Annotated in this window: 113 protein-coding genes, 1 tRNA gene and 2 pseudogenes (1 of these 116 cut by a window edge); 44 read left to right on the top strand and 72 right to left on the bottom strand. The window is 68.2% G+C overall.

What is annotated here, in order from left to right; genetic code table 11:
- A pseudogene (locus B9C99_RS10100) lies at positions 1-473 on the top strand (glucose-6-phosphate isomerase); the annotation flags it as partial.
- A 19-nt stretch (positions 474-492) separates the two neighbouring features.
- On the opposite strand, the gene B9C99_RS10105 reads toward B9C99_RS10100, so the two are convergent.
- The 3 genes from B9C99_RS10105 to B9C99_RS10115 all read right to left on the bottom strand — a co-directional run bounded on the left by B9C99_RS10105 (position 493) and on the right by B9C99_RS10115 (position 3,643).
- Entirely contained in the window at positions 493-1,284 is a 792-nt protein-coding gene (locus tag B9C99_RS10105; RefSeq protein ID WP_026061135.1) for an FAD:protein FMN transferase, read from the bottom strand.
- Positions 1,285-1,380: 96 nt separating this feature from the next.
- Positions 1,381-3,003, bottom strand: coding sequence for an acyl-CoA dehydrogenase family protein (locus tag B9C99_RS10110; protein ID WP_088897737.1), 1,623 nt, complete (start codon positions 3,001-3,003; stop codon positions 1,381-1,383).
- Positions 3,004-3,007: 4 nt separating this feature from the next.
- Positions 3,008-3,643 (bottom strand): TetR/AcrR family transcriptional regulator, encoded by a 636-nt coding sequence (locus tag B9C99_RS10115; protein WP_088897738.1) that lies wholly within the window; start codon positions 3,641-3,643, stop codon positions 3,008-3,010.
- Positions 3,644-3,702: 59 nt separating this feature from the next.
- On the opposite strand from B9C99_RS10115, the gene B9C99_RS10120 reads away from it, so the two are divergent.
- Together B9C99_RS10120 and B9C99_RS10125 are read left to right on the top strand one after the other, a co-directional pair.
- Positions 3,703-4,926 carry a hypothetical protein gene (locus tag B9C99_RS10120; protein WP_088897739.1) on the top strand — a complete coding sequence of 408 codons (1,224 nt, stop codon included), beginning with the start codon at positions 3,703-3,705 and terminating at the stop codon, positions 4,924-4,926.
- A 55-nt stretch (positions 4,927-4,981) separates the two neighbouring features.
- Positions 4,982-6,508, top strand: coding sequence for a carboxylesterase/lipase family protein (locus B9C99_RS10125; RefSeq protein ID WP_088897740.1), 1,527 nt, complete (start codon positions 4,982-4,984; stop codon positions 6,506-6,508).
- Positions 6,509-6,540: 32 nt separating this feature from the next.
- Here the strand turns inward: B9C99_RS10125 and B9C99_RS10130 are convergent, their stop codons facing one another.
- The 3 genes from B9C99_RS10130 to B9C99_RS10140 are packed head-to-tail and all read right to left on the bottom strand — an operon-like array spanning position 6,541 to position 8,188.
- Positions 6,541-6,867: a cupin domain-containing protein gene (locus B9C99_RS10130; RefSeq protein WP_016692188.1), complete on the bottom strand. Its 327-nt coding sequence runs from the start codon at positions 6,865-6,867 to the stop codon at positions 6,541-6,543.
- Between the two features lie 35 nt (positions 6,868-6,902).
- Complete coding sequence (locus B9C99_RS10135) at positions 6,903-7,388, bottom strand: dihydrofolate reductase (RefSeq protein ID WP_016692189.1); 486 nt, start codon at positions 7,386-7,388, stop codon at positions 6,903-6,905.
- Complete coding sequence (locus B9C99_RS10140; protein ID WP_026061136.1) at positions 7,388-8,188, bottom strand: thymidylate synthase; 801 nt, start codon at positions 8,186-8,188, stop codon at positions 7,388-7,390. Before B9C99_RS10140 ends, B9C99_RS10135 begins: the two co-directional genes overlap by 1 nt.
- A 73-nt stretch (positions 8,189-8,261) precedes the next feature.
- Here B9C99_RS10140 and B9C99_RS10145 point away from each other — a divergent pair, with 73 nt between their 5' ends.
- A complete protein-coding gene (locus B9C99_RS10145; RefSeq protein WP_088897741.1) occupies positions 8,262-9,128 on the top strand; it encodes a DNA-formamidopyrimidine glycosylase family protein in 867 nt (288 codons plus the stop codon).
- Position 9,129: 1 nt separating this feature from the next.
- Positions 9,130-10,191, top strand: coding sequence for a tellurite resistance/C4-dicarboxylate transporter family protein (locus B9C99_RS10150; RefSeq protein ID WP_172414910.1), 1,062 nt, complete (start codon positions 9,130-9,132; stop codon positions 10,189-10,191).
- Here B9C99_RS10150 and B9C99_RS10155 read toward each other — a convergent pair.
- Positions 10,160-10,990, bottom strand: coding sequence for a cytochrome c oxidase assembly protein (locus tag B9C99_RS10155; protein WP_088897742.1), 831 nt, complete (start codon positions 10,988-10,990; stop codon positions 10,160-10,162). The genes B9C99_RS10150 and B9C99_RS10155 overlap by 32 nt on opposite strands.
- A gap of 9 nt (positions 10,991-10,999) precedes the next feature.
- Positions 11,000-11,449, bottom strand: coding sequence for a DUF2243 domain-containing protein (locus B9C99_RS10160; protein ID WP_253250027.1), 450 nt, complete (start codon positions 11,447-11,449; stop codon positions 11,000-11,002).
- A 126-nt stretch (positions 11,450-11,575) separates the two neighbouring features.
- On the opposite strand from B9C99_RS10160, the gene B9C99_RS10165 reads away from it, so the two are divergent.
- From B9C99_RS10165 to B9C99_RS10175, 3 genes are all read left to right on the top strand, one after another.
- Positions 11,576-12,109 (top strand): hypothetical protein, encoded by a 534-nt coding sequence (locus tag B9C99_RS10165; RefSeq protein ID WP_088897744.1) that lies wholly within the window; start codon positions 11,576-11,578, stop codon positions 12,107-12,109.
- Positions 12,110-12,214: 105 nt separating this feature from the next.
- The gene (locus tag B9C99_RS10170; protein ID WP_088897745.1) at positions 12,215-12,862 is read left to right on the top strand and encodes an alpha/beta family hydrolase; all 648 of its coding nucleotides are present in this window, start codon (positions 12,215-12,217) and stop codon (positions 12,860-12,862) included.
- Positions 12,859-14,517 (top strand): GAF domain-containing sensor histidine kinase, encoded by a 1,659-nt coding sequence (locus B9C99_RS10175; protein ID WP_088897746.1) that lies wholly within the window; start codon positions 12,859-12,861, stop codon positions 14,515-14,517. The genes B9C99_RS10170 and B9C99_RS10175 overlap by 4 nt, the downstream gene beginning before the upstream one ends.
- A 25-nt stretch (positions 14,518-14,542) precedes the next feature.
- On the opposite strand, the gene B9C99_RS10180 is transcribed toward B9C99_RS10175, so the two are convergent.
- Entirely contained in the window at positions 14,543-15,190 is a 648-nt protein-coding gene (locus B9C99_RS10180; protein ID WP_033096942.1) for a response regulator transcription factor, read from the bottom strand.
- 151 nt (positions 15,191-15,341) lie between these two features.
- On the opposite strand from B9C99_RS10180, the gene B9C99_RS10185 reads away from it, so the two are divergent.
- Both B9C99_RS10185 and B9C99_RS10190 read left to right on the top strand, forming a co-directional pair.
- Positions 15,342-16,298 carry a nitroreductase family protein gene (locus B9C99_RS10185; RefSeq protein ID WP_051032983.1) on the top strand — a complete coding sequence of 319 codons (957 nt, stop codon included), beginning with the start codon at positions 15,342-15,344 and terminating at the stop codon, positions 16,296-16,298.
- Positions 16,299-16,315: 17 nt separating this feature from the next.
- Positions 16,316-16,585, top strand: coding sequence for a hypothetical protein (locus B9C99_RS10190; protein WP_016692199.1), 270 nt, complete (start codon positions 16,316-16,318; stop codon positions 16,583-16,585).
- 42 nt (positions 16,586-16,627) lie between these two features.
- On the opposite strand, the gene B9C99_RS10195 is transcribed toward B9C99_RS10190, so the two are convergent.
- The 3 genes from B9C99_RS10195 to B9C99_RS10205 form a co-directional block, all read right to left on the bottom strand.
- Positions 16,628-17,539, bottom strand: a complete 912-nt coding sequence (locus tag B9C99_RS10195) for a universal stress protein (protein WP_016692200.1) — start codon at positions 17,537-17,539, stop codon at positions 16,628-16,630.
- A 25-nt stretch (positions 17,540-17,564) separates the two neighbouring features.
- The gene (locus B9C99_RS10200; protein ID WP_088897747.1) at positions 17,565-18,605 is read right to left on the bottom strand and encodes an LLM class F420-dependent oxidoreductase; all 1,041 of its coding nucleotides are present in this window, start codon (positions 18,603-18,605) and stop codon (positions 17,565-17,567) included.
- A 72-nt stretch (positions 18,606-18,677) separates the two neighbouring features.
- Positions 18,678-19,586, bottom strand: coding sequence for a universal stress protein (locus B9C99_RS10205; RefSeq protein ID WP_016692202.1), 909 nt, complete (start codon positions 19,584-19,586; stop codon positions 18,678-18,680).
- A 146-nt stretch (positions 19,587-19,732) separates the two neighbouring features.
- Here B9C99_RS10205 and B9C99_RS10210 point away from each other — a divergent pair, with 146 nt between their 5' ends.
- The 3 genes from B9C99_RS10210 (at position 19,733) to B9C99_RS10220 (ending at position 23,820) form a co-directional block, all read left to right on the top strand.
- A complete protein-coding gene (locus tag B9C99_RS10210) occupies positions 19,733-20,176 on the top strand; it encodes an Rrf2 family transcriptional regulator (protein ID WP_026061139.1) in 444 nt (147 codons plus the stop codon).
- Between the two features lie 54 nt (positions 20,177-20,230).
- Positions 20,231-21,454 carry a globin domain-containing protein gene (locus tag B9C99_RS10215; RefSeq protein WP_088897748.1) on the top strand — a complete coding sequence of 408 codons (1,224 nt, stop codon included), beginning with the start codon at positions 20,231-20,233 and terminating at the stop codon, positions 21,452-21,454.
- A 74-nt stretch (positions 21,455-21,528) separates the two neighbouring features.
- The gene (locus B9C99_RS10220) at positions 21,529-23,820 is read left to right on the top strand and encodes a M28 family peptidase (protein WP_088897749.1); all 2,292 of its coding nucleotides are present in this window, start codon (positions 21,529-21,531) and stop codon (positions 23,818-23,820) included.
- A gap of 5 nt (positions 23,821-23,825) precedes the next feature.
- Here B9C99_RS10220 and B9C99_RS10225 read toward each other — a convergent pair whose 3' ends face one another.
- Positions 23,826-25,334, bottom strand: a complete 1,509-nt coding sequence (locus tag B9C99_RS10225) for a glutamate-cysteine ligase family protein (protein WP_172414911.1) — start codon at positions 25,332-25,334, stop codon at positions 23,826-23,828.
- 67 nt (positions 25,335-25,401) lie between these two features.
- Entirely contained in the window at positions 25,402-26,223 is an 822-nt protein-coding gene (locus B9C99_RS10230) for a M23 family metallopeptidase (RefSeq protein ID WP_016692207.1), read from the bottom strand.
- A gap of 235 nt (positions 26,224-26,458) precedes the next feature.
- Here B9C99_RS10230 and B9C99_RS10235 point away from each other — a divergent pair.
- Together B9C99_RS10235 and B9C99_RS10240 are read left to right on the top strand one after the other, a co-directional pair.
- Positions 26,459-26,531: transfer RNA gene (locus B9C99_RS10235), tRNA-Arg, on the top strand.
- 155 nt (positions 26,532-26,686) lie between these two features.
- The gene (locus B9C99_RS10240) at positions 26,687-27,238 is read left to right on the top strand and encodes a hypothetical protein (RefSeq protein ID WP_088897751.1); all 552 of its coding nucleotides are present in this window, start codon (positions 26,687-26,689) and stop codon (positions 27,236-27,238) included.
- A gap of 732 nt (positions 27,239-27,970) precedes the next feature.
- Here B9C99_RS10240 and B9C99_RS10245 read toward each other — a convergent pair.
- From B9C99_RS10245 to B9C99_RS10305, 12 genes are all read right to left on the bottom strand, one after another.
- The gene (locus tag B9C99_RS10245) at positions 27,971-28,693 is read right to left on the bottom strand and encodes a hypothetical protein (protein ID WP_143543550.1); all 723 of its coding nucleotides are present in this window, start codon (positions 28,691-28,693) and stop codon (positions 27,971-27,973) included.
- 112 nt (positions 28,694-28,805) lie between these two features.
- Positions 28,806-29,300 carry a hypothetical protein gene (locus B9C99_RS10250; RefSeq protein WP_088897753.1) on the bottom strand — a complete coding sequence of 165 codons (495 nt, stop codon included), beginning with the start codon at positions 29,298-29,300 and terminating at the stop codon, positions 28,806-28,808.
- A 375-nt stretch (positions 29,301-29,675) separates the two neighbouring features.
- On the bottom strand, positions 29,676-30,005 hold the full coding sequence (locus B9C99_RS10255) for a hypothetical protein (protein WP_088897754.1): 330 nt from the start codon (positions 30,003-30,005) through the stop codon (positions 29,676-29,678).
- Between the two features lie 128 nt (positions 30,006-30,133).
- Positions 30,134-30,451: an HNH endonuclease gene (locus tag B9C99_RS26345; protein ID WP_088897755.1), complete on the bottom strand. Its 318-nt coding sequence runs from the start codon at positions 30,449-30,451 to the stop codon at positions 30,134-30,136.
- Positions 30,452-30,879: 428 nt separating this feature from the next.
- Positions 30,880-31,503, bottom strand: coding sequence for a hypothetical protein (locus B9C99_RS10270; RefSeq protein WP_088897757.1), 624 nt, complete (start codon positions 31,501-31,503; stop codon positions 30,880-30,882).
- On the bottom strand, positions 31,500-31,628 hold the full coding sequence (locus B9C99_RS26255) for a hypothetical protein (RefSeq protein ID WP_283479601.1): 129 nt from the start codon (positions 31,626-31,628) through the stop codon (positions 31,500-31,502). Before B9C99_RS26255 ends, B9C99_RS10270 begins: the two co-directional genes overlap by 4 nt.
- A complete protein-coding gene (locus B9C99_RS10275; protein ID WP_088897758.1) occupies positions 31,625-32,014 on the bottom strand; it encodes a hypothetical protein in 390 nt (129 codons plus the stop codon). Before B9C99_RS10275 ends, B9C99_RS26255 begins: the two co-directional genes overlap by 4 nt.
- Positions 32,004-32,627, bottom strand: coding sequence for a WhiB family transcriptional regulator (locus B9C99_RS26350; protein WP_088897759.1), 624 nt, complete (start codon positions 32,625-32,627; stop codon positions 32,004-32,006). The genes B9C99_RS10275 and B9C99_RS26350 overlap by 11 nt, the downstream gene beginning before the upstream one ends.
- Positions 32,578-33,708 carry an AAA family ATPase gene (locus tag B9C99_RS10285; RefSeq protein WP_088897760.1) on the bottom strand — a complete coding sequence of 377 codons (1,131 nt, stop codon included), beginning with the start codon at positions 33,706-33,708 and terminating at the stop codon, positions 32,578-32,580. The genes B9C99_RS26350 and B9C99_RS10285 overlap by 50 nt, the downstream gene beginning before the upstream one ends.
- Complete coding sequence (locus B9C99_RS10290; RefSeq protein WP_253250028.1) at positions 33,705-33,905, bottom strand: hypothetical protein; 201 nt, start codon at positions 33,903-33,905, stop codon at positions 33,705-33,707. The genes B9C99_RS10285 and B9C99_RS10290 overlap by 4 nt, the downstream gene beginning before the upstream one ends.
- 337 nt (positions 33,906-34,242) lie before the next feature.
- Positions 34,243-34,455, bottom strand: coding sequence for a helix-turn-helix domain-containing protein (locus B9C99_RS10300; protein WP_088897762.1), 213 nt, complete (start codon positions 34,453-34,455; stop codon positions 34,243-34,245).
- A 270-nt stretch (positions 34,456-34,725) separates the two neighbouring features.
- Positions 34,726-35,913, bottom strand: coding sequence for a site-specific integrase (locus B9C99_RS10305; protein WP_253250029.1), 1,188 nt, complete (start codon positions 35,911-35,913; stop codon positions 34,726-34,728).
- Between the two features lie 300 nt (positions 35,914-36,213).
- Between B9C99_RS10305 and B9C99_RS10310 the strand changes: the two genes are divergently transcribed.
- On the top strand, positions 36,214-37,029 hold the full coding sequence (locus tag B9C99_RS10310) for a DUF5602 domain-containing protein (protein ID WP_016692208.1): 816 nt from the start codon (positions 36,214-36,216) through the stop codon (positions 37,027-37,029).
- Positions 37,030-37,050: 21 nt separating this feature from the next.
- Here B9C99_RS10310 and B9C99_RS10315 read toward each other — a convergent pair whose 3' ends face one another.
- On the bottom strand, positions 37,051-37,422 hold the full coding sequence (locus B9C99_RS10315; protein ID WP_232622120.1) for a VOC family protein: 372 nt from the start codon (positions 37,420-37,422) through the stop codon (positions 37,051-37,053).
- Between the two features lie 99 nt (positions 37,423-37,521).
- Here B9C99_RS10315 and B9C99_RS10320 point away from each other — a divergent pair, with 99 nt between their 5' ends.
- The 3 genes from B9C99_RS10320 (at position 37,522) to B9C99_RS10330 (ending at position 39,881) form a co-directional block, all read left to right on the top strand.
- Positions 37,522-38,505: a YafY family protein gene (locus B9C99_RS10320; protein WP_016692210.1), complete on the top strand. Its 984-nt coding sequence runs from the start codon at positions 37,522-37,524 to the stop codon at positions 38,503-38,505.
- A gap of 55 nt (positions 38,506-38,560) precedes the next feature.
- The gene (locus B9C99_RS10325; RefSeq protein ID WP_016692211.1) at positions 38,561-39,334 is read left to right on the top strand and encodes an amidohydrolase family protein; all 774 of its coding nucleotides are present in this window, start codon (positions 38,561-38,563) and stop codon (positions 39,332-39,334) included.
- A 94-nt stretch (positions 39,335-39,428) separates the two neighbouring features.
- A complete protein-coding gene (locus B9C99_RS10330; protein WP_059381724.1) occupies positions 39,429-39,881 on the top strand; it encodes a hypothetical protein in 453 nt (150 codons plus the stop codon).
- A gap of 69 nt (positions 39,882-39,950) precedes the next feature.
- Here the strand turns inward: B9C99_RS10330 and B9C99_RS10335 are convergent, their stop codons facing one another.
- From B9C99_RS10335 to B9C99_RS10370, 8 genes are all read right to left on the bottom strand, one after another.
- Positions 39,951-40,280 (bottom strand): YnfA family protein, encoded by a 330-nt coding sequence (locus tag B9C99_RS10335; RefSeq protein ID WP_006551592.1) that lies wholly within the window; start codon positions 40,278-40,280, stop codon positions 39,951-39,953.
- A gap of 11 nt (positions 40,281-40,291) precedes the next feature.
- Positions 40,292-41,305 carry a hypothetical protein gene (locus B9C99_RS10340; RefSeq protein WP_088897763.1) on the bottom strand — a complete coding sequence of 338 codons (1,014 nt, stop codon included), beginning with the start codon at positions 41,303-41,305 and terminating at the stop codon, positions 40,292-40,294.
- On the bottom strand, positions 41,302-42,468 hold the full coding sequence (locus tag B9C99_RS10345) for an ATP-binding protein (RefSeq protein WP_253250030.1): 1,167 nt from the start codon (positions 42,466-42,468) through the stop codon (positions 41,302-41,304). Before B9C99_RS10345 ends, B9C99_RS10340 begins: the two co-directional genes overlap by 4 nt.
- A gap of 44 nt (positions 42,469-42,512) precedes the next feature.
- Positions 42,513-42,785: a LuxR C-terminal-related transcriptional regulator gene (locus B9C99_RS10350; RefSeq protein WP_016692216.1), complete on the bottom strand. Its 273-nt coding sequence runs from the start codon at positions 42,783-42,785 to the stop codon at positions 42,513-42,515.
- Positions 42,786-42,933: 148 nt separating this feature from the next.
- Complete coding sequence (locus tag B9C99_RS10355) at positions 42,934-43,956, bottom strand: hypothetical protein (RefSeq protein ID WP_016692217.1); 1,023 nt, start codon at positions 43,954-43,956, stop codon at positions 42,934-42,936.
- On the bottom strand, positions 43,953-45,176 hold the full coding sequence (locus tag B9C99_RS10360) for an ATP-binding protein (RefSeq protein ID WP_253250031.1): 1,224 nt from the start codon (positions 45,174-45,176) through the stop codon (positions 43,953-43,955). Before B9C99_RS10360 ends, B9C99_RS10355 begins: the two co-directional genes overlap by 4 nt.
- Positions 45,160-45,837: a response regulator transcription factor gene (locus B9C99_RS10365; RefSeq protein WP_088897765.1), complete on the bottom strand. Its 678-nt coding sequence runs from the start codon at positions 45,835-45,837 to the stop codon at positions 45,160-45,162. Before B9C99_RS10365 ends, B9C99_RS10360 begins: the two co-directional genes overlap by 17 nt.
- Positions 45,838-45,880: 43 nt before the next feature.
- A complete protein-coding gene (locus tag B9C99_RS10370) occupies positions 45,881-48,271 on the bottom strand; it encodes an ATP-dependent DNA ligase (protein WP_088897766.1) in 2,391 nt (796 codons plus the stop codon).
- A gap of 177 nt (positions 48,272-48,448) precedes the next feature.
- Here B9C99_RS10370 and B9C99_RS26265 point away from each other — a divergent pair.
- From B9C99_RS26265 to B9C99_RS10380, 3 genes and pseudogenes are all read left to right on the top strand, one after another.
- A pseudogene (locus B9C99_RS26265) lies at positions 48,449-48,604 on the top strand (GAF domain-containing protein); the annotation flags it as partial.
- An 18-nt stretch (positions 48,605-48,622) separates the two neighbouring features.
- Positions 48,623-48,844, top strand: a complete 222-nt coding sequence (locus B9C99_RS26270; RefSeq protein WP_261380119.1) for an ANTAR domain-containing protein — start codon at positions 48,623-48,625, stop codon at positions 48,842-48,844.
- Between the two features lie 7 nt (positions 48,845-48,851).
- Positions 48,852-49,181 carry a hypothetical protein gene (locus B9C99_RS10380; protein ID WP_088897767.1) on the top strand — a complete coding sequence of 110 codons (330 nt, stop codon included), beginning with the start codon at positions 48,852-48,854 and terminating at the stop codon, positions 49,179-49,181.
- Between the two features lie 319 nt (positions 49,182-49,500).
- On the opposite strand, the gene B9C99_RS10385 is transcribed toward B9C99_RS10380, so the two are convergent.
- From B9C99_RS10385 to B9C99_RS10395, 3 genes are all read right to left on the bottom strand, one after another.
- Positions 49,501-50,142, bottom strand: coding sequence for a helix-turn-helix domain-containing protein (locus tag B9C99_RS10385; RefSeq protein WP_088897768.1), 642 nt, complete (start codon positions 50,140-50,142; stop codon positions 49,501-49,503).
- A 32-nt stretch (positions 50,143-50,174) separates the two neighbouring features.
- Positions 50,175-50,375 carry a cold-shock protein gene (locus B9C99_RS10390; protein WP_033096757.1) on the bottom strand — a complete coding sequence of 67 codons (201 nt, stop codon included), beginning with the start codon at positions 50,373-50,375 and terminating at the stop codon, positions 50,175-50,177.
- Between the two features lie 313 nt (positions 50,376-50,688).
- Positions 50,689-52,491 (bottom strand): glycoside hydrolase family 15 protein, encoded by a 1,803-nt coding sequence (locus B9C99_RS10395; RefSeq protein ID WP_088897769.1) that lies wholly within the window; start codon positions 52,489-52,491, stop codon positions 50,689-50,691.
- A 208-nt stretch (positions 52,492-52,699) separates the two neighbouring features.
- Between B9C99_RS10395 and B9C99_RS10400 the strand changes: the two genes are divergently transcribed.
- Positions 52,700-54,064, top strand: a complete 1,365-nt coding sequence (locus B9C99_RS10400; protein WP_301179091.1) for an MFS transporter — start codon at positions 52,700-52,702, stop codon at positions 54,062-54,064.
- 395 nt (positions 54,065-54,459) lie between these two features.
- On the opposite strand, the gene B9C99_RS10410 is transcribed toward B9C99_RS10400, so the two are convergent.
- Entirely contained in the window at positions 54,460-54,762 is a 303-nt protein-coding gene (locus tag B9C99_RS10410; protein WP_088897863.1) for an SHOCT domain-containing protein, read from the bottom strand.
- A 32-nt stretch (positions 54,763-54,794) separates the two neighbouring features.
- Positions 54,795-55,244, bottom strand: coding sequence for a DUF6325 family protein (locus B9C99_RS10415; protein WP_033096760.1), 450 nt, complete (start codon positions 55,242-55,244; stop codon positions 54,795-54,797).
- Positions 55,245-55,441: 197 nt separating this feature from the next.
- Between B9C99_RS10415 and B9C99_RS10420 the strand changes: the two genes are divergently transcribed.
- Positions 55,442-56,851, top strand: a complete 1,410-nt coding sequence (locus tag B9C99_RS10420; protein WP_088897771.1) for a hypothetical protein — start codon at positions 55,442-55,444, stop codon at positions 56,849-56,851.
- Here B9C99_RS10420 and B9C99_RS10425 read toward each other — a convergent pair.
- From B9C99_RS10425 to ppk2, 3 genes are read right to left on the bottom strand one after another with little or no spacing between them, the layout of a single operon-like run.
- Positions 56,836-58,551, bottom strand: a complete 1,716-nt coding sequence (locus B9C99_RS10425) for a SulP family inorganic anion transporter (RefSeq protein ID WP_088897772.1) — start codon at positions 58,549-58,551, stop codon at positions 56,836-56,838. The genes B9C99_RS10420 and B9C99_RS10425 overlap by 16 nt on opposite strands.
- 9 nt (positions 58,552-58,560) lie before the next feature.
- Positions 58,561-61,341 carry a cation-transporting P-type ATPase gene (locus B9C99_RS10430; RefSeq protein WP_088897773.1) on the bottom strand — a complete coding sequence of 927 codons (2,781 nt, stop codon included), beginning with the start codon at positions 61,339-61,341 and terminating at the stop codon, positions 58,561-58,563.
- A 30-nt stretch (positions 61,342-61,371) separates the two neighbouring features.
- Complete coding sequence (ppk2, locus tag B9C99_RS10435; RefSeq protein WP_088897774.1) at positions 61,372-62,271, bottom strand: polyphosphate kinase 2; 900 nt, start codon at positions 62,269-62,271, stop codon at positions 61,372-61,374.
- A gap of 117 nt (positions 62,272-62,388) precedes the next feature.
- On the opposite strand from ppk2, the gene B9C99_RS10440 reads away from it, so the two are divergent.
- Both B9C99_RS10440 and B9C99_RS10445 read left to right on the top strand, forming a co-directional pair.
- Positions 62,389-62,703, top strand: a complete 315-nt coding sequence (locus B9C99_RS10440) for a three-helix bundle dimerization domain-containing protein (RefSeq protein ID WP_309137501.1) — start codon at positions 62,389-62,391, stop codon at positions 62,701-62,703.
- A gap of 3 nt (positions 62,704-62,706) precedes the next feature.
- Complete coding sequence (locus B9C99_RS10445; protein ID WP_088897776.1) at positions 62,707-63,231, top strand: DUF1269 domain-containing protein; 525 nt, start codon at positions 62,707-62,709, stop codon at positions 63,229-63,231.
- A gap of 35 nt (positions 63,232-63,266) precedes the next feature.
- On the opposite strand, the gene B9C99_RS10450 is transcribed toward B9C99_RS10445, so the two are convergent.
- Positions 63,267-65,324, bottom strand: a complete 2,058-nt coding sequence (locus B9C99_RS10450) for a phage holin family protein (protein WP_088897777.1) — start codon at positions 65,322-65,324, stop codon at positions 63,267-63,269.
- A gap of 35 nt (positions 65,325-65,359) precedes the next feature.
- Between B9C99_RS10450 and B9C99_RS10455 the strand changes: the two genes are divergently transcribed.
- Positions 65,360-66,166 (top strand): MBL fold metallo-hydrolase, encoded by an 807-nt coding sequence (locus tag B9C99_RS10455; protein ID WP_088897778.1) that lies wholly within the window; start codon positions 65,360-65,362, stop codon positions 66,164-66,166.
- A gap of 32 nt (positions 66,167-66,198) precedes the next feature.
- Here B9C99_RS10455 and B9C99_RS10460 read toward each other — a convergent pair whose 3' ends face one another.
- The 8 genes from B9C99_RS10460 to B9C99_RS10495 all read right to left on the bottom strand — a co-directional run bounded on the left by B9C99_RS10460 (position 66,199) and on the right by B9C99_RS10495 (position 74,955).
- Positions 66,199-67,029 (bottom strand): class II glutamine amidotransferase, encoded by an 831-nt coding sequence (locus B9C99_RS10460; RefSeq protein ID WP_088897779.1) that lies wholly within the window; start codon positions 67,027-67,029, stop codon positions 66,199-66,201.
- Between the two features lie 60 nt (positions 67,030-67,089).
- Positions 67,090-68,412, bottom strand: coding sequence for a diacylglycerol kinase family protein (locus B9C99_RS10465; protein ID WP_088897780.1), 1,323 nt, complete (start codon positions 68,410-68,412; stop codon positions 67,090-67,092).
- Positions 68,413-68,606: 194 nt separating this feature from the next.
- Entirely contained in the window at positions 68,607-69,677 is a 1,071-nt protein-coding gene (locus B9C99_RS10470) for a putative sulfate exporter family transporter (protein ID WP_088897781.1), read from the bottom strand.
- Positions 69,667-71,250, bottom strand: a complete 1,584-nt coding sequence (locus tag B9C99_RS10475) for a long-chain fatty acid--CoA ligase (protein ID WP_016695756.1) — start codon at positions 71,248-71,250, stop codon at positions 69,667-69,669. The genes B9C99_RS10470 and B9C99_RS10475 overlap by 11 nt, the downstream gene beginning before the upstream one ends.
- 13 nt (positions 71,251-71,263) lie before the next feature.
- Positions 71,264-71,872 (bottom strand): alpha/beta hydrolase, encoded by a 609-nt coding sequence (locus tag B9C99_RS10480; RefSeq protein WP_016695757.1) that lies wholly within the window; start codon positions 71,870-71,872, stop codon positions 71,264-71,266.
- Between the two features lie 58 nt (positions 71,873-71,930).
- A complete protein-coding gene (locus tag B9C99_RS10485) occupies positions 71,931-72,983 on the bottom strand; it encodes a 3-keto-5-aminohexanoate cleavage protein (protein WP_016695758.1) in 1,053 nt (350 codons plus the stop codon).
- 54 nt (positions 72,984-73,037) lie between these two features.
- On the bottom strand, positions 73,038-73,886 hold the full coding sequence (locus B9C99_RS10490) for a TauD/TfdA family dioxygenase (RefSeq protein WP_051033101.1): 849 nt from the start codon (positions 73,884-73,886) through the stop codon (positions 73,038-73,040).
- A gap of 94 nt (positions 73,887-73,980) precedes the next feature.
- Positions 73,981-74,955, bottom strand: a complete 975-nt coding sequence (locus B9C99_RS10495) for a quinone oxidoreductase (RefSeq protein ID WP_016695760.1) — start codon at positions 74,953-74,955, stop codon at positions 73,981-73,983.
- A gap of 167 nt (positions 74,956-75,122) precedes the next feature.
- Between B9C99_RS10495 and B9C99_RS10500 the strand changes: the two genes are divergently transcribed.
- The gene (locus tag B9C99_RS10500; protein WP_253250033.1) at positions 75,123-76,133 is read left to right on the top strand and encodes an AraC family transcriptional regulator; all 1,011 of its coding nucleotides are present in this window, start codon (positions 75,123-75,125) and stop codon (positions 76,131-76,133) included.
- A 183-nt stretch (positions 76,134-76,316) separates the two neighbouring features.
- Positions 76,317-77,714: an MFS transporter gene (locus tag B9C99_RS10505; RefSeq protein ID WP_088897782.1), complete on the top strand. Its 1,398-nt coding sequence runs from the start codon at positions 76,317-76,319 to the stop codon at positions 77,712-77,714.
- A gap of 31 nt (positions 77,715-77,745) precedes the next feature.
- Here B9C99_RS10505 and B9C99_RS10510 read toward each other — a convergent pair whose 3' ends face one another.
- From B9C99_RS10510 to B9C99_RS10550, 9 genes are all read right to left on the bottom strand, one after another.
- Entirely contained in the window at positions 77,746-78,183 is a 438-nt protein-coding gene (locus B9C99_RS10510) for an SRPBCC family protein (protein WP_016695006.1), read from the bottom strand.
- Between the two features lie 99 nt (positions 78,184-78,282).
- Positions 78,283-79,917, bottom strand: coding sequence for a cation acetate symporter (locus B9C99_RS10515; RefSeq protein WP_088897783.1), 1,635 nt, complete (start codon positions 79,915-79,917; stop codon positions 78,283-78,285).
- Positions 79,914-80,279 carry a DUF485 domain-containing protein gene (locus B9C99_RS10520; protein ID WP_019289889.1) on the bottom strand — a complete coding sequence of 122 codons (366 nt, stop codon included), beginning with the start codon at positions 80,277-80,279 and terminating at the stop codon, positions 79,914-79,916. The genes B9C99_RS10515 and B9C99_RS10520 overlap by 4 nt, the downstream gene beginning before the upstream one ends.
- Before the next feature lie 124 nt (positions 80,280-80,403).
- On the bottom strand, positions 80,404-82,200 hold the full coding sequence (locus tag B9C99_RS10525) for a cation acetate symporter (protein WP_088897784.1): 1,797 nt from the start codon (positions 82,198-82,200) through the stop codon (positions 80,404-80,406).
- A gap of 7 nt (positions 82,201-82,207) precedes the next feature.
- A complete protein-coding gene (locus tag B9C99_RS10530; protein WP_172414914.1) occupies positions 82,208-82,582 on the bottom strand; it encodes a hypothetical protein in 375 nt (124 codons plus the stop codon).
- Positions 82,579-83,361 (bottom strand): LytTR family DNA-binding domain-containing protein, encoded by a 783-nt coding sequence (locus B9C99_RS10535; protein ID WP_016695001.1) that lies wholly within the window; start codon positions 83,359-83,361, stop codon positions 82,579-82,581. The genes B9C99_RS10530 and B9C99_RS10535 overlap by 4 nt, the downstream gene beginning before the upstream one ends.
- 31 nt (positions 83,362-83,392) lie before the next feature.
- The gene (locus B9C99_RS10540; protein WP_016695000.1) at positions 83,393-84,607 is read right to left on the bottom strand and encodes a sensor histidine kinase; all 1,215 of its coding nucleotides are present in this window, start codon (positions 84,605-84,607) and stop codon (positions 83,393-83,395) included.
- 46 nt (positions 84,608-84,653) lie between these two features.
- Positions 84,654-86,189 carry a SulP family inorganic anion transporter gene (locus B9C99_RS10545; protein ID WP_016694999.1) on the bottom strand — a complete coding sequence of 512 codons (1,536 nt, stop codon included), beginning with the start codon at positions 86,187-86,189 and terminating at the stop codon, positions 84,654-84,656.
- Positions 86,190-86,222: 33 nt separating this feature from the next.
- Positions 86,223-87,890, bottom strand: a complete 1,668-nt coding sequence (locus B9C99_RS10550) for a Na+/H+ antiporter (protein ID WP_016694998.1) — start codon at positions 87,888-87,890, stop codon at positions 86,223-86,225.
- Between the two features lie 150 nt (positions 87,891-88,040).
- Here B9C99_RS10550 and B9C99_RS10555 point away from each other — a divergent pair, with 150 nt between their 5' ends.
- Together B9C99_RS10555 and B9C99_RS10560 are read left to right on the top strand one after the other, a co-directional pair.
- On the top strand, positions 88,041-89,810 hold the full coding sequence (locus tag B9C99_RS10555; RefSeq protein WP_253250034.1) for a glycoside hydrolase family 15 protein: 1,770 nt from the start codon (positions 88,041-88,043) through the stop codon (positions 89,808-89,810).
- 29 nt (positions 89,811-89,839) lie between these two features.
- On the top strand, positions 89,840-90,796 hold the full coding sequence (locus tag B9C99_RS10560; protein WP_088897787.1) for a TIGR03885 family FMN-dependent LLM class oxidoreductase: 957 nt from the start codon (positions 89,840-89,842) through the stop codon (positions 90,794-90,796).
- A gap of 48 nt (positions 90,797-90,844) precedes the next feature.
- Here B9C99_RS10560 and B9C99_RS10565 read toward each other — a convergent pair whose 3' ends face one another.
- From B9C99_RS10565 to B9C99_RS10580, 4 genes are all read right to left on the bottom strand, one after another.
- Complete coding sequence (locus B9C99_RS10565) at positions 90,845-91,129, bottom strand: antitoxin (protein WP_016694995.1); 285 nt, start codon at positions 91,127-91,129, stop codon at positions 90,845-90,847.
- Between the two features lie 63 nt (positions 91,130-91,192).
- A complete protein-coding gene (locus tag B9C99_RS10570; protein ID WP_026061745.1) occupies positions 91,193-93,670 on the bottom strand; it encodes an HAD-IC family P-type ATPase in 2,478 nt (825 codons plus the stop codon).
- A 52-nt stretch (positions 93,671-93,722) separates the two neighbouring features.
- Positions 93,723-94,856 carry an MBL fold metallo-hydrolase gene (locus B9C99_RS10575; RefSeq protein ID WP_088897788.1) on the bottom strand — a complete coding sequence of 378 codons (1,134 nt, stop codon included), beginning with the start codon at positions 94,854-94,856 and terminating at the stop codon, positions 93,723-93,725.
- A complete protein-coding gene (locus B9C99_RS10580; RefSeq protein WP_088897789.1) occupies positions 94,853-95,584 on the bottom strand; it encodes an enoyl-CoA hydratase in 732 nt (243 codons plus the stop codon). Before B9C99_RS10580 ends, B9C99_RS10575 begins: the two co-directional genes overlap by 4 nt.
- A 101-nt stretch (positions 95,585-95,685) precedes the next feature.
- On the opposite strand from B9C99_RS10580, the gene B9C99_RS10585 reads away from it, so the two are divergent.
- A complete protein-coding gene (locus B9C99_RS10585; protein ID WP_253250035.1) occupies positions 95,686-96,297 on the top strand; it encodes a hypothetical protein in 612 nt (203 codons plus the stop codon).
- A 50-nt stretch (positions 96,298-96,347) separates the two neighbouring features.
- Here the strand turns inward: B9C99_RS10585 and B9C99_RS10590 are convergent, their stop codons facing one another.
- Genes B9C99_RS10590 through B9C99_RS10600 form a run of 3 tightly spaced genes read right to left on the bottom strand, consistent with a single transcriptional unit; the run spans position 96,348 to position 98,147 of the window.
- The gene (locus B9C99_RS10590) at positions 96,348-97,028 is read right to left on the bottom strand and encodes a DUF2332 family protein (RefSeq protein WP_088897791.1); all 681 of its coding nucleotides are present in this window, start codon (positions 97,026-97,028) and stop codon (positions 96,348-96,350) included.
- 6 nt (positions 97,029-97,034) lie between these two features.
- Positions 97,035-97,244, bottom strand: coding sequence for a hypothetical protein (locus B9C99_RS10595; RefSeq protein WP_060652022.1), 210 nt, complete (start codon positions 97,242-97,244; stop codon positions 97,035-97,037).
- Between the two features lie 12 nt (positions 97,245-97,256).
- The gene (locus tag B9C99_RS10600; protein ID WP_016694988.1) at positions 97,257-98,147 is read right to left on the bottom strand and encodes an SPFH domain-containing protein; all 891 of its coding nucleotides are present in this window, start codon (positions 98,145-98,147) and stop codon (positions 97,257-97,259) included.
- Between the two features lie 131 nt (positions 98,148-98,278).
- Here B9C99_RS10600 and B9C99_RS10605 point away from each other — a divergent pair, with 131 nt between their 5' ends.
- The 10 genes from B9C99_RS10605 to B9C99_RS10650 all read left to right on the top strand — a co-directional run bounded on the left by B9C99_RS10605 (position 98,279) and on the right by B9C99_RS10650 (position 108,608).
- The gene (locus tag B9C99_RS10605; RefSeq protein ID WP_172414918.1) at positions 98,279-99,409 is read left to right on the top strand and encodes an NAD(P)-binding domain-containing protein; all 1,131 of its coding nucleotides are present in this window, start codon (positions 98,279-98,281) and stop codon (positions 99,407-99,409) included.
- Complete coding sequence (locus B9C99_RS10610) at positions 99,406-100,479, top strand: trypsin-like peptidase domain-containing protein (protein WP_088897792.1); 1,074 nt, start codon at positions 99,406-99,408, stop codon at positions 100,477-100,479. Before B9C99_RS10605 ends, B9C99_RS10610 begins: the two co-directional genes overlap by 4 nt.
- Before the next feature lie 117 nt (positions 100,480-100,596).
- Positions 100,597-101,946 carry an MFS transporter gene (locus B9C99_RS10615; RefSeq protein ID WP_088897793.1) on the top strand — a complete coding sequence of 450 codons (1,350 nt, stop codon included), beginning with the start codon at positions 100,597-100,599 and terminating at the stop codon, positions 101,944-101,946.
- A 68-nt stretch (positions 101,947-102,014) separates the two neighbouring features.
- Positions 102,015-103,652: an ABC-F family ATP-binding cassette domain-containing protein gene (locus tag B9C99_RS10620; RefSeq protein ID WP_088897794.1), complete on the top strand. Its 1,638-nt coding sequence runs from the start codon at positions 102,015-102,017 to the stop codon at positions 103,650-103,652.
- Complete coding sequence (locus B9C99_RS10625) at positions 103,653-104,027, top strand: S4 domain-containing protein (RefSeq protein WP_016694983.1); 375 nt, start codon at positions 103,653-103,655, stop codon at positions 104,025-104,027. It begins immediately after the preceding gene.
- Between the two features lie 69 nt (positions 104,028-104,096).
- Positions 104,097-104,369, top strand: coding sequence for a helix-turn-helix transcriptional regulator (locus B9C99_RS10630; RefSeq protein ID WP_016934131.1), 273 nt, complete (start codon positions 104,097-104,099; stop codon positions 104,367-104,369).
- 1 nt (position 104,370) lies between these two features.
- Entirely contained in the window at positions 104,371-104,907 is a 537-nt protein-coding gene (locus tag B9C99_RS10635; RefSeq protein WP_088897795.1) for a hypothetical protein, read from the top strand.
- Positions 104,904-105,794 (top strand): ABC transporter ATP-binding protein, encoded by an 891-nt coding sequence (locus B9C99_RS10640; RefSeq protein ID WP_088897796.1) that lies wholly within the window; start codon positions 104,904-104,906, stop codon positions 105,792-105,794. Before B9C99_RS10635 ends, B9C99_RS10640 begins: the two co-directional genes overlap by 4 nt.
- Positions 105,791-106,984 (top strand): ABC transporter permease, encoded by a 1,194-nt coding sequence (locus tag B9C99_RS10645; RefSeq protein ID WP_088897797.1) that lies wholly within the window; start codon positions 105,791-105,793, stop codon positions 106,982-106,984. Before B9C99_RS10640 ends, B9C99_RS10645 begins: the two co-directional genes overlap by 4 nt.
- Positions 106,985-107,102: 118 nt before the next feature.
- A complete protein-coding gene (locus B9C99_RS10650) occupies positions 107,103-108,608 on the top strand; it encodes a carboxyl transferase domain-containing protein (protein WP_088897798.1) in 1,506 nt (501 codons plus the stop codon).
- A 16-nt stretch (positions 108,609-108,624) separates the two neighbouring features.
- Here the strand turns inward: B9C99_RS10650 and B9C99_RS10655 are convergent, their stop codons facing one another.
- Entirely contained in the window at positions 108,625-109,299 is a 675-nt protein-coding gene (locus B9C99_RS10655; RefSeq protein ID WP_088897799.1) for a GPP34 family phosphoprotein, read from the bottom strand.
- Positions 109,300-109,429: 130 nt separating this feature from the next.
- On the opposite strand from B9C99_RS10655, the gene B9C99_RS10660 reads away from it, so the two are divergent.
- Positions 109,430-111,322, top strand: coding sequence for a propionyl-CoA synthetase (locus tag B9C99_RS10660; RefSeq protein WP_088897800.1), 1,893 nt, complete (start codon positions 109,430-109,432; stop codon positions 111,320-111,322).
- Positions 111,323-111,385: 63 nt separating this feature from the next.
- On the opposite strand, the gene B9C99_RS10665 is transcribed toward B9C99_RS10660, so the two are convergent.
- Genes B9C99_RS10665 through B9C99_RS10675 form a run of 3 tightly spaced genes read right to left on the bottom strand, consistent with a single transcriptional unit; the run spans position 111,386 to position 113,171 of the window.
- Positions 111,386-111,628 carry a DUF3618 domain-containing protein gene (locus B9C99_RS10665; RefSeq protein WP_059381782.1) on the bottom strand — a complete coding sequence of 81 codons (243 nt, stop codon included), beginning with the start codon at positions 111,626-111,628 and terminating at the stop codon, positions 111,386-111,388.
- Positions 111,625-112,053: a phage holin family protein gene (locus B9C99_RS10670; RefSeq protein ID WP_016694492.1), complete on the bottom strand. Its 429-nt coding sequence runs from the start codon at positions 112,051-112,053 to the stop codon at positions 111,625-111,627. Before B9C99_RS10670 ends, B9C99_RS10665 begins: the two co-directional genes overlap by 4 nt.
- Entirely contained in the window at positions 112,050-113,171 is a 1,122-nt protein-coding gene (locus tag B9C99_RS10675; protein ID WP_088897801.1) for a YihY/virulence factor BrkB family protein, read from the bottom strand. The genes B9C99_RS10670 and B9C99_RS10675 overlap by 4 nt, the downstream gene beginning before the upstream one ends.
- Before the next feature lie 98 nt (positions 113,172-113,269).
- On the opposite strand from B9C99_RS10675, the gene B9C99_RS10680 reads away from it, so the two are divergent.
- Positions 113,270-113,305, top strand: partial view of a flavin reductase family protein gene (locus tag B9C99_RS10680; protein WP_016694490.1) — the beginning only. It continues 474 nt past the right edge of the window; 36 of the gene's 510 nt are visible here — the first part of the coding sequence; its start codon is at positions 113,270-113,272; the stop codon falls past the right edge of the window.

Here is a 113,305-nt window from a genome sequence, read left to right on the forward strand (position 1 = left end):
ACCAGGGCACCGAGATCGTGCCGGTCGATTTCCTCGGCCTGGCCCGTTCCGGCGACGACCTGCCCGCCCGCGACGGGCAGACGAGCATGCAGGTGCTGGTGCTGGCGAACATGTTCGCCCAGGCCAAAGTGTTGGCGTTCGGCCGTGATGCGGACGAGGTGCGTGCCGAGGGCGTCGACGAGGCGTTGGTGGCGCACAAGGTGATGCCCGGCAATCGGCCGTCGACGACGATCCTCGCCCCGGAACTGACCCCCTCGGTGGTGGGGCAGATCATCGCCTTCTACGAGCACCAGACCTTCGTCCAAGGCGTCGTGTGGGGGATCGACTCGTTCGACCAGTGGGGCGTCGAACTCGGCAAGACCCAGGCCACCGCCCTGCAGGCCGTGCTCGCCGGCGACGACACCCCCGATACCGGGGACGCGTCGACCGATCACCTGATCGAGGTCTACCGCAACCTGCGCGACGGAGCCTGACCGCGCCCTGCCCGAGACGTCAGGCAGCCTTCGGATCGGACCAGGCCGTGGTGGTCCGGACCCGGCCGTGCGTGTCGACGAGACGCGCCGGCAGGTCGTACTGTTCGAGCCAGGACAGGGCTCCGATGCCCCGCTGCAAGGCCGTCGCCGCGGCCGCATCGGCCCACACCGCGTCGGGAGCGATGACGCTGACGAGACGCCACCGCTCTGGATCGGCGACGTCGCTGGCGTGCGACGCCATCGCCGATCCGGCCGGCAGTTCGACCGAGCCCCGATCCGGGAGCGGCACCTGCCATCCCCCGGCCGGCGCGTGCCCCGCGGTGGCCATGACGTCGCCGATGCGCACGAGCGCCCCGCATTCGAGCAGGTTCGCGACGAGCGCCGCGGAGTAGTCGACAGTGTCGGCCACGGCCGTCGCGCCGAGTTCGAGGCTCACCCCGAACGGGGCGAGCACGATGTCTCCGTCGATCTGCACGTCGCGGTAGGTGGGGATGGGATGGATCGGTGGGATGGCTCCGGCGTCGACCGCAGCGTCGTCGGAGTCGACCGGGGTGACGGCCCCGCCCGTCATGCGGGCCGCCCACAGCGCCGACCGCACCATCGACGCCAGTCGAGGGCTCATCGTGACCGGAGTGCCCTGCGCGAGGTTCACGGAGTGGATCTCGGCGTCGCCCCGACGGCTGTCGCTCACCGCCTCGGACTCGGCGACGACGCCGCGCACGATCATGCGGGCACGGTGCAGTGCATGCGGCTCGGTCACCGCGAGTGCGATCTGCCGACCCCACTCCCACCATTCGTTGCTGCCGATCATGACGGGCTCCACCCGTGGTCGATTCCTCGCAGGACGTATTCCAGTATGCCCGCGACCTGCGACAGGTGACAGCGCCGCAGAATCGGACCCGCGCCGTCAGATCCGGTCGAGGATCGCGGCGGTGTCCACGCCGGTCGGCAGTGTGCCCATCGCGATGCCCCAGTCGTCATCGAGCCGGCTGCGGCAGAAGGCCTCCGCGACGGCGGGATGCCCGTGCCGGACGAGCTGCGCGCCCTGCAGGACCAGGGCCATGAGCTCCACGACCCGCCGTGCCCGGTACTCGGCGTCCTCGAGGTCGGCGAGCTCCTTGCCCACCCGGGCGATGGCCGAATCGAGGCGCGGATCGGCGCCTTCCGCAAGTCGGACCTCGGTGAAGAACGCCTCGACCGTGTCGGGTTGGCGGGCCATGGCGCGCAGCGCGTCGAGTGCCGCGACGTTGCCGGATCCTTCCCAGATCGACATGAGCGGCGACTCGCGATACAGCCGCGGCATGCCCGATTCCTCGGCGTAGCCGTTGCCGCCGAGACATTCGAGCGCTTCGGCGGCGACCGCGGGCGCCCGCTTGCACACCCAGTACTTGGTGACGGCCAGCGCGATGCGGCGTAGGGCGGCTTCCTGCTCGTCCCCGGCTGCGCGGTCGGTGGCCCCGGCCAGGCGCATCATCATCGTCGTCGCGGCATCGGATTCGACGACGAGATCGGAGAGGACGTTGCGCATGAGCGGCTGGTCGACGAGCAACGCGCCGAACGCCTTCCGGTGACGGGCGTGATGGACCGCGCGCAGCGTCGCGACCCGCATGTTCACGGCCGAGCCGATGACGCAGTCGAGTCGCGTCATGTTCACCATCTCGATGATGGTGTTGATGCCGCGGCCTTCCGGGCCGACGAGCCAGCCGATCGCGTTCTCGTACTCGATCTCGGACGAGGCGTTCGACTTGTTGCCGAGCTTGTCCTTCAGTCGCTGGATGCGGATGGCGTTGCGGGTGCCGTCCGGCAGGACGCGCGGGAGCAGGAAGCACGACGGTCCGTGCTCGGTCTGCGCGAGCGTGAGGAACAGGTCGGACATCGGCGCGGACGTGAACCACTTGTGCCCGACGATCGTGTACGAGCCGTCGGCGTTGGGGGTCGCGGTGGTGGTGTTGGCGCGGACGTCGGAACCGCCCTGCTTCTCGGTCATCGACATCCCGGCGATGAGGCCGCGTTTCGTGGAGGGTTCGCGCAGTCCGAAGTCGTAGTGCGGCGCGGCCAGCAGCGACTCGTAGCGCTCGGCGAGTTCGGCGTTGTGGCGCAGCGCCGGGACCGCGGCGTAGGTCATCGAGATGGGGCACATGTGCCCGGCGTCGGTGTGCCCCCACACGTAGAACTTCGCGGCGCGGGCGACGTGCGCGCCGGGACGCGGGTCGCGCCAGGGGGCCGCGTGCAGGCCGTTCTCGACGGCGACGGTCATCAGGTCGTGCCAGTGCGGATGGAACTCGACCTCGTCGACGCGGTGACCGTAGCGGTCGTGGGTGTGCAGCACGGGCGGGTACTCGTTGGCGAGCCGCCCCCAGTCCTGGGCACGGGTGGTGCCGGCGAGGGCGCCGAGTTCGCGGACCTCGTCCTCGGCCCAGCTCGCGCCCTCGCGGCGCAGTCCTTCGAGCAGGGCCGCATCGTCGGCGGCCGGGTACGGCTCGAGATCCGGTACCTGGTTGAACACCTCGTGGGTGGCGGGGAAATTCACGGCTTCACTCCTGAGTCGTTCCGGAAGGCAGGTGCCCCGCCGCTCGCAGTGCGAGGGCGACGAGGTCGGGGACGGTGGATCCGGCCGCGCTGTCTCGAAGGCGACCGTCGGCCGCGCCCGGCAGACGGCCGGTGAGCACCTCACCGACGGCCCCGACGAGCGCGGCGGCGGTGAGTTCGACATCCTGTTCGGGGAATTCACCGGTCGCGATGCCGTGGCGCACGGCGTTCGCGAAGGCCGCCGCGAAGGCGCGGCGCAGCACGAGCCGTTCGGCGTCGACCGCGACGTCGACCGGTTCGGCGAGCAGCGCGTAGGCGAGGGTGGGATTGCGCAGGGCACGGCGGGAGAAGGTGTCGACCACCGCGCTCACCCGGTCGGTGCCGGATCCGGTTGCGGCCGCGGACGTCACGGCCTCGACCTCCCGCTCGCACAGTTCCCGGAAGATCCGCACCACGAGATCGGACTTGTCGACGTAGTGCCGGTAGACGCTGCCGGTGGCGACACCGGCCCGTTCGGCGACCGCCGAGACGGACAGTCCGCTGTACCCGCGTTCGCTGAGCAGAGACACGGCGGCAGCGGCGATCGCCTCGCGCTGCGCGTCGAGTCGCTCCTGCACTGCGGGTGTCCGCCGGTACGCCACACCAAGGATTGAACCTCGGTTCAGTGCTTCGGTCAACGGTCGGCGCTACGGTCGGGATTGTGAATCGCCTGAGCGTCGTGGACGAGATGTTCCTCCACCGCCACAAAGGAACCGGCCTGCCGTCGGTGATGCAGGGTCTGTGGCGCACCGACGAGACCGTGGACGCGACCCTGTTGCTGTCCCTTCACGACGTGCTGTCCGAAGGCCCGCTCGGTCGCCGCGTGGTCCGTCCCCGTGTTCCCGGCGCACGCCCCCGCTTCGAACCCAACACGCACGTCCATCCGCTGCGCTATCCCGCGACTCCCATCCCCGACGACGAGCTCCTCGATTGGGCCGACGAGCACGCGAACGTGAACGTCGATCCCGAGCTCGGTCCCGGCTGGGCTCTCGCCGCGACCCGCCTCACAAGTGGCGGCACCGCACTGTCGATCGTGTGCTCACATGTCCTGACCGACGCGCGGGGATTCGTCCGCGCGGTCGCCGACGCGCTCGCCGACCGGCCGCGACGACCCGACCCCGGTCGCCATTCCGATCTGCGCGATGCGATGCAGCTGTTCCGGAAGGTCGGCAGCGGACTGCGCCGCGTGAAGTACACGCCCCGCACGGAGAAGCCCCCCGCGCCGCAGACGGTGCGCTCGCGACCGCGCACCGCGCTCGTCGACGTCGACGCGGCGCAGTGGAAGGCCGTCGCCGCCGCGAAGGACGGCAGCCCGAACGCCCTGCTGCTCGCCGTGTCCGCCGGTGTCGCGCGACGCGCCCGGATCCCGTTCCCCGTGCGCATCTCCGTTCCGGTCGACGACCGGAAGGACGGAACCGTCTCCAACGGCGTGTCGATGGTGGGGATCTCCGTCGACGACGGCGACACGCTCGCCTCCATCCGCGCCCGCGCCGCGCACGCCTACTCGCAGCCGCGGGAAGGAGCGCCGCACAACATGCCGGCCGAGATCCTGCAGCTCCTGCCCGACCGCCTCGCCGCCCGTGTCGCGCGAGGTGCGGGCGAGCGGGACCTGTTGTGTTCCAACATCGGTGCGGTGCCCCGCGAACTCACGACACTGGGCCCGTACCGCACCACCGGGATCGCGATGCGCGCGATGCACCCGGGTCTCGACACCCGGCCGGCCCGCACCGCGACCCGCCTGTCGGTCTACGCCTGCCACACCGACGAGCGGTACACCCTCGCGTTCGTCGCCCTCGACGAGGAGCGCTTCCCCGACACCGCGACGCTGCGCACCTACGTGCTGGCCGAGCTCGCGGACCGGGGACTCGAGGCCCACTCCTGGTGACGCCGACGGTGGAGGTGGCGGCTACCGTGACGCGCCGTCACGTACAGTGCGGAGCATGACGCCCGAGACCCACGTCACATTCGCCGACGGGACCGTCCGCGGCACCCGGCTCGGCGACCTCCTCGCCTGGCGCGGCATCCCCTACGCCGCTCCCCCGGTCGGTCCGCTGCGGTTGCGCGCGCCGCAACCCGTCGAGCCCTGGACGGGGGTGCGCGATGCGACACGGTTCGGCAATGCCGCCCCGCAGCGTCCGCGCTACGCCGAGACCGGGCGTCGCGGAGTGCGCGTGCGTCCCGACGAGGACTGCCTGACCCTCAACGTGCTCGCCCCCGCAGGTCGTGTCCACGCGCCGCGACCGGTCATGGTGTTCATCCACGGCGGCGCGTTCACCCTCGGCACGAGTGCCCTGTCGGTCTACGGCGGCGAGTCGCTGGTCCGGCGCGGCGACGTCGTCTACGTGTCGATCAACTACCGCCTCGGATCGCTCGGCTATCTCGACTTCGGGTCCTTCTCCACCGACGACGTGCGTTTCGATTCCAATCTCGGTCTGCGCGACCAGGTGGCGGCGCTCGAATGGGTGCAGCGCAACATCGCGGCCTTCGGCGGCGACCCCGACAACGTGACGATCTTCGGCGAGTCCGCCGGCGGCACCTCGGTGACGACCCTGCTCGCGACCCCCTCCGCGCGCGGACTGTTCTCCGCCGCGATCGCGCAGAGCCCGGCACCGAATCTCGTCGTCACCGCCGAACGCTCGGCCGAATGGGGCCGCAAGTTCGTCGAACTGCTCGGCGCCGATCCGGATACCGCCGCTCGGGCGCTGCTCGACGCCTCCCCCGTCGAACTCGGACGGGTGGGATCGCGACTCGGGGCCCAGGTACTGCGCGCGACCCCCGGTCTGCATCCCTTCGGCCCGGTCGTCGACGGCGATTTCGTTCCGCTCCAGCCACTCGAGGCGTACGAGACAGGCGCGGCACATCCCGTTCCGCTCGTGCTCGGGACGAACGACCGCGAAGGTGCGCTGTTCCCGAAGTTCCTCGACGCGCTTCCGACGAACCCGCGGCGGATCGACGCGCTGTTCGCCGCGACCGATCCGGAGGCGAAGGATCGCATCACGGCGGTCTATCCGGGATATCCGGACGAGCGTGCCGCGATCGATCTCGGCGGCGACCTCACCTTCTGGTATCCGTCCGTGCAGATCGCGCAGGCACATTCGCGTTTCGCGCCGACCTTCATGTACCGCTTCGATCTCGCGCCGCGACTGCTGCGGTGGACGGGCTTCGACGCGACGCACGCGGTGGAGTTGCTCGCCGTCTTCGACCAGACCGACGAACCGCTCGGCCGGGCGCTCACGGCGCTCGGTGGGCGACGTGGTCTGCGGAGGGTCGCCGGGTCGATGCAGCGCCAGTGGCTGAACGTGGCCCGGCACGGTGAACCACTGCCGTCGTGGCCGCGCTACGACGAGAAGGACCGCGCAACAGTGATTTTCGACGAGGTCACGCGCATCGAGCACGATCCGCGCCGCCAGCGCCGACTCGCGTGGGAGGGCTACCGCGGGTACACCGCTCCGGCACCTGTGCAGTAAGCGTCGCTACTCGACGCGTGCAGTGAGCGCCGCTACTTGGCGACGGTGAGCAGGAAGGCGACGTCCTCGATGGCGCTGACGCTGTGCCGGACCAGCGGGATGATGATCATGTCGCCGGCCGAGCCCTTCCACACGTCGTTGCCGGCGACGAGCTGGAGCTGGCCCGACAGCACCTGCAGGGTCGCCTCGCCGGGGCTGTCGTGCTCGCCGAGTTCGTGGCCGGCGAGCAACGCGACGACGGTCTGCCGCAGGTGCTTGGTATGCCCACCGAAAACCGTCTGGGAGCTGCGTCCGCTGCTGGACGCCGCTGCGAGTTTGAGCTGCTGCCGTGCCAGGGCGGTCAACGAGAGCTTGTCCATGTACCGCAGTATCGCTCAGATGCCGCCGCGAGAACTCAGCTTCGCGCGTACCGGATCCAGCGGAACCTGATTCCCTTGGTGGAGGTCATCCATTCCCCGGCCTCGGCCACCCACTCGGCGCCGATCGGGGGTGCGGTCGCATCTCCTGCGACGTCGAGGTCCACCTCGGTCACGAGCAACTGCGTCGCGAACGGCATCGCCTGCGCGTAGATCTGGCCCCCGCCCATCACGACGACCTCGTCCTCACCGGCGAGCGTCAGCGCGTCCTCGAGGCTCATCGCGGTCTCGGCGCCCTCGGCCGACCACTCGACGTTGCGGGTGACGACGATGTTCCGGCGTCCCGGCAGCGGCCGGAACCGCACCGGGAGCGAATCCCAGGTGAGCCGGCCCATGATCACCGGCTTGCCCATCGTGGCGTCCTTGAAGAACGCCATGTCCTCGGGGATGTGCCACGGGATGGTGTTGTCGCGGCCGATCACACCGCCGCGTGCCTGGGCCCAGACGAGGGTGACATCCCCCATCAGACGGCCACCGGCGCCTTGATCGCCGGATGATGCCGGTAGCCGACGACCTCGACGTCCTCGTAGCGGTAGTCGAAGATCGAGTCGCGCGGGTGCAGCTTCAGCGTCGGGTAGGGATACGGATCGCGGGTGAGCTGCTCGGTGACCTGCTCGATGTGGTTCGAGTAGATGTGGCAGTCGCCGCCGGTCCAGATGAACTCTCCCGGCTCGAGTCCGGTCTGCTGCGCGACCATGTGGGTGAGCAGCGCGTAGCTGGCGATGTTGAACGGCACGCCGAGGAACATGTCGGCGCTGCGCTGGTAGAGCTGGCAGCTGAGCTTGCCGTCGGCCACGTAGAACTGGAAGAAGGCGTGGCACGGCATCAGTGCCATCCGGTCGAGCTCGGCCACGTTCCACGCCGAGACGAGGATGCGCCGCGAGTCGGGGTTGCTGCGCAGGGTCTCGATCACCTGGCTGATCTGGTCGATGTGCTGCCCGTCGGGGGTGGGCCACGAGCGCCACTGCACGCCGTAGACCGGGCCGAGGTCACCGTCGGGTGCGGCCCACTCGTCCCAGATCGTCACGCCGTGCTCCTGCAGCCACTTGACGTTGGAGTCGCCGCGCAGGAACCACAGCAGTTCGTAGACGATGGACTTCAGGTGCACCTTCTTCGTGGTGATCAGCGGGAAGCCCTCGGACAGATCGAAGCGCATCTGGTGGCCGAACAGGCTCCGCGTGCCGGTTCCGGTACGGTCGGCCTTCTCCGCGCCGGTCTCGAGGATCAGGCGCAGCAGGTCTTCGTAGGGCGTCGACACAGTCACGAGCGCAGTCTATCGGGGGCTCGAAGGTGTCCGTCGCCACCCGCGAACGGCCCGGCGACCGTAGCCTGTTCCCATGCCCGAGCTCCCCGAGGTGGAAGCACTTGCGGTGTTCCTGCGCGAGCACGCGGTCGGCAGCGTCGTCGGACGCATCGACGTCGCGGCGCTGAGCGTGCTGCAGACGGCCGACCCGCCGATCACGGCGCTGCAGGGACGCGACATCACCGGAGCGGCGCGCTTCGGCAAGTTCCTCGCGATCGACTGCTCCGGGCTGCATCTGATCACGCACCTGTCGCGCGGCGGCTGGTTGCGCTGGCTCGACGAACCGTCGCAGACTCCCCCGAAACTCGGTCGCGGTCCGCTCGCCCTCCGCGTGCACCTGTTCGCCCCCGACGCGACGACACCGGCCTTCGATCTCACCGAGGCCGGCACGAAGAAACGCCTCGCGGTCTGGGTCGTCGACGATCCGCAGCAGGTGCCGGGCATCGCCCGCCTCGGCCCAGATGCACTCGCCCTCACCCGCGACGAGTTCGCCGAGCTCCTGACCGACAGCACCTCGCGTCTCAAGACGCTGCTCACCGATCAGAAGGTTCTCGCGGGGATCGGCAACGCCTACTCCGACGAGATCCTGCACGTCGCGCAGCAGTCGCCGTTCGCGGCGGCCGGCAAGCTCACCGACGACGAGGTGACCACGCTGTACGGGACGATGCGGTCGGTGCTCACCGACGCCGTCACCCGCTCGGTCGGGCAGGACGCGGCGCGCCTCAAGGGAGAGAAACGGTCGGGGCTGCGCGTGCACGGGCGTACCGGCGAGCCGTGCCCGGTGTGCGGCGACACCGTCCGCGAGGTCTCCTACACAGACCGCTCGTTCCAGTACTGCCCCACCTGCCAGACCGGAGGGAAGGTCCTCGCCGACCGGCGGATGTCCCGCCTGCTGAAGTAGCGTGCGCGCCGTGCAGGCCCGTCCCCGTCTCCGCGAAGAAGTGCGCACCCTGGCGCCGGGTTACTTCGCCTTCGTCATGGCCGGCGGCATCGTCTCCACCGGCCTCCATCTCCGCGGTTTCCACTTCGCATCGGCCGCGCTGCTGATCGTGTCCGTGATCGGATACGCGACGCTCGTGGCCATGTCGGTGTGGCGGTTCCTCGCGTTCCGCGACGAGGTCCGCGCCGATCTCGCCGATTCCGGGCGGGCGTTCGGCTTCTTCACCTTCGTCGCGGGCAGCAACGTGCTCGGCGTACGGCTGATGATGGACGGCCGGCATTCCACCGCGGCGGTGCTGCTCGCGGGCGCGGCGGCGACCTGGCTGGTACTGGAAAATGTCGTCCCGTGGACCGCCGTGCTCGGCACGGCGGAGCGTCCCGTCCTCGCGAAGGCCAACGGGACGTGGTTCATCTGGGTCGTCGCCAGCGAATCGGTGGCCATCGCCGCGGCCACGCTCCAGCCCGTCTACCGCGAACTCGACCGGCTCCTCGCCGCCGTCGCGGTGTTCACCTGGGGTGTGGGCCTGTTCCTGTACGCGGCGGCGGGCATCTTCGTCGCGGCGCGGATGCTGCAGTACCCGCTGCGTCCCACCGACCTGACCGCACCGTACTGGGTGTCGATGGGAGCGTGCTCGATCACCGTCGTGGCGGGCTCACGCATCGTCGAGATGGACGACGCCCCGATGGTGGACGCGACCCGCGGACTGATCGCGGGCCTCGCCGTCGTCATCTGGGCCTTCGCGACGTGGCTGCTGCCGCCTCTCGTCGCGGCCGGTTGGTGGCGTCACCGCGTCCATCGGGTGCCGCTGACCTACGACTCGGCCCTGTGGTCGATCGTCTTCCCGCTCGGCATGTACGCGGTCGCGGGGATGTATCTGGGTCGCGCCGACGATCTGCCGCTGGTCGGGGCGATCGGTGCCGCCGAATTGTGGGTCGCGGTGGCGGCCTGGGTCGTGGTGTTCGCCGCGATGCTGCACCGCATGTGGGTCCGGCTCACGCGGCCGGTCGAGCGCGACCGACCGTGACCGCCCGCGCGCGGGCACGCCCCATCTCGCCGTACCAGCGGACGGCGAGCACGACGGCCAGGGCCACACCGACCGCGTCGCCGCCGTAGTACATCAGCTGGGCACCCGCCTGCAGATCGGATGCGGCGAACATCGTGCCGGGAGGTGACTGCGCGTACAGCGTCTTCGCCAGCACTGCATGAGCCGCGCCGGCCACGAGCAACACCACCGCGAGATGCGCGAGACCGTACCGGCGGCGGAGCGGATCGAGGCGGCAGATCGCGACGGTGAACAGCATCCCGGCGGCGAAGACGTGCAGGTGGACGACGGTCGCGACGAGCGGGTCGTCGTGCATGGCAGCGAACAGTGGCGTCCGGTAGAGCACCCACAGCCCACCCATGTCCAGCACGGCCGCGACGGCCGGCGCCGTGAGCAGTGCGGCCGGTCGCGAATGCAGCACGGTGAGCAGACCCGCACGTGCGCCTCCCACCGGGACGGTCCTCAGCAGCAGCGTCATCGGCCTGCCCAGCACGATCAGCAGGGGTCCGACCATCCCGACGAGCAGATGCCCGGCCATGTGCGCGGTGAACGGACCACCGGGCAGAGGGAACACCGCCGTCGTGACGAGAGGCAGCACCGCTGCCGCAGCGACGGCGCCGGCACCTGCGGCGACACTCGCGTCACGCCACCACGGCCAGGCGTCGCCGCGTCGACGCAGCCGCACGGCCGCTCCGATGTACAGCGCGACGGCCACCGCCGCCGCGAACAGAACGACGAGAGCGAGCGCTCCCGGTCCCGCCTGTGCCGGATGGTCGTGCACCGACGGCTCCTATCCGTCCGAGAGCCCGGTGGGGCGCGCGCTCCGTCGCGCCGACCACCACAGGAGCGCACCGGCGACGAGGAACACGAGAGCCCCTGCGATCCAGGCCAGGTCGTAGGGCCACACGTCGACGTCGTAGCGGATCTGGTGGACGCGGAACACCTTGTGGTTCACCAGCCCGTCGAACAACTGGAACGCGCCCGCTCCCATGAGCAGCGCCGCCCAGAAGTGCCGTACCGCCAGGGCGTGCCTGCGGCGCACATCCGCGAGCAACGCGAATCCCGCTACGAGAACCAGCAACTCGGCGGTGTGCAGCAGACCGTCGGACGCGAGACCGACCGCGGGTGTGGAGCGATCGTAGAAGTGGTGCCAGCCGAGGATCTGGTGGAAGACGATCTCGTCGATCGCCGCCATGAGCGCCACACCGAGCAGGGCACCACTGATCGCGGAGTGCCGCACCGAGATTCCGCCGTATGTGTCTCCGGGTCGAGTCGCTCCCGTCATCACTCCCTCACCGTGCCGTCCGTAGGACTCCGCCCTGGGAATACGGGTTGTTCCGATCCCGCGGCGGGTACCCGAGCGGTCATGCTGAGAAACGCAGTGTGGGAAGGCCTGGTCGCCGGTGCGGCCGGCGTCGCCGCCATGACCGTCGGGGAGAAGATCGAGCAGGCCGTCACCGGGCGACCGAACTCCCACGTGCCGGGCCGCGTACTCGCACGGCTGACGGGCGCGTCCGAATCGGCCGGGCAGCACTCGACCGCCCTGAACTGGGCGATGCACTTCGGGCAGGGCATCGCACTCGGCGTCCTGCGTTCGGTCATGGCCGAGGTCGGCTTGCGGGGGCCGCTCGCATCGTCGAAGTTCACCGTCGTCCGTCTCACCAACGATCAGATCCTCGAGAACGCGACCGGCGTGGGAGCACCGCCGCAGACGTGGCCCCGTTCGGAGCTGGCGATCGACGTCCTCCACAAGAGCGTCTACGGCTTCGTCACCGGTGCCGTCGCCGACGCACTGGCCGCCCGCCGCGGTCCCGGCCCGGGCGGGCGGCATGCCGCGCTCGTGCCCGGTCGCCATTCCGACATCGGCCCGATCCCCCGCAGCGCGGCGGCCGGCCGGTAGAGGTACGGAGCAGCACGCGCGACCTGCGGCACGGAGCACAGGCGACCTGCTGCGGAGCACGGAGGCCCGAGGAGACGTCGCCGACGCGGCGGTTACCGTATCGGTGTGAGTGTCGAACCGCTGGACACCGGCACCGTGGCCGGTCACCTGCATCTTCCCGAGGGCAGCCCGCGAGGTGCCGTCGCGTTGACGCACGGCGCCGGCGGCAACTGCGACGCCCGGATCCTGCAGTCGATGTGCTGCCGGTTCTCCGACGCCGGCTTCCTCGCCCTGCGCTACGACCTGCCGTTCCGCCGTCGCAAGCCGAAGGGTCCTCCGCAGCCGTCCCGCGCCGCGGAGGACCGTGAGGGGGTGGCCGCCGCGGCCGCGGAGCTGCGCGAACGCGTGTCCGGGCCCCTGCTGCTCGGCGGCGTCTCCTACGGCGGCCGCCAGACGTCGATGCTCGCGGCCGACGAACCCGGCATCGCCGACGCCCTCGTCCTGCTGTCCTATCCTCTCCATCCCCCGGGCAAGCCGGAGAAGCTGCGCACCGAGCACCTGCCGAAGATCTCGATGCCCACGGTGTTCGTCCACGGCGACCGCGACCCCTTCGGTACCTTCGACGAACTGCGGGAGGCACTCGATCTCCTGCCCGCGGCCACGACCCTCGTCGAGGTCACCGGGGCCGCACACGACCTGAGCCGCGCGAAGACGGATCCCTCGGAATCCGCCGTATCCGCCGCGCTGCACCTGCTGGAAGAGAAGAAGTCATGATCGAACCCACCGACGTTGCCATCGACACGCTGCTCGCCGAGCTCCGCGACCGGCTCGACGACTCCGTCGACGCCCCGACGACCCTGCGCGGACTGCTCGAAGCGGTGCTCGTCGTGGGATCGGGTCTCGAACTCGACTCCATGCTCCAGCGCATCGTCACCGCCGCGACCGCCCTCCTCGACGCCCGCTACGGCGCGCTCGGTGTGCGCGCCGCCGACGGTGGTCTGTCGGAGTTCGTGTACGTCGGGATCAATCCGACGCAGCGCGAGGTGATGGGCCACCTGCCCGAGGGTCGGGGCATCCTCGGTCTGCTCATCAACGATCCCCGGCCGGTCCGCCTCGGCGACCTGTCGAAGCATCCCGCCTCGATCGGCTTCCCGCCCAACCATCCGCCCATGAAGAGCTTCCTCGGAACTCCGATCATGGTGCGCGGCAAGGTCTTCGGCAGCATCTATCTCACCGAGAAGCTGGGCGCACCCGAGTTCACCGAAGAGGACGAGGTGATCCTCAAGGTGCTCGCGATGTCCGCCGGTGTGGCCGTCGAGAACGCGCGCCTGTTCGAGGGCTCCCTCGCCCGCGAGAGATGGCTCACCGCAATGGCATCCATCAACTCCCGGTTGCTGATGGGTGGGTCGGTGGACGAGACACTGTCGATGCTCACCGGCCAGGTCCGCGAACTCGCGCGGTGTGCGGGCGCCTATGTGGTGCTCGTCGACGGGCATCACGGCAGCCTGCAGGCCGCGTCCCCCGCGATCCCGTGCGGGAAGGACAAGCGTTTCGATCTCACCGGATCGCCTGTGCTCAAAGCACTCAAGAGCAGGCAGCCGATGCACCTCGACACTCTCGAGGGACTGCCGCCGACGGAACAGGGCGACGAGGGTCACGCGGTGGTGCTGCCGCTGTCGGCGACGTCGACGGTCACGGGCGTGCTCGTCGCGACCCGCGAGGCCGGTACCGAACCGTGGGACGACGAGGACGTGGCCCGCTTCGAATCCATGGCGAACCTCGCGGCCGTGGCCCTCGAATTCGCCGAACAGCAACGCAAGAAGCGGTTGCTCGACGTGCTGGCCGATCGCGATCGCATCGCACAGGACCTGCACGACAACGTCATCCAGCGCCTGTTCGCCACGGGTATGAGTCTGCAGAGCGCGACCGCGGACGGAGCGGACAACGAACGCATCGTGGAGGTGATCCGCCACGCGATCGAGCAACTCGACCGGACGGTGCGCGAGATCCGCACGACCATCTTCGATCTGCACACCACCGGCGCGGCGGCGTCGAACAGCCTGCGCCGGAGACTGCTGGACGTCGTGGGCGATCTGAGCATCCACTCCGCGGTGGCACCCAACGTGCAGTTCGTCGGCCCCATCGACACACTGGTGCCGATGCGCATCCACCCGCACGCCGAAGCCGTGCTCCGCGAGGGGCTGAGCAACGCGCTGCGTCATTCGCAGTCCGACAACATCTCGGTGTCGGTCTCGGTTCAGGACGACTTCCGGATCGAGATCCTCGACGACGGCACGGGTCTGCCCGACACGCCTCGCCGCAGCGGCCTGGCGAACCTCGAGCGGCGCGCCGTGCAGTGCGGCGGGACGTGCGAGATCGGCCCCGCCGATCCGCGCGGCACCCGGGTGCTGTGGGCGGTCCCGCTCTGACGGGACCGGTCCCGCACCCGTCGGACTAGGACGTCGGCTTGCCGCGCTCGTTGCGCAGTTCGGTGGCGAGCACCGCGGCCTGAGTGCGGCGCTGCATGCCGAGCTTCGCCAGCAGGCGCGAGACGTAGTTCTTCACGGTCTTCTCCGCGAGGAACAGCCGTTCGGCGATCTCCCGGTTGGTCAGGCCCTCACCGATGAGCTCGAAGACGGCGCGTTCCTGCTCCGACAGCTCGGCCAGCGGATCGGCCGTACGCGACGCCCGGATCCGTTCCATGAGGGCGGCGGTGGCACGGCTGTCGAGCAGCGAGCCGCCCTCACCGACGGTGCGGATCGCCGAGACGAGATCGGTGCCGAGGATCTGCTTGAGCACGAAACCCGAGGCACCGGCCATGATCGCGTCGAAGAGCGCCTCGTCGTCGGCGTAGGAGGTGAGCATCAGGGCGCGCAGGCCCGGCATGCGGGTACGCAGCTCGCGGCACAGTTCGACACCGTTGCCGTCGGGGAGCCGCACGTCGAGCACCGCGACGTCGGCGCCGCTCTCGGGCACGCGGGCCAGGGCCTCGCCCACCGAGGCGGCCTCACCGACGACGGTGAAGTCGGGCACGCTGCTCAGCAGATCCACCAGGCCGCGCCGCACGATCTCGTGATCGTCGACGAGGAACACGCGGGTCATCTCGGGCACCTTTCGTTGACATGCTGTCCCGTCATTGTCCCAGGTGTACCGCGATACCCACGTCCTCGGGGCCGTTCGACACCCATCTGGGGACCTTCTCCCCCTGCCCCGCGGGCGCCGCTCGGGAGACGCTGGAGGGGCAGAGGTGGACATGTGGGACGAACGAGCCGACGAGGAGGATGTCGTGACTGTCGATGCCGGAACCTGGTCGCTCGGTGACACCGAGATCATTGCGCGTGCGGTGGTGGAGGCACCCTCGGTGCACGACACGCAACCGTGGAATCTGCGCCTGCCCGATCACAGCGCCGAACTGGAGGAACGCCTCGAGTTCGCCGAGCCGGGCCCGGACCCGCTGCGAGTCGACCGGTTGATCTCGTGCGGTACGGCCCTTGCGAATCTCGAGCTCGCGATCCGGGTCCTCGGCAACCGATCGCGCACCTCCGTGCTGCCCGATCCGCAACGTCCGGAACTCATCGCCCGGATCGAGACGCTCGGCTCGGGCACCCCGAGCAGCCGCGACCTGCGGTTGTACGCCGCCATCTCGCACCGTCGCAGCCACCGCGAATCGTTCACCGATATCCCGGTGCCGACGGAGACGCTCGCCGACGTCGTCGCCGCGGCCGGGGAGGTACCCGACATCGACGTGCGCCTGCTCGCCGCCGACGAGTCCGCCGCCCTCGCCCAGGTGCTCGCCTACGCGGCGGAGGCCCGCCGGCGTCACCCGCACTATCAGCGGGAGATGTTCTCGTGGACGTCCCACTGGCAGCCGCGCGGCAACGCCGAGGTGGTCACCACGTGGAGCGCGACCCTCGACGAACACGGCGCGGCCGGCGAGGCCATGGTCACCACCGGGATCCCCGACATCGATGCGCTGGCGGCGGCGATCGCGCGCGAATCGGTGCTGCTGTTCTCCGCCCCGTCGACGTCACCGGCGGATCTGGTCCGGGTGGGTGCGGCGGTGGAACGGTGCTGGCTCGCGGCCATCGACGCGCGACTGTCGGCGTCGGTCGTGACGCATCCCCTGCGCGTCGAAGACGCCGGTTCGCGCCTGGCCGAGATGCTCGACCTGCCGGTCGTGCCGCTGGTGATCCTGCGCGTGGGTTTCTGACGAGAAGAGAGATCGAGGTGACGATGAGCGCACCGACCGAGGATCCGATCGACGATCCGACCCGCGAGTTGTTCCACACGGCGCTGGACATGGCGCAGGCCGCCAAGGCCGGGAACGTCTCCGGGTGGCTGACCGCCCGCTACGAGTGCGGACGCGTCGAGGACGTCGCGTTCGTCCTCTCGCAGATGCTCGGGGTGCTCATCGAGAACGGGGCGATCAGCCGGGGTGTGCATCCGGCCGACGCGTGGAGGGAACTGCGCGAGCGGGGCGTCGACGACTTCGGGTGACGCCCCGCATCGCTCGTCCGCCGGATCGATCCCCGTCCGGGATCAGTCCTCGGTCTCCTTCGACCGGACGACGAGGACCGGGCAGTCCGCGGTCTGGATCAGCGCGTTGCTCGTGGAGCCGAGCAGCAGTCCCTTGAATCCACCACGTCCGCGGGTTCCGACCACGAGAAGCTGTGCGGCCTCGGCATATTCGCTGAGCACTCGCACCGGCCGGTCGCGGGCGACGACCCGTTCGACGGTGACGTCCGGGTACCGCTCCTGGTATCCGGCGAGACGTTCGGCGAGCACGATCTCCTCACCGGTCTGGATCCGGCTCCAGTGCGGGTCCTCGGGGACGGCGCCGAGCGAGGGCTGGACGCTCACGTCGCTCCACACGTTCACCGCGACGAGCGTCGCCCCGCGTGCGGAGGCCTCCTCGAACGCGACCTCCACCGCGTCGCGGCACGAGACCGATCCGTCGACACCGACCACGACGGGCCCCTCCGCCGGCGGCGCACCGTCGAGGGTGCGGCCCCGCACCACGACGACGGGCGCCGTCGCGTGCGAGACGACCGCCGTGGAGACCGAACCGGCGAGCAGACCCTTCACCTCGCCGAGACCGCGCGAGCCGACGACCAGCCGGTCGGCGTGCTCGGCCTCCGCGATGAGCGTGGGCACGACCTTGCCTTCGAGCTGCGCGGTGGTGACCTCGACGTTCCCGTGACGGTTCTCGTCGATGATCTGCCGGGCGAGCACGGCCGCGTTGTCGAGCCGGTCGCGGGCCGTCGCCTTCATCTCCTCGTGGAAGCTCTGCGCGAGGTAGGGCTCGGAGTAGTAGAAGGCGGGGATGTGCACGACGGTGACGATGCGCAACGGCAGGCCGCGGATCGCAGCCGTCCGTGCCGCCCAGCTCACCGCGGTCGTGGACGCGTCGGATCCGTCGACGGCCACGACGATCGGCTTGTTCTCGGTCATCGCACGCGGAACCTTTCTCGGTGGGTCAGCCGCAGATCTGTCGCAGCTGTTCGATCAGTCGCACACGACCTGCGGTGTCGGCCGCGAAGGGGGTGACGTTGAGGGTGGTGACCCCGGCCTCCGCGAAGGCCGCGATACGTTCGCGCACGAAGCCCTCCGAGCCGATCAGGGAGATCGAGCGCAGCAGTTCGACAGGCACCGCCGCGGCCGCCTCCTCCTTCTTGCCGGCCAGGTAGAGCTCCTGGATGGTCTCGGCTTCCTTCGCGTAGCCGTAGCGGATCGCGAGGTCGTTGTAGAAGTTCTTGCCCTTGGCACCCATGCCGCCGACGTAGAGCGCGACCATGGGGCGGACCCAGTCGAGCATATGGTCGACGTCGTCGCCGATCGCGAGCGGGGTCTGGGCGTAGATCTGCAGGTCGCCGAGAGCCGGATCGCGCTTGGCCTTGCCCTTGGCGATCGACTCGCCCCACACCTCGGCGGCCTTCTCCGGGTAGTAGAACAGCGGTTGCCAGCCCTCGGCGATCTCGGCGGTCATCTCGACGTTCTTCGGGCCGAGCGACGCGATGATGATCGGGATGCGCTCGCGCACAGGCTTGTTGATGATCTTCAGCGGCTTGCCGAGACCGGTGCCGCGCTCGGCGGGCAGCGGGATCTGGTAGTGCTTGCCCTGGTGCTCGACCTTCTCGCGGCGCCACACCTGGCGGCAGATGTCGACGATCTCGCGCGTGCGGCCCAGCGGCGCGTTGTAGGGAACGCCGTGGAACCCCTCGATGACCTGCGGACCGGATGCGCCGATGCCGAGCACGAAGCGTCCGTCGGAGACGAAGTCCAGGCCGGCCGCCGTCATGGCCGTGAGCGTCGGTGTCCGGGTGAACAACTGGAGGATGCCGGAGGCGAGCTCGACGCGGGAGGTCTTCGCCGCCAGATAACCGAGCTGGCTCACCGCATCGAACGAGTAGGCCTCGGGCACGAACACGATGTCGAGACCGGCCTTCTCCAGGTCGGCCACCTCCGCCGCGGTCTCCGCGAAACCTCCGCTGTAGTTCAGTCCCATTCCGATGCGCATGCGCCACCTTCGTTCCTGCTGCACACCCCGTTCGGGGCGCGTTCGTCCACGTGCCCCCGAACACTACCGCCGTCAGGTAGTGACCGGTCGCACCACCATCACCGGGCACTGCGCCTCGCGCATGAGCGCGTTTCCGGTGGAGCCGAGCACCATCCCCTTGAAGCCACCCCTGCCCCGGGTACCGACCACGACTAGCTGGGCTTTCCCGCTCCAGGACCGCAGGTGGGCGCGGGGGCCGTCGACGTAGACCTTCCGGTGGACCGTCACGTCCGGATAGCGCTCGCCGTAGCCCGCGAGGCACTCCGACAGCAGGGAGTGCTCGTACTCCTCGAACGCGCGGGGATCGAAGTCGAGGGGCGACTCGTCGATCTCCCCGACCTTCAGGTCGCTCCAGACGTGGACGGCGACGAGGTCGACCCCGCGCCAGGACGCCTCCTCGAACGCCAGGTCGACCGCGTGGCGGCTCGCGGGGCTGCCGTCCACACCGACGACGACGGGACGCTCGTCGGGGACGGGCCCTTCCGGTCCCCGCACCACGACGACCGGGCATTCGGCATGACCGGCGACGGAGACCGGGGTGGAACCGAGGAAGGCCTCCCCCAGCTTGGTGCTCCCGGTGGCACCGAGGACGATCATCCGCGACGTGCGGGACAGCTCGACGAGCCACTTGGCGCTTCCGGTGAGCGCGAGCTCTGCGGTGATCTCGAGATCCGGCGCCACCGACTCGGCGGTCTCCGCGGCCTCCTTCAGGAGCGCCTGCGCCTCGGCCTCACTCCACTCGAAGACCTGCGAGGGACGGAAGAAGGGAAGTTTCGTCCAGCCCGACGGCGCGAAGTCCACCGCGTGGACGAGATGCAGCGGAATCTTCCGGCCGGCCGCGGTGGCCGCGGCCCACCTCACCGCCCGCTCGGAGGCCGGGGAGCCGTCCGCACCGACGGTCACGTGGTTGTGGTCGCGGGGTGCCTCACCGAGTGGTTTCACGCCCCCGAGACTAGTCGGATCCGCTACGTCCGGATACGGACTTTGGTCATCGTGTCGAGATTCCTTTGATTGCAATGCATTCCGGCAACAGCGATCTGCGTCACATCAAATTGTCATTTGGGATGCGAATTTACTACCGTGAGGTCATGCAACTCACCCGGTTCACCGATCTAGGACTGAGAGTTGTGATGCATCTCGTCGCCGGCCCGGCGGAGAGTATGCCCAGCACCAGAACGATTGCAGACCAGCTCGATCTGTCGTACGCACATACGACGAAGGTCGTCGCCCGGCTCGGCGAGCTCGGAGTGGTCACCACCCGCCGCGGACGCGGTGGAGGCCTGACCATCACCGAACTCGGCCGCACGGCGAGCCTCGGTTGGCTCGCCCGAGCCCTCGAGGGTGAAGAAGAGGTCGTCGAGTGCGAAGGAGCGAAGCCGTGCCCCATGCGTGGCGGTTGCAGCCTCCGCTCCAGGCTCCGCGCCGCACAGGACGCCTTCTACGCCGCTCTCGACGACGTCACGATCGCCGACCTGGCGACCCCTGACGCCGGCCCGGTCCTGCTCACTCTCGAACCACCCACCGGCCGCTGACCCACGGCGAGGCCGCCGGTGCAGCCCGTCACGACACACACGAGGAGACACACCATGCCGCTCTCACCCGAATCCAAGGACGTCATCGCCGCGACCCTCCCGGCGGTGGGAGCCGCCATCGGCGACATCACCCCGCTGTTCTACAGCAAGATGTTCGCCGCCCACCCCGAGCTCGAACGCGATCTGTTCAACCGCGGCAACCAGAAGCAGGGTGAGCAGCAGAAGGCACTCGCCGGATCGATCGCGGCGTTCGCGACGCTCCAGCTCGATCCCGATCCCGCCCGTGTCGAGGCGATCCTGTCCCGCATCGCCCACAAGCACGCCTCGCTCGGTATCAAGCCCGACGAGTACTGGATCGTCCACAAGCACCTCTTCGAGGCGATCGTCGAAATCCTCGGAGAGGCAGTGACTCCCGAGGTCGCGAAGGCATGGGACGAGCTGTACTGGCTGATGGCCAACACTCTCATCTCGATGGAGGCCGATCTGTACCGGGCCGCGGGTGTCGAGGCCGGCGACGTCTGGCGCACCGTCCGCGTCGCCGACCGCGTCCACCAGTCCGCCGACACCGTCTCGTTCGTCCTCACCTCGCTCGACGGCTCCCCGCTGCCCACCTTCCGTCCGGGCCAGTACCTCTCGGTCGGCGTCCACCTCCCCGACGGCGCCCGCCAGATCCGTCAGTACAGCCTGTCGAGCGCACCCGCGAAGGGCGACTGGCGCATCACCGTCAAGCGGGTCCTCGAGACCACCGCACCCGACGGCACCGCGCTTCCCGCCGGTGAAGTGTCGAACTTCCTGTACAACAATGTCTTCGAGGGCGACGAGCTGGAGGTCACCACCCCCTTCGGTGATCTCGTGCTCACCGAGGACGACACTCCGATCCTGCTGGCGTCGGCCGGTATCGGATGCACCCCGATGATCGGCATGCTCGATCACCTCGCCGGCGTCGGCGACGAACGTCCCGTCGCGGTCCTGCACGCCGACCGGTCGGTCGCGAGCCACGCCCACCGCCGCGAGCTCGAGACCCTCGCCGAGAAGATCCCGTCGGCCCAGCTGTACCGCTGGTACGAGGATCTCGGCAACCGTCAGCCGCTCGAGACGGTCCGCGTCGGACGCGCCGACATCTCCGATCTGCCGCTCGACCCGAAGACCCAGGCCTACCTGTGCGGCCCGCTGCCCTTCATGCTCTCGCTGCGCGAGGCCCTGATCGAGCGCAACGTCCCGGCCGAGAACATCCACTACGAAGTGTTCGGACCCGACAGCTGGGCGCCTGCCTCCTGATCCGACCCGATCCGATCGCGGTGCCCCGGCCGAGTCTGCCGGGGCACCGCTGCATTCGCGGCTAGGCTGCACCCATGGACTCCGCCGCGGCTGTTCGCCACCCGGCCCCGTCCCGGCGTAGCAGTGTTCTGGCACTGATCGGAGTCCTCCTCGTGGCGGGCCTCGTCGCCTTGTTCCCCGGATCCGACGAGCCGCTCGGTGCAGACGCTCCCGCCGATGTCTTCAGCGCCGCCCGCGCCGGCGAACACATCGACGCGATCGCCGGCGGCCCACGACCGCTCGGGTCGCCTGCCCACGCCGATGCCCGTGACCATCTCGTCGCCGTCCTCGAGGAACTCGGGTGGTCGACCCGCGTCGACTCCGGTGTCGGATGGATGGCGCGGTCCGGTGAGGCGACCCAACGCGGCGCCCGCGTGCAGAACATCGTGGCGACCCGGGACGGTACCGATCCCACGGGCACCGTCGTGCTCGCCGCCCACTACGACACGGTCCGGGGCTCCCCCGGCGCGGGCGACGACGGGATCGGCGTCGGCACGGTCCTCGAGGTCGCTCGTGCGATCGACTCCGGCCCTCCCCCACGGAACGACGTCGTCGTCCTGCTCACCGACGGTGAGGAGAACGGTCTGCTCGGCGCCCACCGGTTCGTGGGCACGGAATCCGTCCGGGCCGGTCCCGTCGTCGTGCTCAACCACGAGGCCCGCGGGAACGCCGGTACGCCGACGACCTTCCGGATCACCTCACCGAACGGCGTCCTGATCGACAGCCTGGCGGGGGCACCGGGCGCGAACGCGGATTCCCTCACCGAACTGATCTTCGAGGCGCTGCCGAACGACACCGATTTCCGTCGCTTCGCCGAGCACGGCCACCACGCCCTCGACACGGCGATCTCCGCGGGATCGGCGTACTACCACAGCCCTCTCGACACCCCCGACCGTCTCAGCAGGACGTCGCTGCAGCACATGGGCGACACCTCCCTCGCGACCGCCCGCACGCTCGCCGGATCGGATCTCGCGACCGTCGACGACGGCGGCGACCAGGTCGTGACGACCGCGCCCTGGGGACTGCTCCACATGCCGCGCTGGGCCGAGGTGGTCGGCGCGATCGTGCTGGCCGCCATCGTGGGGGCGATCGTCGTGCTGCGGGTGCGCCGCGGTGAGGCCTCGGCCTGGCAGGTCGGCGCGGCCGTGGCCGTGGCCCTGCTCGCCGCCGTGCTCGCGGCGGGCGCGGCGTGGCTGCCCTGGTGGATCGTGCAGACCGTCGATCCGGGCACGGCCGCGCCGGTCGCCGACGAGCCCTACCGGCCGGGTGTCTTCCAGTTCGCGGCGGTCGTCGCGGCTCTCGGCGTACTGCTGATCGCGCGATCGTGGTGGGGCCGTGCCCGTCCGGCCGCCGCGCTCACGTGCGGAGCGTTCACGCTCGTCGCGGTGCTCGCTCTCGCCGGTATCCCCTTCGCCGGTGTGCCGCTGACGCTGCTCGTACTCGTCCTGCCGACAGCGCTGGGTCTGCTGGTGGCGCTGCTGCTCCCGCAGCGCGACACGGTGTGGCCGCTCGTCGCGATCGCGCTCGGTGCGCTCGGCTCGGTGATCTTCGGCCTGCCCGCCGTGCTGGTGTCGTTCGACGCCGGACTCCTCTACGGGGCACCGGTGGCCGGTCTGTTCGTCGCCTTCACGTTCGCCGCGGTGCTCCCGCTGTGCGAGCCGTTCGCGTCGACCACCCGCGGGCTCGTCGTCTCCGCGACCGGCACGATCGCGATCGTCGTGGTGGGCACGCTGCTCGCCGGCTATCTCAACCGGGACGGTGCGACCGATCCCCGGCAGGAATACCTCTGGTACTCGCTCGACGCCGACCGGAGTGCCGCGGTGTGGGGATCGCCCGACGGCCCGCGATCCGACTGGAGCGAAGGCCTGCTCACCACCGGGCCCGAACCGCTCCCCACCGCCTTCCCGTGGCGGGAGCACCGGCCGATGTACCACGGGCCTGCCCCGGTCGCCGAGCTCGAGGCGCCCGAGGTCGAGATCCTCGAGGACACGACCGGCGGAAGCGCCCGGAAGATACGACTGCGGTTGAGTTCACCGAGGGACGCCCAGGCCGTCGGACTGTGGATCGACAACACCACCGCCCACGTCCACGGCGCAACGGTGGACGGCTTCCGCGCCGAACCGTCCGACGACTTCGGTTTCCTGTTCTGGGCTCCCGGCCCCGACGGGATCGAGGTCGAGCTGACGCTGAGCATGCTCGAGAGCCGTCTCGGCATCCGCGTCGCCGATCTCGGTGACGATCTCGGCGAGGTACCCGGTTTCGAGCCGCCCGCCGATCGCGTCGTCGTCCAGCCGACGGTGGCCGTGACGCGGACCCTGCAACTGTAGGGTCGTCACTCCCACTCGTGGACGGGAGTGCCCGAGGCCATGTTCTGCACGTAGTCCTTCATCATCCCGAGCAGGGCGGTGCGCCGGTTCTCGCCGGCAGCCTCACGCCGGGCCACCTGCCGTCGCTGCCACGCCGCTCCGGTCTGCCGGGTCAGCGCACGTCCCTCGACGATGCCGAGATAGCGGTCGCGGACCGCTGCCGACAGCCCGTAGGCCTCGAGGCCCTGGTGCGCGAGCGGCAACAGGCACCGCAGTACGAGTTCGTCGGCGCCGACCCATCCGGTGCGCGGCCAGTACAGCTTCGCGTCGAGACCGAACTTCGCACCGAGCACGAGGTTCCGCTCGGCGGCGTCGAAGCTGAGGTCGCGCCAGAGCGGCTCGTCGGAGTCGGTCAGGGCGCGCAGCGTCCCGTAGTAGAAGGCCGCATTGGCCATGGTGTCGAGGACGGTCGGTCCCGCAGGGAGCACACGGTTCTCGACGCGCAGGTGCGGATGGCCGTCGCTGATGTCGTAGACAGGCCGGTTCCACCGGTAGATGGTGCCGTTGTGCATCTGCAGTTCGCGCAGTTCGGGAACCCGGCCGGCGTCGAGTTCGGACATCGGATCGACGTCCGAGACCTCCGGCAGGAGAGCCGTGAAGTAGCGGGAGTTCTCCTCGAACAGGTCGAGGACGGAGTCGATCCACCGCTCACCGAACCACACGCGGGGACGAACGCCCTGGTTCCGCAATTCGAGCGGGCGTGTGTCGGTGGCCTGCGCGAACAACGGGATCCGGCTCTCGTGCCACAGCGCCTTGCCGGCGAGGAAGGGCGAGTTCGCCGCGAGCGCGACCTGCGCTCCGGCCAGGCACTGGGCAGCGTTCCAGTGCGTCGCGAAATCTTCGGGGGCGATCCGCAGGTGCAGCTGCAGGGACGTGCAGGCCGCCTCGGGGACCACCGAATTCATGTCGGCGCGAAGGGTTTCCACGGCATCACTGCCGGGCAACGGCACACCGTCGAGATCGAGTTCGATGTCCTCGCCGCGCGCCGCGAAGATCTGCTCGTTGAGCGCTTCGTACCGAGGATTGGCGGTGATCCGGCCCCGTTCGAGATCGTCGAGTTCGAGCGTGGGCAGCATGCCGATCATGACCAGCTGCGCGTCGTGCAGGTGCATCCGCTCGTCGGCGCGCCGCAGCGACGACCGCAGCGACTCTTCGAGTTCGAAGGGTTCGTCGCCGGTGAGACGTCGTGGCTCGACGTTCATCTCGACGTTGAACTGGCCGAGTTCGGTCTGGAAGACCGCGTGATCGTCGATCGCCTGAAGTACCTCGAGGTTCGACATCGCGGGCGACATGTCGTCGCGGACGAGGTTGAACTCGATCTCCATGCCGAGATGCGGTTCGGGTGACGAGTGCACGTCGACGAAGACGTCCTCTCGAAGCATCCGCTCGAGCGCCTTCATGCAGTCGCGAACCTTGCTCCGGAACATCCGCCGGTCTTCCCCGGTGAACGAACGTGCGGATATCTCAGCTCCCAATGGAACCCCCGGGTCGGCGCGCGGTCTGTCGAGCCAAGCCTAGCGCGCGCAGGTGCCGGGGGTGGGATCAGACGGCGCGGTATCCGCCCCAGTCTGTGACGACGCCGCGATCGCTCAGCCACGCGTTCGGGTTGATCTTGGTTCCTTCGGTGTCCCAGACCTCGAAGTGCAGGTGCGGTCCGGTGGACCAGCCCTCGTTACCGACGGTGGCGATCTGCTGGCCGGCGTTGACACGCTGACCGGCCGAGACCTGGTAGGTGCTCACGTGACCGTAGACGGCGGTGGTGCCGTCGTCGTTGAGGACGCGGACCCACTGGCCGAAGCCGGAAGCCGGTCCGGCGTCGAGGACCGTGCCGTTGGCCGCGGACTTGATGGGCGTGCCGATCGGAGCGGCGATGTCGATGCCGCCGTGGTGGGCGCCCCAGCGCGGACCCCAGTCGGAGGTGAGGGTGCCGGAGACGGGCTGGACGGCGGAGGGAGAAGCCGGGTTGAGCTGGTCGAGCCAGCTGGGACCCGAGAACTGGTCGAGGAAGTTCGTGACCTCTGCCGGAAGCTCGGGCGCGCCCTGCTCGGCCGGGGTGGTGATGCCGGGGATGGCCGGGATCTCGACGCCCTCGGGCAACAGGCCCGCGGGAAGCTCGAAGGGCAGGCTGGGCGCGGGGGCCTCGGCCTGGACGTGGTCGTGGCCGGGATGCGCGGCAGCGGTGCCGGCGCCGATCTGCGAGCCGACGGCGAAGAAGGCACCCGTGGCAGCGGCGACGGTGGCGGCCTTGACCGGAGCGGACGTACCGGTGGGCTCTACGCGGTGACGGCCCTTGCCGGAGGACGGCACGCGAATCGTCTCGAGGTCGAATGCTTCGTCTTCGCGTGTGCGCTGATGGCGTCCCACAGTGTGTCCCTTGTTTCGTCCCGACTTCGACCGGGTATCCCCCGGCCGCTCCTGGCGACCCAAGGTAACAAAACGGTATAGGGAAAGGCCAGTGTTACCTTTCCTTGATCTCAATCGGCGGGAACCTGCAGGTCGTACGCCCGGCCTCGAGAGCCTCGAGAACGGGCGCTTGGTTACGGCGCGCGCCCGGCGGCTACACTCACAACGCGCCAAGGTCGGCTCCGCCCGGCCGGACGCCTCCGTAGCTCAGGGGATAGAGCACCGCTCTCCTAAAGCGGGTGTCGCAGGTTCGAATCCTGCCGGGGGCACAACATCTCTGCACGTCAGGGCCGGTTTCCGGCTCTGACTGTAGAGCACGTGCAGAATCCGTGCAGAATCGTCTGTCTTGGAGCCGATACAGATCGGCCCCGGATCGGGCTTCCCTCCCGAATCCAGGGCCTCGGCCCAACGGAGATGCATTCCGATGAACCGTCAGACCATCGTAGAGCGAGCACTGTGCGTGCTCATTCCCCTCCTCGGCTTCGCCCTCCTCTACGGGCTGCCGATGCTCGGCCTCAAGTTCGCCGTCGACCACGGTCTCTACATCGCGAGCGCCGCGACCGTCGTGCCGTTCCTGCGAGCTACCCCACTCGAGCGGATCTCAGAGGTACTCGGCTACCACGAACACGACGGCCGTCGCTGCGCTCACGTCGTCCTCGAGGAACTCGACGGGGCACCCGAGCTCGAGGTGTGCATCTGGGCCGACGAGCTGCACGTCGACGTCGACACTCCGTCGGATACCGGCACGCAGATCACTACGGTCAGGACCGTCGACGTCGCCGCGAAGCTTCGCCTCACCCTCGACCGGCTTGAGCACGGCGCCGGCCCCGAGTATGAACTCGCCTTCGGCACGCCCGACGGGTGCGACGACTTCCCCCTGCTCGATCCGGCCGACATTCCGCCGCTGATCGACACGCTTGCCGAGCTGTACCGCACCTATCACGCGCACCTCGACCGCGAAGACAGCTCCATCTGATCGCGGTGTGTTGAGCCGGGCCGGTCACCCGTACCGGTCCGTGCTTTGCACGCCGCGGTCCGCGAGCCTCTGCAATCTCCGATTTCCCAGATCGTCCGCTGTGCGCCCGTAGCCATTTCACGGGTGAGCCGCCTTGCCCGCGGTGTCGTCGCCCGTTAGAGGGGCCACAGCACCAATTCTCGATCACACGTAGCTCACCCGGTAAAGGCGGACTCGAGCGGGGACACCGTGGCAGGTGTACGAGCGCGTGGAACATCCCAGTCCCGGCGACCCCGAGTAATCCCCGCAGGTCGCGTGCACACCAACCGATCGAAGCGAACGACCGACCGGCATGATGGGCATCCGTACCCCGTGCGTTACGGGGTACGCCCTGCCCTCCCACCGCTTCACTCACTCCCAGCATGAGCCAGCACAAGGACCAGATCTGAGTCCTACGTTCGAATTACACGACATGAAGGAATCGCGCCGTAGTGTGCACGCATGAGCGCAACAGGAAATGCGGACCAGCTCCGCTGCAAGTTCTGCAACGGCCCTGTGGGCTCTGAGATCAAGGGGATCGAGGCCGCTTATGTGAGTGGGCCCGTGCGGCGAGACGAGTTCTATTATTGCATTAATTCCTGTGACACGTCGCAACTGACCGGGGATTGCGGACATTCGCCGAGGCAGCTGCCCTCATAGCGCGTCGCGGGACCTTCGCGAGGATTCCCGAAATCCTCGCGAATCCTCGTCCGGTCAACGGAACTCATACATCAGCGCGAACAGCTCATCGAGCGCCTCGCGGTATTCGTCGTGTGCCTGCTCCAACTTCACTCTGGCAGCGTCCCGCTTCTTGTAGTCCCATTCCATAGGAATTGAGAGCCACTCTGGATCACCGGGCGAGGCCAGCCCGTCGCCGGCGGGCCAGAGATATGCGAAGAGCTGCTCTCGGAATTGCCCAGCGCACTGGACCATCCTCAACCACGTCTCAGCGAGCCGGGCGTCACTAGCTTTTCGTGGCTCGGTGACCCATTTCTCGTGCTGTGTCCTAAGAACGTCATCGAACCACCGCGGCAGGTGCTTGAAGTCCACGCCATCCGTGAGGTGCCTGTAGAACCTGGACCCTGGCTGTATTTCTCCGAGTAGGTCGTCGAGAAGTTTAAGGTCTTTGTCCTTCTCTCGACGGTCGTTCGCGGCGCGTGCTGCTTCCAGTTCGGACCGCGCTGATTCAAGCTCGGCTGCTAGTCCGGAGGCCCGGGATCTCTCGCCCTCCAGTTCACCGCTGAGTCGCGATACTTCGCGGTCCGACTCTTCCCGTCGCACGGAACGAACGCCGTCCAAGTAGAGCGCTATGCCTGAAACGCCAGCGAACGCGATCCATCCAGAGAGGCCATGTGTCGCCAGCCACGAGCGGGTATCGGGTATCGCGAACGCGAGGACTGTGACGATCGCACTGATTCCTCCGAGCCATGCATTCATGTGGCGAAACACTTCTAAGACCGTTTTCATGCCGAACAAGTACCACAGCTGAATTGCCAGCCATTCCGTGAGTTCGTCACTCCAGGTCCGGAATCGTCAGAACGAAGTCCAGTTAGAGCAGCGATCCGGCCGTCTGCATGGTGATACCAGCGCCAATCAATACCACGCCCCACCACATCAGCACGGCGTTCCTGCTCGCCTTCTCCGAGGTCTCTCGGTCGAGCATTTCGAGCCTGGAATCGAGCCCGCGTTGGGTCCTGTTGTCGAGCTCAGTGATCTTCCGCTCAAACTTCCGCCCAAGCTCTGCCACCGCATTCCGATTCTGCCGAACCTCACGTGCTAGCCACTCCAACTCCGACTCACCGGCGTACCGCACCTCGACGTCGGCGCTGATCTCGACGCCGATCGGCACCGTCACGTTGACCGTGACGCTCTGACGTGTTTTTCGTCCAAGTAGCTGACGCCCCAGCTCGTGAAGTTGCTGTCGGACCGTTTCTCGAATACCGATCACGAGTTGGACCTGCCGAACCGTTAGTCCCAATCCCCCGAGCTGGAGAAGTGCGCCGGTCACGACGAGGAAGTGCGTCCATCCGCTCATGTCACGCATCACACCAGAGAATGTCTGAGCTAGAAACGGCGGGCACTGGTAATGCTCTTGCGTGGATCTGAACAGGCCGCAGAATCGCGGAGAGCCGCGAACGCAAGCAGGTGCACATGGGGGGTCAGGGCGCGGTAACGGCTCGTGTAACGCGTTACACGAGCCGTTACCGTGAACCGAACAGCTCCCGCTCGATGCGAATGTCTCGATGCTCCCGAACCATCGTGACCGCACCACCCGGCCACCCGTGCTTGCGTGTGTACTCACGGCGAGCGGCACACCAGGCATCGAACCGGGCGAGGTCTGTTTCACCGGGCCAATCGCCCGGCGTGAACGATCGCAGCTCCGACGGGATCTCCGAGTCCCGCTCACCAGTCCGTCGTCTCATGCCGTCCCTCGAATGCCATACACACCTCGAGGAGCCCGCGCCGACGCGTCCTCACTTGGGATCTTGAGCGCGGCGAGCAACCGGGCAAGCGTGATCCGCTGCTGCCGAAGCTCCACGAGCGCCGGATGCACCCGCACCCCCTGGGAAGAGTCAGCGAGCGGGCCTTCCGCGTCGGCGACCTTGTGCAGCGTGTCGATCAAGTCGACCGTTCGGACCGCTTCGCGCAGGATTTGAAGCTCGTGCTCCGCAAGCTCGTAATCCTTGACGATCGCCGCCCACAGGCGACGGCCAGCAGCGCGGGTACCAGGGGGCGGTTTCAGTGTCATACGGGCCTCCTAGGGCCGATCGTTTGGTGGGCGGGGAGGGATCAGCCCTATGCCATCGGTGGGCCGTGACCCCCCGGTGGGGGTCACCCGGCCAGGGGTGGCGCTCGGTGGCCGGCGGTCGGGCTCGGTCACCACGGCTGCGAGGTCGGGAGCGGGAGCCGGGTCGCTCGGACGCGGTCGCCGGGCATCCGGTTGCCCTTGCGTTGGTTGCATCGCCTGTGAGCGAGCTGGACGTTCGATCGCTCGAAGGGTGAGCCTCCGCGTGAGACGGGAACGATCTCGTCGACTTCGGCTCTCCACGGGTGCGGCTTCCCGTCGGGTCCGATCGTGAGTGTCTTGTCGACTACTCGACCGCATAGCGCGCATGTGTCCTCTTCGGCGAGCACGCGAACTCGTAGCTTCGAGCGTCTGTAACCGTTTGCTCGTCGTGGGTTGTGCTTCCCCACCGTGTGCCTTTCATGCCGATCGAATGACCGGTTCGGCCGGTGGCCTGGGGTGAAAGGCCACCGGTCGAACCGGTCAGCCGGAACGCTGGTCCGGCGCGTGCTGTCCCGTGAGCATCCGGGCGTGGTTCCAGGTAACCGCCGTCGCGGACCACCCGCACCGGCACGTCAGCCGGTATTGCCTCAGTCGTGGAAGGTCCACGACGGTGATCGGATGCTCGTCGGTGCCCACTACCCCGAGCTTCTGTGGGTAGGGGCTCCCGAGCATGAAGAACACGTCAGGCGCCCGGCTGCCGCGACTTCTCGGCATCCTCCGCGGCGCGTTGGAGTGCGGCTTCGCGTCGTTGCCGGACGAGGTTCTCCCGAGCTCGACGACTGACTTCCCAGGGCGGTCCACTGGTGTAATCGAAGTGGGTATCGATCGGCATCGGTCAGTCCTCCATGAGTGCGTTGACGAGGTTCGTGACGACGGTGCGAGCGTTGACGATGGTGTCGTTGCTCCGGTCGATCGCGCGGTTCTTGAGTGCCGGGACGAGGTCGACGGCCCAGGTCTGTGCGTTGGGTTCGTAGGTGCGGCCGCGTAGCCAGTCGTAGGCGGCGCGGTCGGCGATGGCCTGTTCGAGCACGGCGACGAAGTCGGCGGCGGTCTTGGCGACGCGGTCCCGATCCTTTTCGCTGGGGCCCGTGGCGGTCTGGAGCGCGGCGTCGCGGGCGGCGTCGAGGTCGTCGCGGATCGCCTTGACGGCGGCGCGGTGAGCGTCGACGGTGCGAACCGATTCGTCGCGGTCGGCGGCGAGCTTCGCGGCGGCGGTGGCGGGCGGAATCTTCTTTCCGGCCCGTGCTGCGGCTGCTGCGGCTGCGGCGTCGGCCTGGCGTGCCTCGTCGTCGCGTTCCGGCTGGGCGAGCCGGTCGCGTTCGCGTTCGGCGGCGCGGACTCGCGTCTGGGCGGCGTCGTATTCGGTGATGAGCGTGGCAAGGTCGGTGGAAAGGGCCTCGAGGGGAGGTCGGCCGGCGAGGTTGTAGCGGTCGTTGCCGTTGTGGCCGGTGTATCTCATGCGTGGGTGTCCTTCGTGTCGGTGAGGGGCTTGTCGGGCCAGGCGAGTTCGAGCACCTCGCGGATTTCTTCGTCGGTGGCGACGGCCAGGAAGGCGGCGACCTGGTCGATGCTGGGGTGGGTCATGCGGTGCGGCTCCTCGCGTACTGCTCGGCGATGTTGCGGTCGATGACCCATCGGCCGGCTTCGAGTCGCCCGAGTTCCGGTGCGATCCGTCGCGCGTGTCGGTGACTGCACCCGAGCAGTCGGGCGAGCTCACCGACGCCGATGACGTCTCCTCGAGACTGTCCGAAACCTGTTGTCGCGGTGGGTTTCTGTCCGTGATCGGTCAACAGTCTTGCGAGGTGGCCGACTTCCCGCGGGACAGGCAGTCCGGCGCGTCTGCGGGCGGAGATCGCCACGCTCAGCACCCACCGAACGGTGCCGACCGCGTCGCCGGTCAGGACGAGCACGTCGTCGAGGTGTTGGATCGCCGGAACCGGCTGACGCTGTGTTGTCGTGTCAGCGTGCATGAGAAGACTCCTTGTGGGATCGGCCGTCGGGCCGGGACGTGGTGCGTACGGTGGCGGCCCATACGCCGTGGGCCTGGCGGCCTGCCTCGTCGGCGACGACGCGGCAGGGTTCGAGCACAGGACAGGTGCGACAGATCGCGGCGGCCGCGGTAAACCGGGCTCGGCGTTCTGCGGGGGTTTCTCGGACGTCGTCGAGTTCGGCGTCGAACAACGCGTGTCGGCCGACGCAGGCCGCCCCAGTGAGACGACCGTCGACGATCTGAGCGAACACAGCCGGTATCGGTGCTCGCCGGCTTCGCGGGATCCGCTGCGCCCTCACAGCATTCCCTCGGTGCCCTCGTCGTCCCACCATTCGGTGTCGGTGTCTGCGATCGAGACAGTCGCGCAGTAGGACTCGTGTTGAGGCCAGCCCGGCGCGGTCCCGGCGCAGGTGCATTCCCGACGTCGGCTCATCGCGTCCACCGCCCGAACGTCCAGCCTGTCCAACTCTTATGAGTTGGACAGTTGGACGGACAGATTCGGCGACAGCCGGACGGACGCTGGACACTGTTGGACAACATGGGTCAGCTCCCTTCCATGAATGCGGGGGCGAGCACGTACTTCGGTCGGGCATCGGAGCCGATATTCCGGAGCGCACCCCGATTGACCAGGTCGTTTATGGCTTCGTACGCGGAGGACTTGCTCACCCCGCGCTCCATTGCGAGGTCGCGGATCTCGGAGCGGCTCAATCCCTCGTGTCCAGCGCACGTCCGAAGAACGTCCAACACGGTGCGTGTGGTGGGCCGGTCTGCGGGCGAGTTGTCCAGCGGGTCTCGCTGGACAACGACCAGGGACTTTCGCTGAGTCTCGGTAGCGCCCTGCATCCGCGATTCGGACACCGTGTGCGGCACGAGACGGTAGTGGTGCTCGCATCCGTCCGGGGCGTCCTTGTGCTTCTCGCAGTGGATCTTGACGACCCCGTCTCCCCCGGTCAGGCGCAGATCCGACCAGACCTGTCCATCCCACGCGCTCGAGCCGCGGCCCCCGGCTCCGTTCTTCGGGGAGTGGTGCACCACCAGGACCGTGCATCCGGCGGCCTGCTGGATCCGCTCGAGGTTGCTGATCGCCCGCCCCTGTTCGGTCGCGGAGTTCTCCTCGAGTCCGATGGTGCAGCGGGCGCGGGTATCGAGTACAAGAAGCTCAGCATCGACCTCTGAGACCAGGTCGACGGCGTCGGAAACGTCGACGACGTTGCCCAGCTGTATAGGCGCCGGAAGCACGAACAGTCGCTTCTCGAGCTCCCTCGGGTCGACGCCGGTCAGCTCGCACCACGCCAGGATCCGCACGAGCAGCCCCGATGCTCCCTCGGCGGCAACGTAGACCACCGTGCCGGCCTTCGGGACGTGGTGGCCTTCCCAGTTCTGTCCGGAGGCGACCGCGCAAGAGATGCCCAGTGTCACGAACGATTTGTACGAGCCGGGCGGCCCCGACAATTGGGCCAGCGTGTCGCGGTAGAGCAGCCCGTCGACGAGTGGCTCGACACCGTGCATCGCCGCGAGGTCGGACAGTGTCAGCAGACACTCGCGAAGGTGCGGTCGCGTCGACGGCCCCTGCGGCGTCTCAGGTGGCAGCAACTCGTCGCGGGAGTCGTTGGCGCCCGGGAGGATGCCGTCCTGGTCGGGCCAAGGAGCATCGGGATAGTCCTGTCCGATCACTGCTGCATCACCCTCTCGGCGACCGTGGCGGCGAGGCGGCGTTCGGGGCCGCCGCGACGCCACAGCTCGCGCAAGTCGTCGACCGGCATGATCGGTGTCAGGCCGACGTCGAGCAGATGCGCTGCTGCCGCGGTGAGAGCGTCGGTTCTGCGCTGGCTCGGTCCGGGCTCATTGCAGCGATGCCACCACGGATCCACACAGCCGCACTCGAGCGGTGGGAGTCGATGGATTGCCGAACGACGGCGTGCGAGTTGATCTTTGACACTGGTACCGTGGAAGTCCGTGAGTGAGCTGTAAGCAGCGAGTTCGGGAGCCGCCCCGTGGTCCGCGGGGCGGCTTTCGTATGCGCTCATGCGATACCGCCCTCAAGTTCGGCGGCCATTTCGGTGAGGGCCGCATCGAGCCTTGCGAGGGTGTCCACGACCCGAGCTCGTTGCTCCTGAATGGAGATCAGGCCATCGCTAGTTGAGATGCGATTTGCGTCGACCGCTCGAGCGTCGAGTCGGTGTGCGTCGGGCGCCGGGAAAAGGTGCGTCACTTCGCACCACCCGAGTGAGCAACAGCCGACATCGGTCGCATCATCGAGTCGATCTCGTTGAGGTCGACTCGGATCATGCGCGGTCCGAACCGGTATCCAGTAATGCGTCCGGCCGAGATATAACGGCGTATCGTCCTGCTACAGACCCCGAACTCTTCGGCGGCCTGAGGAATTGACACGAGGCGGCGGGGTACGTTCTTCCCTGACACGGGGGATTCTCCTTAGAAAAGAAGAACGCCGAGCTACAGGCAGACCTATCTGAGGTCGTTCTGTGCTCGGCTCCCGTTTCGGGGCTCTCGCTCGTTAGAGCGAACTGGACTCGCCGTTAATCGAGACCTCCTGACACGCCCTTTCGGCTCAGCCACGTTTCGCGGCTGGTCATTCACCCTCGACTAGCTGTCGGTGTTCGGTTGTATGTCACTGTCCATCCAAGTGGACAGTAAGAACATTAAAGCACACGACTTTTCAAACCCTGCTCGCTAAACGCCGTCACCAGTCGCTAGCTGCGACAACCGTTCTGCAATCTGTGCATCCCTCCCCGCAGCGGCGTGCTGGTAACGCATCGCCATATTCGGGGTCGAGTGCCCCAACCGCGCCATGAGTTCCTTGGTGGTTGCACCTGCTTGCGCCGCTAGAACTGCTCCCTGGTGCCGGAGGTCATGCAAACGTAGGTCCGGGCGGTCGATCTTCTTCGCGGCCTGTTCGAAGTGATACCGCAACGTCCACTCCCCTAGCCGGTCCCCGTCAGTCGACGTGAACAAGAGAGCGTTCTTCCCCCGGGCCACATGCTCAGCGAGATGGTCCACCACGGCGGTGCGGATATGTGGGGGCACAGCAACGTCCCGGACGCCGGCAGTCGATTTCGGTGCACCTACATGCGGCTGCCCCTCCACGAACACCACAGCCCGGCGGATCCGCACCACACTGCCGTCCTCAGCTACGTCGTTACGGCGTAGCTCGAGCAGTTCCCCTCGGCGTAGACCGCACCAGGCGCCGAGCTTTACGAGCAACCGGAGACGATCAGGCATCGCATAGGCGAGGGCATCGAGCTCAGAAAGGGAGAGCAGTCGGATTTCATGGGCGCGTTCGGTGCGTCCAGCTCGAGGAATCCGGCAGGGATTCGTGGGTATGAGTCCGTCGTCGACTGCCGTCCCGAGAATGGTCCTCAGCAACGCGTAGACCCGGGCATTACGGGTCTTACCCGTCGAGACCCTGTTCGGGCCGGGGGTGTCGCGAAGGTCGGCGAACCATACGCGGATCTGATCGGGTGCCACGCCATCGAGAGGGAGTGCTCCGAGGGTCGGTTCGATGTGCTGTTCGAACATGCGTCGGTAGAGGTGCCGGGTGGACTCTTTGAGGTGCCGATGAGTGATCCACCGATCGGCGTAGTCCCCGAGGGTGAGTACGGGTGCCGGCGGTTCGTCGATACCCCGTTCGGTGGGTGGGGTCCACACGTCCAGGTCGATGAGGCGTCGTTCGGCGTTCAACCAGCCGATTGCGTCGTCCTCGGCGGCGAACGTGCGCGGCGCCTTGTAGAGCAACCCGTCAGGCGCGGTGTAGTTCGCCTGCCACCGACCGGAGGGAAGTTTGCGGAGACCTCCGAAGGATCGTTTCTTTCGACGCGCCATGTCGCCCCTCGTGCAGAATATGTGCAGAACCAGGTTCATCCTATGACACGTTGCGTCCACAACTGTCCACATGTAGATTCACGTATGACCAGCGGATGCGGTACAAGTTCCCTGGTCAACGATCGCAGAAGATCGGCATTCACGACAGGTTCGAATCCTGCCGGGGGCACACATCGGGTCCGCCGGCTCCGCGAGCACTCCCGGACCCCACCCCCGGAATGTCACGGGCACCGTCCCGTCCATGCATCACGGTTCGATCTAGTCGGCCCTCCGCCGTCCGCGCGACAGTTAGCATCCACAACGATGCCGCTCGACGACGACGGAAATCGAGGACCCCGCATGGACATTCGGCCTCGTGCCCGACATCTCGCCGTGGTCGTCTCTGCGGCGGTCCTCGGATTGTTCGTCACTCCCGCTCCCGCAGGAGCCGGGGGAGTCTCCGGCCTGGCCGAAGGACCCGCTCATCCCGTCGGGGCGGGCAACGCCCGCACGTACGTCACCGTCGACGAGGCGGGCACGCCGGCCACCATCGGAGTGCGACTCGATGCGGCGGCCCTCGACGACCTGCCCAGTGCGCTGCTGCCGGTCACCGAGGCCTACGTGCTCGAGTTGCCCGAGGAGGCGGCCGCCACCGCGTTCGACCACGTCACGGTCGACTGGAACTCGCACGGCCACGACCCCCAGCACGGCTTCGACGTCCCGCACTTCGACGTCCACTTCTATCTCCTGGATCGGCCCACAGTGGAGTCGATCCATCCCTTCGCCCCCGGCTACATCCCGGCCGCGGCCCGCGTGCCCGACCCGCGTTACGTGCCGGAGGGGTACGCACCGTCCGGGGATCCGCTGACGTCGACCGTCGCGGGCATGGGACTGCACTGGGTGGACACCACCGAGGCGGAGCACGATCCGGCAGCGGGACACCACCTCACCGAGACCGTGCTCTACGGCACGTGGGATGGACGGCAGGCGTTCATCGAACCCATGCTGAGCCGGGAGTGGCTCGCGACGCGGCCGGCGCACCACGAGGAACTCCGACTGCCCGAGGCGTACCAACGCGAGGGCCTCTACCCCACCACCTACTCCGTGTGGTGGGACGAGGCGTCGCAGACGTACACGGTCGAACTCGGCGGGCTCACGATGCGTGAGGCGTCGTAGGCCGGTCGGTCGAGCGGAGGCTCAGTCCAGCGGGGAGACACGGATGAGGTTCCCGTCCGGGTCCGAGACCACGAACGTCCGCCCGAACACCTCGTCGTGCGGCGCCTCCACGACCGTCACCCCCTTACCGGCCCACTCGTCGTGGATCGCATCGACGGCGGCGGCCGAGCCCGGCACCATCAGGCCCACCTCGGAGAACCGCGGCGCGGTCGCATCCACGGTCTCCGCGCGGCCCGACCACAGGGCGAACAGCACTCCCGGCGCCACTTCGAAGGAGACGTAGCGCGGGGTCGTCATCTGCGGGGTCATGGCGAACAGGTCGCTGTAGAAGCGGGTCGCGCGTTCGACATCGGTCACGTAGATCAGGAACAGGTTGGGCGACGACACGGTCATCGGTCTCTCCTTCCGGTAGGCGGTGAAGGCTTCGAGGACTACCGTGACACCGAAACCCGACAGTTCCTGTCGTGTTTTCGAAAGGAGATCGCGCATCCGATGAACCGGCCGCAGCGGTTGCTGAGCATGTTGGTCGTCCTGCAGGCCCGCAGACGGGTCACGGCCGCCGAACTCGCGGCGGAGTTCGGAGTCTCCGAGCGCACCGTGTTGCGCGATGTGGAAACGCTTGCTGCTGCGGACCTTCCGGTGGTCGCCGAACGAGGCAGATACGGCGGCATCGTGATGCTCCCCGGCCGGCAGACCGACCTGAACCGGCTCAACGCATCCGAGGTGGACGTCCTGCGCGCACTGGGTGTCGACATGGGCCGGGCCCGGCAACTCGGTGTCGACGCCGCCGCGCGGGACGCCGTCCACAAGCTCACCGCACGCGCCCGGCGCACGCCCTCCACCGCACGCGAGAACGACCTGCTGCCACTGACCGAGGTGGTCACCGTCGACAATCGGGGATGGTTCGCCAGCGAGGACCGGGCCGACGTCGCTGCCCTCACCCGCGACCTGCGGCGCGGACGGCAACTCGCCATCACGTACCGCTCGAGCGGGCACCGCGACGAACGCGAGATCGTCGTCGATCCCTACGGTGTGCTCTCCCGCGCCGGCCGTTGGTATCTCGTGGCGGACGACGAGGGGCGACCACGACTGTTCGCACTGACCCGCCTGAGTGCGTGGACAGTGCTCGACCGGCCGCGCCGCCTGTCCCCCGGCCGCACCCTGCCCGCCCTGGCACGCGAACTCGGCGACGCACTCGAACGACGCGAGGACGTCGTCGTCACCGCCGATCTCGCGGCGAACCGCCTCGATCTCGCCCGGCGCATCCTCGGTGCCCGCCTGCGCGGGAGCACCGCAGGGCCGCGACCGGACGTCTTGCGGATCACGGTGGCCTACGACTCGATCGACGGTGTGCGGCAACTGCTGCAGTTCGGTGAGCACATCGAGATCGTCGGGCCACCCGAGGCACGGAACCTCGTGGCGGAACTGGCCGAATCCCTCCTCCGCCGTCACACCGCGCATCGCCGCCGCGAGTGAACTCCCGCTGATCCGAACCCTGTTCCGCCCGGACCGGGCTTCCTATCGTGGGGAGATGTTCGACGCCCACCTGCACATCATCGATCCGCGTTTCCCCCTCGTCGAGAACGACGGCTATCTGCCCGAACCGTTCACCGTCGACGACTATCTCGCGCGGGTCGCGCATCTGGGTGTCACCGGAGGCGCGGTGGTGTCGGGGTCGTTCCAGGCGTTCGACCACGGCTATCTCCTCGACGCGCTCGACCGGCTCGGGCCCACTTTCGTCGGCGTCGTACAACTTCCGGCCACCGCCTCGGACGACGAGATCACCCGGCTCGACGCGGCGGGAGTGCGGGCCGTGCGATTCAACGTCCGCCGTGGCGGATCGGCCACGCTGTCCGACCTGGACCGGCTCGCCCGGCGGGTCCACGATCTCGTCGGCTGGCACGCCGAGTTGTACATCGATTCGCGCGATCTGGCCGAGCTGCACACCACGATCGCGGCACTGCCCGCCGTCTCCGTCGACCACCTGGGCCTGTCCCAGGAGGGCCTGCCGTCACTGTTGCGGCTGGTGGAGAGCGGTATCCACGTGAAGGCAACAGGGTTCGGGCGCGTCGATCTCCCGGTGGCCGACGCGCTTCGCGCCGTTGTCGATGTGAATCCCGGTGCACTCGTGTTCGGCACCGACCTGCCGTCGACCCGCGCACCGCGACCGTTCCGGGACAGCGACATCACCCTCGTCGAGGACGTGCTCGGCGACGAACTCGCCGACGCGGTACTGCGCCGCAATGCTTCCGAGCTGTATCGGATCGAGACCGAAACCGCTCCTGGGTCTTCGGTGTCTCGATAGACTCACGCACGTCATCGGTGCGCGGGACGCGCCGCGGTATTCCTCGCTGCGGTCGGCTCCCGGACGTGACCTTCCCTTTCCGAGGAGCAGCACCATGCCTGCACTGCGAATTCCACGTCGAGTTCTCGCCCTGGCGGCACCCGTCGCCGCCGCAATCGCATTCACCGGTGTGGCCACCGCTGCACCCCCTCAGCCCCTGGGCACGGCGATCACCATCGGCTGCATCAACCAGGGCAGCCTGGCGTCGTTCACCTCGGTCACGGCGCAACCCGGACCGGACGAGGGCATCCCCGGCGGCCACGTCCTGTTCTCCACGCGGGAAGCCCTGTGGCCGGTCCCGGCAGCGGGACAGGTCAGCGTCGCATGGCTCAACCGCAACAACGGCCGTGCCGGCATCGTCGATCTCGGCGGTGCGTACCCGAACCTGTCGACGCTGGTCGACACCGGGCCGGGTGAGGTCGTGGCGACGGTCTTCGGTTCGGTGAATCTCGGCAGTGGACCGCTGTGCAACTCGACCCCCGCAGTCGGCAGCGTCGTGGTGCCGTGACGTCCGGGCGAGGCATCCGGCCACCTCTGTGCCGGATGCCTCCTCACCGAGGTGAGGCCGGATGCAGCGTCACCTGGGCGAATACATGATGATGGCGACACCGGCGAGGCACACGAGCGCGCCCGCGACATCCCATCGGTCCGGCCGGAAGCCGTCCATCACCATGCCCCACACCAGGGAACCCGCCACGAACACACCGCCGTACGCGGCGAGGATGCGACCGAAGTTCGCGTCGGGCTGGAGCGTGGCGACGAAACCGTAAGCGCCGAGAGCGATCACGCCCAGGCCCATCCAGATCCAGCCGCGGTGCTCGCGCACGCCCTGCCACACCAGCCACGCACCGCCGATCTCGAACAGGGCGGCAACGGCGAACAGCAGCAACGACTTCAGCACGGTCACGGGAGGTGACTCTAGCCCTGCGTCGCCTTGCCCAGCTCGATGCGGCGCACCGAGTCGCCCCGCACGAGGATCGTCACGAGTGCCCGGCGTCCCGGAGGCAGGACCCGCACCGTGACGGAACCGTGTGAGACCGAGTCGAGTTCGTCGGCGACCGCGCGGCGGAGGCGGGCCTGTTCGTCCGGGGGCACCCCGTCCAGGCCGTGATCGTCGAGCATCACCACGTCCACGCCTCGTCGGCGCGCGGCGTCGGCCGCCTCGACGACCTGCGGATCCTGCAGGGCCGGCGCTCGAAGCCCGTCCCGCAGACGCGCTTCGAGCAGCACGCCGGCGCGTCGCTCGCCCGGGTCGAGCAGCTCCCCGGTCGCGATGCGTTCGAGGAGCGGCCGGGCCAGGGAGTCGAGCCGGTCGAGCTGCGCGTCGCGCTCCTCGATCGCTGCCGCCGAGGCCGCCTGTTCCGCACTGCGCTGCAACGACATCGCCCGCAGCAGGTAGATGGATCCGGCGAGGGGGCGCAGGGTGAAGGCGAAGAAGGTGGACATGAGGACCGGGGCCGCGTTGACGACCGACAGCGACAGGCCGAGGCCGATCCCCTGCCCGGTGGCGTAGGTCCAGAAGGTCGCGGTCGCGATCATGCAGGCCAATCCGATCCACGCCGCGAGCGTGCGACCGCGCACGCACATGAAGGTGAAGACGACCGTGGACATCCCGAGGGGCCAGGTCGCGATGCCTCCCGGGGAGGGCACCGGCAACACCGAGAAGACGAGCGCCGAGGAGACCGTCCCGGTGGCGGCGAGCAGGATCGTCGCCGGCATCGGCAGCGGGTCGCCCGGGACGGTGATGAGAGTGAACGCCGCGAACGTGCACACGAGCACTGCGAGGGCAGGAGGCCAGCTCGCGGACGTGTGCTCGGCGCCGAACGCCGCCAGCACGAGGCAGACCAGGGCATAGAGGCTCACGAGCACACGTGCGGCGGTGGTGCGCATCCCCAGCAGGTCGCGCACGTCGCGGGTCGGTTCGGTGGTCACGGCGCGCGACGCTCTGCCGGATCGCGCCAGAACAGCGTCACCGTCGTGCCTCCGGGACCGGAGGTGATCTGCGAGTCGCCTCCGGCCAGGCTGCGCATGCGTCCGTGGATGCTCGCGCGGATGCCCATCCGGTAGGGATCGACCTGGGCCGGGTCGAATCCGTGGCCGTCGTCGCGGACGACCACGCGGACCGATCCGGAACCGAGGTCGACGTGCACGGCACGCTGCGTGCCCGGGCCGGCGTGGCGAACGCTGTTCCGCACGGCCTCGGCCAGCGCGGCTGCGACCGCCCTGATCACGTCGGCCGGGTAGTGCGGCCCGGCATCGACGCTCGTGGCGGTCGTGAACTCGACGTCCTCGTCCACCTCGGAGGCCGCCGAGCGGAACTGGGCCGCCACCCTATCGGCCTCGAAGCTGCTCTCGGTGTCGTCGCCGCGCCGCAGCGAGTCGAACATCTCCAGCGCACGACGGGCCTGGGCCGCGACGGGACCGTCGGATGCGCCACGACCCGAGGCGAGCAGGGTGGACATCACCTGGTCGTGGACGAGAGCGTCGAACCGCTCGCGTTCGACCGTCCTGGCCGCGGCCGCCGCCGCCGCGACGACGGACCGCTCGGTGGCCGCGACGGTGGAATCGAGGACGTCGCCCGTGCGGAAGGCGACGATCGCCGCGGCAGCGAAGACCCCGCAGAACATGAGCGCGAACGCGAGTTCCGGGACGAAGCGGTATCCCGTCGTGGTGTTCACCAGCAGATAGTTGGTGGTCTGCACGACGAACACCACCACCGTGAGGTAGGCGAGCGCCGTCCGCGGCCGCCACGCTGCCGCCGCGGACAGTCCTGCCACTCCGGGGAAGAGCGCCTGCCAGGCCGTGTTCGGGGAGGCCTCCCCCGTCCAGGCCGGGAACCACAGGACCGCCGCGGCCAGGAACGCGACGGCGTTGGCGGCGGCGAGTCGTCCGACCCACCGGACATCGCTCAGGAAGGTCGCCACCCCGAGCGCCATTCCGGTGCCGAAGATCGCGACCAGTGCCGTCGGCAACCACCACCATGCCGTGAGGGGGGCCTGCGACACCGCTGTGGGGACGACGAACAGCAGGTAGAACACGTAGCCCGCACTGATGAACCGGCCGAAGACCCGGTGGATCCGGTCGGCCGCGCTCATCGGATCCGTCGTGTGTCCACCCCGTGCGGTGGCAGGCCGACGGGTCACAGCTCGTCGATGGAGACCACACCGTCCTGCAGAGCGCGGGCGAGCAGTGCCGTCTTCGTGGTCGCCGTACGCCCGACACGGGCGTACTTCTCGCGGATGCGGACGATGTGGGTGCTGACCGTGGCTGCGGTGACGAACAGGCTCGCAGCCGCCTCGGACTTGGACTCGCAAAGCAGCCAGGCCCGCAGGATCTCGATCTCGCGAGCCGAGAGTGCGGGCTTCTGAGGCGCAGGCTTCTGTGCCGGGGAGTGTTCGAGCATCGTCGTCATAGCGCGTCCCTACCGAGATGAATACATGGGATCGAACCGAGTCCCCCGACGAACTCCGTTTCGAGTGGGTACAACGTAACGGTTGAAACCGACAACTACCCAGACAGATTTTTCTCTGCCCAAGAAAATATGGGCATCGGTGTTTCGCCTAATTACCGGTGCGCCGGCCGTCGTGCCCGATCTCGATCCGGCGCACATCCTCACCCTTCACGAGCATCGTCACCATCGCCGCGCGGGCCGGCGGCAACACACGCACGGTCACCGACCCCTCGCTCACCGAATCGAGCGCGTCCACCACCTCCCGGTAGACGGCGCGCCGGACCTCGGGAGAAGCCGAGTCCATGGCGTGGTCGTCGAGCATGACGATCTCGACGCCGCGCCGGCGGGCCGCAGCGGCGGCCCGGTCGACCTCGGGCACCTGGAGCACGGGCGCACGCAGACCGTCGCGCAGTCGTGCCTCGACCAGTCCGCACTCGATCCGTTCGTTCTCGTCGAGGGGTTCGCCCGAGACGATCCGTTTGAGCAACGGACGCGCCGACGCGTCGAGACTGCTCAACCGGGCATCACGTTCCTCCAGGGCCGCGGCGGCCGCGGACTCGGCCGCAATCCGCTGCATCGATCGGGCGCGCAGCAGGTAGATCGACCGCGCGAGCGGGCGGATCGTGTAGGCGCAGACGGTGCCCATGAGCACAGGTCCCGCGCTCGTGATCGTCAGCCCCAGTCCGTAGCCGAACCCGGGGCCCGTGAGATGCGACCACAGCGCGGCGACGACGAGCATGAGGAGCATCCCGCACCAGGCGAACGCCGTGCGTCCCCGCACGCACATGAACACGAGGATCGTCGTGGACATCCCGAACGGCCACAACTCGATGGGGTGCGGTGCCGGATCGGCGGGCACCACCCACAGCACCGACGCCGACGCGATCGCGCCCGAGAACGTCATCGCCAGTGCGGGTCGCACCGGTAGTGGATCCCCCTCCACCGCGACGAGCGCGTAGGCGGCGGCCACACACACGATCACGGCGATCGCGAGGGGCCAGCGGACCTCCGCATGGGGCGCGGTGTTCAGGGCGAGCACCACGCAGGTCACCGCGTACAGGACGGCGAAGGCCCGCGCGGGCCGGCTGTGCATCTGCAGCAGATCGGAGACGGTCGAGTTCGCCGTGTTCATGCGGCCGGATCCCGCCAGTACAACAACACCCGGGTCCCGGCGCCGGGAGCGGACTGCACGACCGCCCGTCCACCGGCCAGTCGGCGCATGCGCCCGCGGATGCTCACTTCGAGACCGAGCCGGTGCGGGTCGACGGCCTCGGGTTCGAAACCTCTGCCGTCGTCGACGACCTGCACGGAGATCCATCTCGGTGCCACGTCCACCTCGACCGTGCGGGAGGCGTCCTTACCGGCATGCCGCACGCTGTTGCGTACCGCCTCGGCGAGGGCGGCGGCGGTCGCGCGCGCGGGTTCGGGCGGGAACGAGACGTCGCCGGATCCCGGGGCGACACGACCGGTGAAGACGACGTCCTCGTCGGCCTCGGTCGCCGCCGAGCGGAGCCGCGCCACGACCGCGGCGGCGTCGAGCGCCGAGTCCCGATCGGTGCCGCGCCGCAACTCGTCGAGTTCGGCGACCGCTCGTTCGGCCTGCTCGAGGAGCGACTCCCGGGGGGCGTTGCGCGACGCCGCCAGCAGGGTGGACATCACCCGGTCGTGGACCAGGGCGTCGAACCGTGCGCGTTCGGCGTTCCGCGCTTCCGCCGCCGCGGCGGCGGCCGCCGTGGCCTGGGTGGCGGCGATGGTTTCGTCGAGGGTGCGGCCGGTGCCGAGTCCCACCACCGCGGCCGCGAGGAAGACCGTGCAGAAGACGAACGCGAACGCCAGGTCGGGCGCCAGGAAGTATCCGAAGGGAGCGTCGCGGACGAGGTGGTTCGCGCCCTGCGCGAGCAGGACCGCGATGAGCATGTGGACGAACGCCCGCCGGGGTCGCCACGCGACCGCCGCCGCGAGCGACGCGAGGCCGGGGAAGGCGGTGAACCACAACGAGTGGTCCTGCGGGATCTGTGTCCCGTTCCACGCCACGAACCACAACCCGACCATCACGACGTAGGCGAGCGCATTGACGGTTGCGGTCCGCTGCATCCATACCGAGCCGCGGAACGACGCGAAGCCGAGCGCGACTCCGGAGCCGAACATGAGGACGGTCGCGGTGGGGGTCCACCACCACGCGACGAGTGCCGACGCCTCGAGGATCTGTGGCACGAGCAACGCGAAGTAGCAGAGATATCCGATCGCGACGAATCGCGTGAACATCCGGAGAAGCCGGTCGGCGGCTGCGGTGCTGCGATCGTGCGACTTCTCCCCGGCGTCCCCGGCCGGTTCGTCAGCGACGGCGGACATCCGACCGTTCGGGCATCGGCAGCCATCCGTCCTCGACGGCGCGCTTGTATAGATCCGTCTTCGTGGGTGCGGGACGACCTGCCTCCGCGTACTTCTGGCGGATTCGCTGCAGGTAGTCGTTGACGGTCTGCGGAGCGAGGCCTGTCAGCCGGGCGACCCGGTCGAGCTTCTCCCCCGACGCATACAGTTCGAGCACTTCGAGCTGCCGTGGACTCAGACCGACGTCGTCGAGTTCGGGATCACCGTCGATCGCCGCGGCCCATTCGGTGCTGGCGACCTGCCCTCCCGCGGCGGCCACGCGGATCGCCTCGATCACCACGGCCGCGGGCTCGGATTTCCGCACCACCCCGAGCACACCGGCGCGGGCGGCCGAACGCAGCAGATAGGGGTTCTCGGCACCGGTGAACACCAGGGTCTCGAGCCCCGCCGCGCGCAACTGCTCGACGTTGCTCTTCGGCGAGGATCCGTCGGACAGGCGCAGGTCGAGAACGGCGAGGTCGAGGTCGGTGATCTGCTCGAGCAGACCCGAGACGGTGGTGGCAGTACCTGCGAGTTCGAGATCGGGTTGGTCGGCGAGCATCGCGGCGAACCCGAGCGCGACCGACTCGTGATCCTCGACCAAACCGATCCGACGGACGACGCCACGCGAGCCCTCGGCCATTGATGCCTCCCCTAATGCCCGATCACCCGACTTCGAACGAACGTTAGCAGTCAGCGCCTGTTTCCTCTTCTCGCACCACGCTCGACGCGTCCACGTCGTCGCGCAGACCGCGCCAGCTCGCGTGCCGAACACGGTCCCCATCCGTCCATCCCCCGAACCGCACCTCCCCCACGAGTTCGGGCCGCAACCACACCGCATCGCGGCGTTCGGCGGCCGGCACCTCGTTCGCGAACGGGTTCGTGCGGCTCGTGTGCCCTTTCATAGCCTTCGCCACCGACAGGAGCGTCTCGTCGTCGAAACCGGTGCCGACCTTGCCGACGTACACGAACTCGCCGTCGTCGTCGTAGACGCCGAGCAGCAGGGAGCCGAAGGTCGAGGCACGGTTGCCCTTGCCGCGGCGGTATCCGCCGAGCACGACGGTCTGGGTGAGCCAGTTCTTCGACTTGATCCATCCGGCGCCGCGCTTGCCCGGCAGATACACGGAGTCCCGGCGCTTCGCGACCACGCCCTCCCAGTTCTTCGCTCTGCTGCGTTCGAGGGCCTTCGATCCGTCACCCGGGAGCAGATCCGGGACGATCAGTCCGTCCGTCGCGGCGGCGAGCGCCTCGAGGACGCGTCGGCGATCGTCGTAGCTCTTGCGCAGCAGTGACACCCCGTCGAGATACAGCACGTCGAACACGCGGTACTCGTAGTTCACGCCCCGCTGCAGCATGGAGAAGCTCGTCACTCCGGAGCGGTCGACGGCGACGATCTCCCCGTCGAGCACCGCCGAGTGACCGTCGAGGATCGTCGCGAGTTCGACGAGTTTCCGGTAGTCGCCGGTGACATCGCGTCCGGATCTGCTGCGGAGCCTGACGGTGCCGTCCTCGATCTCGGCGACGGCGCGGTATCCGTCCCACTTGCCTTCGAACGCCCAGTGTTCGGCATCGAGACCCGAGACGTCACCCTGGGTCGCGAGCATGGGCGAGAGATCTCGCGGGAGGGCCTTGGACCCCGACGACCCGACGAGGGAGGCCGGATCGACATCGGACGCCGACTCGGTGCTCGGCGTCGACTGGTCCTTCATGCGGTGCGCCAGCCACTGGTTCTTCTCGGTGCGGATCAGCGCGTACCGTCCCTCGACCCTCTCGCCGTGGAACCGCACGATCACCTCGTCGTCCCGCCACTTCTCGGTGTCGTAGGTGCCGGTGTCCCACACGGTCATGCTGCCGGCACCGTATTCGCCCTTCGGGATCGTCCCGTGGAAGGTCAGGTACTCGATGGGGTGGTCCTCGGTCCGGACCGCGAGATTGTTGCGCCCGGAGGTGTCGGGCAGGTTCTTCGGTACGGCCCACGAGGCCAGTACACCGTCGCGTTCGAGCCGCAGGTCGTAGTGCAGGCGACGCGCGTGGTGCTCCTGGATGACGAACCTGTTGCCGGGACCGTTCTCGGGGACACGGTCGGGTACCGGCTCCGGGGTGCGCGACGCGTCGCGCTTGCCGCGGTAGGTGTCCAGGGCGTCTCCCGACCCTGCCTTACCGCCGGACACGGCCTTGTCTCCGGACACCGCCTTGTCTCCGGACAAAGCCTTGCCGAGGGGCGGGTCGAGATCGGCGAGCAGGTCCCCGAATTCGTCGATGCGGGCGAGGACGTCCCGGAACTGCAGTTGCCCGAGGTCGGGGTCGTCGAGTTCGTCCCAGTTGCGCGGCGCCGCCACCCATGGTTCGTCGCGACCGCGCAGCGAGTACGGCGCGACCGTCGTCTTGGAACTGTTGTTCTGGCTCCAGTCGACGAAGACCTTGCCCTCGCGCGCCGATTTCGCCATCGTCGCGGTCACCAGGTCGGGAAGGGTGGTCTCGAGATTGCGCGCGACCTGCTTCGCGACCTTCGACGCCCCCGACGACGACAGCATCCGATCGAGCGGGACGTACAGGTGGATGCCCTTGCTGCCGCTGGTGACCGGGTAGGCCGACCACCCGAGTTCGGCGACGGTGTCGCGCACGTGGCGGGCGACCTCCGCGCACTCGACCAGGCCCACGCCGGGCCCCGGGTCGAGGTCGAAGACGATGCGGGTCGCTGGTCCTGCCTTCTCTCCGTCGAAACGCCACTGGTGCACGTGGAGTTCGAGGGCGGCCTGTTGCCCGAGCCAGACGAGCCCGGCGGCGGAATCGAACAGCGGGTAGGTGACCCGCCGGTCCTTGTGGTGCAGGGTGCGACGGTCGAGCCAGGCCGGTGCGTGGTCGGGGAGGTTCTTCTCGAAGAAGGACTGTTCGCCGACGCCGTTCGGCCACCGATTACGGGTCGCTGCCCGGCCGACGATGTGGGGAAGCATCGCCTCCGCGACGGCTTCGTAGTACTCGACGACCTCGCCCTTCGTCGTCCCGGTACTCGGATACAGCACCTTGTCGAGGTTGGTCAGGGTGATGCGGTGACCGTCGATCGTCCGGGTCGGCATACTCCGGATTCTGCCAATTCGGACGCGTTCGGGTGCGGTGTCGAAGGGTGGCGATCGGGACTGCACGTCCGTGGACGCCGAAGCTTCGGAAAGAGGTAGGTTCGGGAGCATCGGTGGTGCACGACCGCGATGCGGCGGGGAGGTGGGGCATGACGGGGTCACCGCTGGCCGGAGTGGTCCGCTCGCGCGGCGGAGGCGGGGATGTGCGCGTCGCTCAGCATTCCCCTGCAGTACGCGGGACGGACCCTGGGCGCGCTGAAGGTGTATTCCACGCGCCCCCATGTCTATACAGCAGACAGTGAGGACATCCTGGGACGTTTCGCCGACCAGGCGGCGATCCTGCTGGCGAACATGCACACCCTGTCGGAAGCCGAAGCGCTCGAGGAGCGGTTGCTGCAGGCTCTACGCGACCGCGACCTGATCGCCACCGCCAAAGGAATCGTGATGCTGCGCGAGAACCTCGATGCCGATCGTGCCGTGCAGCGACTGCTGGAGTTGTCCTCGCAACGACGCATCGCCGTACGGGAGGTGGCAGCTGAGATAGTCGCGTCGACCCACACCGAGACGGTCTGACGCCGCGATGAACTACCTTCCCGACGGCGAGCATCGCCGGCAACTCCTCGCTGCACTCCGCGCTTCCGAGCTCGGTGTCGAGGAGTTGTGGCTCCGCTACTTCGCCCTCGGCGGCGAGGTGGGGAAGGTGGAGATCGAGGCGTATCTCAACGGTTTGCTTCCCCTCTCCCGTGTGCAGCACGATCTGATCGCCCACGCGATCAACGAACGCCTCGACGAGATCGCGCCACCCCGTGCGCCCTATGCAGCCGAACTCCCCGTGTCCCTCCCCGAAGTGGACGACGGCGACGACGATCCCGGCGAATCACGAGGAACGGGGCCGGATTCCGACCGCTGAAGTGATGACGCCCGCGTGCCGAACGACCTGCGGCGCGCCGAAACCCTGCCACCCGAGCAGGGGGAAATGGGCGACAGGGTTCGGCATCGCCCGGGTGGCCTACCTCTGATCCACCCGGCGCCGGCGATCGTCCGTGCAGGGGGGTGACAGGCGATCACCGATGTCCTGAGCATACGCCGAAATGCCCTCACCGGGACCGATTGTGCGTACTCGAGGCACTGCCGACGGGGCAGATCGACATATCCGACCCCCTGCGTCGGAAGTCGCGCACCCCGCCGGCAGAGTCGACAGCGAACGCATGGTTCGCTTCCGGTGCAGTCTATTCGTTTTCTGCAGGATCGGCAGTAGTTCGATCGGACCACAGCCTGCCCGACCGGGTCACACGAGGCGTCCGGCCGTAGACGGACCGGTACTGCGTCGCAAATCGTCCGGGCGAGGAGAAGCCCCACCGTGCAGCGATCGACGTGACCGTCTCGCGGTTCGGGTCGGCGGCCTGCAGATCCCGGTGAGCTCGCGCGAGCCGTACGGACCGCAGGTATTGCATGGGCGTCGTTCGGTGATGACGCACGAAGTCGTACTGCAGGGCACGGCCCCCGATTCCGGCGGCAGCCGCGATGTCCTCCAGCCTGATCGGACGAGCCGCTTCGGACTCGATGAACGCGACGGCCTTCCGCAATGCCGAAGGCGTCGATGCGGCCTCCAGGGCCTCCCGGATCGAGGGTGGTTCACCCGCCCGATCGGACGTGAGCACGCCGTCCGCCAACTGCACCATCGGCACGGCGGCGCGACGGGAAGCCTGGACCAGGGTCTCCTTCGCCTGCTCGGCATCGAGTCCGTACCGCTCCATCAGCACGCCCGTGGCCCGCTCGATCGCGGCCCGCGAGGCCCACACCTGCTCCTCGGTCGGAACCGCAGCAGGACGGTAGGTTCCCTCCGCCCACTCGTTCGCCCGTGTGCCCATCACCCGATCACACCATCCGAACGTCCCGCATGTCAGCACACCTGCACGTTGACCGCATGTCGACCGAAGATCCCGTAACCGATCTCGAAACGGACCTGTTGGCCACCGGTCAGGAAGCGGTAGCCGCTCCCGTCGATCTGTGAGTAGTGCACCAGGATCTCCGTACCGTCGTCGTCACGGATGAACCCGTGCCCCAGACCCGCGTCGAACCACAGCACAACACCATGTTCCATTGTCGCTCCCCTGCCACCGTTCGCGTTGTCCCCGACGGAGCAGTGACGCGGAAGCGTATCCCCTGCGCTCCCGACAGCCCCTCTGCACCTGTCATTGAAACGTGGCTGGCGGGTCCGGGGAAGTGTCCACGCCGAATCGGCGACATTCGTACGATTTCTACCGATTTCACCACGTGCCAATGTAGTTCGTTCGACGGACAGACACCGACGATCGCGGGGGCGTATCCGGACTGTGGGTGCCGACAGGATACATACAGCACGCACGCATTTGTGCGAAGAGCTTACGGACACATGACATTCGGATGACGTCGGGTCATACGGCCGGTGCTCCGTCGACCGGATCCACTGCCTGTGCCCGTTCGGCGACGGTGATCGCACAGGCCGCGCCGACGAGGGTGAGGTGACTGAATGCCTGGGGGAAGTTGCCGACCTGCCGTCCCGCGTGCACGTCGTACTCTTCGGCGAGCAGTCCGAGATCGTTGGCGAGTCCGAGCAACCGCTCGAACAATGCGCGGGCCTCGTCGACCCGGCCGTTGAGCGCCAACGCACTCACCAACCAGAACGAGCAGGCCAGGAACTGGCCTTCGTCTCCCGGAAGCCCGTCGTCGGTGTGCGTCGTGGAATACCTGGATACGAAGCCGTCGCGACCGAGTTCGTTCCGGATCGCGTCGATCGTGGAGGTGACCCGGTCGTCGGTCGGAGGCAGGAAGCCGACGAGCGGGATGAGCAGCACACTGGCATCGAGTTCCGCGGAACCGTAGTACTGCGTGAACGTGCCGCGGACCGGGTCGTATCCACGTTCGCAGATCTCGTGGTGGATCTCGTCGCGGGTCCGCTTCCACCGTTCGAGAGGAGCGTCGAGCCCGAACCCCTCCGCGAGCCGGACGGCACGATCGAAGACGACCCAGGCCATCACCTTGGATTGTGTGAAATCCCGGCGGGGACCGCGTGTTTCCCAGATCCCGTCGTCGGGTTCCCGCCAGATCTTCTCGACGTGCTCGATCACCGCCTGCCATCGGGGCCACATTCGCGCCTCGATCCTGCCGAGCGCCTCGGCCCCCTTGTACGCCACGCTGAGGACTTCGCCGTACACATCGAGTTGGAACTGTTCGGCAGCGGCGTTACCGACCCGCACAGGTGCCGACCCTTCGTAACCGGGCAGATGATCCACCTCGAACTCGGTCAGCCGGCGTTCGCCCCTGATCCCGTACATGATCTGGATATCGGCCGGATCACCCGTCCCCACCCGGAGCAGGAAGTCACGGAAGGCCAGGGCCTCGGAGGTGTATCCGCCGGCGAGCAGCGCCTCGAGTGCCAGCACCGAGTCGCGCAGCCAGCAGTATCTGTAGTCCCAATTGCGTACCCCGCCGAGAGCTTCGGGCAGGGAAGTGGTCGGGGCCGCCACGATCGCGCCGGTCGTCTCGTCGGTCATCCCTTTGAGGACGATCAGAGACCGGATCACCTCGTCGCGATACGCCCCCTTGTAGGTGCACCGGCCGGTCCACTCGCGCCACCACTCCACGGTGCGCGCGAGCGCGGATTCGGCATCCTCGACGACGGGGGCCGGTTCGAAGGATGCGTACCGGTCCAGAGCGAATCGGTATCGGCCGCTCTCCACGGCGACGAACTCGGATTCGACGGTCCCGGCACGGATCTCCAACGGTACCGTCGTGCACAGATGGAAGGCATCCGGGCCGGCCGTCGCGACGGCACCGTCGGCCACCGCCTCGACCCATGGAGTGACGGCCGCATAGTCGGGACGCAAGGACAGATGCATCCGCATCGGCACCCGACCGCGCAGACCCTGGACGATGCGGACCAACCGAGGCGGACCCGACCCCCGGCGAGGCATGAAGTCGATCAGGCGGACGGCACCGTCCGCGGTCTCGAAATCGGTCTCGAGCACCAGGGTGCCGTCGACGTAGCGGCGGTTCACCGCCACGGGTTCCGCCTCGGGCGCGACGAGCCAGCGTCCGTGCTCCGGGCCGCCGAGCAGGGCCGCGAAACACGATCCGGAGTCGAAGGCGGGCATGCACAGCCAGTCGATCGAGCCGTTCCGGCCGACGAGCGCGGAGGTCTGCAGGTCACCGATGAAGCCGTAGTCCTCGAGAAGCATGGCGGTACCCCCGCGAGAAGAGGAGTCGAGTCCTTCGATCCTCCTCTGGTCTCGGATGCGAGGTCAAGGTCACGGTTTCGACTCGTCGACGCCACTGTGCACCACCGCGGTGGATCATGACGTGCAGAGTTTCGGCGACGTCCTTCGCGACGGGAAGTACGAGATGACCGACAATCCGGTGGCGAGACCGTCCGCCCCCATCCGGCGAATGTTGCTTCCACTCGCCCTCGCTCAGTTCATCTGCAGTTTCGCAGGTTCGAACATGAACGTGATGATCAACGACATCAGCGTCGATCTGGACACCACGGTGCAGGGTGTCCAGACCGCGATCACCGTGTTCCTTCTGGTCATGGCGGCGTTCATGATTCCGGGTGGGAAGCTGACGGATCGATGGGGCCGCAAGCGATGCTTCGTCGCCGGGCTCGTCCTGTACGGCGTGGGAGCCCTCCTGAGTGCGGCAGCACCGGGTCTGGGAATCCTGATCCTGGGCAACTCGATCTTCGAAGGAATCGGCACCGCACTGCTGATCCCACCCGTCTACATCCTCACGACGATGCTCTTCACCGACATGAAGTCCCGGGCACGGGCCTTCGGCGTGATCACCGGTATGGGTGGGATCGGCGCCGCGGCGGGGCCGTTGATCGGTGGATTGATCACAACCGCGATCGACTGGCGGGCTGCCTTCGTCTTCCAGGCACTGATCGTCGCCGCCATCGTCGTTCTGAGCAGAGGACTCGAGGACCCCCTTCCCCCGGATCCGACCACCCCCTTCGACGGGATCGGTGCCGTCCTGTCCGCCGCAGGTCTCGTCTGCGTCGTCATGGGGATTCTCCAGGCGGACAACGCGCTTTCGGTGTCCGCCGGCCTAATCGGCATCGGAATCCTGCTCATCGTGGGGTTCTTCCTGCACGTACGACGCTTCGAACGGTCCGGCAGAGTGCCATTGCTGTCGACCGGCCTGTTCCGCAATCGCACGTCGAATCTCGCGCTCGTCACTCAGAACATCCAGTGGCTGCTATTGATGGGTGTCGCGTTCGTCGTCTCGGCATTCCTGCAAGTGGTCCGCGGCTACAACGCGATCGAGACGGGCGTCATCTTCACCGCCGCGACCGCCGGCATCCTCGGTTCCTCGCTGCTGGCCGAACGGTTGGCCGCCCGGCATTCACAGCGCTCCCTCATCATGAGCGGCTTCGTCGTCACCCTCGCCGGCATCGTGGTTCTGCTCCTGCTGGTGCGTGCATGGACCAGCGCATGGGCGTTCGCCCCGGGTCTGTTGCTCATCGGCGTCGGACTGGGTGCGATGCTCACTCCCTCTGTGAACGTCGTGCAGTCGGCGTTCCCGGAGGAACAGCAGGGTGAGATCTCGGGCCTGTCGCGCTGCGTGTCCAATCTGGGTTCGTCCCTGGGCACCGCCGTGGCAGGTACCGTCCTCGTCGTCGGCCTCGCCACCCCGGACCGTTCGTATGCGGCCGCGATGATCGTGCTGGCGTGTATCGGGCTCGTCGGACTCGTTGCGTCCGCACTCCTTCCCTCGAGCTCGAGTGCAGCGCCTTCCGCATCCGGAGCACGGTGACGACTGCATCGGAAAGAAAAGTCGGAGACGTACCGGACGAAACATGCTCTCCGTCAACCGATGCAGTGCGTCCTCGGTACGGCATCATGTCGACGGCGGCCGAATCGACGGTGACCGGGTGGACGGTGGCCGTGGGGACGACCAGTTCTCCGGCTCGACCTCCCCGACGTCCACGTCGTGCCCGAAGAGCTCACGGGCGAGCGCACGCGCACGATCCTGTACCTCCGCCGAGGTGAGTTCGTCCGCGAGCACCAACGACAGCCTCGCCAGACGGTCGGCCGGCTCGCCGATCCGGTGTACTGTGCACCTCCAGTCGCCCACGAGCCCGGTCCCATCGCATCGATCGTCGCGTCGGAACGGTCGTAGCCACTCGCACCGGATGCCGCACTCGTATTTCAGGATCCGAGAATTCGCGCCTTCTCCCTCTCGAACTCGGCCTCGGTGAGCACGCCCTGCGCCTTCAGTTCGGCGAGGTCCTTCAGCGCGGCGATGCGGTCCGTTCCACCCGGAGGTGAGGCGGCCGGAGGAGGCGTGGGCACGGGTTCGGGTTCGGGCGCGTACTGCGCCGGACGACCGTAGACGGCCTGCCCCTGCGATGCCCATCGCTCTCCCTGTCGACGGGAGACGCGGTTGGAGACGGCCGTCGCCGTCCCCGCTACCACTGCGGTGCGAGCCACCCCGCGGAGTAGTCCTGGCATGTCGATCTCCTCATGTATCTCGTTCGCTCGACTCACATTTCGACGTCGAGCTTCTCCAGCGAAGCCAAGATGCTCTGGACCGGGATACGCCCGGATGCGACGAGTTCGGCGCCGTTGCGACGCAGTGCCCGCGCCAGTGGAGCAGCCCAGGTGTTCTCGTAGACGAGCACGGCCGCCGAGCAGCCCGGCTCGAGCGCGGCCCCCGCTTCGTCGAAGTCGGTGTCGCCGAGCAGGCCCGAAGACGCCTCCGCGAACAACGTCACGTCGACTTCTCCCTCGAGTCCGACCTCGGAGATGTCGATCCCGGTGACCGAACCGTCGGTGTCCTTGCGGACGAACGCAAGATCGAGCACCCGGATGATGCCTCGCTCGACGAGGTCGAGCAGCAGCGGTAGCGCAGAGCCGTTCGGTGGTCGGTCGGCTGGGAATTCGATGACGAGATAGTCGACCGGGCCCATCTCGTCTATATCCGAATCGGTCACCTGGAGCCTCGTTTCGATGAAAGATCGTTCACGGAAGCCGGGAGCCGACTTCCGTCGGTGTCGTCGAGAACAGATCCCCCTCCCGTCGAGTATGACCGCCCGACGGCCACTTCTGAAGCGAATAGGGTCCAAATTCCTGCCGGAGCGATCCGCAGCGGCGCATACTGGATCCGGCCCCGAAAGGGGGCGATGCAGGGATGACCACGAACATCGACTCGGGCGGTGACGAGCCCCGACCGGGCCGGCTGGACGACGACGAACGCGCCGAACTCGATCGGTTGCGTGCGGAGGTCGCCACGCTTCGGGAGCGAGCCGTCGTCGAGGGCGAGCCCGCTCCCGAGCCGCGGCCCGCGAGACACGGATGGCGCTGGGCTGCGGTTGCGCTGCTCACCGTGCTGGTCGCGGTTCTGGCTGTCCTCTCGGTCACCGCACGCTTCGTGCGCAGCGAGATCCTCGACACCGACCGGTACGTGACCACCGTCGCCCCACTGGGCTCGAATCCCGCCATCCAGGCACAGATCGCGAATTCCGTCACCGACGAGATCTTCACGCGCGTCGACGTCGAAGGTCTGACGACCGATGCTCTGGCTGCTCTCACCGATGCCGTTCCGGCCACGGAGAACGCGCCGCGCGTCGACCGCGCCGTCGAGGGACTGGCACCGGTGATCACCGGGCAGGCGCGGAACTTCGTCAACGAGACGGTGCTGTCGCTCGTGCAGAGCGAGCAGTTCGAGGATCTGTGGATCCAGGCCCACCGCGGCGCCCACAACGCATTGGTCGCGGTCGTGACCGGGAACCTCGGACCGTCGTCGGTGACGGTCGACGATTCGGGCACGGTGAGCATCTCGCTCGGCACGGTGATCGACAACGTGAAGGGACGTCTTCTCGACCGCGGTTTCACGTTCGCCGAGAAGATCCCGAGCGTCGACAAGCAGTTGGTCCTGTTCCGATCACCGGAACTCGTCCGGGCGCAGCGGGCCGTGAACACTCTCGACAACGTTTCGGATGTGCTGCCCTGGATCACCCTCGCCGCTGCTGCCGGCGCAGTCGCTGTCGCGCCGCCCGGCCGTCGCCTACGCGCACTCGCCTTCGTGGGCCTCGCCCTGGTGGTGGGAATGTTCGTTCTGGCGGTCGCGCTCATCATCGCTCGATCGCTGTATCTCGACGATGTCCCGCCCGACGTCCTGTCGCCGGACGCGGCGGCCGCCATCATCGATGCGGTGCTGGTGCCGCTGCGGACCAGCCTTCGGGCGGTCGCGGTGCTCGGACTGGTGATCGCTCTCGGTGCCTACCTCACCGGTGGCTCGTCCTCCGCCCTGACGGTCCGTCGCGGATTCGGCCGCGGCCTCGATGCCGTCCAGCGGCTACGTCGGCCTCGCCCGCCGAATACCTTCGAAGAAGCGGCCTTCCGTGCCCGCGTTGCAATCCGGGCGGTCGTCATCGGAGTGGCTGCACTGCTCGTGATGTTCTGGCGTTACCCCACCGGGCTGGTGGTTGCGTTCATCGTGCTGGGTGCGGTTCTGGCACTGCTCGCCCTCGAGCTGGTGATCAGGCCGGCCCGCACGCCGGAGGACCGACCGACGACCGAGGATCAACCGACGACCTGATCGTTGCCGCGACCGGTCCTGCCGATGAAGGCGTCCACCGCGTCCTCGAGGGTGGGATGGAACCGGCTCGGGTCGAATCTGTCGCCCACCCCGAATCTGATGAGCCGGTCCTTGATCGGCCCTTTCATCTCGGCGAACACGAGGCGGATGCCGTTGCCTTCCAGATAGGCGTCGAGGTCGACGAGCTCGTCGACGGCGGTCGTGTCCAGTCCCGTGATCGGTTCGGCCGCGATGACCACCCATTCGACAGGCGCTTCGGTTCGGGCCACCACCGACCGCACGTACTGATCGAAGATCTCCCCGTTGGCGAAGAACAGCGGGGCGTCGAACCGGACGATCACCAGACCCGGGATACGACTGCCCTCGGGATGACGTTCTACGTCGTGGAATCCCGGACGATCGGCGGTCCGCACGAGCTCGGTGCGATACGGCTGCCAGGCGCGCGCGACCACCGAGACGAAGGACAGACCGATCGCGACGAGGATGCCCTGCAGCACGCCCACCAGAGCGACCCCGAGGAAGGCCGCGACGGCCAGCCCGAACTCGACCGTGCTCATCTGCCACATCCGGACCATTCCCCGGACGTCCACCAGTGCGGTGGCGGCGACGATCACCACGGCGCCGAGCGTCGCATCGGGTAGATAGGTGGTCAACCCCGGAGCGACGAGAACGAAGACGAGAACGGCGACCGCTCCCACAACGCACGCGAATTGGGTTCGCGCGCCGCTCTGCTCGGCAACCGGTGTCCGGGATCCGCTCGCCGAGATCGGGAACCCTCCGAACAGTCCCCCGGCGATGTTGGCTACGCCCACCGCTTTCATCTCCGTGCTCCCGTTCACGTTCTCGCCTCGTCGCGCGGCGAAGGTGCGGGAGAGCACTCCGGTGTCGGCGAAGGCGATCAGCGCGATGCCGGCTGCCGGTCCGACGAGCCGGGCCACGTCCGACCACTCGACACCGCCGAACGACGGGAGCGGAAGTCCGTCGGGTAGCGCACCGACCATCCCTATGTCGTCGGTGAGATCGAGTGCGGCAGAGGCGATGATGGCTGCGACGACCGCGACCAGGACTCCCGGGATCCGTGGCAACCACAAGCGGAAGCCCACGATGACCGCGAGGGAGGCGAGCCCGATAACCGCTGCGACGGGGTCGATCCCACCGTTCACGACGGTCTCTGCGATCTCCCGGATCTCTCCGAGGAGACCGGGCGCGTCGACCGAGAAGCCCAGCAGTTTCGGAAGCTGTCCGACGATGACGACGAGGGCGATGGCGTTCAGGTAACCCAGCCGGATCGGTTTGGACAGCAGTTCGGTGACGAAGCCGAGGCGCAGGAAACCTCCGACGAGCAGGATCACGCCGACGAGTACGCCGAGTACCCCGGCGAAGACCAGCGCGCTCTCCGGATCGTCCGCAACGGCGAGCGGAAGGACGGCCGCAGCGATGAGCGGAGCGAGCGAGGAATCCGGGCCCAGGACGAGGATCTTCGACGGGCCGACCACCGCATAGGCCAGGAGCGGAACGATGGTCGCATAGAGCCCGGCATAGGCGGGCAATCCGGCCGCTTCGGCGTAACCCATCCCGGCCGGAATGAGCAGCGCGGTGAGCACGAGGCCGGCAGTGATGTCCGGTCTCAACCATTCACGGCGGTAGGCACGAGCCGTGGCGATTCCGGGTAGCGCCCCCGGCCCCTCGATCCGCGGCATGACCCCGCCTCAGTGGGCCCGCGCAGGAGCAACCGCCGCAGGCGCGGGAATCGACAGGTCCGGCGAGCGTCGGCGACGTCGAACCGCCTTCTCCGCTTCCACCACGACCGGAATGATCACCGACCAGCCGATACAGACCAGCCATTGAGCACCCGTCAGCGACGTCGTCATGAGGAGGTCCTGAAGGAATCCCAACTCCACGGCGAACACCGTGACCACCACCGGAATCGCCAGGATCCGGACGGCGCCCACGATCGGCGCGGAGAATCCGGATTCCGGATCGCGTCGCATGGACAGTCCTGCGAGAACGGATCCGAACGACAATACGACGAACGCGGTCGTCATCGCCACGGTCGGCTCCGTCGTGCTCATCTCACCGGGAGCGAGGAGCATCGCCGCGAGTGCGACGGCGAACTGAAGGGTTCCGTAGAACGACCACTGCACGAAGGCTGCCCTGTTGGCGATCGGTGTGTTCGGGTCGCGAGGCGGTTTGCTCATCAGATCCGGCGAGGGCGGGTCGAGCATGATGACGGCCACCGGGAACAACGTGATGAAGAAGTGCTGGAACAGCACCATCAACGGGGTCAGGGCGACGCCGTCGTTGATGTCGAAGATGCTCGCGACGAGGAAGAGCAGGACGAGCGACAACAGCTTCGACATCTGGTACCGGATGTAGGACACGATCTTCTCGTAGATGTTGCGTCCCAGGCGTATCGCAGTGACCAGCGTCCCGAAGTTGTCGTCGGTCAGCACGATTCTTCCGGCCTGCTTCGTCACTTCGCTGCCCGACCCCATCGCAACTCCGATGTCGGCCTTCTTCAGAGCTGCGGCGTCGTTGACGGCGTCCCCGGTCATCGCGACGACCGCACCGCCCTTCTGCATGAGATCGACGAGTCGGAGTTTGTCCTGGGGAGTGACCCGACCGAACACGTGCAGGTTAGGAAGTTCTGCCGCCAGAGCCTCGTCGGGCATCGCACGAAGGTCGGGTCCGCTGACGACGCCCGGTCCGAGACCGAGCTCGGCGCCGATCGCGGAGGCGGTGATCGCATGATCGCCGGTGATCATGCGGACATCGATACCTGCCGCGTGCGCGGTGCGCACCGCCTCGATCGCTTCGGGCCGAAGCGGATCGATGATGCCGACCATCCCGACGAAGGTGAGATCGTCCACGAACGACATCGGATCGATCCGCACCGCTTCCTCCTGCCCGTCGACGAGACGGGCCGCGAACGCCAGGACCCGCAGTCCCTTCTCGGACAGGGCTCGGTTCGCCGCGAGGATGTCGTCACGAACCTCGTCGAGCGGAACCGCTCGTCGTCCAGGGCGAAAGGCGCTGCCGCACTGCGCGAGAACCACGTCCGGGGCGCCTTTGACGAGCTCGACGAACCGTGTGGCACCGTCGACCGGCAGGTGATGGAACGTCGCCATGAACTTGTACGCCGAGTCGAACGGCACTTCGGCGACGCGGGGATACGACCGGCGGGTGAGCGGGGCGTCGATGCCGAGTTTGGCGGCCAGCACGACCAGAGCCGCCTCGGTGGGATCTCCGACAACCACTCCGCTGTCGGACACCGTGGCATCGCTGTCGAGGCACAATCCGTATGCGAGAAGAGTGAAATCGGGCAGCTCGTCGCCGGCGGCACGCGTGATCCGCCCGGTCTTGCTGTATCCCTCACCGTCCACGGTGTACCACCGGGTGTGGAAGTACAACGAGCGCACGGTCATCTGGTTCATCGTGAGCGTACCGGTCTTGTCCGAGTTGACCGCGTTCGTGGCACCGAGGGTCTCGACATCGGAAAGGTTCTTGACGACGGCCTTCGCTTCGGCGAGCTGCCGGGCACCGAAAGCGAGCATCGCCTGCACGAAGGTCGGCAGTCCGGTCGGGATCGCCGACACCCCCATGGCGATGCCCAGCAACAGCACCGTGGTCAGATCCTGCCCACGGATCACGCCGATGACGACGATGACGGCAACCGCGGTCCAGGCGATGACGCCGAGCAGCCGGGTCAGCGAGTCGAGTTCGCGTTGCAACGGTGACTTGCTCGGAGCAACGGCCGAGAGCATCGACGCGATCCGGCCCATTTCGGTGTCCATGCCCGTTTCCGTCACCACCATCCTGGCGGTACCACGAGTGACGGATGTGTTCTGGAACAGCATGTCGGAGCGATCGCCCAGGGGCACGTCACCGACGGGAAGGGTCGCGGGGTCCTTCGGAACGGGTGCACTTTCTCCGGTGAGCGCTGCTTCCTGCGTCTCGAGCGTCGCCGACGTGATCACACGTCCGTCCGCGGGCACGAGGTCGCCGGCTTCGAGTTGCACGATGTCGCCGGGCACCAGGTCGGTGGCCCCGATCTCGCTCAACACTCCGTCGCGGATCGTTCGCGCCTGCGGAGTCTGCATTCTCGCGAGGGCGTCCACGCTCGCACGGGCCTTCACTTCCTGCCGCGTGCCCAGCACCACATTGAGTGCGACCAGGACGACGACGACGAGTGCGGTGGAGATCTCCCCGATCACGATGCTGACCACCGTCACGGCGATCAACATCAGGTTCATCGGATCCCGTACCTGCCGCAGTGCGATCGTCCACGTGGACGGTGCGGGTTCGGACACGATCGTATTGGGTCCGAAGCGTCGGCGACGTTCGTCCGCCTCTGCCGTGGTGAGACCGGATCGTTCGTCGGAGGACAGCGCTGCGATCACGTCGGCGGCGTCGGTGGCATACCAGGACGGTTCTTCCCGATCGGGGACGAAATGCTTCGCTCGGTCCGGTCCGGATCTCGTAGTGGCCATCGCGGTTCGTCCTTCCCTACCGGAAGAGCCTCAGTAGAGCGTGGGTATCCAGTGAAGAGGCTGGGTCGGTGCCGTGTACCCATCGGCGTCCTGCCGCTGCGGCAGAACCAGATCGGGGCGCTCGAGCGGCTCGTAGGGGATCCGGTCGAGCAGATGGGCGATGACGTTGAGACGACCACGTTTCTTGTCGTCGTTGTCGACGACATACCAGGGAGCCCAACCGGTATCGGTGAAGTGGAACATCTCGTCCCGTGCCCGGGAGTAGTCGTACCAGCGTGTGTACGACTCCAGATCCAGATTCGACAGCTTCCAGGTCTTGCGAGGATCGTCGATGCGACTCTGCAAGCGCAGCGTCTGTTGCTCCGGGCTCACTTCCAGCCAGTACTTCAGAAGGATGATGCCGGAGTCCACGATCGCGCGTTCGACCGTCGGGATCATCTGGAGGAAATGCTGTGCCTCCTCCTCCGTGCAGAAGTTCATCACTCGTTCGACGCCGGCGCGGTTGTACCAACTGCGATCGAAGATCACGACCTCACCTCCGGCCGGCAGGTGGGGTACGTAGCGCTGGATGTACATCTGAGACCGTTCACGCTCCGTGGGTGCGGGCAACGCGACGACGCGGAAGACCCTGGGACTCACTCGTTCCGTGATCGCCTTGATGACACCACCCTTACCTGCGGTGTCGCGACCCTCGAACAGGATGCAGATACGAACTCCGGACGATCTCACCCATTCCTGCACGGCGACGAGTTCGGCGTGCAACGGACGGAGCAGGCGACGGTACTCCTTGTTCTTCATGGGTTCGCGGACCGGCGATGCGCCCTGCTGCGGTGGACCGGGGGGACGAAGAGCGCCGGAATCGGAACGCGCGGTGAGCGACTTCTCCGGCGATCTCTTCCGGTGCTTCTCGTGCCCCGTCTTGTGTCCCACGGTTCTCCCTCGGACGTTCACCCATTGTCCGCCTCCGACCCCGCGTTCGTGGGAGAACGATCGGTTCGGAGCGATGAATGCGGACCGGCCACCACGTGCCGCAGGTGTTGCCGAATCGTGCCCGGAAACGGTGCATCCGATGCCGTTTCGAGCCTTGACGTATCTCGGGGCCGACGTCACGCTTGGCCGATGAGCGGTGACGACGAGTTCCGTCAGATCCAGCAGGTGATCGAACGCCTGATCGTTCGATATCCGCTCGTTCCTCCCGACGACATCGCACGTGCGGTGCACGGCGTCTATCGCCGATTCGCCACGAGCAGGGTCCGAGACTTCGTTCCGCTCCTCGTCGAGAAGGCGGTGAAACGTGAACTCTCCGAACCTACGATTCTCGATTCCGTTCTTCCGCCCGCGATTCCGGATGTCGGAAGGTAGGACGTGAGCAAGCACGAGCACGACATGCTGCTTGTGAGCGCTGCAGCATACGACCGCGTCGACGACGCCGTGGCCGACTTCGAGCACCTCGAACGCCTCCACCGTGAGGTGCGTCCGTTCCACGACTTCGACGCGTCCGTCATCGTCAAGGACGAGAACGGGAAGGTCCGCGTCGTCGAGAAGCACGAGCACCACACCCGTCACGGCGCGGCAGTCGGTCTCGGCTGGGGTCTGGCCGCGGGAGTGGTGGCCGCACTCTTCCCGCCGGTGGGTATCGGCCTCGTCGGCACCACGGCCGGCGGAACGGCGCTCGGTGCACTGCTCGGGCATGCCGGTGAACGAATGGATCGCGCAGACGTCGACGAGCTCGGTCAGACCCTCGAAGCGGGGCAGGCCGGCGTCGTCGCGGTGTACGACGTCGACCTCGCCGACCGGGTCGCCGACGAGATGAGATCGGCCCGCCGGATCGTCTCCAGGACCACCGGGATCGCCATCGCCGACCTTCGCGGCACCGACCGGAATCCCTGACCGTACCGACGGAAATAACCCTGTACGAACGGCTTTCATTCCATCCGAGCCGGGTCGCCCGACCGGGTCGTCGCGTCGTGACCGGTCGCGGCCGTCGACGGTCGCGACGAGAGATCCCGCCACCCTACGAGCACCTCGTGTACGTTCTCGGCACCGTTCAGGGGCTCGGGTGGAGGGGGCAGCGTGGCCGGGTAGAGGAGGAAGGGGGTGCCCTGCGGGCCACCCATGCCGCCGTGCGAGCCGACCTGCTCCTCGAATGCCGCGACCTCGTCGGTCTCCGGCCAGTAGGCACCACCGACCATGATGTCGGCGACGTTGCCGAAGGTGTCGGTGCGCCGGATCTTCGACAGCGCGTCGGGTCCCATCACTTCGAGGGGGTTCCGGCCGGTGACCTCGCCGGTCGTCACGTCCACCCGGCCGTGGGGTCCGAGCACGACGGATCCGCCCGGAGCGGCAACGAGGAGGAAGCCGATCCCGGGATGCTCCCGGAGCCCGGCGAGCAGTCCCGGATGCGCCGCCTCGATGGCGTCGATGTCGGCGCGACCGGGCAGGTGCGGGAAGTAGATCAGGCCGAGATTGCCCGAGCCGAGAACGATCGGCTCACCGGCGGCCGGGCGCGGCTGCTCGTCGACGGCAGCGTGCATGCTGGCTGCGGCATAGGCGCGACCCTCCGCTCCGGGTTGAGCGGATCCCTCTCCCCTGTGCTGGTGCCGGTGACCGTCCGGCGCGACCGAACCGGACCGTGTGGCCAGCCGGACCACCAACTCCCCCAGGCTTTCCCCGTAACGCTGCAGGAAGGTCGCACCTTGACTCTGTCCGTGATCCGAGAGCACGACGACGCGATAGGACCGGTCGGACTGTTCCGCCACGGCAAGGAGCATCTCGATGATGTCGTCGACCTTCGTGAGCACGGCCAGCGTTTCGGGTCGAGAGATCCCCGAGTGGTGCGAGACTTCGTCGTAGCCGATCAGATCGAGGTAGACGACGGTACGTCCCTTGATCAGATCACCGACCACGGCGGCAGCGGTGACGTCGGTGGCGAGAACGGTCGCGAAGGCGCGGACGAACGGATAGATTCCGCCTCGCGGTACTCGTGGCCGAATGTCCTTCCGCTTCTGGCGCAGTGACTGACGAAGTTCCCGTTGCAGTTCCGCGATCATCCGGATGAAGGTGCGCAGTGCGCTCGCCGGGTCGGCGAAGTAAGCGCTGTAGCCGGCGCCTCCACCGAGTCGGGCACCACGCATACGACTGACGACCAGCACGTTGTCCTGTGCGCCACCGGTGAACAGGTTGCCCCGGCTCGCACCGTCGTGCGCGAGCAACCCGGGCCGGTCTGCTCGTTCGAGTTCGCGTTGTTCGTTGTCGGCGGGGTTGCTGAACACGGAGATGCGCCCGGTCGTCTTGTCGTACCAGCGGAATGCGGGCACGTTGTGATTGGACCCGTGCAGTACACCCAGCTGTGTCGCACCGGTCTGGCTGCTCCAATCCGTGTACCACGGCACCAGCCGGTGGGTCTCACGCACCAGTTTCGCCAGGCCGGGCGTGACACCGTCGGCGATCGCCCGCCGCAGGACGTCGTATCCGAGTCCGTCGATCTGGATGCACAACAGCCCCGGAGTCGCGTCCACGAGCGTCGCGTTGCGCCGCAGGCGGAACCGGTTCCGTCGCACCTGCATCAACCGATAGGCGGTATCGGAGCGGGAGGCGATCGCGCCCGAGACGACCGAGGTGACCAACGAGACCAGTGCGGCGAGGACGATCGCGTCGAGCGGGCGGTCCACCGTGGCGACCGGTACCAGGTACAACGTCAGCAGCATGATCGCGCCACCGGCCAGGAACACCCCGGCGAACAACAGCACCGGGCCGACCCACGACATCAACCGCATCATCACCGGCCACAGGGCCGCGTTCAGCAGACCGAACACCAGCGCGAGTACCAGTGCAGCCGGGAGCGTCGGTATCGGAGCGAAGCCGGACCGATCCAGGGTGATGCCGCCGAGGACGCGGTCGAGCACGACGAGCACGAGCGCCGACGATCCCCACAACACGAGGAACTCGACGAGTATTCGCAACAAGCTGCCCACCGTACGCATCGCGGGCCCCTTCCCACGTCTGGAATCGTAAGGTCATGAGCACGCCACCGCGGGGGAATGCCCCGGCATCCGGTCTGCGCTGGCTCGGACATGCCACCACGCTGATCGAGGACCGCGGGACGGTCGTCCTGACCGATCCGGTGCTCACCGATCGCGTCGCGCACCTGCGCCGACGCCGGGGCCCCACCCCGGCCGGACCGCGCGTGCTCGACCCGGATGCGGTGCTGCTCTCGCACCTGCACGCGGACCACACCCACCTGCGGTCGCTGGGAAGGCTCGATCCGGACGTTCCGATCGTGATCCCACGGGGAGCGGTCGACGGATTACCGGCATTGCGTCGGTTCGACGACCGGTTGGTCCCGCTGCGTCCCGGCGAGGCGACACGGATCGGCACGGTCACCGTGCGTGCCGTGCCCGCCCGACACGACGGTCGCCGTTGGCGGCGCGGCCAGGAGTTCGCCCCGGCGGTCGGATACGTCGTCGAGGGAGACCGGCGCACCTATTTCGCCGGCGACACGGATCTCTATCCCCGTCTTGCCTGGCATGTCGGCCCGGTGGATCTGGCGTTGCTCCCCGTGGGAGGTTGGGGACCCACGCTCGGTGACGGTCATCTCGATCCCGCTCGGGCCGCGGTCGTCGCCCGTCTGGTGGAGGCGAGTCTGGCCGTACCGATCCACTACGGCACGCTGTGGCCGATCGGATTCGACGCCGTTCGGCCCCGGTTGTTCTTCGGTCCGGGCGCCGAGTTCGTCCGCCGGGCCCACAACGCCGGGATCACTGCCGTGGAGCTGACTCCGGGCGATTCACTCGACACACCGGGTCCCGGCCGGAACGAGCGGTGACATGGACTCCGACAGCAAAGAATTCGTCGCGATCACATCGAGCGCACGGGCGAGATCGGCGCGAACGGCCGGAACTCCTGGCCGCTCCCCTGAACGACACCCGCGCTCGACTCCGGAACCTCCAGCCAGGCCCCTTCGAGATCCCGGAGGGGTTCGGACACCACGAAGCGGGTGTCGTCCCCCAGTTTGTACAGCACTTCCACTTCGGGATGCTGCGCCCGAATCGCCTTGATGTCGGCCGAGTAGAACAACGAACGTGTCTTCCGTTCCGTCGAATACCGGAACACCCAGACACAGCTGCCGTCGGTGGTGGCGAGCGTACCCTGCATAGGGTTCTCGATGCCCATGCGAGCTCCGACGTCCTCCACGAAGCCGACGGCCTTCGCCACGCCGGTGAACGGGTCGTCGGCGAGGCCGAAGGTGAGCGCGAGGTAGAACAGCATCTCCGAATCCGTCGACCCCCGGATCGCGTCGTAGAGACTCGCATCGACGGCCATCGCCAGATCCCGCTTCATGAGGTGGAATCCGTGCACCGCGCCGTTGTGCATCCACAGCCTGTTCTCGTAGCGGAAGGGATGGCAATTGGTGCGCTGCACCGGGGTTCCCGTCGAGGCGCGGACATGCGCGAACATCAACGGCGTGCGGATCTGTGTGGCGAGCTCGCGGAGGTTGCTCTCGTTCCAGGCGGGTTCGATGCACTTGAACAATGCCGGCCTCGGGCCTTCGCCGTACCAGCCGATACCGAAGCCGTCCCCGTTCGTGGTGGTCGCGCCCATCTTGGAATGCAGGCTCTGATCGATCAGGGAGTGCACGGGCCGGAAGAGCAGGTCGTCCATCAGGACGGGATCACCGGTATACGCCATCCATCTGCACATCCCTCCATTGAAGCCGTGGGATGCGCCGGAATGTGAGATCGGGAGAGTTCAATTCGGCCACAATATCTTCCGCAACCGGGCGGAATCGAGGTGCGGGGGCGGCAACCGCACTCCCGGACGGTTGCGGGGAACACGAACTCGTAGCGCTCCGGTGGAGATCGTGCATCGTACCGGTGTCGACAGCATCACCGACTCGCCGTCGACTCCGACCGGAATTTCCGGTACGTCCGCATCGACGACCACTTCTGTCGCCGTGCGCTGCAACAGCCCTCGGTCGTGGGTGCGGCGGAACAGGCCGACCGCCTGGCGTGCGTTCGCAACCGAGATCGCGACGACGCCGAGCCGGCCGTTGTCCAGACGGGGACGTCGGCCCATACCTGCCAGGTCGTCGAAGGCGTACGGACCGTTGCTGACCAACACCGCCTGAGGCCCGTCGACGGTCTCCGTGTCGATGTGTGCCCGCAAGCCCGGCCGGCCCTGCTCCCCGAGCAGATCGGGCAGCATCTGCAGCACCGTCGCCGTCTTGTCGGCACGATACTGCGGACTCCGCACCACCTCCGCGTAGACACCGAAGGACGCATTGTTGACGAACGGCCGCCCGTTGATCCGGCCGAGATCGACGCGCAGTTCGACCCCGTCCCGGAGGGCGTCCAGACCTGCCGCGGGATCCTCCCGGTCGAGCCCGAGGTCGAGGGCGAAATGATTCCGGGTTCCGGCGCTGATCACCACGAACGGAAGCCGGTGTTCCGCTGCGACCGCCGCGACCAGGGCCTGCGTTCCGTCGCCACCCGCGACGCCGAGCAGGTCCGCCCCTCGTTCGACGGCTTCCTCCGCCAGCTCGGTGACGTCGAGTTGCTGCGGACCGCTCAGCAGCACCACTTCGGCCCCGAGTTCCTCGGCCTTGCGCTGCAGGTCGAAACGGACGACCTTGCCGCCGCCCGAGCGTGGATTCATGACGAAGAACGGGTGCTGTACGGGAACGGCCGGGAACTCAGGCTGCGGGCTCACGCGATCGGCCCCCAGGGCACGGCGTCCGCACGCGACCGCCACAGCGACGAGCAGCACCGACACGATCGCAACCCACAGGTGACCCGACGCCGCGAAGACGACGATCACGACCACCGGCGCGAGGACGGTCACGGCCAGAGCCGCCCCGCGGATCACGCCCCGGTGGGTGAGGAACCAGTAAGCCGCGGCAACGGCCAGGGCTGCACCGGCCGCAGCGACCAGCAACAGCGCGACGACACCGCGCAGACCGGCTTCGGCGATCGGAAGCACGATGGCAACGATCAGCACCACCACGGCGGTCCACGCCCACCGGCGGGAATCGGCGGGTACCGGATCCCGATGCGATTCGTGTTCCTCGGCCATCGACTCGACCTCGCAATCGTTCCTGCGCGCCCGGGCAGCCGACCTCGCGGGCCGGACGGACTTCTCGGGTCGAGGACCGACCACTTCTTCCGAGCTTGGCACGATCGTGTGCGGGTGAGGAGTGTTTTGCCGTTGCAGAATTTTCTGCGACACCGCACGTTTCGCCGTGCCGGCAATGCCGGGCACGGACCGGTTCAGCTCAGTACGAGGACACCGACGAGGGTGATCAGCACCACCCACAGGGTGGAGGCCGCAGCGAGCACGAACGGTCGCAGCCCGATCGAGCGCAGCAGTCCGACCCTGACCCCGAGACCCAACCCGAACATGGCCGTGGTCAACAGCGCCGATTGCACGAGCGCGGCGTGCTCGAGCACGACGTCGGGAAGCAGTCCGGAGGACCGCACCGCCACCGCTGCCAGGAATCCGATCACGAACACCGGCACCAGAGGCGGCTGCCGGCCGACCGTGTCCTCGTGGACGCCCGTCTCGCGACTGCGCCGTCGGCGGACCACGCCCAGATATGCCATCACCGGGGCCAGCATCAGGACACGGGCAAGCTTGACCACGGTGGCGACCGCGAGAGCTCCGCCGCCGATCATGCCTCCGGCGGCGACCACCTGCGCGACCTCGTGGATCGATCCACCGGCGAGGATGCCGGACTGCCGGTCGTCCATCCCCAGAACTCCCACCAGCAGCGGAATCCCCGGGATCATCAGTGTGCCGAAGACGACGACCAACGCGATCGAGGTGATCACCTCCTTACGCTTCGCGTCGACGACTCCGTCTGCGGCAGCCACCGCCGCGGCGCCGCAGATCGAGAATCCGCACGAGATGAGGACCCGCTGAGTCCACGAAAGTCCGAGGACCCGCCCCAGGTACATCGTCCCGGTGATCCCGGCCGCGACGATGACCACGACGAGCGCGATGACACCCCACCCGAGGGCGAGGATGTCGTGGAAGACCAGTTGGAGGCCGAGCACGGCGATGCCGAGGCGCAGCAGCCGTTTGGTCGAGAAATCCACACCTGGGCCGATCCACGCCGGGACGGGAATCAGATTGGCCACCAGTGCTCCGAACACGATCGCGATCAGCATCGGGTTCACGGCAGGGAACAGCGGGCCGAACACGATCGCGATCGCAGCGCCGGCCGCGCACACCGCGATACCTGCGGCGAGGGCGGCCGTGCGGGAACGCGGACCCACCGACGTCGTTTCCGGGCGGACGACGTCCTGCGGCGCCGACGTCAACTCGACCTCACCCGACATCCGACGAACCCTGACTCGTCGATACCGTGCTCGTCCGTACCGTGGCGACGAGTTCGCGTTTGAGGATCTTGCCCGTCGCGGTCGTCGGAAGCGTCGTGACGATCTCGATCGAGCGCGGATACTTGTATCCCGCCATCCGGTCGCGGCACCAGGAGATCAATTCCTCTTCCGCGGTCTGATCCCCTGCCTCGAGGACGACGAAGGCGCCGACCTCCTCGCCGTACACCTCGTGGGGAACGCCGACGACCGCCGCGAGTGACACCGCTTCGTGGGTGATCAGCACTTCCTCGATCTCTCGGGGGTAGACGTTGAAGCCTCCGCGCACGATCAGATCCTTCGCGCGATCGACGATGTAGTAGAAACCGTCCGCGTCCCTGCGAGCGAGGTCGCCGGTACGCAGCCAGCCGTCCCGCATCACTTCGGCGGTGGCATCCGGCCGGCCGAGATATCCGGACATGACGTTGTGTCCGCGCAGGGCGAGTTCCCCGATCGTGTCGGTCGCTGTGACGGTGTTCCAGTCGGCGTCGACGAGGCGGGCCTCGACTCCCCACACCGGGACTCCGATCGATCCGGGACGTGGGTCGCGTTCCGGATCGCTGAACAACGCGAGCGGAGACGTCTCGGACAGCCCGTAGCCCTCGAGGATCCGGACACCGAAGCGCTCGGCGAACCGGGTGAGGATCTCGACGGGCAGGGCGGCGCCACCTGAGATCGCCCGGCGCATCGTGGCGGCGATCCGTTGCACGTCGACCGTCTCGTCCACCGCATCGAGCAGAGCCCAGTACATCGTCGGGACCCCGGCGAAGACGGTGACGTCCTCCTCGATCATCAGTGTCAGTGCGGTGCGGGCATCGAAACGTGGCAGGAGGACCAGCGTGGCCCCTACCGACAGTCCCGCGTTCATGGTCACGGTCTGGCCGAAGGAGTGGAAGAGCGGCAGGGTCACCAGGTACGTGTCGGGGCACATCGGAGTGCTGTCGAACAGGCGGTTCGCGGTGAGTGCGTTGGTCACCATGTTGGAGTGGGAAAGGCAGGCTCCCTTGGGATTTCCGGTGGTGCCACTGGTGTAGAGGATCACCGCCGTGTCCTGCGGCTCCCGTACCACCGAGGAGAAGTCCTCCGATACCTTCCCCAGCGCGATCTCGAGGCAGTGTGCACCTTCGGGCCCGCCGACGACGAACAGGTCGCGGCACTGCGGTGCAGCGGCGAAACCGGCGCGGCCGTATTCACCGATCGGCAGGTCCGGCCCACCCTCGAAGCAGAAGTACGCCCGGGCGCCGGAATCCTGCAGATGGTAGGCGATCTCCCGTTCCTTGAGCATGATGTTCAGGGGCACCACGACGGCACCGGCCTTGAGGATGCCGTAGTAGACGATCGCGAACTCCGGCACGTTGGGGATCGACATCGCCACGGTGTCGCCCGGCGCGATTCCACGCGCGATCAGCAGGGCGGCAACCCCGTTCGCACGGGCGTCGAGTTCGCCGTAGCCGATCCGGGTCTTCCCCAGCACCAAGGCATCCCGGTCGGGATACCGTCGGGCGGAATCCTCCAGGAGAACGGACAGGTTGAGCATCGTTGGTTCGCTTTCAGGATTCGGACGGGACGGGGGCGGTCTCGCGCGTTGTCGCTCCGGACCGCTGGAGCAGTTCCTGCAGGAACAGATCGGCGGCGGGCCAGTCGCCGAAGCCGGACGCGGGATTCAGATGCCCGACCTCACCGAGGTCGACGAATCGACTGCCCCACGCCTCCGCCAATCCTGCGACCCGGCGCCGGTCCGCGAGTGGATCGTTGCTGCTCGCCGTGAGGATGCTCGGGAAGGGAAGGCGGCGACGCGGTATCGGGAGCCAACCGCCTCGATCGAGGTCGGCCGTGGTCGGATACCCTTCGGGGAGCGGATTCTCGATATCGGCCGGTGTTGCGAGCAGCGCACCGAGAACCGGTCTCGTCGATGTGTGGGCCCAGTGCACGGCGATCAGGACGCCGGCACTGTGCGCGACCAGCACGATCGGACCGTCGACGTCGCCGACGACCGCGTCGAGCGCGGCGATCCGTGCGTCCAGGCTCAGCCGGTCGTGGTCGAGCGGGGGTACGGTGCGGACCCGGTCGAGCCGATCGGCGAGCAGTGTCTGCCAGTGGTCGGCGACGTGGTCGCGCAGGCCGGGCACGATGATCACGGTCGGTTCGGTGTCGTTCATCTTCTCCGAAACTTTCCTTGGTGCAGAGCATTTCCCATCGGTCGGGAGCCGAGGGGTGTCAGCCGTGGTGGGTGAAGCCGACCTGTCCCGGGCGGCGGTTGGGGGCGTAGCCGAGTTTGGCGAGCGTTTCGTCGGCGTCGCGGTAGGTCTCGCCGATCCGGTAGATCTCACGGGCTTCCTTGCCGGTGGCGACTTCACGGCCGAGTTCGTCTGCGAGACGGACCAGTTGCCGGATCTGCTCGACCGAGGTCATCTTCTCGCCCTTGCGTCCCCAGAGGGTGTCCTCGTTGCCGCAGCGGGTGTGCAGCCCCATGGCGATGGCCATCGTGTTGACCGGCAGCACCGAACGCATGAGGGTTTCGAGCGTCAGGCACGCGCCGTCCGGCACACGCTGGACGAAGTTCATGATGTTGTACGGGTTCGGTCCGTCGAAACCGCCGCCGATCCCCACCCAGGTCAGGTTCAGTGGACCGGTGTAGATGCCGCGTCGGATCAGGCGTTCGACGGTCTCGAGCTGCGGAACGGACGACAGCTGGAAGTGCGGCTGGATGCCGGCGGCCTGCAGGCGCCGCAGGTGCTCCTCGACCCATTCCGGCCCGGCGGGCACGGTCATCTCCCGGTACGTCACCGCGAGTTCCGGACGCTCCATGGAGGTGCCGGCGATGTCGTCCGCGGTCATGAGCTCCATGATGTTCATCTGGCTGGTGTTGATGGCGATGGTCACCTGGTCCGGCTTGGGATCCAGTTCGGCGAGCATGTGCCGAACATCGTCCGAGAGCCACTTCGCTTCGGCGCCTTCACCTTCCGGCGCAAAAGAGATCGATCCGCCGACCTGCAGGATCATGTCCGGCACCGCTTCGCGCAGGCGGGAGAGCAGTTCGTTGAACTTCGACAGCCGCTTGCTGCCCTTGCCGTCGAGCTCGCGAACGTGGATGTGCAGCACGGTGGCGCCGGCCTCGTAGCAGTCCACCGCCTGCTGGACGTGCTCGTCCATGGTCAGCGGCAGGTCCTCCGGGAAGTCCTCCGGTTCCCATTCGGGTCCGTACGGGGCCGCGGTGATGACCAGCTTCTCCTGGCATTCGGGGAACAAGGCGTCGTCGTGGAAGTGCATGGGGGTCTCCTGTGGATCGGGTCGTGAAGTGGTGAGGAAGGACGTTCTCGAAGGTCAGAAGGGACGGTCGCCGGCGATTCCGGCGCGCTCCATCCTCCGGACGGCGGGCCAGTAGTCCTGGACCGCGTAGTGCTGGGTGGACCGGTTGTCCCAGATCGCCACGCTGTTCGGCGTCCATCGCCAGCGAACCTGGTACTCGGGGATCGTCGCCCGGCTCTGCAGGTACCGGAGCAGTTCGCCCGCCCCGGGTGCATAGTCGATACCGCAGCGAACGTTGTCCGCCGTATGGAAGTTCGTGAAGTGCGTGGTGAAACTGTTGACGAAGAGGACCTTCTCGCCCGTTTCGGGATGGGTGCGGACGACGGGATGCTCCGCGTCCGGGAACCGGTCCTTCAGCGCGAGGCGTTCGTCGATCGGCAGTCGCGCACCGAAGGACGCCTCGATGCTGTGGCGTGCACGCAACCCGGCGATCTGTTCCTTCACGTGGCCGGGCAACTGCTCGTAGGCGAGTGCCATGTTCACCCAGATCGTGTCGCCACCGACGGCCGGACCTTCGACGCATCGGAGCACCGATCCCATGGGCGGGTTCTCCCGCCAGGTGGCGTCGCAGTGGTAGGAGTTCTCGAACGCCTCGGGTGGGCTGTCGAGGTCCTTGTAGATGCGGACCAGACCGGGATGTTCCGGATCGCTGCCGAGTACCGGATGGTCCTCGAGCGAGCCGAAACGCTCGGCGAGGGCGACGTGCTCGGCCCTGCTCATCTCCTGGTTCCGGAAGAACAACACCTTGTGTTCGAGCAGCAGCGCCTTCAGTTCTGCGAACCGTTCGTCGTCGCGGGCCACCTCGGCGAGGTCTACGCCGTGCAGTTCTGCGCCGATGCTGCCGGTCAGCGGTCGTGCGTCCATCGGGAATCGGCGATGTGCCTCGTCCCGGACATGAGCGGGGTCGGTGGTGGTCATGACGGTCTCCTGGGCGTGACGGGGTGGATCGGGTCGAAGGTCAGAGCGAGAACACCGACGAGCCGACGCTGATGCCGGCTTCGAGGTCGCGGTGCGCTCCTTCGGCATCGGCGAGTGCGTATCGCTGGTTGATCTCGATCTCGATGTCTCCGGCGGCGACCTGTGCGAACAGCTCGTTCGCCAGTTCGGCTCGCTCGACCGGATCGGCGATGTAGTCCGCGAGCGCGGGACGGGTGACGAACAGTGAGCCCTTGACCGCGAGGTCCATGGCGCTGATCGGTGGGATCGGGCCGGAGGCCGTTCCGAACGCGACGAGCAGGCCTCGGCGGGCGAGGGAATCGAGCGAGGAACGATGGGTCGAGGCGCCGACGCTGTCGAACACGACCGGCACACCGGCTCCGTCGGTCAGCTCGCGCACCCGTTCCGCGATGTCCTCCCGGGTGTGGACGATGACCTCGGCACAACCGTAGGACCGAGCGACTTCTGCCTTCTCGTCGCTGGATGTGGTGCCGATGACGTTGATTCCCAACCGTTTCGCCCACTGGCAGAAGATCAGGCCGACGCCCCCGGCCGCGGCGTGCAACAGGACCGTGTCGCCGGCTCCGAGGGGGTGGATGCGGCGCAGGAGGTACGCCGCGGTCAGGCCACGCATGGTCATCGCGGCCGCGGTGTCGAAGGGAATCGCGTCGGGCAGTGCGATGAGGTGTGCTGCGTCCATCACCCGTTCGGTGCTGTATGCACCGAGCGGGCTTCCCGTGTAGGTGACACGGTCACCCTCGCGGAAGTCGGTGACGCCGGGGCCGACCGCCTCGATCACGCCGGCGGCCTCGACGCCCATTCCCGCCGGCAACGGCGCCGGATACAGCCCGGTACGGAAGTAGGTGTCCGCGAAGTTCAGGCCGACGGCTTCGTGCCGGATCCGCACTTCGCCGGGGCCGGGATCGCCGACCTCGACGGTTTCCCATTCGAGGACGTCGGGGCCGCCCGTCTCGTGGAAGCGGATCGCGTGTGCCATCTGTGTTCTCCTTGGATGTCGGGCGTTCTGCTACCGCAGAGGGGGTGTGACGCCGATAACACGACACTAACGAGCGGACATCCGGAATACTTATCCCTGCGGGACATATTCGTTGTCATTCGGGGACAACCCCTTCATCGGTCGACGGGACATCGAGGAGACGCGCGATGACGCTGCCGAAGCCGTTGGCGCGCTACGCCACACTGACGGGATTCGTCGAACTGGCCCGCTCGCTCTCGGTAGACCCGATCGAGCTGCTGCGCAGCGTCGGGCTGGACCCGTCCGGACTCGACCTGCAGGACCGGTGGGTGCCGGCGGCGTCGATCGTCCGTTTGCTGGAACTGTCCGCCGTCGTCACCGCCCGCCAGGATTTCGCACTGAGACTCGCCGAACGGCGACGCCTGTCGACCCTCGGCCCCTTGAGCGTGGCCATCCGCGACGAACCGAACGCCCGCAGCGCCCTGCGCATGCTGATCCGCTTCCAGCACACGTACAACGAGGCGCTGTTCATCGACATCACCGAACGTGACGGGCTGTCGACGATCGTCCTCCGCGTCGAACCGGGCGAACCCATGCCCGTGCGTCAGGCCACGGAACTCGCGGTCGCCGTCATCCACCAACTTCTGCAGTATCTGCTCGGCGACCGCTGGCGGCCGGTGTCGGTGTGTTTCGAACACGGTCGGCCCGACGACGACAGCACACACCGTCGGGTCTTCGACGCGCCCCTCGTCTTCGACGGCAACTATTCCGGAATCGTCGTGTACACCGGCGATCTGGACCTACCCAATCGCCTCTCCGATCCCGTCCTCCGAAGTTATTCGCAGCAGGTCCTCGATGACCTCTCGGCATCCGAGACCCCCGCGCTCGAGCGGCGGGTCCGGGAACTCGTCGAACTACTGTTACCGACCGGGCGCTGTTCGGTCGACCAGGTGGCAGCGAGCCTCGGAGTGGATCGCCGCACCGTCCACCGGCACCTGGCGAGGTCGGGACAGACCTTCACCGGGGTCGTCGACGACACCCGGGCCGAACTCGCCCAACGACTGGTGACGAGTGGGCGTCACACCTTCGCCGAGATCTCGGAAATGTTGTCGTTCTCGGCTCCGAGCGGCTTCTCGCGCTGGTTCACACGCCGTTTCGGCATGACTCCCCGAGAATGGCGCAAGCGGTCCGAAGCCTGAGTGTCCCGAAAAGGACAGACCCGTGTCCCCTCGGGATAAGTGAGCGCGGCGCACCCCGACTACTGTGATGTGCACCACGGCAATCACGGATCGGCGTGCACGCCCCGCCGTCCCCCCTCCTCCGCGTGAGAGTCGTGGAACCGCTCGGGTTCCGACCCACCCCTTTTCTATCGAGGAGCTCCTATGGGAATTCTCCCCACCCCGATCGGCACCCCTGCCGAACTCACCCTCGAATCACCGGACGAGCCAACCGATTCCGGCGGACCGGCACCCGAGAAGAATCGACGCCGACGGGTCGCATACCCCTGGTTGGTCTTCGCGCTGACGTTCGCACTGCTGCTCTCGGATTACATGTCGCGCCAGGTGCTCAGCGCGGTCTTCCCGTTCCTGAAAGCGGACTGGGCACTGTCGGATTCACAACTCGCATCGCTGACGAGCATCGTCGCCCTGATGGTGGGCCTGTTGACCTTCCCGTTGTCGCTCCTCGCCGATCGGTGGGGCCGGGTACGGAGCCTCACCCTGATGGCGGTGATCTGGAGTATCGCGACGCTGTTCTGCGCTGTGGCAGCCAATTACGAACAGTTGCTCATTGCCCGCTTCCTGGTCGGGGTCGGCGAGGCCGCCTACGGCAGCGTCGGAATCGCCGTGATCCTGAGCGTCTTCGTCCCGCGGGTCCATTCCGCACTCAGCGGCGCCTTCATGGCCGGCGGCTCGTTCGGTTCGGTCATCGGCGTCGCACTCGGGGGCGTCATCGCGGTGCACCTGAGCTGGCGGTGGTCGTTCGCGGCCATGGCGGTGCTCGGCCTGATCCTCGTCGCTCTGTTCCGCGCCCTGGTCACCGAAGGCAGGTTGGCGGCGCACAAGGTCGGTCAGGACACGACGCCGACCGAACCGTCTCCTCGTCCGGATTCGTCACCCCCGATCCGGGTACCGATCTCCACACTGTTCACCAGCCCTGCCGTGTGGTGCGCCTATCTCGGTGGCGGTCTGCAGATGTTCACCGCCGCGGTGCTGCTGGCATGGACGCCCAGCTTCTTCAATCGTCAGTACGGTCTGGCCCCGGACAAGGCCGGGATGGTCGCATCGATCTTCGTCCTGCTGATCGGCACCGGCATGGTGGTGTGCGGGATGATCACCGATCGGGTGAGCCGCACGAACCCGTCGGCGAAGTGGACCAGCGCCATCGCATACTGCGCCGTCTCCCTCGTGTCGCTCGCCATCGGATTCCAGCTGGCGCCGGGTCCGGCGCAATTGGGCCTCATCGGAATCGGAGCCTTCTTCGCCGCCGGGTCCTCCGGTCCCACCGCGGCCATGGTGGCACGACTGACCCACGAGTCGGTGCGGGCCTCCGCGCTCGGCACTCTCACCGTCGCCAACAACGTCCTCGGGCTGGCGACCGGGCCGTTCGTCGTCGGGATCCTCGCCGACCGTCTGGGTCTGCTCGCCGCGCTGCAACTGACCCCGCTGGTGTACGCACTCGCGATCGTGGCGCTGGTCTTCGGTAAGCGTTGGTACGCAAGCGGCGTGGAACGACTGCACCGTCGGAGCGCGGCCGCATCGGATCATGTCCCTGCTCGATGAGACCGAGCGTCGTGTCGCGCTGCGCCGGGCGTCAGTTCCCGCCGTAGCGGCGCGCGAAGGTGTCGAGCGACGACTGCAGGTCGCCGTGCAGGGCCCGCGCCACCCCCGAGCCGATCGGGCCGAACAGGGGCGCTCCGCCGAGGTCGATCTTCATCGACAGCGTCGAACCGTCCCCGCGGGCCGCGACGGCGAGTCGCATCGAGAACTTCGTGCCACCCTTGCCGGTGCCCTTCAGCACCACGTGGTGCGGCGCGTCCAGTTCGACGATGGTCCACGTGACGCGGTTGCGCATGCCCTTGACGGATACCACCGACTGCAGGGTGGTGCCCTCGGCGAGGGTGTCCGGCAGGTCGCTGCGCCACCCGTCGTGGATGCTCAGCCACTCCCCGAACGACTCGAGGCGGGAGGCGTGCTCCCACGCTGCGTGCGGGTCGAGCGGAAGGTCGGTGGACACTTCGAGTTTCGCCATGGTCCGCAACAGTAGACGGTCCGTTCCGCCGGCGGGGCGCACCCCGACACGGCGGTGGCCCGCCCCCGTATCGGGAGCGGGCCACCGCGGTGCAGAGGATCAGTGGGAGACGGCCTTCTCCACACCGACACCGGTGAGCGAGCGGACCTCCATCTCCGCCTGCTTGTACCGGTCCTCCTGCCTGCGGCGTCCGACGTAGGTGCCGATGACACCGAGCGCGAACGCGAGCGGGATGGACACGATGCCCGGGTTCGACAGCGGGAACCAGGAGAAGTCCACGTTCGGGAACATCGCCGAGGGTGCACCGGACACCGCCGGGGAGAACACGATGAGCACGAGGCAGCTGATCAGACCGCCGTAGATGCTGAACAGGGCGCCGGTCGTGTTGAACTTCCGCCAGAACAGCGAGTACAGCAGGGTCGGCAGGTTCGCCGAGGCGGCGACCGCGAAGGCCAGGGCCACCAGGAAGGCGATGTTCTGTCCCATGGCGAGGATGCCGAGGACGATCGCCACCAGACCGATCACGACGACCGTGATCCGCGAGACCCGCACCTGCTCGTCCTCGGTGGCGTTGCCACGCTTGATGACGCTGGCGTAGATGTCGTGGGCGAACGACGCCGAGGCGGTGATGGCCAGGCCGGCGACGACCGCGAGGATCGTCGCGAAGGCGACGGCCGAGATGATCGCGAGGAAGACCGTGCCGCCGAGTTCGAAGGCCAGCAGCGGGGCCGCCGCGTTCTCCTTGCCGGGAGCACCGAGGATCGCGTCGGGGCCGACCATCTTCGCGGCACCGTAACCGAGCACCAGGGTGAACAGGTAGAAGGCGCCGATGAGGGCGATGGCCCAGGTGACCGAGCGACGTGCTTCCTTGGCGGTGGGCACGGTGTAGAAGCGCATCAGCACGTGCGGCAGACCGGCGGTGCCGAGGACCAGCGCGATGCCGAGCGACAGGAAATCGATCTGCGTCATGTTGCTGATGCCGTACTTGGCGCCGGGGGCGAGCACGTCACGCTGGGCGACGGCCTCGTTCGACGAGCTCGACACCATCGCCTGTGCGTCGGCGAGCAGCTGCGAGAAGTTGCCCCGCACCGCGAACAGGACGAGCACGAACATCAGGCCCGCGCCGGCGACGAGCAGCACGGCCTTGACCATCTGCACGTAGGTCGTGCCCTTCATGCCGCCGATCAGCACGTACACGATCATGAGCACACCGACGACCGCGACGACGATGGCCTGGCCGACCTTGCCCTCGATGTCGAGCAGCAGCGCGACGAGTCCGCCGGCACCGGCCATCTGTGCGAGCAGGTAGAACAGCGACACCGCGAGGGTCGAGAGCGCCGCCGCCATGCGGACGGGGCGTTCCTTGAGCCGGAAGCTCAGCACGTCGGCCATCGTGAACCGGCCGGTGTTGCGGAGCAGTTCGGCGACGAGCAGCAGGGCGACGAGCCATGCGACGAGGAAGCCGATCGAGTACAGGAAGCCGTCGTATCCGTAGACGGCGATCGCACCGGCGATACCGAGGAACGACGCGGCCGACAGGTAGTCGCCGGCGATGGCGAAACCGTTCTGCGGGCCGGAGAACTGGCCGCCGCCGGTGTAGAAGTCGGAGGCCTTCTTCGTCGTGCGGCTGGCCTTGATGACCAGGCCCATCGTGATGACGACGAACGCGACGAAGATGGCGATGTTGAGGATCGGGTTGCCGACGTCGGCCCCACTCTGCGCGAGAACGCTCACTGCTGCGGTCCTTCCAGTTCCTCGCGGATCGCGGCGGAACGCGGATCCAGCTCACGCCCGGCGAACTTCACGTAGACGGCGGTGATCACGAAGGTCGTGACGAACTGGCCCAGACCCAGGATCAGCCCGACATTGATGTTGCCGATGACCTTCGTCGCCATGAACTCGTCCGCGTAGGTGGCCAGCAGGACGTACAGGGCGTACCAGGCCAGGAAGAACGCCGTCACCGGGAACACGAAACGGCGCAGACGGCTGCGCAGTTCCTGGAACTCCGGGCTCTCCTGCATCGTGACGAACTCCTGCGGCGTCGGTATCCGTCGCTGCTGGGGTACGCCACTCTCGCTGAGTGGTGCTGTGGTCACTGCCGACTCCTTGATAGTCGTGTGAGGTGAGGATGATCACAACGCTAATGAGACGGCTGTCACACGAACAGAGCAGACAAGAGGCGGAACGACGAGGGGTGCCCTCGTGCGACGAACGGTCGCGTCACCGCGACGAACGGCGCCTCTCGCCGGGACCACGGCCCCGCTCACCGAACGCGCCGAGTTCGCGGTCGCGGCCCATCCCGAGCCGCTCGGGTACGTGCATGCGGGAGAACGTCCTACCCACGTCCCTGGGGATCCGGCGACGCGTCAGAAGACTCACCGTGATCATCGTGAGGAACGCCAGCGGCACGCTCAACGCCGCCGGGTAGGCGGAGAGCACCGTCGGCCACCCGGCGGCCACCGACGGATCGATCGGCAGCAGCACGGTCGCCAGGGCTGCACCGCCCGCGACGAGACCACCGACGACCATCCCCGCCGCGGCACCGATCGCAGTGAGCCCGCGCCACCAGATCCCCAGCACCAGCAGCGGACACAGCGTCGACGCGGCGATGGCGAAGACCTGACCGACCGAACGGGACAGGTCGAGGGAGGTCACCGACAGGGCGAGCACGAGCGGCACCACGCCGGCGAGCACCGCGGCCACCCGGAAGTCGCGCACCCGGCCGCGCAGTACGTCCGTGGACAACACGCCGGCGACACTCACCAGCAGTCCGGACGACGTCGACAGGAAGGCCGCGATCGCACCCGAGGCGACCAGCGCCGCGAGCAACTGCCCGCCCCAGCCCGACAGCACCGATCCCGGCAGCAGCAGCACTGCCGCATCGGAGCGTCCGGTGATGAGCAGCTGCGGGACGTACAGGCGCGCGAACACCCCGAGCAGCGTGGGGAACAGATAGAACAACCCGAGCAGGCCGATGACGGCGAGCGAGGTCATGCGCGCCGCCCGCCCGTCGGGATTGGTGTAGAAGCGCACGAGCACATGGGGCAGCCCCATCGTGCCCAGGAAGGTCGCGAGCATCAGCGAATACACCTGGAACAGCGGATGTTCGCTGCTCGCCCCCAGCCCTGCTCCCGGCGACGCCCAGGTGTCGTTGTCGGTCGGCGCACCGGCGACCACCGGCACCGGTGACCCGGCGTCGAGGACCAGTTCGGTCCCGGCCCCGAGGACGTGCTCCCCCGGTTCGAGTTCGAAGACGCCCGTGACCGGCCGGCCGTCGATCTCCCCGGTCGCCACGACGGGGAGCGTTTCGGCGACCTGCACGATCACGTCGATCGTCACGTCGACGGTGGTGGTCTCGGTGACGGTGGGCGGCACGGGTTCGTCGACGCCACGGTCGTCACCGACGAAGTGCAGTGTGAGGACAAGAGCGGGCAGGGCGACCGCGGTGAGTTTGAGCCAGTACTGGAAGGCCTGCACGAAGGTGATCGAGCGCATCCCGCCACCGACCACGTTGGCGACGACGATCACCCCGACCACCGCGACGCCCACCCAGTCGGGCACTCCCAGAAGGATGTTGAGCGTCAGTCCCGCGCCCTGGAACTGCGGCACCAGGTACAGGATGCAGATGATCGCCACGACCATCATCGACAGCGTGCGCAGCCACTTCTCCCCCAGCCGGAACTCCGCGAAGTCCGGGACGGTGTAGGCACCCGAACGTCGCAGCGGCGCAGCGACGAACAGCAGCAGACCCAGATAACCGGCGGTGAAACCGACGGGATACCACAGGGCGTCGGCACCGAACTTCGCCACGAGCCCGGCCACTCCGAGAAAGGATGCCGCCGAGAGGTATTCACCGGAGATGGCCGCGGCGTTCCAGCGCGGGCCGACGCTGCGGGAGGCGACGAGGAAATCCGAGGTGGTGCGCGCCATCCTCACGCCGTACACCCCGATCGCGACGGTGGCGATCGCCGCGGCGACCAGACCGACGACGGTGACGACGGGAATCGATCCGCTCATGGGGTCGTCAATCGTCGGTGAGGTCGGTGAAATCCTGCTCGTTGCGTTCGGCGAGGCGCAGATACACCCACGCGATACCGAGCAGGATCGGATAACCGACCACACCGAGCAACACCCACGGCAGGCGGATGCCGAGGACCGTCACCGCGGCGAGACCGGGAGCGAGGTGGAACAGCACCGGAATGGCGCCCAGCAGACACACCGTGAACAGCGCGACCCGCAGCGCGAGCCCGAGCTGCGCCCGGACCAGCCCGCGGACCATCGCGTCGCCCACCTCGGTCTGCTGCTGCACCTCGACCCGGGTACGGACCATGCGCGCCCCACGCCGTTCGGCGAGGACGACCTTCTGACGCGGCGGAGGCTGGCCGCCGGTGGTGCTCATCGCGACGTCCACGACTGCATCGGACCTCGGATGAGCCGGTCCTTGAGTTCCCGTGTGTGCCGGCGGCTGACGGGCAGTTCGACGGGCGGTGAGTTGCTGTCGCTGCGCAGGCACACGACGAGACCCGAACCCACACTGCGGATACCGGTGACGAGCGGCAACGCCACGAGATAGGAGCGGTGCACCCGCAGGAAGCCGGCGTCGCCCCAGCGGTTCTCGAGCGTCGATATCGGGATACGTACCAGGTGCGAACCGGTCGCGGTGTGCAGGCGCGCGTAGTCGCCCTCGGCCTCGACCCAGTGGACCGACGAGCGCGGCACGAGGGTGGTGACACCGCCGAGCTCGACCGGGATCACGTCGTCGCTCTGGCCGGTCTCGGATGTCGCCTGCGCGGCGGGCCGGTGGCGCTCGGCGATCCGCCGGACCGCTTCGGCGAGTCGTTCCTCCCGCAGCGGCTTGAGGACGTAGTCGACGGCGCCGAGGTCGAACGCCGAGACCGCGCGATCGTCGTGCGCGGTCACGAACACCACGGCCGGGGACACCGCGAAATTGCGCAGGATGCCTGCGAGTTCCAGCCCGTCGAGTCCGGGCATGTTGATGTCGAGGAAGACCGCGTCGATTCCTCCGTCGCGCAGCACGCGCAGAGCGGTCGTCGCGTCTCCTGCGGTGTGCACGACGCCGATCTCCTCCTGCGCGCGCAGCAGGTAGGCCAGCTCGTCGAGGGCGGGCGGTTCGTCGTCGACCGCCAGCACGGTCAGGTTGTCTGTGATCTCGTTCACGGCGAATCCATCGTGCCATGCCGGGTGTTCCTCACGGCCGGATACCCGCCCTGAACTTCGGCACGCGCATGCTCACCCGGGTGCCGGCCCCCGGCGCGGTCTCGACGACGAGGCCGTAGTCGTTGCCGAAGGCCGCACGCAAGCGGTCGTCGACGTTGGCGAGGCCCACGTGCGCGGACTCGCGGACGCCGCTGCCGTGCTCGCTGTCGGCGATCGCGTCGAGCGTGCCGGATCGCAGCAGTTCCGGGTCCATGCCGATGCCGTCGTCCTCGACGCTGATGACGCAGTCGGTGCCCTCGTCGGCCGCGGTGATGGTGATGGTGCCCGTGCGGGTGTCCTTGCCCGCGATCCCGTGCCGCACGGCGTTCTCGACGAGTGGCTGCAGAGCCAGGAAGGGCAGCGTCACGTTGAGTACCTCGGGAGCGATCTGCAGGCGTACCTCGAGGGCGTTGCCGAAGCGGGCGCGTTCGAGTGTCAGGTACCGGTCGATGTTGCGCAGTTCGTCGGCGAGCAGGGTGTACTCGCCGGCCGCGCGGAACGAGTAGCGGGTGAAGTCGGCGAAATCCAGCAGCAGTTCGCGGGCGCGGTCGGGGTCGGTCCGGACGAACGACGCCACCGTGTTGAGCGCGTTGTAGATGAAGTGCGGACTGATCTGGGCGCGCAGCGCACGGACCTCGGCGCGGTCGAGCCGGGCGCGGGAGGCGTCCAGTTCGGCCAGCTCGATCTGGCTGCACGCGTACCGCGCCACCTCGGTGATCGCACCGAGCAGCGCCGGGCCGGGTTCGACGGTCGTCACGACGCCGAGCACCCCCGCCACACCCATGTCCTCCACGACGAGCGGCTGGGCGATCAGTGCGCGGGCCGCGAGGTCGCCGTGGGCCCGTCGCAGGTCGTGGTGCCCGACGAGCACGCGGCGCTTGTCGGCGACGGCCCGGCCCGCGGCGGTGATCATCTCGTCCGTCAGTTCCTCGAACGGGCCGTCCCAGGCGAGCAGGGCACCGTTCTCGTCCAGCAGCGCCACCGCGCGTGCTTCGGCCAGCAGCATCCGCAGGTGCGGAGCGGCCTCCTTCGCCGACGACGCGTCGAGCCCGGCGCGCAGGGGGCGCGCCGCGAGGGACGCCGTGTGCAGGGTCGCGTGGACCGCGCGTTCGGCGGGTGTGGTGACCACCCGCCGGGTCCACAGCACCACCGAGACCACGACCAGCACCAGGAGCAGTACCACCGCGGCGAGCTCGATCGCGATCATGCGCTCACGTTACGTCGAATCGACGCACCGCTCCCGGGATGCGTGGTCAGTTCTCCCCACCGAGCCGGCCGGACAACCGGCGGAGGCGTTCGAGGCTCGCGCCGTCGAGTCCGACGATGGTGACCGTCTTTCCCTTGGCCGCGTACTTCTGCTGGATCGCATCGAAGGTGGCGACCGTGGAGGCGTCCCAGATGTCGGCGTCGGTGAGGTCGATGACGACGTTCTCCGGATCGCCGATGTAGTCGAACTGGTGGACGAGATCGTTGCTCGACGCCCAGAACAGTTCACCGGTCACCCGATAGGTGCGCGTGTCCACTCCCCCGTCCCCGTCGGTGTCGGCATCGGCGATCTTCTCGACGGTGGTCATGTGCGCGACGCGGCGGGCGAACAGCACCATCGCGGTGAGCACTCCCAGCGACACTCCGATCGCGAGATTGCCGGTGCTCACCGTGGCCACGACGGTGACGATCATGACGACGGTCTCGCTGAGCGGCATCAGCCGCAGCGTCCGCGGGTGCACGCTGTGCCAGTCGACCGTCGCGATCGACACCATGATCATCACGGCGACGAGGGCGGCCATCGGGACCAGCCCGACGATGTCGCCGAGGGCGACCACGAGGATCAGCAGGAACACGCCGGCCGCCAGGGTGGACAGGCGGGTCCGTGCCCCGGAGACCTTCACGTTCATCATGGTCTGGCCGACGACGGCGCAGCCGCCCATGCCACCGAAGAATCCGGTCACGATGTTGGCGATGCCCTGACCCCAGCCCTCGCGGGTCTTGTCCGAGCGGGTGTCGGTGATGTCGTCGACGAGCTTGGCCGTCATCAGCGATTCCATGAGGCCGACGAGGGCCATCGCGAGCGCGTACGGCGCGAGGATCCGCAGGGTCTCGAAGGTCAGCGGCACGTCCGGGAAGAAGAGCGTGGGCAGGCTCTCGGGCAGTTCACCCTGGTCCGCGACGTCCGGCACGTTCAGCGAGAAGGCCACCGTCACGACGGTGAGGAGCACGATCGTGACGAGCGGAGCCGGCACGGCCTCGGTGATCCTCGGGAGGACGACCAGCACCAGCAGACCTGCCGCCACCAGCGGATAGACCATCCACGGCACGTCCACGAGGTGCGGAATCTGGGCGACGAACACGAGGATGGCCAGGGAGTTGACGAAGCCGACCATGACGCTGCGCGGCACGAACCGCATGAGCTTGGCGACGCCGAGGAAGCTGAGCAGCACCTGGAAGATGCCGCCGAGGATCACCGTCGCGATGAGATGGTCCACCCCGTACTGCTCGGACACCGGGGCGATCACGAGCGCCACGGCCGCGGTCGCCGCCGAGATCATCGCGGGCCGTCCCCCGACGATCGCGATGGTGATCGCCATGGTCACCGAGGCGAACAGCCCGACCCGGGGATCCACACCGGCGATCACGGAGAAGGCGATGGCTTCGGGGATCAGGGCGAGCGCCACGACCAGGCCGGCCAGGAGTTCGGTCTTCAGACGAGCAGGCGACCGGAGAGCGAAACGGACGGAGACGTCGGTGCGGGGATCGTGCGGCACCTGTTCCGGGCCGTGCGGGGTGTTCACTTGCGGAAAGTCTACCGTTGCGGCCTGTCGTCCCTACCGCTGCACACCGTCGTCCCGACTTCGGGCACCGTCGTCCCGGCGCCGGCGGCGGATGCGCTCCTCCACCGCCGCTTCGTCGATGTCCAGGCTCTCGAGCACGTCGCGGAGGATCTCGTCGTCGAGTTCACCGCGATCGCGGGCGTCGATGAGGGCCTGGCGTCGCGCTTGCAGGGATGCCCGTCGGATGTCGTCGAACAGCGCGGCCAGTCGTGTTCCGGCGTCCTCCGCGGTGTCCTCGACGGTCTCCGCCTCCTGGCGGGATCGGAGCGACTTTCGTGCCTTGGCCAGGAGTTTGTCGTAGATCTCCGGGTCCACGCCGTCGGGTGGATGCGTGGCGAGTTCGGTGAGCACCCGGTCGCTCGACTCGGCCGAGATCCTGCGGGCCACCGCCATCTGTTCCTCGGTGCGCAGCCGCTCGTAGGGGTCGGTGACGTCGAGTCTGCGGATGAGCCACGGCATCGTCGCGCCCTGGATGAGGAGTGTGCCGATGGCGACGACCAGCGCGGAGATCTGGATCATCTCGCGGCCGGGGAAGGGAGCACCCGACGCGATCGCCACGGGCACCCCACCGGCCGCGGCGAGGGTGACGACGCCGCGCATGCCCGCCCACGACACCACGACGTGTTCCCGGAAGTTCAGCTGGTCGCGGCCGAGGCGTTCGGATCCGGCGCGTCGCACGAGCGCGCGCCGCCCCCAGTGCAGCAGACCCCACGCGGGTCGCACGATCATGACGACGAGCAGGATCATCACCGCACCGAGCAGCGCGAGGCGCAGATCGGCGCCGCTGTCGCGGACCTCGTCGAGGACGAACCGCAACTGCAGGCCCATGTAGGCGAAGACGAACGTCTCGAGCACCACGTCGACGCTCTTCCACACCGCGCGTTCCTGCAGTCGCGTGCTCACCGAGACCTCGGTGGCCCGGTGCCCGATGAACAGTCCGGCGGCGACGACGGCGAGCACTCCCGAGGCGTGGATCTCCTCGGCAGCGAGATAGGCCGCGAACGGCAGCACCAGTCCGAGCACGGTCTCGAGCGGCGAGTCGTACATCCGGGCGCGGATCAGGTGGACGGCGTACGCGAGCACCAGACCCACGGCGATCCCACCCGCCACCTCGTAGAGGAAGAACAGGAACGGCGAGTCGGCGAGGATGTGCGTGCCGGTGACGGCCGAGATCGCCACGGTGAACAGGGTCAGGGCGGTGGCGTCGTTGACCAGACCTTCCCCGGTCAGCACCGCGATGACCCGTTTCGGTAGTCCGAGTCGCTGTCCCACGGCGACGGCACTGACCGCGTCCGTCGGTGCGACGACCGCGCCGAGAGCGAGAGCCGCACCGAAGGTCAGCGTCACCATCATCGCGGATGCGGTCCACGCCACGACGAACGCCGTGACGAGCACGGCGTAGATGCCGAGCCGCAGGATCGACGGCAGGTACTGCCGGAAGGTGGGAACCGAGAACCGCAGGGCCGACGAATACAGCAACGGCGGCAGGACGACCCCGAGGATGGCCTCCGGATCCAGTTCGAGCCGCGGCAGGCCCGGCGCGAACGACACCAGTGCGCCGACCGTGACTAGCACGAGTGGGGCCTGCAGGTCGCGGCGCGACGCGACGGCGGTCACCGCGATCCCGGCGATGACGACCAGCAGGATCCACGCGCCGTTCATCGCGACGGCACCGTGCCAGGCGTCCGGTTCACGGTGTGATGGTGACACAGCCGGCGGCCGACCGTCGCGAACATGCAGGTCGTTTGTACGGACCCGGCCGGGGTATGCAACCGATCGACCGCCGTGTACCCGGCCCAGCGAGGAGTGCGTGTGATCCCAGCCCGCGACGACGACGGCTATGCGGACCTGCGCACCTATGCCGCACTGGGCGACGGCGACACCGTCGCCCTCGTCGCCGAGGACGGGTCGGTGGACTGGTATCCGGTACCGCACCTCGACTCGCATCCGGTCTTCGCACGACTGCTCGACGCATCGACGGGCGGTTCCGTCGAACTGCGTCCCGTCGACGAGTTCACCGTCGAACGCGCATACGTGCCGGGCACGAACGTGCTGAGCACCGTCTTCACCACGGCACAGGGGCGGGTCCGGGTGACCGATTCGATCGACACGGGTGTCGCCGGGCGGTTGCCGTGGGGTGAGCTCGCCCGCCGCGTCGAGGGCCTGGACGGTGAGGTCGCGATGCGCTGGACGGTCGCCCCCGGCACCGGACTGGGCCGGTACCAGCCCTGGTGCGACCGGACCGAACACGGCCCCGTCCTGCGGGTGGGGACCGTGAGCATCGGGGTGCGCACGTCCGGCACGGGCGAACCCGTGGTCGAGCACCGCTCGATCGGTGGCCGCTTCACCACCTCGGCCGGATCCCGGCACCTCATCGCCGTGCTGTCGACGGAGAACGAACCCCTGCCGTTGCCCGACGCCGACGCGATCGATGCCAACATCGACCGCACCGTCGACCGGTGGAAGCAATGGTCGTCGCTCCTGCACTACGACGGGCCGTGGGCCGACGCGGTGATCCGGAGCGCGCTCGCACTGAAACTGTTGCAGAACCGATCGGGCGCGATCGCCGCAGCGGCGACGACGTCCGTTCCGGAAAGCCCGGACGGCGAGAAGAACTGGGACTACCGTTTCGCTTGGGTGCGCGACGCCGCTTACACCCTGCACGCGCTGATCCGTCTCGGCGATCGCGAGGAGGTGCACGCCGCGATGAGCTGGTTGCTCCGCGTGGTGCGCGATCAGGGCGCCGATGCGGAGGTGTTCACCCGGCTCGACGGCGGAACGCCCGACGACGAACGGCGACTGGAGGTTCCGGGTTGGCGCGGTATCGGCCCGGTGGTCGAGGGGAACAGGGCAGCAGGGCAATTGCAGCTCGGGATCTACGGCGACCTGTTCGAGATCGTGACCCTCTACAGCAGTGAGGGTTACGTGCTCGACATCGCGACCGCGCGTCTGCTCGCCCGCATCGCCGACCACACCTGCGATGTCTGGCAGCAGGCCGATCACGGCATCTGGGAGCTGCTCGAACGCGAGCACTACACGAACTCGAAGATGAGCTGCTGGCACGCGCTCGACCGCGCCGTCCACCTCGCGGAGGTCGGGCAGATCCCGGGGACGGCGGATCGCTGGCGCCGCGAACGCGATCTCATCCGCGACTGGATCGAGGAGAACTGCTGGTCGGACGAACTCGGTTGCTACACCGCTTATCCCGGCACCGATCGGCTGGACGCGTCCGTCCTGCTCGGAGCCGTCGGCGGGTACGACCGGGGTCCGCGCATGCAGGCCACCTGCGACGCCCTGCGACGGGAACTCGGTCGCGGGCCGCTGCTCTACCGGTTCAGCGGCGCCGACAAGGAGGAAGGGACGTTCGTCGCCTGCGCGTTCTGGATGGTCGCGGCACTGGCCGAGACGGGACGGACCGACGAGGCCACCGAACTGATGGGCGAACTCGTGCCGCTCGCCAACGACGTGGGCCTGTACTCGGAGATGATCGCCGAGGACGGCACCTTCCTCGGCAATCTCCCCCAGGGTCTGAGCCACCTCGCGCTCATGACGGCTGCACTGACACTCATCGAGAAGTACTGATCGCCGATCGACCGGAGGAGCGGACAGGTATGACGCTGATAGGTTTTCACGCCTCACACGAACAGGCGTCCCCATCCCGCCTGCTCGAGGACGTCCGGCTCGCCGAAGCAGCCGGCTTCGGGGCGGCCATGTGCTCGGACCACATCGAACCGTGGTCGCACCGCCAGGGACACTCGGGGTTCGCGTGGTCGTGGCTCGGAGCGGCCCTGGCCACCACCGACCTACGATTCGGTGTCGTCACCGCGACCGGCTTCCGCTACCACCCCGTCGTCACCGCCCAGGCCACCGCCACTCTGGCATCGATGTTCCCGCACCGCTTCTGGTTCGCACTCGGCAGCGGTGAGCACTGCAACGAACGCATGTCCGGAGTTGCCTGGCCGCCCAAGGAGGAACGGCAGCAACAGCTCGGCGAGAACCTCGACATCGTGCGACGCCTGCACGCAGGCGAAGTCGTCGACCACGACGGCGCGGTGAAGGTCGACCGCGGACGGGTCTGGGACCGGCCGGAGACTCCTCCCGAAATTCTGCTTCCCGCACTGACTTCCGAGACGGCCGGTCGTTTCGCCGACCGGGTCGACGGTCTCGTCACCGTGAATGCCCCGCTCGACGACCTGCGCCGGATCCTCGGCGCCTACCGCGACGGCGGCGGACGCGGACGGACCGTGCTGCAGGTCCATCTGAGTTGGGCACCCACCCGGGAACGCGCCCGCGAGATCGCGCGGGAACAGTGGGCGACGAACGCCCTACCGCCGGAACTGATGGCAGAACTGGCCACGCCCGAGGAATTCGATTCCCACGCCGCCGCCCTCGACGACGGCGACCTCGAGGGCGCGGTGATCGTGTCCGACGATCCCGCCGAACACGTCGACCGCCTGTGCGAATTCGCCGAACTCGGTTTCGACGAGATCTATCTGCACCATGTGGGGCCGGATCAGCGCCCGTTCATCGACACCTTCGGCGACACGGTGCTGCCGCACCTACCGTGAACGGTGCTGCCGCACCTACCGTGAACCGTGCTGCCATACCTGCCGTGATCAGGGCTGACGCGGACCCGGTTGCGCTTCCGGTCCGGGACCGCCCTCGGGGCCCGGCTCACCGCCCGGTCCGGGCTGCGCGCCCGGTGCGGGATTGTCGGTGGTACCCAGATGCTGACGGGCGGCGTCCTGCGCCTTGTCGACGTGCTGGGCGTACTTCCCGCCGGTACGTCCGTCCACCTGGTCGCCGGCCTTCTCGATGAACTGGTCGGCCTTGTCGGGGTTCTTCGAGGCGTAGTCCTTGCCCTTGTTCACAAGGCCCTTCACCGAATCCATGAAACCCATCGTTCGGTCCTTCCCTCGTCGGATCGCCGTGAGGTTCGGGCGCACCCATCCGTGCGCTGCAGGTCAGTGTACGCCCGGCAGCAGATCGTCGGGGGCGGCGAACAGGCGACGGCGCTCCCCGTGCAGACGCCCCGACACCCACCACAGGGCCTCGACCAGGACGACTCCGATCAGCCCGCACGTCACCGCGATCGTCGTGTATCCGACGTTCGACGGATCGAGCGCGAAGAACTCCCGGGTGAACGGCACGGAGAACAGGATCACGTAGCCGAGCACCGAACCGGCGAGCAGCACGATCTTCCACCACTGGTACGGGCGGGCGACCACGGCGAGCACCCACAGCGCGATGATCAGCAGGGTGATCAGGGCCGAGGTCCCGGCCTGGATCTTCTGCTGCTCGGTCTGCTCCGGGCCGCCGTAGACGAGCACGTAACAGACGAAGGTCGCCACACCCACGACGACACCGGACGGAATCGCCAGTCGCATCACACGGGAGACGAAACCCGAGCGTGCCCGCTCGTTGTTCGGTGCCAGCGACAACAGGAAAGCGGGGATGCCGATGGTGAACCACGCCGCGATCGTCACGTGCCGGGGCAGGAACGGATAGGGCAACGGCTCGAAGTCGAACACCTGCGACAGCACACCCGACACGCCCACCAGGAAGGCGAGCAGCACCGAGTACACCGTCTTGGTGAGGAACAGGTTGGAGACGCGTTCGATGTTGCCGATGACCCGGCGACCCTCGGCCACCACGTAGGGCAGCGTCGCGAACTTGTTGTCGAGAAGGACGATCTGTGCGACCGCGCGGGTGGCGGGACTGCCCGACCCCATCGCGACTCCGATGTCGGCGTCCTTGAGGGCGAGCACGTCGTTGACGCCGTCGCCGGTCATCGCGACGGTGTGACCGCGCGACTGCAGCGCGCCGACCATCGCGCGCTTCTGATCGGGACGGACCCGGCCGAAGGTCGTCGAGCCTTCGACGACGTCGGCGAGTTCGTTGTCGCCTTCCGGCAGGGAGCGCGCGTCGATGGGAGACGCGCTACCCGGCAGGCCGAGGGACGAGGCGACCGCACCGACGGCGATCGCGTTGTCGCCGGAGATGACCTTGACGTCGACCTGCTGGCCGGCGAAGTACTCGAGGGTCGGCTTCGCGTCCGGGCGCACCCGCTGTTCGAGGACGACGAGCGCGGCGGGCGTGACCGTGCCGGGGGCGAGCTCGTCGTCGACCGGGCGGTCGCTGCGCGCGAGGAGCAGCACCCGCAGGCCGCTCGAGCCGAGTTCCTCGGCGCGTCGCGCCGCCTCGGTGCCGGGGTCGAGCAGCACGTCGGGTGCGCCGAGCAGCCAGTTGCCGTGGGTGCCGTACGACTGGCCGCTCCACTTCTTCGCCGACGAGAACGGCGCGACCGCCGTGGGCTCGCCCCAGCCGGGGGCGGTGGGGAACGCCTCGGCGATCGCGAGGACGCTGGCGTTCGGACGCGGGTCGTCGGCGGCGAGCGAAGCCAGGGCGGCGCGGGCCTCGTCGAGGTTGCTTCCGTCCAGGGGCTCGAGATCGGACAGGCGCATGCCGTTCTCGGTGAGCGTGCCGGTCTTGTCGGCACACACCACGTCGACGCGCGCGAGGCCTTCGATCGCCGGCAGCTCCTGCACGAGGCACTGGCGGCGTCCGAGGCGGACGACACCGACCGCGAACGCGATGGATGTCATGAGCACGAGGCCCTCGGGCACCATCGGCACGAGGGCGGCGACCATGCCGCTCAGTGCGGGGCCGAGCGACTCGCCGCTGGAGAAGAGCTGGTTGTAGATGATGAGCAGACCCGCGGGGATCATCAGGTAGGTGATGAAGCGCAGGATCTTGTTGATGCCCGCGTTCAGCTCCGACTTCACGAGCGTGAACTTGCTCGCCTCTTCCGCGAGTCGCGCCGCGTAGGCGTCGCGGCCGACCTTCGTCGCACGGTAGGAGCCGGATCCGGAGGCGACGAAGCTGCCCGACATCACCGTCGACCCGGGCACCTTGTGCACGGGATCCGACTCGCCCGTCAGCAGCGACTCGTCCAGTTCGAGACCCTGGGCCTCGACCACCTCGCCGTCGACGACCAGCTGGTCGCCGGGGCCGAGCTCGATGATGTCGTCGAGGACCACCTCGCGCGGAGCGATCGGCGCGGCGACGCCGCCCCGGCGCACGACGGGCTTCGTCTGGCTGACGATGGCCAGCTTGTCGAGGGTGCGCTTGGCGCGCACCTCCTGGATGATGCCGATGCCGCTGTTCGCGATGATCAGCAGACCGAACATGCCGTCGATGATCGAGCCGGTGGCCAGCACGATCAGCAGCAGCACCCCGAGGATCGCGTTGATCCGGGTGAACACGTTGGCCCGGACGATGTCCTTGACCGACCGGGATGCGCGGTCGGGGACATCGTTGGTGAGGCCACGTGCCACGCGCTCGGCGACCTGCTCGGTGGACAGCCCGGTGGCTGCGTGGTCGGGTGCGAGGACCGGAGCCTCGCCCGTTCCCACCACCGTCGTGGGCTCTTCTACTGCCATGACGAACCAGATTAGGGCACGAAAGCGAACAGCCGGTGTCGTGGCGGGTGGATCAGCTCGACGCGAGCCACCAGGGATCGAGTGCGACGGGCTTCGACGCATCGGACTTCGAGACGTCGATCCGCTGACCCGGCATCGGCACCGCCGTGATCACCTCCGACTCCCGCGCGGCGGGCAGCAACCGGGTGATCGGCTCCGACCAGGCGTGGAAGGCCAGGTCGAAGGTTCCCCAGTGCACGGGGACCAGCAGACTGTCACGACGGTCGACGCCACCGAGGTCGAGATGCGTGCGCACCGCCTCCTCCGGGTTCATGTGCACGTCGGGCCATCGCCTGTCGTAGGCGCCGACGGGCAGCAAGGTCAGGTCGAACGGGCCGTACGCCTCGCCGACGTCCGCGAACCGCGGGGTGTACCCGCTGTCGCCGCCGAAGAACACCCGGCGCGTCGGGCCGGTGAACACCCACGACGACCACAACGTGATGTTGCGCTGCAGGCCACGACCGGAGAAGTGCCGGGCCTCGGTGCACGTGATGCGCAGGCCGTCCACCTCGACGTGCTCGTCCCAGTCGAGTTCGACGATGCGTTCCTCGGCGATCCGCCAACGGCGCAGGTGCGCGCCCACCCCGAGCGGCACGACGAACCGGACGGCCGGCTGCAGCACGGCGAGCGTCTCGACCGTGAACCGGTCGAGATGGTCGTAGTGGTCGTGCGAGATCACCACCGCGTCGAGGCGCGGCAGGGTCTGCAGTTCGACGGGCACCGGATGCAGACGCGCCGGACCGACGGTCGGTGACGGCGACACACGCTCGCTCCACACCGGGTCGCACAGCACCCGGTAGCCGTCGACCTCCACGAGGGCGGTCGAGTGACCGAACCACGTCACGGCGAGGTCCGCCGCGTCCACCGGCGCGAGATAGGTCGACAACGGCACCTCGGCGCGAGGTCTGCCCCGCGACCCGCGGGTGAGCAGGTCCTTCGCGAAACCACCCGCTGCCTCGGGTCCGAGCACGGACGCCGGGTCGGTGTTGTGGAAACGACCGTCGCGGTAGCGGGGCGACGCGGCGGCGTAGGGACGGATGTCGGAGACCGAGGCGCCGATGGAACCGGGCAGGCCGTTCACGGCGCGCGCCACCCACAGCGTGCCCGCCCCGGCGAGCACGGCCGAGACCGCGGACCGGACGTTCATCGTCCGCGGAAGATCGGGTCGCGGCGCTCGGAACGAGCGAGCCTGGCCTCCTGGGCGTCCTCACTGAGCCACGCTGCGGCGAGTGCGGCGGTCTGCTCGGGTGTGGCCTCGTCGCGGGTGCCGTCGTCGTTGAGGAACAACTTCATCGCGTTCAGCGACAGCGGCGCGAGCTTCGCGATCTCCTGCGCCCAGGCCTGGGCGTCGGCGAGATCGCCGATGCGGTTGGCGAGCCCACGCGCGAGGGCCTCCTCGGCGTGGACGGGTTCGGCGGCGAGGAAGACCGCGCGTGCCGGACCGCCGCCGATGAGCGAGGCGAGACGGCGGACCGTCCAGCGGTCCACCGAAATACCCAGGCGCGCAGCAGGAACCGAGAAACGCGCGGTGGGCGCCACGACTCGCAGGTCCGACGCGAGCGTCAGCTGGGTGCCGGCACCGATGGCGGGGCCGTTGACGGCCGCGATCACCGGGATGGGGGCCTCGACGATGGTGCGCAACATCTCGGCGAGGCTGTCGGTGAACCCTTCGGCGTAGACGTCGCCGGACAGATCGGCACCGGCGCAGAAGCTCGAGCCCCGGCCGGTGATCACCATTACGCGCGCGTCGTCGGCCACGGCCTTGTCCACGGCTTCGCGGATCTCCACGCACAACTGCGTGTTGAGCGCGTTCCTGCGTTCCTCGCGTTGCAGTTCCACGGTCACGACGTCGCCGTCGCGGCTGATCCCGATCATGTGTCGCCCCATCCCTTCGTCACCGAACACCCCGCATCATTCCATCAGTTCGAGCGTGCATACTCCGAGACCGGTTCATCGAGACGCAACGGAGGACGGAAGTGACGGAACCCGTGAAGACGTCCCCATCCGAGGGCCGGGCCGCTACAGACGTCGTGGCCCGCGCCCTCACGGAGGTCGGGGCACCCTGGGTGATCAACATCGTCGGGTCGGTGATCTTCGGCATCGGTGTCGGCGCCCCGGGCTGGGGCGTCTTCGTCGCGATGATCGCCGGGGTGATCCCGATGGGGCTCATCCTGACCGGGATGCGACGCGCCCGGATCGGCGACCATCACGTCACCCGGATCGACGAGCGGCACGCGCTGATCGTCGCCATCCTCGGTGTGGTGGTGGCCGGACTGATCATCCAGATCGTCGCCCGGGCTCCGATCGAGACGATCGCGTTCACCTCGGCCGGTGTCGCCGCCCTCGGTGTCGCCGGGATCATCACGAGCCTGGCGCACTGGAAGGTCAGCGTGCACACCGGCGTCGGGGCCGGTGTGAGTGTGGTTCTGGCACTGGCTCTCTCACCGTGGTGGCTTCTGGGACTGGTGTTCACCGCCGCCGTCGGGTGGTCGCGCGTGCATCTCGGAGACCACACCCGCGGGCAGGTCGTCGTGGGGGCGGTCGCCGGTGCACTCGCCGCCGGCCTCACTTACGCCCTGATCGCCTGATCCGATTTCGGTGGATCCGACCCCGCTGAGCGGGGCTGGAACCACCCGAATCAGTGAAACCAGTCGAGAATCCGGCCCCGCGACCAGCAGCGCGCCACCGCATCCACCCGATGCTCGGCGCCCTCGTACAGCGCGATGCCGACGATGCTGTGACCGGAGGCCGGGCGGTCACCGAGCGTCGGGACCGACGGCGCGACACCCACCCCCTCGGCCGACACCCACGCGACCGTCCGTCCCGCGGCTGCCTCGCGAAGACGGTCGACGAACGACGGGCGCCGCGGAATCGCCAGGCGCGACAGCGCCCAGGTCGTCATCACGACGGGCAGAGCATCCTCGGGTACCGCCGCGATCGCCTCGGGCAGCAGTTCCACGACGTCGCCGCCGAACCGGACGGGTGGATCCTCGGCGAGCAGGGCGTCCTCGACGTCGGGCCGGCTCCGCGTCACGGCGACGCGCGCGACCACCGGAGGCATCGTCCGGTCGGGAACCGATCCACCATGGACGATCGAACAGCTCTCCTGCACAGGAGAATCCGGATCACCCAGGAAGGTGCCGTCGCTGTAGGTGATGCCCACGCGGTCGACGCAGAGGTTCAGCGCCGCGGGGCGTCCCACGTCGATCAGCCCGATCGCGGTCGCTCCCGCGCGGTGGGCCGCCTCGGCGATCGCCGGATGGAGCACCGCGTAGCGACCCGTCTCGTCGGCCGCGGCCCTCCGCGGAGTATGGGACATCTCGGCTCACTCCTCGTCGTCGGCATCGGCACGCGGACGACCCGGTCCGCGTATGCGTCCCACCTCGCGCGGCATCCGGCCGGCCTCGGTGAGGGCCCGCCGGAGCAGGAACTCGATCTGGGCGTTGGTACTGCGCAACTCGTCGGCAGCCCACCGCGCGAGCGCGTCGTGGACTGCCGGGTCGAGGCGCAGCAGCACCTTCTTACGTTCGGCCATGCCGCATGATCCCTACTGGTACAGCGATCCCGTGTTGAGGACGGGCTGAGCACTCTGGTCTCCACACAACACGACGAGGAGATTCGAGACCATCGCGGCCTTGCGTTCCTCGTCGAGCTCGACGGTGTGCTCGGCCTCGAGGCGGGCCAGGGCGGTGCCGACCATCGAGACGGCACCTTTGACGATCTGCTCGCGGGCGGCGATGACGGCGCCGGCCTGCTGGCGTCGCAGCATCGCCTGGGCGATCTCGGGTGCGTAGGCGAGCTGGTTGATGCGGGTCTCGATGACGCGGATGCCGGCGGACTGCACACGGTCGTGGACCTCTGCCGAGAGCTTGGTGGTGATCTCGTCGGCGTTCTGGCGCAGCGACATCACTTCCGGCGCAGCGTCGTACGGGTACGAACCGGCGATGTGACGGACCGCGGCCTCGGTCTGCACGGCGACGAACTCCTCGAAGTCGTCGACGTCGAAGACGGCCCGCGCGGTGTCCTCGACCTGCCACACGATGACCGCCGAGATCTCGATGGGGTTGCCGTCTGCGTCGTTGACCTTGGCTCGGCCCGTCTCGTGGTTGCGGATGCGGGTGGAGATCTTGCGGCGGGTGTTGAGCGGGTTCATCCAGCGCAGACCGGGTTCGCGCAGGGTTCCGGTGTACGAGCTGCCGAGGAGCTGGAGGACGCGGGCCTCGTTCGGTTCGACGAGGACGAGTCCGGCGAGCGGCACGAGGGCGAGAACGACGAGCACACCTCCGGCGACGATCAGCGGGACGGTGACATCCACCGCTCCCCAGCCGATCAGACCGGCGCCGACGGCGATCACGACCAGGGCGGCGATCAGCACCGACCAGCCGTTGGACGAGCCGCCCGGCCGCTCGACGGTCACGGGCGATTGCACGACATCCATGTTCCTACCTCCCAGAGTCAAAGCGATATTAAAGTGATATCACATTTCTACGGTTGCGGACAGCGTTCCTTCCGCGCATCGGCCGCGATCGCGGCATGATGAAGGACAACGATCCGAGAGGGAGGCTCGCGATGCTCGCCGACGAGGCACTCGATGCGGCCGAGATGCAGACCGCCGATGCGACGCCGGTCGATATCGTCGTGATCGGAGCCGGGCAGGCCGGTCTGTCGACCGCCTACTTCCTCACCCGCTTCGGAGTCGCACCCGAGACCGGATTCGTCGTCCTCGACCGCTCGTTCGGCCCCGGCGGTGCATGGCAGGACCGCTGGCCGTCACTGACACTGAGCACCGTCAACGGCGTCCACGACCTGCCCGGCCTCGCGTTCGCGGACGTCGTCGACACCTCCGCGGGTGAGGTTCCGGCAGCATCTGCGGTACCGCAGTACTACGCCGCCTACGAGAAGGAGTTCGACCTTCCCGTCCACCGCCCCACCACCGTGCGGGTCGTGTGCGACCGTGGCGAGCGACTGCGGGTGGAGACCGAATCGGCCGTCTACGCGGCACGCGGCATCATCAACGCGACCGGCACCTGGGAGCGCCCCTTCGTCCCGTGGTATCCCGGCGCCGCACGCTTCACCGGACGCCAACTGCACACCAAGGACTATCGAACGGCCGAGGACTTCACCGGGCAGCACGTACTCGTCGTCGGTGGCGGCATCTCCGCGGTCCAACTCCTCGACGAGATCTCCCGCGTCACCGAGACCACCTGGGTGACGCGACGCGAACCTGCCTGGAGCGAGGAACCTTTCACTGCCGAGCGCGGTCACGCTGCCGTCGCACTCGTGGAGGATCGGGTACGACGCGGACTGCCACCCGGATCGGTCGTCTCCGTCACCGGGCTCCCGCTCACCCCCGCGCTGCGGGCTGCGCGCGAACGCGGCGTGCTGGAGCGGTCCCCGATGTTCTCCGAGATCACCGAGACCGGTGTGCGGTGGAGCGACGGCCGGACACTCGACGTCGATGTCATCCTGTGGTGCACCGGATTCCGGAGTTCCCTCGACCACCTGGCGCCACTGTCGTTGCGTAATGCCGGTGGCGGCATCACGATGGACGGCCGGCTCGCGACCCGCGTCGCGAAGGATCCGCGCATCCATCTCGTCGGCTACGGCCCGTCGGCGTCCACGATCGGGGCGAACCGCGCCGGTCGCGCCGCGGCCCGTGAACTGCTCGACCATCTCACCGGCGAGGTGCCGCAGCAGTGAGCGGGCGGGGCGGATCGGTGCTGCTGGTCGCGCTCGCGACCACCGCCAGCCTCGTCGCATCGGCACCGGCCCTGGTCGACGTCATGCTCCCTCCCCCACCGCCGGCGCCGGTCGCTCCTCCCCCGACGCCGTTGACCACCGACGAACTCACCGCGCGCACCCTGCCGGTCGTCGTGACGATCGACGCGAGCGCGGGATGGACGGGCATGACGGGCACCGGGATCGTGATCACCCCCGACGGCACGGTCGTCACGAACCATCATGTGGTGAGCGGAGCCACCGACATCAGCGCGGTCAGCGGTGCGGACGGCCTGATCTACGACGCGGAGGTCCTCGGCTACGACCGCGAACGCGATCTCGCCGTCCTGCGTCTCGGCACCGCGAGCGACCTCCCGGCCGCCACGATCGCCGAGGACCTGCCGCCGGTGGGGAGCCGGGTCACGGCCTTCGGCAACTCCCAGGGCGGTGGGGTCGTCGTGGCGACCCCCGGCACCATCGTCGAGTTCGACCGCAACGTGGTGGTGCGCGATGCCACGGACGGTTCACGTCACCGCCTCACCGGGATGATCCGCACCGATGCCCCGATCCGGCCGGGTGATTCCGGCGGGCCGCTCGTCGACGAGTACGGAACGGTCGTGGGGATCAACACCGCGGGTGCGGTGCAGCGGAACATCGACACCTCGCCCGACACGACCCCCGAGGCTTACGCCGTGCCCATCACCGAGGCGATCACCGTCGTCGAGCAGGTGCGGACGGGAGTGAGCGAAGGGTCGGTGCACGTGGGCCCGACGCCCCGGCTGGGCGCGAGCGTCACCACCGCCCGCAAGGACGGGCAGGATCTCGGGGCCGAGGTGCTGTGGGTGTCCTACGACAGTCCCGCCTATCACGCCGGTCTCGACGCCGGCGACGTCGTGGTGTCGTTCGACGGGGAGCGCGTCTCGTCGACCGGGGAACTCGAGGAACGTCTGCTCCGTCACCGTCCCGGCGACGTGGTGTCGATCGAGTGGACCACCGAGAACGGTGAAAGGCGTTCCGCCGACATCGTTCTCGAATCCGGACCCGCACGCTGACGGCGACGCTCACGGAAAAATCGGTTGATCGGTCACCCGAGGGGCGAAGACACTTGACCTCGAGTCGCCTCGAGGTCGCAAGATCTCATCGGACCGTCCGACGACCGGGGGAACGCGATGAGCAACCACACCGCATCACCGACGCACCGGCGTCCGCGCCTGGCGCGCGGGCCCGTGCGGCCGTTCGCTCATCCGCAGTACCGCCTGCTGATCCTGGCGCTCGCCGCGGGACTGCTGTCCGTGGGCACCTGGCTCATCGCGGTGGTGTGGCAGGTCGTCGAGATGGGTGGCGGTCCGGCCGAACTGTCCTCGGTCGCAGTGGGGCCTGCCGTGGGCATGCTCCTCGTCGCACTACTCGGGGGCGTGCTCGCCGATCGGATCCCGCAGCGCACCCTGCTCCTCGCGACGTACATCGCACGGGCGGTGATGGTCGCGGTGACGGCTGCGCTCGCCGTGAACGGGTCGATCGCCTTCTGGCATCTCACCGTCGTGGGCTTCGCACTCGGGCTCGCCAACGGCGTCCAGTTCCCGGCCTATTCGGCACTGCTGCCGTCGATCGTCCCGCCACAGGACCTCCTCGCCGCCAACGGTGTCGAGGGCGTGCTCCGGCCCACGCTCATGCAGGCGGCCGGCCCGGCGGCGGCGAGCGCCGTCGTCGCCGCCTCGTCCCCCGCGGTCGCCATGTGCACGGTCGCGCTCCTCGAGGTGGTCGGCGCGCTGTGTATCCTCGCGATGCACCCGACCGCGGTCCGCCGCGACGACACGCAAACCGGCGGATCGAGCGGATTTCGTTCCGTGGTGGACGATCTCGCGGAGGGTGTGCGGTTCACCGTGCGCACGCCGTGGTTGCTCGGAACGCTCCTGTTCGGGTCCGTCGTGGTCTTCTGCGTGCTCGGACCGATCGAGGTGCTGATCCCGTTCGCGATCCGCGAGGCGACCGGGGGCGGGCCGTCGCAGCACGCGATGGTGATGGCCGGTTTCGGCGTCGGTGGGGCTGTCGGGTCGATGACCGTGGCCTCGCTGCGGCTGCCGAGGCGCTATCTCACCGTCCCCCTCCTGATGTGGGGCCTGGGTTGCATCCCCCTCGTCGTCATCGGTGTCTCCGGGTCGGTGCTGATCATGGTCGTGGCCGTGTTCGTCGTCGGCGCCCTGTTCAATGCCGGATCCGTCGTGTGGGGGACCCTGCTGCAACGGCGGGTGCCTGCGCATCTGCTGGGCCGGGTGTCGAGTCTCGACTTCTTCGTCTCGATCGTGTTCATGCCGCTGTCGATGGCCGTGGCCGGGCCGCTGGCCCTCACGGTCGGGCTCGCGCCGACCTTCGCGGTGGCAGGGATCGTGCCGGCCGTCGCTGCCGTGATCGTGATCGTCGCGGCCCGGACGCCGCGCGACGAGATCGACAATCCGCTCGATCTCGTCCCGGTGGACGGGCAGGACGAGGAGATCGTCCCCGCCGAGTGCCGGAGCTGACGAGTGGTTCCGTGGCACGGAGGACCCGCGCCGGAACCCGGCTCCACCTCGACCGGGATACTCGGAGCGTGAGCGCAACACTTCGTATCGACGGCCTGTCGGCCTCCCGCGGGGAACGTGTCCTGTTCGACGGACTCGATCTCACCGTCGCACCGGGCGACGTGATCGGCCTCGTGGGCGCCAACGGCGCCGGGAAATCGACGCTGCTCACGACCCTCGCGGGGGTGGGCGGTGCCGATGTCACCGGCTCGGTGATCCTCAGCCCGCCCGACGCCACGATCGGCTATCTCGCGCAGGAACCCGAGCGGGTGCCGGGCGAGACGATCCTCGGCTTCCTCTCCCGGCGCACCGGTGTCGCCGAGGCCGAACGCGTCATGAACGACGCCGCCGAGCGGCTCGGCGACTCCGGCGAGGACGACTACACCCCGGCCCTCGAACGGTGGCTGGCGCTCGGCGGCGCCGACCTGGCCGAGCGCGCCGAGAAGGTGGTCGACGACCTCGGTCTCGACGTCGGCCTCGACGCCCCGATGACGTCGCTCTCCGGTGGTCAGGCCGCCCGCGCCGGGTTGGCGGCACTGCTGCTCTCGCGCTACGACGTGCTCCTGCTCGACGAACCGACGAACGACCTGGATCTGGCCGGTCTCGAACGACTCGAACGGTTCGTCGACGAGACGCGCACGGCACTGGTGGTCGTCAGCCACGACCGCGAGTTCCTCGCGCGCACCGTGACGGGCATCGTCGAACTCGATCCCGTGCAACAGCAGATCTCGGTCTACGAGGGCGGATACGAGGCGTATCTCGTCGAGCGCGAGGTGGCGCGCCGGCACGCGCGTGAGCAGTACGAGGAGTTCGCCGACACCAAGTCACAGCTCGAGGAACGCGCCCGGATGCAACGCAACTGGCTCGAGCACGGCGTCCGCAACGCGCGCCGCAAGTCCAAGGACAACGACAAGATCGGACGCAAGCACCGCGCGGAGGCCACCGAGAAGCAGGCGGCGAAGGCGCGTCAGACGCAGCGGCGCATCGAGCGGCTCGAGGTCGTCGAGGAGCCGCGCAAGGAATGGGAACTGCGCATGTCCATCGCCGCCGCCCCGCGCAGCGGCACGGTGGTCGCGACCCTCGACGAGGCCGTCGTCCGACGGGGCGACTTCGTCCTCGGTCCGATCACCACGCAGGTCGAGTGGGGCGATCGCATCGTCGTCACCGGCCCGAACGGCGCCGGGAAGTCCACGCTGCTGCGGTTGCTGCTCGGCACGATCGAGCCGGATTCCGGTCGCGCGTCGCGGGGCTCGGGTGTGCTCGTCGGTGAGATCGATCAGGCCCGCAGCCTGTTCGAGGCGGACGAACCGCTGGTCGAGGCGTTCGGGCGCAACGTGCCCGACTGGCCGGACGCCGACGTGCGGACCCTGCTCGCGAAGTTCGCTCTCAAGGGTCACCACGTGCTGCGGACGGCGTCGTCGCTGTCGCCGGGTGAACGCACCCGCGCGGGGCTCGCGCTGCTGCAGGCACGCGGCGTCAATCTGCTGGTGCTCGACGAACCCACCAACCACCTGGACCTGCCGGCGATCGAGCAGCTCGAGCAGGCCGTCGACAGTTTCGAGGGCACTCTGCTGCTGATCACGCACGATCGCCGCATGCTGGAGACCACACGGACGACACGTCGATGGATGATCGACGACGGGAAGTTGAGCGAGGAGTTGCTGTAGATGGGTGGAAGCGTGCGCGTGGACAGCTGGACGTGGTCGGTCCGGTTGTTCAAGACCCGGTCCGCCGCGGCGAGCGCGTGCCGCGCCGGGCACGTCCGCGTCGACGGTGTGACGGCCAAGCCGTCGACGCCGGTGACGATCGGCGCCGAGGTCCGCGTACGCGCGCACGGTACGGAGAAGATCGTCGAGGTCACCCAGCTCGTGAACAAGCGCGTGGGTGCACCGATCGCCGCGACCGCCTACATCGATCACAGTCCCCCGCCTCCGCCGAAGGAGATCCTCGCAGCGCTCCCCCGCCGTGACCGCGGGGCCGGTCGTCCGACGAAGAAGGAACGCCGCGAGCTCGACCGTCTTCGCGGTTTCGACGACGACTGAACGAACTACGCAGCATCGATCCGTCCTCACCGGTTGACAAAGTGTTGGGTTTTCACAACACTTTGTTCCATGAGTCCGGTACGCCGTGGGGAAACTCTCCCCATCTACAACCGCATCCGCGTCCTGCGCGCGGAGCGTGGCATGAGCCGCGCGCAACTGGCCGCGCTCATCGATGTGAACCCGCAGACCGTCGGCGCGCTCGAACGCGGCGACCACTACCCGAGCCTCGATCTGGCCTTCCGTATCTGCGATGTCTTCGGACTGCCGGTCGAAGCCGTCTTCTCCCGTACCGAGTTCACGCCGTTGTCGACCGAGCTGTACAAGCCTCGAAAGGAGGCCTGACGTGTCCACCGCCTCACTGATCGACCGTTACGAGCACTACCGCACCCGCCGGTTCCTCGAGAACGAGAAGCTCACCTCCGGGTGGCTGCCGAACTGGCGCACGCAACATCGCCGTCGCATCCTCGCCGGCACAGTGGTCGCACTCATCGGCGCTATGTTCGTCACCGCCGTCGCGTCGTACTTCACGATCATGGTCTCCCTGGTGTGGCTGCCGGTCGTTCTCGCGTTCCTTCCCGCGTGGACCTGCCTGCAGATCGTGTCGGGGAGACAGTCCGACGCGCCCCGCCACGCCCTCGACGAACGCGAGATCACCGAACGCAACAGCGCTCGTTCGATCGGATTGTCGGTGGCACAGGCGCTTCTGCTGGTCCCCATCTTCGTCCTGCTCTTCGGCGCCTCGATCGACTCCCTCGACCACCAGGCCCTCGCGTACTCGATGGGTGGGTTCGCACTCGCCTCGATCCTGTTCAGCGGTTGCCTGCCCGCCGTTCTGCTCGCCTGGACCCGCCCCGACGACGATCCGGAGGACCTGCTATGACACTGACGATCGACAATCTCTCGAAGCGCTACGGCGACAAGATCGCCCTCGACGGCGTGAGCTTCGAGGTCCGCCCCGGTGAGTTGTTCGGTTTCGTCGGCAGCAACGGCGCCGGCAAGACCACCACTATGCGGATCACCCTCGGCGTCCTGGCCGCCGACTCCGGCGAGGTCCGCATCGACGGGAAGCCGGTCGACCTCGAGATGCGCCGCAACATCGGGTACATGCCCGAGGAACGCGGCCTGTATCCGAAGATGAAGGTCGGCAAGCAGTTGTCCTATCTCGCTCGGCTGCACGGCCTTTCGAAGTCGGAGGCGTCGGAGGCGGTGCAGCGGTGGACCGAGCGGCTCGGCATCGCCGAACGTCTCGGCGACACCGTCGACGCCCTGTCGCTCGGCAACCAGCAGCGCGTACAGCTCGCCGCGGCTCTCGTGCACGACCCGAAGGTCCTCGTCCTCGACGAGCCGTTCTCCGGCCTCGACCCGGTGGCCGTCGACGTCATGAGCGACGTCCTGCTCGAGAAAGCGAAAGAGGGTGTGCCGGTGGTCTTCTCGAGCCACCAGCTCGACCTGGTCCAGCGCCTGTGCGACCGCGTGGGCATCATCGGCGCGGGTCGGATGCGCGCCGTCGGCACCGTCGACGACCTGCGATCCAAGGGCGACGCGCTCCTCGTCGTCCACGCGCCGCAGGCACCCCGAGGCTGGGCGCACGGTCTGCCGGGCGTCACGCACGCCGAGTACGAGGACGAGCGCACCGTACTCACCGTCACCCCCGGCGCCGACGACCAGCTGATCCTCAAGGCGGCCCTGGCCACCGGCCCGGTCCACGAGTTCTCGCTCCGACGTCCGTCCCTGACCGAGCTGTTCCGAGAGGTGGTTTCCGCATGAGCGCCCCGTTGAGCAACGCCCGCGCGGTCGGTCTCGTCGCATCTCGCGAGTTCGTCACGCAGGTCCGGAAGAAGAGCTTCCTGATCAGCAACGCGATCATCCTCGTCGCGATCGTCGTCGGCATCGTCGCCACCTCGGTCCTGTCCGGCGGCGACGACGACCGGCCCACCGTCGGCGTCGTAGGCGCACCCGCGCTGCAGACGACGATCGAATCGCTCGGCGAGACCGTCGGCACTCCGCTCGAGGTCTCCGGCGTTCCCGACGCCGCCACCGCCCGCGAGCAGGTGTCCTCCGGTGATCTCGACGTCGCGCTCGTCCCCGGCGACGGAGCGTCCGTCACGGCGATCACCGAATCGGAACTCGACACCGACGTCCGCGCGGTCGTCGAGGCCGCTGTCGTGCAGCAGGCCCAGGTCGCCGCGCTGACCGACCGTGGCGTCGATCCCGCCGCGGTCGCGGCCGACGTGTCCGCGGCGACCGTGACCGTCGAGGCCCTCGACCCGCCGGATCCCGAACAGGGACAACGCATCATCCTCTCGATCATCGCCGTGGTCCTGCTGTACATGCAGATCCTGATGTTCGGCATGTACGTCGCGATGGGTGTCGTCGAGGAGAAGTCCTCGCGGGTCGTCGAACTGCTGCTGTCCACGCTGCGTCCGCTGCAGTTGCTGTGGGGCAAGATCGTCGGCATCGGCGCGGTCGGGCTCCTGCAACTCACCGCCTACGGTGTGGTCGGTGTCGGCACGGCGCTCGCCACCGACACCCTCACGATCACCGGTACCGCCCTCGGCGTGCTCGCCGGCACCCTCGGCTGGTTCGTGCTCGGCTTCGCGTTCTTCGCCGTCCTCTACGCGGCGGCGGGGTCGATGGTGTCGCGGCAGGAGGACGTCAACTCCACCTCGGGGCCGCTGGTGATGCTGATCCTCGCGATGTTCTTCGCGGCGTTCTCGTCGGTCGACGATCCCGAGGCGGGATGGAGCACCACGCTGAGCTGGATCCCGCCGTTCTCGGCGATCCTCATGCCGCTGCGCATCGCGGCAGGGGTGGCCACGCCGGTGCAGATCGTCGGCACCATCGCGCTGATGGTCGCTGCCATCGCGGTGCTCAGCGTGATCGCCGCGCGCATCTACCAGCGGTCGATCCTGCGCATCGGCCGGACGGTCACGTGGAAGGAAGCGCTCGGCCGATAGCCGATCCCGCAACGAGGGGGAGGATATGTGCGGTGTGTCGCAAGAACACGCACATGTCCTCCCCCTCGTTCGCGCCGTTATAGGTTGACCTCGACGGACGAGGACAGGTGGAGGCGACGTGGCCGGTGGCAGGATCTCGGCGCAGGAGTTCATCGACAAGGTGCTCGACCCGGGAAGCTTCGTCTCCTGGGACGTTCCGCCGATCGATGTCGGGGCGGGCGAGAAGTACCTCGCCGATCTGGAGCGGGCCGCCGAGAAGTCCGGGGTCGACGAATCCGTGCTCACCGGTTCGGGCACCGTCCACGGCCGCCGGGTCGCTCTGATCGTGTGCGAATTCTCCTTCCTCGCAGGCTCGATCGGTGTCGCCGCCGCCGAGCGCATCGTCGCCGCCGTCGAGCGTGCGACCGCCGAGGGACTACCTCTGCTCGCGTCGCCCACCTCGGGTGGCACCCGCATGCAGGAGGGCACCCTCGCCTTCGTGCAGATGGTGAAGATCGCCGCCGCCGTCGCCGCACACAAGGCCGCCCACCTCGGCTATCTCGTGTACCTGCGCAACCCGACGACCGGTGGGGTGTTCGCGTCGTGGGGGTCGCTCGGGCACGTCACCGCCGCCGAACCCGGCGCGCTCGTCGGGTTCCTCGGCCCGCGCGTCTACAAGGCGCTCTACCAGGAGAACTTCCCCGAGGACGTCCAGACCGCGGAGAACCTGTACCGCAAAGGCGTGATCGACGGGGTCGTGCCCATCGGCGGTGTGCGGCAGGTCGTGCACCGGTTGCTGCGCGTACTCGTCGAGGGCAACCGGCCCGAGGTGACGTCGAGTCCGGCGATCACCACCGTCGACGACGTGCCCGACATCCCGGCCTGGCAGTCGGTGATGCTCAGCCGACGGCCCGAACGGCCCGGTATCCGGCAGTTGCTGCGTCACGCCGCCTCCGCGCAGGTCCCCTTGTCCGGGACCGGTGAGGGCGAATCCGATCGCACCGTCCTGCTCTCCCTCGCCCGGTTCCGCGGCGTGTCGTGCGTGATGTTCGGCCAGGACCGCGCGGGACAGTCACCCGAACGCACGATGGGACCGGGAGCACTGCGCGAGGCCCGCCGCGCGATGCGTCTCGCCGACGAACTGCGCCTGCCGCTCGTGCTCGTCATCGACACCCTCGGCGCGTCGCTGTCGAAGGAGGCCGAGGAACGGGGGCTCGCACCCGAGATCGCCCGCTGCCTCGCCGATCTCGTCACTCTGCCCACCCCGACGGTGTCGGTGCTGCTCGGTCAGGGAACCGGAGGCGGCGCGCTCGCCCTGCTGCCCGCCGACCGGGTGCTGTGCGCGCAGCACGGCTGGCTCGCCCCGCTCCCGCCCGAAGGTGCCAGCGCGATCGTGCACCGCGACACCACCCACGCACCCGCCATGGCGCAGGATCAGGGGATCCGCTCCCGCGACCTGCTGCGCAACGGTGTGGTCGACGCGGTCGTCCCGGAGCATCCGGACGCCACCGAGGAACCGGTCTCGTTCGTCAAGCGGATCGGTGCCGCGGTGGCCCGCGAACTCGCGATCCTCACCGAGGAACCCGCGGAGGACCGCTATCGGCGACGGATCGAGCGGTACCGGAAGCTCGGCGTCCCGTCCTGACGCGGCGCGATCCGGATCAGCTCGAACCCGCCACCGCTCCGCCGGCGGCGACGGCGGCCATCATGGCCGCGTTGACGGACGCGACGGCGTCACGCACCGCCTTGGCGGCCCACTCGCCCTGCGCGATCTCCTTCGCCCGCTTCTTCACTGCCCGCTTGTCGGCGTCCGGGAACACCTTCGGAGCCGCATCCGCCGCCGACAGCAGCGCGATCAGCGCCGCGGTGCGTGGCTCCGGGGTCAGGCCGTCGATCAACGCCGCGCGGATCAGGTCGCGGACGCGCTGCTCGTGGGTGGAATCGATCGCGGGCCACTTCTTCGTCGGGAACACGCCGAGGATCTTGCCGCGCTCCTCCGAGACCCAGCCCTGCTCGACGACCCTCGCGAGAACCTTCTCCTGCAGTCCCTTCTGCAGTTTCTCGATGGCCGCCGTCGGCTTCAGCGGCCTGCCCGAGCCGAGACGCTCGACCGCCTCGGCGAGGATCGGATCGGCGGGTCGTGCCTCGGTGCGTATCGCGATCCGCCCCTTCTTCACCTGCTCCCCCTCGGTGTCGACCGCCACCACGTCGTCGAGGGCGAGCTCGAGGAGCACCGCACCCGCGAGAACGCGTGGCAGTTTCACTCCGTCGACGACAGGCTTTCCCGATTCGTCGTCGAGCAGCAGGAGCAGCAGGTCTTCCGCGATCGAGGTCATGCGGCTCAGGGTAGGCACTTCGTCCGTTCGTCGCGTGGTTGTGTCCGTCCGACGCAGACCTGCAGCCACCCCCTTGCAGGTCACATAGAGTGGTTCGGGCCACAACCGCCGTCGAGGAAGGACACGAACGATGGGCTCGTACGAGGAGGCGTTCCGCCGGAGCACCGAGGATCCGGAGGGATTCTGGCTCGAGGCCGCCCGCGCGGTCGAGTGGGAGAGCGCGCCGACGCGAGCCCTCGACGACTCGGCGGCACCGTCGTACAAGTGGTTCCCGGACGGCACCCTGAACACCAGCGTCAACGCACTCGACCGGCACGTGGACGCCGGGAGCGGCGACCGCCCGGCCCTGATCTGGGATTCGGCGATGGTCCCGGCCAAGCGCACCTACACCTACGCCGAACTGCTCGACGAGGTCGCGAAGTTCGCCGGTGTGCTGCGCGACCAGGGTGTCGCGGCCGGCGACCGCGTGATCGTCTACATGCCGATGATCCCCGAGGCTGCGATCGCGATGCTCGCCTGCGCCCGCATCGGGGCGGTGCACTCGGTGGTGTTCGGCGGGTTCGCCGCGAAGGAACTCGCGACCCGCATCGACGACGCCACGCCGGTCGTACTGGTCACTGCTTCCGGTGGTCTCGAACCCGGCCGCACCGTCGAGTACCTGCCGATCGTCGAGCAGGCGATCGGTCTGTCGCCGACCCCGCCGCACACCGTGATCGTGAAGAACCGCGAGCAGATCCCCGGCTCGGCGGCCGACTACCAGACGTCCTCGGCGGCGTGGTTCGACTGGGACGAACTGTGCGCCGACGCGTCCCCCGCCGAGCCCGTGACGGTCGCGGCGACCGACCCGCTCTACATCCTCTACACCTCCGGCACCACGGGGAAGCCCAAGGGCGTGGTCCGCGACAACGGTGGGCACGCTGTGGCCCTGACCTGGTCGATGCACAACATCTACGACATCGATCCGGGCGACGTGTGGTGGACCGCCTCCGATGTGGGCTGGGTGGTCGGCCACTCCTACATCGTCTACGGCCCGCTGCTGGTCGGGGCGACGACGGTGATGTACGAGGGCAAGCCCGTCGGCACCCCCGATGCGGGTGCGTTCTGGCGGATCATCGCCGAGAACGGCGTCAAGGCCCTGTTCACCGCTCCCACGGCGATTCGCGCTGTGCGCAAGGCGGATCCGAACGCCGAGGAACTGAAGAAGTACCCCATCGACTCGCTGCAGACGCTCTTCGCTGCCGGTGAGCGCCTCGACCCCGACACCTACCACTGGGCGACGAAGGTGCTCGACCGCCCGGTGGTCGACCACTGGTGGCAGACCGAGACGGGCTGGGCGATCGCGGCGAATCTGCGCGGGCTCGAGGCGATGCCGCTCAAGGCCGGCTCCCCCACCGTTCCCGTGCCGGGCTACCGGGTCGAGATCGTCGACGGAGAGGGCAAGCCCGTCGATCCGAACACCGAGGGCAACATCGTCATCCGCCTGCCGTTGCCGCCGGGCACGCTGGCCGGCCTGTGGCAGGACGACGACCGGTACCGCCGGTCGTACCTCGACACCTTCCCCGGTTACTACCTCACCGGCGATTCGGGCTACGTCGACGAGGACGGCTACGTCTTCGTCCTCGGCCGGTCGGACGACGTGATCAACGTTGCCGGGCACCGGCTCTCGACCGGCAGCATGGAGGCCGTGGTGGCTTCGCATCCCGCCGTCGCCGAATGCGCCGTGGTGGGCATCCGCGACGAACTGAAGGGCCAGCGCCCCTCGGGTTACGTGGTGCTCAAGGCCGGTGTGGAGATCGAGCCCGAGACCCTGCGTCAGGAACTCGTCACGATGGTCCGCGACCAGATCGGTGCGGTCGCGACCTTCCGCGACGTGACCGTGGTCCAGGCCCTGCCGAAGACGCGCTCCGGCAAGATCCTCCGCAAGACCATGCGGCAGATCGCCGACCACGAGGAGTACACCGTGCCGTCGACGATCGAGGACCCGGCCGTGCTCGACGCGCTGAAGGAACAGCTCGGCGGCTGATCGAACCCCGCACGGATCGGGCGGACGGAGACCTCGTCTCCGTCCGCCCGATCCGTTTTCGTGTCACTTCCTCCGTCTGCGCCTCACGAGCACCAGCACGAGCACGGCTGCGACGACCCCGCCGGCCACTGCGATCAGATCGGGCCGGTTGCGGATCTCCTCGGCACGTTCGGCCGCGGACTGCTTGACCCGGGTAGGGACGTCGAGCCGGTCGGTGAGTTCACCGACGGTCGCGGCGAGTTCGGCCCGTTGACGTTCGATGTCGGTCACCTCGTCCGGACGACCACCGTTGTCGGATGCGGTCACTTCGTTGCTCCCTTCGCGGCGTCGATGTCGGCGCGGACACTGGCGGCCGTGCGTTCCGGCACGGGCGGTGCGGCGTTCTTCGCCTTCGAGGCCCCGACCGCGGCGAGGATGCCCCCGATGGCGAGCACCACGAGCGCGACGATGAGGGCCGCGAGCCACGGTTCGACGGCCGTGGCGAGGCCGAGTACGGCCGTCGCGATCAGTGTCGCCAGACCGAGGAAGAGCAGGATCGCTCCCGCACCCGAGATCCCCACGCCCACACCGATGCGGGTGCCCTTGGACTTGACCTCCTCGAGCGCGTGCGAGACCTCGGTCCGCACCAGGGTCGAGACCTGTTCGGTGAGTCGCTCGGTGAGCTCGACCGTGGACAGGTTCTTCGGTTGTTCGGCCACGGGACGCGAGTTACCGGCGGGGGTCGTCGTCATCTCGGATTCCTTTCCGTCGTGGGTCCGGGAGGGCCCACGGAGTCGGTCGCCTCCCCTGAGGAGCCGTCTGTGCTGTGGGCTTCACGCAGCTTCCGCCCGTGCTCGACGAGCTCCTCCAGCTTGGCTGCGTTCTTCTCGCTGACGCGCGAATCACGTTCGGGCAGTTGCAGTGTCTTCTCGGCAGGCATACCGGCCTGCAGCTGCCGGCCGCGTTCCATCTCGGCGTCGAACTCGGCACCGAACAACAGGGCCAGGTTGGTGATCCACAACCACAGCAGGAAGATCACCGCGCCCGCGAGGGAGCCGTAGGTCTTGTTGTAGCTGCCGAAATTCGAGACGTAGAAGGCGAATCCCACCGAGGCCACGATCCACACGAGGATCGCGATGAGCGATCCCAGGCTGACCCAACGGAACTTCGGCTGGGACACGTTGGGCGTCGCGTAGTACAGCACCGCGACGATCATGACCACCAGTGCGAGCATCACGGGCCACTTGACGATGTTCCACACCGTCACGGCGGTGTCGCCGAGGCCGATGACGTCGCCGATCGTGCGTGCGACCGGACCGCTGATCACGAGCATCAGGGCGGTCGCACCGGCGGCCACCAGGGCCACAGCGGTGATCAGCAGCATCAGCGGGCGCAGTTTCCAGACGGGCCGGCCCTCTTCGATCTCGTAGATCCGGTTCATGGCGCGGCCGAAGGCGCCGACATATCCCGAGGCCGACCACAGCGCGCCGAGAATACCGACGACCAGGGCGAATCCGGCCGTCGGTGCGGACACGAGCTGTTCGATCGGGCCCCGGAGAGTGTCGACGGCGGAGGACGGGCCGAGGTCCTCGACTATGCCGAGCACGGTGTCGACCGTCGTCTGTCCCTGGCCGAACACGCCGAGCAACGAGACCACGACGAGCAGCGCGGGGAACAGCGACAGGACGGCGTAGTACGTCAGCGCCGCGGCGAGATCGGTGCACTGATCCCGGCTGAACTCTCGAATCGTCCTGCGCAGCACGTACTTCCACGACGGCTTGGACAGATCGGTCGGTGAGTCGGGTTTGCGCGGGTCGTCGGGGGCGAGGGTGGCACCCGACGATCCGTCACCTCTGTGCTCGGCGTCCATACTGCGGCGGGTACCCCACCTCACTCGTAGACCAAACTCACAGGCGCACGTGTACCGAACTCCCGCCGGGGCGGGGGCACGGCCGTACGATTCGGCTCATGGCCGACACCCCACTCGAAGGTTCCGCCGACGGT

Source organism: Rhodococcus sp. BUPNP1 (assembly GCF_002215235.1).
Classification (GTDB): domain Bacteria; phylum Actinomycetota; class Actinomycetes; order Mycobacteriales; family Mycobacteriaceae; genus Rhodococcus.

Excerpts from the sequence above, each read along its gene's own strand:
- B9C99_RS10105 (WP_026061135.1), bottom strand. The coding sequence starts at position 1,284 with ATGATCGGCAGCAACGAATGGTGGGAGTGGGGTCGGCAGATCGCACTC.
- B9C99_RS10125 (WP_088897740.1), top strand. The coding sequence starts at position 4,982 with ATGACGCCCGAGACCCACGTCACATTCGCCGACGGGACCGTCCGCGGC.
- B9C99_RS10130 (WP_016692188.1), bottom strand. The coding sequence starts at position 6,867 with ATGGACAAGCTCTCGTTGACCGCCCTGGCACGGCAGCAGCTCAAACTC.
- B9C99_RS10135 (WP_016692189.1), bottom strand. The coding sequence starts at position 7,388 with ATGGGGGATGTCACCCTCGTCTGGGCCCAGGCACGCGGCGGTGTGATC.
- B9C99_RS10145 (WP_088897741.1), top strand. The coding sequence starts at position 8,262 with ATGCCCGAGCTCCCCGAGGTGGAAGCACTTGCGGTGTTCCTGCGCGAG.
- B9C99_RS10165 (WP_088897744.1), top strand. The coding sequence starts at position 11,576 with ATGCTGAGAAACGCAGTGTGGGAAGGCCTGGTCGCCGGTGCGGCCGGC.
- B9C99_RS10175 (WP_088897746.1), top strand. The coding sequence starts at position 12,859 with ATGATCGAACCCACCGACGTTGCCATCGACACGCTGCTCGCCGAGCTC.
- B9C99_RS10180 (WP_033096942.1), bottom strand. The coding sequence starts at position 15,190 with ATGACCCGCGTGTTCCTCGTCGACGATCACGAGATCGTGCGGCGCGGC.
- B9C99_RS10185 (WP_051032983.1), top strand. The coding sequence starts at position 15,342 with ATGTGGGACGAACGAGCCGACGAGGAGGATGTCGTGACTGTCGATGCC.
- B9C99_RS10195 (WP_016692200.1), bottom strand. The coding sequence starts at position 17,539 with ATGACCGAGAACAAGCCGATCGTCGTGGCCGTCGACGGATCCGACGCG.
- B9C99_RS10200 (WP_088897747.1), bottom strand. The coding sequence starts at position 18,605 with ATGCGCATCGGAATGGGACTGAACTACAGCGGAGGTTTCGCGGAGACC.
- B9C99_RS10210 (WP_026061139.1), top strand. The coding sequence starts at position 19,733 with ATGCAACTCACCCGGTTCACCGATCTAGGACTGAGAGTTGTGATGCAT.
- B9C99_RS10215 (WP_088897748.1), top strand. The coding sequence starts at position 20,231 with ATGCCGCTCTCACCCGAATCCAAGGACGTCATCGCCGCGACCCTCCCG.
- B9C99_RS10220 (WP_088897749.1), top strand. The coding sequence starts at position 21,529 with ATGGACTCCGCCGCGGCTGTTCGCCACCCGGCCCCGTCCCGGCGTAGC.
- B9C99_RS10240 (WP_088897751.1), top strand. The coding sequence starts at position 26,687 with ATGAACCGTCAGACCATCGTAGAGCGAGCACTGTGCGTGCTCATTCCC.
- B9C99_RS10245 (WP_143543550.1), bottom strand. The coding sequence starts at position 28,693 with ATGAATGCATGGCTCGGAGGAATCAGTGCGATCGTCACAGTCCTCGCG.
- B9C99_RS10250 (WP_088897753.1), bottom strand. The coding sequence starts at position 29,300 with ATGCGTGACATGAGCGGATGGACGCACTTCCTCGTCGTGACCGGCGCA.
- B9C99_RS10255 (WP_088897754.1), bottom strand. The coding sequence starts at position 30,005 with ATGACACTGAAACCGCCCCCTGGTACCCGCGCTGCTGGCCGTCGCCTG.
- B9C99_RS10270 (WP_088897757.1), bottom strand. The coding sequence starts at position 31,503 with ATGAGATACACCGGCCACAACGGCAACGACCGCTACAACCTCGCCGGC.
- B9C99_RS26255 (WP_283479601.1), bottom strand. The coding sequence starts at position 31,628 with ATGACCCACCCCAGCATCGACCAGGTCGCCGCCTTCCTGGCCGTCGCC.
- B9C99_RS10275 (WP_088897758.1), bottom strand. The coding sequence starts at position 32,014 with ATGCACGCTGACACGACAACACAGCGTCAGCCGGTTCCGGCGATCCAA.
- B9C99_RS26350 (WP_088897759.1), bottom strand. The coding sequence starts at position 32,627 with ATGCCCGACCGAAGTACGTGCTCGCCCCCGCATTCATGGAAGGGAGCT.
- B9C99_RS10305 (WP_253250029.1), bottom strand. The coding sequence starts at position 35,913 with ATGAACCTGGTTCTGCACATATTCTGCACGAGGGGCGACATGGCGCGT.
- B9C99_RS10310 (WP_016692208.1), top strand. The coding sequence starts at position 36,214 with ATGGACATTCGGCCTCGTGCCCGACATCTCGCCGTGGTCGTCTCTGCG.
- B9C99_RS10315 (WP_232622120.1), bottom strand. The coding sequence starts at position 37,422 with ATGACCGTGTCGTCGCCCAACCTGTTCCTGATCTACGTGACCGATGTC.
- B9C99_RS10320 (WP_016692210.1), top strand. The coding sequence starts at position 37,522 with ATGAACCGGCCGCAGCGGTTGCTGAGCATGTTGGTCGTCCTGCAGGCC.
- B9C99_RS10325 (WP_016692211.1), top strand. The coding sequence starts at position 38,561 with ATGTTCGACGCCCACCTGCACATCATCGATCCGCGTTTCCCCCTCGTC.
- B9C99_RS10330 (WP_059381724.1), top strand. The coding sequence starts at position 39,429 with ATGCCTGCACTGCGAATTCCACGTCGAGTTCTCGCCCTGGCGGCACCC.
- B9C99_RS10345 (WP_253250030.1), bottom strand. The coding sequence starts at position 42,468 with ATGAGCGCGGCCGACCGGATCCACCGGGTCTTCGGCCGGTTCATCAGT.
- B9C99_RS10350 (WP_016692216.1), bottom strand. The coding sequence starts at position 42,785 with ATGACGACGATGCTCGAACACTCCCCGGCACAGAAGCCTGCGCCTCAG.
- B9C99_RS10355 (WP_016692217.1), bottom strand. The coding sequence starts at position 43,956 with ATGAACACGGCGAACTCGACCGTCTCCGATCTGCTGCAGATGCACAGC.
- B9C99_RS10360 (WP_253250031.1), bottom strand. The coding sequence starts at position 45,176 with ATGTCCGCCGTCGCTGACGAACCGGCCGGGGACGCCGGGGAGAAGTCG.
- B9C99_RS10365 (WP_088897765.1), bottom strand. The coding sequence starts at position 45,837 with ATGGCCGAGGGCTCGCGTGGCGTCGTCCGTCGGATCGGTTTGGTCGAG.
- B9C99_RS10370 (WP_088897766.1), bottom strand. The coding sequence starts at position 48,271 with ATGCCGACCCGGACGATCGACGGTCACCGCATCACCCTGACCAACCTC.
- B9C99_RS26270 (WP_261380119.1), top strand. The coding sequence starts at position 48,623 with ATGCACACCCTGTCGGAAGCCGAAGCGCTCGAGGAGCGGTTGCTGCAG.
- B9C99_RS10380 (WP_088897767.1), top strand. The coding sequence starts at position 48,852 with ATGAACTACCTTCCCGACGGCGAGCATCGCCGGCAACTCCTCGCTGCA.
- B9C99_RS10385 (WP_088897768.1), bottom strand. The coding sequence starts at position 50,142 with ATGGGCACACGGGCGAACGAGTGGGCGGAGGGAACCTACCGTCCTGCT.
- B9C99_RS10390 (WP_033096757.1), bottom strand. The coding sequence starts at position 50,375 with ATGGAACATGGTGTTGTGCTGTGGTTCGACGCGGGTCTGGGGCACGGG.
- B9C99_RS10395 (WP_088897769.1), bottom strand. The coding sequence starts at position 52,491 with ATGCTTCTCGAGGACTACGGCTTCATCGGTGACCTGCAGACCTCCGCG.
- B9C99_RS10400 (WP_301179091.1), top strand. The coding sequence starts at position 52,700 with ATGTTGCTTCCACTCGCCCTCGCTCAGTTCATCTGCAGTTTCGCAGGT.
- B9C99_RS10410 (WP_088897863.1), bottom strand. The coding sequence starts at position 54,762 with ATGCCAGGACTACTCCGCGGGGTGGCTCGCACCGCAGTGGTAGCGGGG.
- B9C99_RS10420 (WP_088897771.1), top strand. The coding sequence starts at position 55,442 with ATGACCACGAACATCGACTCGGGCGGTGACGAGCCCCGACCGGGCCGG.
- B9C99_RS10425 (WP_088897772.1), bottom strand. The coding sequence starts at position 58,551 with ATGCCGCGGATCGAGGGGCCGGGGGCGCTACCCGGAATCGCCACGGCT.
- B9C99_RS10430 (WP_088897773.1), bottom strand. The coding sequence starts at position 61,341 with ATGGCCACTACGAGATCCGGACCGGACCGAGCGAAGCATTTCGTCCCC.
- B9C99_RS10450 (WP_088897777.1), bottom strand. The coding sequence starts at position 65,324 with ATGCGTACGGTGGGCAGCTTGTTGCGAATACTCGTCGAGTTCCTCGTG.
- B9C99_RS10455 (WP_088897778.1), top strand. The coding sequence starts at position 65,360 with ATGAGCACGCCACCGCGGGGGAATGCCCCGGCATCCGGTCTGCGCTGG.
- B9C99_RS10460 (WP_088897779.1), bottom strand. The coding sequence starts at position 67,029 with ATGGCGTATACCGGTGATCCCGTCCTGATGGACGACCTGCTCTTCCGG.
- B9C99_RS10465 (WP_088897780.1), bottom strand. The coding sequence starts at position 68,412 with ATGGCCGAGGAACACGAATCGCATCGGGATCCGGTACCCGCCGATTCC.
- B9C99_RS10470 (WP_088897781.1), bottom strand. The coding sequence starts at position 69,677 with ATGTCGGGTGAGGTCGAGTTGACGTCGGCGCCGCAGGACGTCGTCCGC.
- B9C99_RS10475 (WP_016695756.1), bottom strand. The coding sequence starts at position 71,250 with ATGCTCAACCTGTCCGTTCTCCTGGAGGATTCCGCCCGACGGTATCCC.
- B9C99_RS10480 (WP_016695757.1), bottom strand. The coding sequence starts at position 71,872 with ATGAACGACACCGAACCGACCGTGATCATCGTGCCCGGCCTGCGCGAC.
- B9C99_RS10485 (WP_016695758.1), bottom strand. The coding sequence starts at position 72,983 with ATGCACTTCCACGACGACGCCTTGTTCCCCGAATGCCAGGAGAAGCTG.
- B9C99_RS10490 (WP_051033101.1), bottom strand. The coding sequence starts at position 73,886 with ATGGACGCACGACCGCTGACCGGCAGCATCGGCGCAGAACTGCACGGC.
- B9C99_RS10495 (WP_016695760.1), bottom strand. The coding sequence starts at position 74,955 with ATGGCACACGCGATCCGCTTCCACGAGACGGGCGGCCCCGACGTCCTC.
- B9C99_RS10500 (WP_253250033.1), top strand. The coding sequence starts at position 75,123 with ATGACGCTGCCGAAGCCGTTGGCGCGCTACGCCACACTGACGGGATTC.
- B9C99_RS10505 (WP_088897782.1), top strand. The coding sequence starts at position 76,317 with ATGGGAATTCTCCCCACCCCGATCGGCACCCCTGCCGAACTCACCCTC.
- B9C99_RS10510 (WP_016695006.1), bottom strand. The coding sequence starts at position 78,183 with ATGGCGAAACTCGAAGTGTCCACCGACCTTCCGCTCGACCCGCACGCA.
- B9C99_RS10525 (WP_088897784.1), bottom strand. The coding sequence starts at position 82,200 with ATGAGCGGATCGATTCCCGTCGTCACCGTCGTCGGTCTGGTCGCCGCG.
- B9C99_RS10530 (WP_172414914.1), bottom strand. The coding sequence starts at position 82,582 with ATGAGCACCACCGGCGGCCAGCCTCCGCCGCGTCAGAAGGTCGTCCTC.
- B9C99_RS10540 (WP_016695000.1), bottom strand. The coding sequence starts at position 84,607 with ATGATCGCGATCGAGCTCGCCGCGGTGGTACTGCTCCTGGTGCTGGTC.
- B9C99_RS10550 (WP_016694998.1), bottom strand. The coding sequence starts at position 87,890 with ATGAACGGCGCGTGGATCCTGCTGGTCGTCATCGCCGGGATCGCGGTG.
- B9C99_RS10560 (WP_088897787.1), top strand. The coding sequence starts at position 89,840 with ATGACGCTGATAGGTTTTCACGCCTCACACGAACAGGCGTCCCCATCC.
- B9C99_RS10565 (WP_016694995.1), bottom strand. The coding sequence starts at position 91,129 with ATGGGTTTCATGGATTCGGTGAAGGGCCTTGTGAACAAGGGCAAGGAC.
- B9C99_RS10570 (WP_026061745.1), bottom strand. The coding sequence starts at position 93,670 with ATGGCAGTAGAAGAGCCCACGACGGTGGTGGGAACGGGCGAGGCTCCG.
- B9C99_RS10575 (WP_088897788.1), bottom strand. The coding sequence starts at position 94,856 with ATGAACGTCCGGTCCGCGGTCTCGGCCGTGCTCGCCGGGGCGGGCACG.
- B9C99_RS10580 (WP_088897789.1), bottom strand. The coding sequence starts at position 95,584 with ATGATCGGGATCAGCCGCGACGGCGACGTCGTGACCGTGGAACTGCAA.
- B9C99_RS10590 (WP_088897791.1), bottom strand. The coding sequence starts at position 97,028 with ATGTCCCATACTCCGCGGAGGGCCGCGGCCGACGAGACGGGTCGCTAC.
- B9C99_RS10595 (WP_060652022.1), bottom strand. The coding sequence starts at position 97,244 with ATGGCCGAACGTAAGAAGGTGCTGCTGCGCCTCGACCCGGCAGTCCAC.
- B9C99_RS10600 (WP_016694988.1), bottom strand. The coding sequence starts at position 98,147 with ATGGATGTCGTGCAATCGCCCGTGACCGTCGAGCGGCCGGGCGGCTCG.
- B9C99_RS10605 (WP_172414918.1), top strand. The coding sequence starts at position 98,279 with ATGCTCGCCGACGAGGCACTCGATGCGGCCGAGATGCAGACCGCCGAT.
- B9C99_RS10615 (WP_088897793.1), top strand. The coding sequence starts at position 100,597 with ATGAGCAACCACACCGCATCACCGACGCACCGGCGTCCGCGCCTGGCG.
- B9C99_RS10625 (WP_016694983.1), top strand. The coding sequence starts at position 103,653 with ATGGGTGGAAGCGTGCGCGTGGACAGCTGGACGTGGTCGGTCCGGTTG.
- B9C99_RS10630 (WP_016934131.1), top strand. The coding sequence starts at position 104,097 with ATGAGTCCGGTACGCCGTGGGGAAACTCTCCCCATCTACAACCGCATC.
- B9C99_RS10640 (WP_088897796.1), top strand. The coding sequence starts at position 104,904 with ATGACACTGACGATCGACAATCTCTCGAAGCGCTACGGCGACAAGATC.
- B9C99_RS10645 (WP_088897797.1), top strand. The coding sequence starts at position 105,791 with ATGAGCGCCCCGTTGAGCAACGCCCGCGCGGTCGGTCTCGTCGCATCT.
- B9C99_RS10655 (WP_088897799.1), bottom strand. The coding sequence starts at position 109,299 with ATGACCTCGATCGCGGAAGACCTGCTGCTCCTGCTGCTCGACGACGAA.
- B9C99_RS10660 (WP_088897800.1), top strand. The coding sequence starts at position 109,430 with ATGGGCTCGTACGAGGAGGCGTTCCGCCGGAGCACCGAGGATCCGGAG.
- B9C99_RS10670 (WP_016694492.1), bottom strand. The coding sequence starts at position 112,053 with ATGACGACGACCCCCGCCGGTAACTCGCGTCCCGTGGCCGAACAACCG.
- B9C99_RS10675 (WP_088897801.1), bottom strand. The coding sequence starts at position 113,171 with ATGGACGCCGAGCACAGAGGTGACGGATCGTCGGGTGCCACCCTCGCC.